Genomic DNA, 113,849 nt, shown 5'->3' with positions numbered 1-113,849 from the left:
CCCGACGCCGCCCCCATCCCCATTCCATCGCCCATGACTCCGACCAAGATAGCCCCCGCTGGCAATAAGCCCGAGTCCGCTGGCAATATGCCCGAGCCCGCTGCCGCCATGCCAGAGTCCACAGCCATCTCGTCAGCGACCATCCCCATCTCGCCCGAGCCCCATCGCATCCCGCCCGAGCCCCATCTCATCCCGTCGGAGCCCACAGTAAAGTTGGGTTCGTGGCACGAAATAGTGATTGCCAAGCCCGCAATAATGACTGCAAACCCCGCAATCACTATTTCCCACCCCGCAATCAGAATAAACACCATCTCCACCCATACAGCAAGGGTCTCAGCCTTTGCTGCATGGGTGGAGAAGGTGATGAAGGTAATGGCTGTGGCACCGCTATCGGCTTATGTATATCCTTTGTCTTAACAAATTCGAGCTATCTTTACAATATCGTTGCATAGAAATCGTTAGTTAAAGAAAGGAGTATTGAATAACTGTGACAGATGTGGCAGCTATGCTTTGTAGACGCCGTAATATAGAATGATGAACAAATAACGATACATATATGACCAAAGAAGAGTTGATGGATTGGGGCAAGGCGACCATTAAAGTTTATAATGGCATTGCTGACGAGTTGGGCAGAAATAATGTCCCTGCTTTCTATTCACAATCGGACCTAAACAATATTGTTGGCACCGACTCCGTTGATGTCTTGATAGCCGGCATCAATCCTGGCTCTGGTGGTAATTATGAAGACATGATAGCCAATCCCAACTGGGGCATTGACCCTCATCGGGGAATGACAGCCGAGCAATTGGTATCGGGTAATTTCTGTAAGAACCCTAAACATGGAAATTGCACAAGCTGGAGTCTGCATCACACATGGAATTATTTCAGAAATCTTAAAATCTATTTCAGTGGTTTAGGTCATCCCAATGTTCTGGATGATGAAAGCAGATTTGTTATGGCTAATGCTACATTCTTCAATACAGCAACAGCTGCAGAATTAAACCGATCTTTATTGACCCAGACCTTTCCTCAGACATTGGAACTGATAAGACTATGCAATCCCAAGATGATTGTATTTCTAAGTGGAAAAGATGCCTTTAGCCGATTGGCTTCTATAAATGTTGCCGGCTTTTCGTTTAGATACGACAAGGCCAATAATCCCGTTTTGGGTCGCATCCTTATGGGTGAGTTTAATGACATCCCCTGTTATGGCGTCCCTCATCCTGCCGCTTACTTGACCAAGGAAGAAAAGGCACTAATAGCCAGGTTCTTTGCGTATGTATATAAAAAAGACATAGACCATATCAATATCGGCGAATTAAGAGACTTTTGTGCTAAAGAAAATCAGGCATATCACAATAAGCATGAGGTTAAACGTGAAAGAAAGGACAAATTGGATTACTGCCAGATAGAGCAAGCTGTCCTTGGCAAACTATCGTCTTATATCTATGCGCATGGAACGAGAATCAGAAAGAACGAAAATGCGCAATACGGTATAACTATAGCCAAAAGCCATTTGTACATACGCCAGGCTTATGAAGACAAATATAAGACGCCTCAATATAATCCCAATGATGACAAGGTTGCAGGTATGTTGGGAGAGAGAGGTTACGCAAAAGACCATGTCTGGCTTGGAAAGAAGCACCTTTCTGAATTTGGCAAATCAGAAGAGGAGATAATACATAATGTAATCGTCGAGATAGTAACTCTTTTCGATTTACTTGACCACTCTGCATCATTTTAATACCCTATTAAAACGATGCAAAACGCATTAAAACGAACTGACATTGAATGAGTTTTTTTTGAATAATATGCAAAGATAGTACGTTGACAAGGATTATGCCGGCGGCGACAATAGCGAGGCTGCCGGCGGCAGCGAACGGTGGCGCAGCCTACGCCTTGCCAGTCGCAGCCTTACTAAAATGTATCGTTCCATCATCATGCCGCATAATTACCACTTCCGCGCAAGCACAGGAAACAATCACAATTAGAACCCTATCATCCAGCATTAAAGATTTCTAATCGACGGCAGGCAACGAGATGCCAGACAGCCAACTCTTCACCATCTCCATGCCTCCTGGACGGGTGGGGGACGACCGGTAGACAGCCATGTGGCAGCCCTTATATATAATAATAGGTGTAAGGGTGAATGAGGTAAAGATGGCGGGGGTGATGTAGGATATGTCTTAGTGCCGCAGTGGCAATGAGGAAAAGAGAAAGGGCTGGAGTCCTCTTGCGAGAATTCCAGCCCTAATCATGGTTATGTCCGCGACGGTTAGGCGGACAATGTCAATCTGCTATTTTTCTTTATTTCCACATAATCTTGCGACTTGTGCCGTCGGAATAGCGCACGATGTAAATCTGGTGGCTTTCGGGAGTGGTCACCTGTTGGCCGCAGAGGTTATAGATGGCCCTTATCTCATGCTTGGTGTTGCCGGGGGCTACAGTATTGTCTATGCCGTTGGCTACAGATGTGTAGTTGACCACTGGGCCATCGCCATAGAGCAATAGCCTGAGACGTTGGCTATCCATCGGTCCGAATACTGTGCCAGATCCCATGTGGCGCAGAGTCCTCCCTGGTTGCGGGTCACGCAGTAGAGGGCTATCTGGTCCTCATAGCTGCTGACACCCTGATAGGGGAATGGGCCAATGGCCACGAAGAAAGGTTTGCCTTTTGCGATGGCTACAGGTTCGGCAAACTCGAAGGTGGTCTGTACGTATTCGGAGGCATTGCTCTTGAGCTCGCTTGCTTTGAGCGATGTCTTGGCGAGCACCTTGCCAGGTCCGCCATCGGCAGCCATATCGTATATCGCCAGCTCGATGGCGGCGTCGGGTTCACGAGTCTTGGTTGAGGCGAAGTAGGCGTCGACGGTCTTCACGGTAGCATCGGCCAATGGTGCAGGATATTTCTCGGCAAAGCGGTCGAGGCCGAACATATTGCTGCCAGCATAGAAGCCAAAGCTGTCGTAGCTGATGGGTTTGAGATTGTCTATCTCCTGCTCGGTGATGTTCCATATCATCATTTTGCCGCCAACCTGCAGGCACTCCGCCTTGTATGCCTGATTGGAGCCGATGGCATTGGCAGTGGTGAGAGTCACATCATAGCGACCTTCCTTGGTAAAGGTAACGGTGGGGTTCTGCTCGGTGCTGGTCAAGGTCTCGCTGTCGCTGGTGAACTTCCATTCCCAAGAGGTGGGCGCCCCCTCGCTCTTGTCGGTGAACTGTACGGGTACTCCGGCGGGAACAAATGCCATGTCGGCTGCAGTGGTGTAGGTGTCGGAGGTGATGGCAAAGGCTGAGGTGGGTGCCTTACCGATGATTTCGACAAACTGCTTGATTTCCTTCACATCCTTCTCGCTCTTGCGACTGATGGTAAGGGTGACGTCGTAGATGCCCTCTTTGGGGTAAGTCACTGTGACGCTGTTGCCGGCATACTCGTTGTTCTCGCTGCCAGGGAGCGTCCATATCGTCTTGGTGGGCTCGCCCTGGCAACGGCTGATGAAGGTGATAGGCTCGTCGACGGAGGCTGTGATGCGTGTGGCAGCCTCGGGGTTGTCGCGTACCAGACGGAAGGCGTCGATGGCCAGGTTCTCACCGTCAAAGTTGTAGTTGAGCACTATCTGCACTTTGTGTCAAGCATAGGCGGCGAGGTCTATGTCTATCTTCTTCCACTGCATGATGTCGTCGGAGACAAAGTTGTTTTCCAACGTCCAGCGATAGATGTTAAACAGGGTGGTTGTCTGTCCTGTGGTAAAATCGGTAACGTCAATCGTCCATGGCGCCCAGTTCAAATTTTTGGTCTTGAAGTAAGCGTAGAATTCCAGACGTTGCCCCTCTTTGATGTCGAAAACGGGCGAGGTGAGCGGTGCGGCGCCGTCTCCGGCTGCGTAGGTAATGGCGATTGATTTCTTGTCGCCGTCTCTGACCTCGCCGAACTTCATATCGTCTATGTGCCACTCGCTGGGTACCGTCCAATTGGCGAGGTCCTTGCTGGACTCGAAATACTGGGCGTAGTCTGCCATCACCGACTTGTCGGTAGTGAAGTCGGCCTTGAGCGGCATGCTGATGGTGAAGTCGGCTTCTATCACGGGGCTCTTGGTGCCTCTGCCGCGCGTCATCACATAGAGCTTGCAGGAGCGGTCGATACGGATGGTTCCAGTCTGCCCAGTTATCATGTAACTGGTGTTGGTGTCGCTGTTCTTGATCTCTTCGGCGCTCTTGGCCACGGTGGAGTACCATATCTCCGTGGCGGCAGCGTCATCAGTGGTGACCTGTACCTCTACGGCGTGGTCAAAGGTGCCGCCCATAGGAGTCATCTTGGGAGTCTTGAGCGGAGAGCGGGGAATGATGCCTACCTCGAGGGTGGCTGTGCCGGGGCGGTATTCGTCGTTGCCGGCAAACGAGGCGGTCACAGTCACCGTGGTGGTGGTCTCGACGAGTGCCGTGCTTATCTTACCACTCTCATCCACCTGGCAGATGGACTTGTCTGATGAGGTGTAGACTATGGGCATGAGTCCGTGGGGGTTACGCAATGGGGCTTCGAGAGCCGTGCCGGCGAGGATGCCGACAGAAGAACTGTAGAACGAGAGCTCGGGGTCTTTGCGTGTGTCTTCATCGGCAAATGCAGAAAGACCGGTGAAGATAAAGGCCATGAGGAGTAAGAGGGTCTGTTTTATAATTGTTGTTGAGTTAAAATGAAAAAGGATGCGCCACAACTTGAGTGACGCATCCTTTGATGTATTGTTGGTTGGTTTATCTCTTGACAAACTTCATGCTTACACCGTTCTTTCTTACGATGTAGATGCCAGGAGCCAGATTGCTTTCAGACACCTTGACACCGTTCAGGGTGTAGATGCCGTCGGCAACCTTGGATGTATGTCCTGCTTCGATATTGCCGATGCCATCAACGGTGCCTTCTACGATATTGGTGAAATACTCCCAGTAGGACGCGCCCCTGTAGTTGTCGACTGAGCCAGCAGGAACATGCACTGTACATGTGGGATAGATGCCGTCTTCGAAAGTACCATAGCTGGCTGTTGGTGCCTTTTCTCTCTTGGCGAAGATGTGGGCCAGCTTCTTGCAGCCTTTGAATACGTCGCCGTCGATGTAGGTCACTGTTGTGGGGAGGGTCACCTTGGTAAGTTCGAAGCAGTCTCTGAAGGCGTTGGTTCTGATACGGGTCACACCTTCGGGGATGACGATGTCCTTCAGGGCATGGCAGCCAGAGAATACATTGGATCCGAGTTCTGGCTTGGAGAAGCTCTCATACTTCAGAGCGGCAGGCAGCACGACGTGCTCAAGAGACACGCAAGCCTCGAAAGCATAGTTACCGATGCGGGTGATGTTGTCGGGGATAGTCAGAGTGCCCTTGAGGTTGTAGCAAGAACCGAAGGCTCCACCCTCGATGGCTGTAGCTGTAGCGGGGAATACGAAAGACTCCAGCTTGCAGTGGTCAAACATATACTCGCTGATGATATTGGCGGTAGTAGTGAACTCGAGATTGGTGGTAGAGTTTTTGTAGTAGCTGTCTCCACCTGCCACAATGTTGGCACCAGAGAGGTCGAGGCTGACGAGCTTGCCCGATGTCTCAACATTCATCTTGTCACGTCCAGCCATCTCGCGGAGGCAGAGGATGTCGGAGCTGTTGATGTCGCCGGTAACCTTGATTTCGGTCAGGTTGAACTTGTCTGTGCCTACGAGAGTAGACAGGGTGCCGGCGGTCTTGACGTCGATGGTCTTGACACCAGTCTCGGGAGTGGTGGTGCCACCCTCTTCCTTGATTTCCTTGAAGAGACTCCAGTCGGTATCGGCCTTATACATATCTGCACAGCCTGCGGGCACATAGAGAGTGATGTTTCGCTGGTCGATGCCGTTGAAAGGCTTATACCCCTTGTGGGGCAGAGTGGTAGCAGCGATATGTATCTCGGTAACTGATGAACAGCCGCTGAACATGCCGTAGCTCAGTTCGGTAACAGTAGCGGGGATGGTTATCTTGGTCAGTGCAGTACAGTTGGCGAGTACTGAGCCGGCAATCTTTGTTACTTTGGGGAAGTCGAAAGTGACGAGTGACGAGCAGCCTTCGAATGCGTTGTCGCCCACCTCGGTAACCTCTTCGGGGATGGTGATGGCGGTCAGCTTGTTGGATTGCTTGAACGACTCGCTCTTGATGGCGCGCAGCGACTTGGGCAGCTTGATTTCCTTCAGTGTGGTCATCTCAAAGCAGTGGCTCTGCACGGTGTTCTCTGCAGCGGCAGCGTTGTTCCACTGGTCTTTCTCATAGAATTTACCACCTCCGGCTACGAAGTTGGCGTCGGTCAGGTCGAGTATTTCGAGCTTGCCGCTGGTGGGGTCGCTCTTGATGTCGCGGCCAGCCATCTCGCGGATGTAGAGCAGGTCGTCACCGTTGATGTCGCCCTTGATGGTAAGCGAAGTGATGGTGAGTTTCTCAGCTGCATCGATGGTCGTAGAGAGTGTGCCAGCTGCGGTGAGTTCTACAGAGCGTACTACCTCGGTAGTACCGGGCTCTCCAGGATTGACGGTGGGATCATACTCTGACTCCTTCTTTACTTCCTTGAACAATTTGCAGTTATAGTCGTCCTGATACTTCTTCAGACTCTCGTCGGGTACATACAGGGTGATGTCACTCTGGGTGATGCCGCTGAAGGCAGAATAATTTATCGAGGGAACGTTGGCAGCAGCGATGTGAATCTCGGTGAGAGCAGAGCAGTTCTTGAAGATGTAGCCCTTGAGGTCGGTCACTGTCTCGGGGATGACAACCTTGGTCAGAGCGGTACAGCCAGAAAGAACGTAGGCAGAAACTATCTTGACCTTGGGGAACTCGAATGATTTGAGTGAGGTGCATCCGCTGAAAGCGCTGGCGCCAACCTCTGTCACATCCTTGGAGAAGGTAACACTGGTAAGAGCGGCGCACTTCTCGAAGGCACTGTCCTTAATCTTGGTAACAGAGTTGGGCAGTTTTACCTCTTTTAATATGGTACCGGCAAAGCAGTAGGAGCCTACAGTGGCATCGGCGGGTGAGCCCTTCTCGGTGAAGCTCTTGTCGTAGTAGTCTCCGCCGCCAGCCACAAAGTTGGCTTCGGTCAGGTCGAGCACTTCGAGTTTGCCTTCGGTGGCTACGCCCTTCTTGTCACTGCCAGCCATCTCGCGGAGAAACAGTATGTCGGCTCCGTTGAGGTCGCCCTTGACGACAAGTGAGGTTGTGGTAAACTTCTGGTCAGAGGTGACCAGTGTGTTGAGGGTTCCAGCAGTAGTCACATTGACGGTTACTGGAGTCTGTTCGCCTGCTTTGGCCTGGGCAAACGCATCGGTAGGTGCAACAGCGAGAATGCTGGCTGCCACCATACCCAAAAGGTGTGAATTGTGTTGCATAAGCATGTATTATGTAAGTTAATTATCTCTCTCCGTGGTTAACATACCTCTTAGTCAGGGTGCATAGCATAGATACAGGATGGCTCAGAAGGCGTGTTGTAACATTAATTTGCCACAAAGGTAATGGATATATTTATAATATGTATCGTTTTTTCCTTATTTTTTTTGAGTGGCGCAATATTTTTCATGATTTTTCCAACGTTTACGCATTATTTGTGTATCTTTGCGCCGAAAAATGCCCGTTTTTGGGCACTTGCCTGCAACAAAGATGCAAGATTATTCATTAAAACTCATCTATATGAAAAAACATCTACTTACGTTGGTATTAATCACATTGGTATCATTGACAGCCAATGCGCAGACCGTCTACGAGTCGCTCAAGGGGCAGCCCGTGCATGTCGTTTCGGGCAACGGGACGATTGACCATTCTCTATCTGCAGCTCAGATTTCCGTGGCGGCACCTATGTGCAAGGCTGAGGGCGAGGGCGGTACAAAGGTTCCGTTGGAGTATCTCTTCGTCAATGGCGCCGATGTTCCCTTTGGCGCCGACGGCTTCCCCGAAGCTCCTGGCTCTAATGCGGTCTTTGGTCGTATCACCGCCGATAAACTCAAACCCTATGCCGATTATAGCATTGTGGGTATCGCATTTATAGTGGCTTCAGACTTGGGCTCCGTTCCCAGTATCATAGCGATGGAGCGCCGTACTGATGGATAACATACTGTAGCTGGTGGAAACATCGAGAGTTATGATGTGACCAATGCTACCAATGGCATCGTGCTCAATGAGGTGGGATGTACACAGACTTATGTCATTCCCAAGGAGCCCAAGGACATTCTCTTCGGATATGGTTATACCCAGTCGGCCACTGGTACTAATGCCGACAAACCTATCTTCCTGGGCAAGACCACTGATACGGCCAACGGATATCTGGTACTGGGTACCCTCAATGCAGCCTATGGTCGTGGCATCTATACGGTGAGTAGCGCCAAGTTCCCTTATGCCGCTTGCGTGCAACTCATCCTCTCTAATGGCAGCACGACAGAAATCGTGGGTGTTGACGGCAAGCGCGACGTCAAAGTTGTAGAACGCTATACTCCCGACGGGCGGCGAGTCTCTGCCCCTGTGAACGGCATCAATATAGAAAAACTAAGCGACGGCACTACGCGTAAGGTGTTTGTGCAGAAGTAAAGCTATACGGATAAAGGCCCCGAAGAACGCGACACTGATGGTCGTATCTTCGGGGTTTATTGTGTCCATACTTGTTCTCCATGTCTTTCTGTTGATGTCATCGGAAGGTCGGTAGACAGCCACATGGCCACCCCTATATATAATAATAGGTGTGAAGGTGATGGGTGGGCGTACATGGCGCATCGCTTTCTCCATATTTCTTTGTATAATCGCAATAAATCTCTTATTTCTACCCATGTTTACTGATGATTTGTGTACCTTTGCGCCGTCAAAAGTGTGTTTGGGGGGTATGTTTATGAGACAACCATGCACAAGTATACATAAAAAGTTAGTCTATATGAAAAGAAATTTACTCACGTTAGTATTCATTACATTGGTATCGTTGACAGCCGGAGCGCAGACCGTTTGCAAGTCGCACAAAGAGCTGCCCAAAAGGATTGATTCGGAGATAGTGGACATCGACCCCGCGCTATTTAAGACTCAGCGTATCCAGTCGGCACCAGTATGCAAGGCCATGGATGATGGTAGCTATCTGTCCAAGCAGAAACATCTCTTTGTCAAGGGTGCCGACTCTCGGTATATAGATGTAGGCATCGGAAATAACTTGTCAGCCGAGGTCATGGGACGCCTCACTCCCGAGATGCTCAAGCCCTATGCCGGTTACAAGATAGTGGGTATATCATTCGCGGTGGGTTCGACCTTGGGTAATTCCCCCCTACGTCGTAGCCTATGAATCATACGGATATGGGTACGAATTGATAGGAGAATCAATTGTCAAGGACTATATGACAGAACCTCTGTCCTACGTGTTCAACGAGGTGGAATGTACATGGAATTATGTCATTCCTAAGGAGCCCGGACATATAATCTTCGGATATACGTTTAAGCCGATAAATTTTAGTCCTATTGAAAATAATCCTACTAATGATAACGATGTCACAGTGGGTCTTACCGTTGATACGGCCAACGGCTTTCTGGTTTGGGGTGAGTTGATAAAAGACGAAGGCTATAAGCTATATCGGTTAAGCTCTAACGAGCTTCCATATGCCGCTTGCGTGCAACTCATTCTCTCCAATGGCAGCACGACAGAAATCGTGGGCGTCGACGGCAAGCGCGATGTCAAAGTCGTAGAGCGCTATACTCCCGACGGGCGGCGTGTCTCTGCTCCCGTGAGCGGAATCAATATAGAAAAACTAAGTGACGGCACTACGCGCAAGGTGTTTGTGCAGAAGTAAAGCCATACGGATAAAGGCCCCGAAGAACGCGACTCTGATAGTCGTATCTTCGGGGTTTATTGTGTCTATCCTTGTGCTTCCCGTCTTTAGGTTGGTGTCATCGGATGATGGTCTCCTGTCAGCCCCTATATATAATAATAGGTGTAATGGTGGCCCAGATGGGGGTGAAAGCGGTCGTGACGGCGGTGGAGATGGCGACGGGCTCGGAAGGGGTGTACTACAGGGCGTTAGAGATGACTGTGGCGATGGCGTTAACTAAAGTTGGCAGGAATGGCGGTGGCTGTTAACAGAATTTTGCAGGTTATGGCGTGCGCAGATTTGGTATCGACGAAGTGCGTGACTACCTTTGCATTGTCAAAAGTACCGGAACGGATGACAACAAGCGAACACACAAACACAATGTCAAACTAACAAAAATCAATCATTATGTTGAAGTACAAATTGTATCAAGACAATCGCAGCAATGCGCAGCACAAGGGCAACTGGTATGCCCACATGAATCTCGACGGCACTATGGGCCTTGACGAATTGGCCGCTCACATGTCTGACCATGGCACCCCTTACTCCAAAGGTGTAATCTGCGGTGTGCTGAACGATATGGTGGGATGTATCAAGGAACTTGTGCTCGAGGGCAATGCCGTGAAGCTCGACAACCTTGCCATCTTCTCTGTAGGAATTGAGAGCAAGCCTGCCAACACCAAGGAGGAATTTAATGCCCGCACCCATATCACCGGTTACAAGTTGCGGGCGCGAGCCACTGGTGGCAGTATCAATGCCCGATTGAGCCAACTTGCATCCATCAATCAGATGGGCGAGTACAGCCATGACGAGGCAGAGACGGCAGAGAACAGCCAGGACGCCAATAACGGCGAATGATGACACAGGAGGCGACGCTGCCGGTCAGGCATCATGGATGACATAGGAAGAGAGGCAGACTAACCTCACTGAGACCCAAGAGTCCCCGAGGAAGGCGAAGGATGAGAATCCTACCCTGACTCGGGGATTTTTGTTGTCCTCCCTTACCGTCGCCGCGACAAGCCGGCTGATGGCGATGAGAGTCTGGGAAGGAATGGCGACCGGAGATGGGCGCAGCAGGATGATGGCTGCCGTTGGCGCGACTTTTTGCAGCCGGACAGCAAATTATAACACAATTTTTTTGAGACTTCGGATAAATATCACTACTTTTGCGGTCATGATGAAGATGTATCGTATCATAGGTATGGTGTGCCTGATGGTGGCGGCGATAACTGCTGACGCTCAGACCGCTAAGCGGGCGGGCATAAATCCAGAAGACCGACAGGTGGACATGGACAACCCCACCTTTGTGCCTATGGTCAAGGTGGGCAAGGTGCTGCTGGGCCGCGACTCGGTGCAGTATGTCGAGCTCAATAACATCTATGTATATCCCAAGCCCGTCTTCAAGAACGAGCGGCAGATGATGGCGTACAACAGACTGGTCTATAACGTGAAAAAGGTGCTGCCTATAGCCAAGGAATGTCGTGGCATCATCCTCGAGACCTATGACTATCTGCAGACATTGCCCAACAAGGAAGCGCGCGACCGCCACCTGAAACTCGTGGAGAAGGGCATCAAGGCCGAGTATACTCCCCGCATGAAGCGGCTTACCTACCAGCAGGGCAAACTGCTCATCAAACTGATTTACCGTGAGTGCAACTCGTCGTCCTACAATCTTATCCAGTCGTTCTTTGGTCCCACCCGCGCTGGCGTCTATCAGGCCTTTGCCTGGGTCTTCGGAGCCAGTCTGCGCAAGGGCTACGAGCCTGAGGGAGTAGACCGTTTCACCGAGCGCATCGTGCGCCAGGTAGAGAGCGGGCAAATCTGACGCCGCCACGCATTGCTTCAGAAAATCTTATGCTATCAATAATGCCATGGGCACCATCTTGACGGATGGTGCCCATGGCGTTTTATCGCTTGATGTGGCCCTGCAGCGTGGTATAGAACTGGTCGACTATTTCGAGCATATCTGCGGGCAGGTATTCATAGGCTTTGGTAATCATCTCTTCGGGTATCTCGTAGTAGGCTTCGGCTATGCTGCCGCAGATGGCACCCTTGGTGTCGGTGTCGCCCTGGGCGAGGATGGCTGTGCGTATGGCGTCTTCGAAGTTGTTGCTGTCGAGAAAACAGCTGATGGCCGCCGGCACCGTCTCCTGGCAGGTGGCGTCGAAGTGGCCCTCGTTGCCGAGTCTGTAGACCTCCTTGAGGTCGGGGATGTCGTAGCCGAAAGTCTGCTTGACGGTGCCTATCACCTCATCTTTGGTGATGCGCACCGTGCGCAGCCAGTAGATGAGCGTAGCCACACACTGTGCTCCGCGTATGCCTTCCCTGTGGCAGTGGCTGGGCAGCGCCGTCTTCATCGCCTCGTCCTGCATCTGGTGGAAGTCGTCGTAGAGCCATCCTATCGGGCTCACCCGCATCGCCGAACCGTTGCCATACGAGGCCTGGGGCAGATGGTCGGCGCTCTGCAGCCACTTCAGGAACCTCCCTCCATAGCCTCCCATGGGGTCGGGATAGCGGCTGCACCAGTCTACCAGTGCGTCCTTGTACTCCCGATGGTTCATCGCCGCATCGGCTATGGCGATGGTGCAGATGGTGTCATCGGTGTAGCTGCAGTCGGGGCTGAAGAGCTTGAAGCCCGGTGTAGCCACATTTTCAAACTCGAATCGCGACCCTACGATGTCGCCAATGATAGCTCCTAACATAATGGATAGATTTAGGTGGATGATAGTTTACTCTTCGGTGTAGATGACCTGAATCATCGTCTGTCCCACGGCTTTGAGGGTGTTGCGGCTGATGTGCTCCATGTTGTCGTTCAGCGTGTGCCACGTGGGTCCGAAACTGCTCTGGGCGCAGTCGGGGTAGAAGGGGATGATGTCTATCGTGGGTATACGTGCCGTCTGGTTGAGTGGGATGTGGTCGTCGGTGACCATACCTCCCTCCTGACGGGGGAAGAAGTTGCCATAGCCGGCCTTGCGGGCTGCCCGCCATACCTTCTTGACTATCTCCGGCGCAAACTGCATTGACATTCCCTCCTTGTAGAAGCGTGCTCCCTCGCCGCCTACCATGTCGAGCAGGATGGCGTAGCGCACCTCAAAGCCGTCGGGGAGATGGCTGGCGAAGTGCTGGGCACCCAGCGCCCATGTACTCTCGCTGTCGCCGCTGTTGATCCACTGCGGGGTGCCCCAGTCTTCGGCGTCGAAGCACACGAAGTCTACTCCGATGTTGAGGGTGGTGTCGCGGTGGATGAGGCGAGCCACCTCGAGCATCACAGCCACACCGCTGGCGGCGTCGTTGGCAGCGAGGATGGGCTTGCGCCAATTGGTGGAGTCGGGGTCATTGTCTGCCCACGGACGGCTGTCCCAGTGGGCGCAGAGCATGATGCGTGTGGAGCGCTCGGGATGCGACCGGGCTATGATATTGCGGCATTTGAGCGTGGTGCCGTCATATCCCGTCACGTCGGCTTGCTGTATCTCCAACTGGCAGCCATACTCTTCAAACTTCTTCTCTATCCACTGCGCGCAGCGGTCATGGCCCTCGGTGTTCATGGCTCTTGGGCCAAAGTCACACTGGGCCTGGGTGAAGGCGTAGGCACTGTCGGCGCTGAACGCGGGACCCACGGGGTCTATCTTGTCCATACTTTCTTCCATGTCTATGCTGTCGGCATGTCCCCATCCGGTGTTCATGCCGACGGCAGCGATGGCAACCACCACGGCGGCGGTCGCTCCTCCTATTATCATCTTCATTTTTCTGGTCATCATTGTCCTTTGTTGTATTGTTGTACTTGGTTCATCACGCGCAGCCAGTTGCCGCCCCATATCTTGGCGATGTCTTCGCGGCTGAAGCGCTTGGCGAGCAGCTGCTCGGTGAAGAGTATAACCTCTGAGGCATCGGCTATGCCTCTCACTCCGCCGTCTCCGTCGAAGTCGGTGCCTATGCCCACGTGGTCTATGCCCATCACGTCGATGGCGTGTTGCAGATGGGCTACGGCGTCGGTGATGGTGGCTTCGGCGTCGTTGCGCAGAAATCCGTGGTACAGCGTAATCTGTGCCACGCCACCCTTGCGGGCGAGGGCACGCAGCTGGTCATCGGTCAGGTTGCGCGGCACGTCGCAGAGGGCCTTGCAGTTGCTGTGGCTGCACACGATGGGCGTGGCGCTGAGGTCGAGGGCGTCGTAGAAGCTGGTCTCGGCAGCGTGGGAGAGGTCGACCATAAGTCCCAGGCGGTTCATCTCGGCTATCACCTCTGCTCCCCAGGGGCTCACGCCGCCATGGGTGGCTGTGCCGCGGGCAGAGTCGCAGATGTCGTTGTCGCCGTTGTGGCAGAGGGTGACATAGACGATGCCACGGTGGGCAAAGTGGCGCAGATGGCAGAGGTCGTGCTCGATGGCGAGACCGTTTTCGATGCCCGTCATGATAGATTTCACCCCGTCTTGCTTGTTCTGCCACAGTTCTTGTGGGTTTCTGGCGCGGCGTACGGCGTCGGGATGGGCGCCGAGGATTTCGTCGATGCGGTCGAATATCATGTCGGCATACTCATGGGGCGAACCGGCAGGCAGCGGGGCTATCTCGGCAAAACTCTGTCCAGGCTTGGGTTGGGGCAGATAAGCCACCATGGTGGTGGCGTCGAGCCGTCCGTCGGTCATCTTGTGCAGGTCTACGAGGATGCGAGGGTCGCGGGTGCCGAAGTCCACCCCTTGCGGGAAGAACATGGGCGTGTCGCAGTGGGAGTCGAGGGTGAGGGTGTGTCGGTGTACGCTCTTGGCTTCGGCGAAGAGGCTTGCCCGGCAGGTGAGCCATTGGAAAAGCGGCAGTCCGTCGGCTCCGAGCCATTCGGGATGCCACTGCACGCCGATGATGCCTTTCTGCTCGCTGCTCTCTATGGCCTCTACCACTCCGTCGGCCGCTGTCGCCGTGACGGTCATGTGGGGTCCGCCGGCTGTCACCGCCTGGTGGTGGAACGAGTTGACGTATATCCGCTCTTCAGCGTAGATGGCGCTGAGCATCGAGCCCTTCCCGATGGTCACCGAGTGGGTGGGCTCCTGTCGGTCGGCGTCTTGCGAGTGCTTGAGCTGCATCTCGGCATGCTGCGCTACACTTCCACCGAGGGCGATGGCGAGTGTCTGCATGCCGCGGCAGATGCCGAGCATGGGTAGCTGGCGGTTGAACGCCAGGCGGGTGATGAGCAGTTCGGGCAGGTCGCGCTCGGCGTTGATGTTGCCCAGCTGCGGCTGCGGCTCTTTGCCCGTCCAGAGCGGGTTGTAGTCTCCGCCACCCGTGAGCAACAGTCCGTCGATGCGGTCCAGCGTTCCCGCGAGGATATGGCGGTCGGCGATGGGCGGGATGATGACGGGAATGCCGCCGGCAGCCTCTACCTGGCGGTAGTAGCGGTCGCGCAGCGTGGCGTCGCCCTGACTATAATTTGCAGTAATGCCTATCACCGGACGGCTTTCACCCTCGGGATAGGCAGTATATATCTTCTGGAGATGGGCCTCCAAATCGAAATGTTCCATTATTATCAGATAGGCATAAACAAATACTTACTGTGGCTGTGGCACCACTGTCGGGACTGTCGGGTCAGACCTCGTCGGGCTGGATGGTTATCTCGCGCTTGATGCTCTGCTCGAGCGAGATGAGGGTCTCTGTCGACACCACGCCGGGGATGGTCTGCAGCTTGTTGTTGAGCAGGTCCATGAGCTGCTCGTTGTCGCGGGCGTAGAGTTTCAGCAACATGGTGTATGAGCCAGTGGTGAAGTGACACTCCACAATCTCGGGTATGCACAGCAGGCGCGACACTACCTCCTTGTACATGCTTCCGCGCTCGAGGTTGATGCCCACGTAGGTGCAGGTGGTATAGCCCAGACTCTTGGGGTTGACATAGAAACCGCTGCCGGTAATCACTCCGTTGTCTATCAGATGCTGTACGCGCTGGTGAACGGCTGCACGCGACACGCCGCACTCGGCTGCCACATCCTTGAAGGGCATACGGGCGTTGGTGGATAAGATACCCAGTATCTTTTTATCCAGTTTATCTACTTTCTCCATATCTTGTAAAAGTGTTGGTTACGATTAACTCAACAAAATTACGCTTTTCTATTGATACTGGCAAACAAAATGCACGATATTTTACCCAATATCGTGCATTTTGTCAGTAATTGCCCTCTCCGAGGGGCTAATCATCGAATGGTAGGGGCAGTTCCTGCCCGGTGAGGTTGTAACTGCGACGGTGATAGGGGGTGATGCCGTGCTGGCGTATGGCCTCGCGGTGCTCGCGGGTGGGGTAGCCCTTGTTGCGTCGCCAGCCATACTGCGGGCACTCGTCGTCGAGGGCGTCCATATAGTCGTCGCGGAAGGTCTTGGCCAGGATGCTGGCGGCGGCGATGGCCTGGTATTTGCCGTCGCCCTTGACGATGGTGGTGTAGGGCAGATCGCCGTAGGGCTTGAAGCGGTTGCCGTCGACGATGACGGCTTCGGGTCTCACGCCGAGCTGGTCCAGGGCGCGGTGCATAGCCAGGATGCTGGCGTTGAGGATGTTGATTTGGTCTATTTCCTCTGGGGTGACCACGCCCACAGCCCAGGCCACGGCGTCGTCCATAATCTGCTGGCGCAGTGCATACCTACGGCTGTGGCTCATCTGCTTCGAGTCGTTGAGGTCGGGATTGTCATAGTCGGCAGGCAGTATCACCGCAGCGGCATAGACACTGCCGGCAAGGCAGCCACGGCCAGCCTCGTCGCAGCCGGCCTCGATGCAGTCTTTATAATAATGTGGGAGGAGTGGATGGCGTTTGGTCATAGGATAATCTGTTCTTGCTACAGGCTGCAAAATTACAAAAAAAAAGTGATTATCGTTTTGATACTCATTATTTTTTAGTAGCTTTGTGGTGATTAAAGATTAAGGAGGACTTGATTATGTACAATCGCAGATTTACCCCACATTTCATTACCCGACTCGAGGATAATGAGATTTTTGTTTTTGGCAGCAATCTTTCTGGTTTTCATGGTGGAGGCGCAGCCCGCACTGCCCTCGACGCCTTCGGAGCCGTATGGGGCCAGGGCGTAGGCCTGCAGGGACAGAGCTATGCCATACCCACCATGCAGGGAGGTGCCGAGACCATCAAGCCTTATGTAGACCAGTTTATTGCCTTTGCCGCCGAGCACAGCGAGCTTACCTTCCTGGTCACCCGCATAGCCTGTGGCATAGCCGGGCTCCCTGTCAGCGAGATAGCGCCCCTCTTTGCCGCAGCCATAGACATGGAGAACGTGATACTGCCCAAGGACTTTGTAGATGTCATCCACGCCACCTGCACCCCCGACCACGGATGGCAGGCCGAGACCGACTTCCTCCAGTCTTACCGCCATCTCAAGGGGTGTATGAAGAACGGCGACCGTGAGGCATACTACCAGATTAAGGGTCTGCGCACCAAGGTATATCGCAACACCATCGACCTGGTGACCCAGGGCCACTACACCACCGAGGACGGCAAGCGCGTGGAGCTTGGCGACGGAGCGGAGATGATGAACGCCACGGTCTACTATGACCACGAGATAGAGACCGATGCGCCCACTGCCGACGAGACCTGCATCGAGGTGGTCAACGACGACTGCCTCGCCGTAGCCATGCGCCTCAAGGCCGACGGCTATACCCCCGCCGTGCTCAATATGGCCAACCGCCACCATCCCGGCGGTGGGGTAGACAATGGTGCCGCTGCCCAGGAAGAGACGCTCTTCCGCCGTACCGACCTCTATCGTTCGCTCTACCGTTTCTCGCCGCTTGCCAAGGTCTATGGTCTGCCGCCTTCGTCCCATCACTATCCCCTCGACAGTCACTTTGGCGGCATCTATACTCCCGGTGCCACCATCTTCCGTGAGAGCGAAGACCAGGGCTACCGCCTCATGGCAGAGCCTGTGAGCATGGACTTCATCTCTGTGGCAGGCAAGAACCGCCCCGACCTCACCCCCGACGGACTGATAGCGCCCCACCATGTGTCTGCCATCTGCGACAAGATACGTACCATCCTGCGCATAGGACTTGCGCATCATCACGATGCCCTTGTGCTGGGCGCTTTGGGCTGTGGAGCCTTCTGCAATCCGCCTGCCCATGTGGCGCGACTCTTCCACGAGGTGCTCTCAGAACCAGAGTTCTACCAGAAGTTCCGCTACATCACCTTTGCCATCATCGACGACCACAACGCCCACCGTCCCCACAATCCCGAGGGCAACTACCGTCCCTTCTTCGCTGAGTTCAAGGACGGAGCAAGTGCCTTGCCTCTTTGACAGTCCAGCTGCGGCTGCCGGCGAGCCCTCGCGGCATAAGCCTCGGCTGTCGGCACCGATACGCATAGCCAACGGCAACACCAGAGCCTCCAGAGCTACTGGTGTTGCCGTTGATGCTTTATCCCTGTTGACCCAGCAAAAAAATACGGCATCTGCCATGGAGACAGATGCCGTAAACCTTGAAGATTATAAGTGTCTTGTATTACAAGATGCTCTTGTAGAGGGCCACAATGTCGTCGCGTGTCACCTCGCGGGGGTTGCCCGGAGTACATACGTCGGCGATAGCCTGGTCGGCGAGTGCGTCGATGTCGGCCTCGGTGATACCCAGGTCAGACAGATGGGCGGGGATGCCCACGCGGCGGCTCAGGTTCTCAATCTCGGTGCATGCAGCGTCGGCAGCCTCTTCCTTGGTCATACCCGGAGTGTACACCTCGAGCGCCTTGGCGATGTCTACATACTTGTCGAGAGCGGCAGGAGCGTTGAAACGCATCACTGTAGGCAACAGGATGGCACAAGCCACACCGTGGGGCACATCGTGCAGAGCCGACATGGGGTGAGCCATACCGTGGTCTACACCCAGACCTACGTTAGAGAATGCCATACCAGCCACATACTGGGCTACGGCCATACCGTTGCGGCCCTCGGGGTTGGTGGGGTCTTCTACAGCTACGGGCAGGTAGCGGTGGATCATATTGATGGCTTTGATTTCAAACATATCGCTCAGTTCCCAGGCCCCCTTGGTGATCAGACCTTCAATGGCGTGGGTCATGGCGTCCATACCGGTAGCGGCGGTGAGGCTCTTGGGGAGCGAGTACATCAGCTCGGCATCAACGATAGCCACACAGGGAATGTCGTTGGGGTCTACGCAGACCATCTTCTTCTGCTTGGTTTCGTCGATGATTACGTAGTTGATGGTAGTCTCGGCAGCAGTACCGGCTGTGGTGGGCAGGGCGATGATTGGCACGGTCTTCTTCTTGGTGTCGGCCACGCCTTCGAGCGATACCACGTCGGCAAATTCGGGGTTGTTGCTTACGATACCGATACCCTTAGCGGTGTCCATGGCACTACCGCCACCGATAGCCACGATGAAATCGGCTTGGGCAGCCTTGAGGGCGTCTACACCCATCTTCACGTTGGTCACAGTGGGGTTGGGCTTTACGTCGTCATACACAGCGTAAGGAATGTTGGCCTCGTCGAGCACGTCGAGCACCATCTTGGCAACGCCAAACTTCATCAGACCCTTGTCTGTTACTACCAATGCTTTGGTGAAACCCAGTCGGGCAACTACTCCAGGCAGCTCCTTGCGAGCACCGGGACCGAAGTAAGACACTTCGTTAAGGATAAATCTACTTACCATAAGTGTTTTTGTTGATAAATTGGTTAATGTTATATATATAATAATGTGTACTGGTACAGGTATCGGTAGAGACACGAGGCGGAGGGCAAAGCAACAAACTTGTTTTTTGATTTATGCTTCCTGCCCGTAGCCTATCTTTTGCAAAGATAGTGCAAACCCGAGTGCCATAAGCTCGCTTAATGGCCGAGGTGCCGCCTATCTTATGCAAAGATAGTGCAAGTCGAAGACAATGCCAAGAAAAACACGAAGTTTTTTTCAATTGGCATTGTTGAGGCGCCGCCTATCTTATGGAAAGATAGTGCAAGTCGAAGACAATGCCAAGAAAAACACGAAGTGATAAATAAGAGGTCAAAAGAAACATAGATTATGGCTATACGCACGTTAAATAACTCAAAAACACATGATATACACCCTGTTTCTGTTAAATGTTACAAACAGGAAGTGGAGGGTATTGATTTTTTAGATACATTTACAGCACCTAATATAAGGAAGGATACTACTATGGTAAGTCTAACACTCAGAAACACAGTCTATGCACTACGCTGTATGGCGCTCACCCTAATGGTGACCATGCTGGCTACGATGCAGACAATGGCGCAGGACACCAAGTCGCCCACGTGCCAGGTGACCGGAACCATACGCGACAAGGCTACCCACGAGCCCGAGCTGGCAGCCACCATCATCGTGGCAAAGCAGTCGCAGCCTAAAGTGGCGTTCAAGAAGGGCGTGACCGACACGGGCGGAGTCTTCTTGCTGACGCTCCCTGCCACCGACGCCCGATACATCCTCACCGCCTCGGTACTGGGCAAGAAGGCAGCACAGGTGAAACTGACCGTGACGCCTGCCGACACGCTTATCGACCTGGGCGATATTCTGCTCGCAGACGACGCCCGGCTGCTCGACGAGGTACAGGTGCTCGCCCAGAAACCCCTCGTGACCATGGATGTGGACAAGCTGACATACGATGTGGCTTCCGACCCTGATGCCAAATACATGATGACCTCGGAGATACTCAACAAGGTGCCTCTGCTCGATGTCGACGGCATGGGCAATATCAAGATGAATGGCACCACCAACTTCCTCATCCTGCAAAACGGGCGCCGCACCGCCGTGACACGCCACCCCAAGGAAATCCTGCGCTCGCTGCCCGCCGAACTCATCAAGAGCATAGAGGTCATCACCTCGCCGGGAGCCAAATACGACGCCGAGGGAATAGGCGGCATCATCAATATCGTGATGCAGCGCCGCTACGAAGGCCACCTTACCAACCTCAACGGGGCAGTCAACAACATGGGCTTCGTCACCGGACTCTCGACCACTACCAAGATAGGCCGTTTCTCGATAGACGGATATATGAACTATAACCGCATACTCACACCCACCGGAAGCAACGCCAGCCATACCTACAACTACGCCTCGGACTCTCGCGCTTACCAGCAGACCGCCAGCAGGCACAAGAGCAGAGGCAGCACGGAGTTTGCCAACATCAATGCCAGTTACGAGATAGATACTCTCCAACTGCTCACCCTCTCGCTGTCGGGGATGGGAAGCCAGCAGCGGCTGCCCGTATGGGGCAGCACCGAGATGTGGAACCGCGACCGCTCGCAGCTCGCCTACTCATATCTGCGCAGCAGCTTGGCGAAGGAGTCGTTTCTCAATGGAACGGCGGGCATAGACTACCAGCGTACGGGGCGATACAACAAGCAGCGACTTACCACGCTGTCATACCAGATCAGCACCAATCCACAGTGGATCAAGGACAACACCCAGTACGATGAGATAGTCTACAATACGCCTTCTAACATAATAGAGGAACTGCAGCTCTATGCCAACCGCACCGACGCCGACAACAAGAGCGTAGAGCACACCCTCCAGGCCGACTATACCACGCCCATAGACAAACACAACACCATAGAGACCGGACTCAAATACATTGTGCGCAACAACGAGAGCACCAATGACATCTACGATGCCCGCATTGTTGTCGGCGACTTTGCCTACAACGACCAGCGCAGCAACCACTACAAGAACCGCAACGACATTCTGGCTGCCTATCTCAGTTATACCTACCACAGCGCGGCTGTCTCCCTCATGCCCGGTCTGCGCTACGAATACACCTACCAGGACATACGCTACCTCTCGGGAGCTATGGGTGCCGATGCCGACTATAGCGGACACTATGCCTATCTGGTGCCCTCGATGAAGGTCAACTTCAAGGTAGGGCCCCACCAGTCGCTGCGCCTCGAATACGGCATGCGCCTGTCGCGCCCCAGCATCTATTATCTGAACCCCTACTTCAATGACCTCAACCCGCAGCGCATCACCCAGGGCAACGGACAGCTCGATGCCGAGCGCAGCTACAACTTCGGAATCACCTATGGCAACTTCACCCGCCGGCTGAACCTCAACATGTCGCTCGGATACCGTCGTCTCGACAACGGCATGGAACAGGTGAGCCGCATCATAGGCGACGGGGGCGAATACTTTGACGAAGGCAAGCACTATGCAGCCCCGGGCGCGCTCTACAGCACCTATATGAATATAGGCCGCACCCAGCGCACGGCTCTCGATGTGTATCTGCGATGGAATATGAACAGCCGCATCAGCTGGACCATCAATTCCAACGTGTCTTACCTGGACCTCTCTGATCCCGCGCGCCAACTGCGCAACCACGGATGGCAGACCTCGCTCAGCGGCAGCACCTCGGTGAGACTGCCTGGTGACCTGAGACTCATGGGCAGAGTGGCATACAGCAGCCGCAGTGTGATGTTGCAGGGCAACAACAATTCGCTGTTGACCTATAATATCGGACTTACCCGCTCGTTCCTCAAAGACAAGAGGCTCACCTTGTCGCTCATGGCAACCGAGTTTGCCCGCAGTTGGATGACACGTAGCACCACCACCTACGGCACCAACTTCTACACGCAAAGGGATAACCAGGTGAAGCGCCGGTATTTCGGTCTGACAGTTATGTACCGCTTTGGCACGCTCCGCCAGTCGGCTACCAAGCGCGCAAGCCACGGTATACACAACGATGACCTCAAGGCGGGAGGCCGCTGAAGGGATATTGGAATCTTTGTGTTAATTATTATCTGGGTCACAAACCGCATAAAAGCAAATCCTAATCGGGTTGGATACCTTTCTTGGTATCCAACCCGATTAGGATTTGCTCAATATAGATTCTGCTGATAGTAAATAATGATTATCAGGTCGTAATTAGAACGTATGTATATGTTCTGGAGATTGCTGCTATTTATGACATTCCTTTTCTGATGGCAAAATCACGTTTCCTGTTTTACCATCCAGTTGAAGGAGTGTGCATCGTCAAGTTGAAGTATAGACTAATAGTTATGATTACTCTCCCAGTAAAATTCTTTTTGTGTGTTTTGTCTTTCATAGACGATAATTTTATGCCGATAATGTCGTTTATAAAAGATAAAATAGGTATCTTTGCAATAGTTTTTGGTATTTGCATGAAAAGAATATGACAAAAGATTTAATAAAATCGCTTATCTCTGAATATCAAGTATACGTATCACAAGTAGAACTCATTCCTCGTAACGTGGAACTTGTGGACGGACTTAATTATGTGTTTGTTGGATTGAGACATGCAGGAAAGTCTTACTTGATGTTTCAACGTATAGCACAATTGATAGAGCAAGGGCATAAGAAAGAGGAAATATTATATTTCAATTTTGAGGATGACCGAATAGATTCTTTAGATGTCAAAGACCTTGACTTGATAAAGACGTGCTATGAAGAGATGTATGATTCTCGTCCAATATTCTTTCTGGATGAGATACAATTGATTGATAGATGGGAAAAGTTTGCTCGTAGGTTAGCAGACCAGAAATATCAAGTATATATTACTGGTAGCAATGCGAAAATGCTGAGTAGTGAGATTGCAACTACTCTTGGAGGCAGATATATGATACATGAAGTGTATCCTTATTCCTTGCAAGAATATTTGAATGCCAATGGTATTGACATACATGAAAAGAACGCATTATTTACATCCGGCAAAAAGATTGTGAAGTTGGCTAACACTTATTTTCAACATGGTGGTTTGCCAGAAACGGTAGGTATGAAGGAACCTCGTTCATGGATGAGCAATCTGTTTAGTAAAATATTCTTTGGCGACTTAGTTGCAAGATACAGGATACGCAACGATTACGCATTGCGGGTGATGATACGCAAGATGGCTGAGAGTGTAAAGCAACCTCTTTCATATAATAGAATTGCAAGCATTGTCAGTAGTACAGGTAAAAAATTAAGTACAGACGCAGCGATAGACTATGTAGATTATATGACTGAAACTTGGCTCATACTGCCTTACGAGAATCTATACGGAAAGTTGCAGGATAAGGAGTCGAACCGCAAATATTATTTTACGGATAACGGCTTACTGCATCTTTTCCTTGTTGATGCCAATACTTCCTTGCTTGAAAATATTGTAGCGATAACTCTCAGACGCAAATATGGTGATGGAAGTTATTTTTGGAATAGTAAGAATGCTGAAGTGGATTTTGTCGTTCCAGAAGAGAAATTGGCTGTGCAGGTGTCCTATTCTATGGCAGATGCAGACACGTTCAAACGAGAAACAGATGCCATGATAAAGCTGGATTCTGTTCTATCAATCAGCAAAATGATAGTTGTTACCATGGAGGAAGAGAGTTTCGTTGAAAAAGATGGATACCATATAGAACTCGTTCCTTTATGGAAATGGCTGCTTAGGTTCTAATACATTAGGAGGCTTTTTCTAAGCCAAAAACTGTCTATATGAAAAATAAAACGGATAATCCAAAGGAGGGTTATCCGTTTTCGCGTTTTTCTTTCGATGAAAGAAAAACTATTACTTTGGATACTGCGTATCTGATGTGTAGTCACTACTAATGTTATTATTCCATCTTTTTTGAGTTTGTTTTGGAATAGAAAAACAGAAAATATTTTGTGCTCCCACTTGGACATCTCCAACACCCGTTTTATTCATATTTGTTGTTAAATAAGTGGTGAAGAATTCAAAAAGGCCACAACGCGAAGTAGGCATTTCCCTGTCATCAGATTGCAAGCCTTGTTCACAATATAGTCTTCCTTGTCCATCGTAGATGCAAGGCGACTCCCTATAGTTTTCCCCTATTATTTGTGGCTTAGACTAATATTTCCTATCGCTTCTCTTTCACGGGGCGCTTGCGCCAGTCGTCCTTGACATAGCTGTCGGGATAGACGGTGACGTTCTGGCGGTCGCCCTTGAGGGTGCGTATCCAGGTGTCAAAGCGGCGCTGGCCCTCGTGGAGCACGATGACGCGTGCGCCCACGGGCAGATGGTTGTACTCGGTGTTGCCGCCCGAGAAGCGGCCGTAGCCCAACAGAATGTCGTGGTAGAGGGTAGTGTAGTCGTTGTCGTGGTCGTGACCGCAGAAGATGCCCATCACGTCGCCTCCCTCGCGCATGGCGCAGAACATGCCGCTATTGAGCAGCGGGGGGCACGATTTCTCCATACGGGTGCCTATCAGCACGTTGGCCTCGGTGGTGGCGGCTTGGGCAAACTCGGGCAGAGGGATGTGGAAGAAGGAGAGGGCTGGGAGCGGGCGCCCGCCGTTGGCTGCGGTGTAGGCACGGCTGCGCTCGCGATACCACTGCACCTGGTCGAGCGTGAGCCAGGCGTAGGTGCCGAGGCGCTTGGTGGCGGGGTAGCTGTGGGAGTCGAGGCAGTAGAGTAGGGCAGCGGGGGCGGCGCTCTTGCTGCCGGCAATCTCGAGCACATAGTCGGGCGACTCTACGCTGCCACGGTCGGGCTGTAGGCAGTGGCGTCCGCGGCGGATGATGTCGTAGAGCTGGGCGAGGGTCATGCCCTGCTCGTGGTCGTGGTTGCCGAAGAGGATGACGTAGGGCACGCCGTGGCGCTCGATGCGGTCTACGATGTGCGTCATGGCGGTGTCGGCAGGACGCGCGTAGATGTTGTCGCCGGTGAAGACCACCAGGTCGGGACGCTCGGTGCCGACCACGGCGTCGATGCACTCCAAGGCGGTGGCAGAGCGTGGGTTGCGGCTCTGGTAGTGGAGGTCGGTAAACTGGACTATCTTGAACTCGCCACGGGTGTCAAACTTCAGGGTCTGGGCGGTGGCATCGGTGCCGGCGGTAAGGGTAAGGAGCGCGGCGGCAATAAACTGCATGATACGTTTTAGCATGGTCGGGTATGATTTTGTGGGTTATAGTTGTCGTTGGAGTTGGCTGAGCAGACGGCGGCAGCCCTGCTCGATGAGGTCGAGTGCCAGTTCGAAGTCGCGGTCGCCGCCATAGTAGGGGTCGGGCACGGAGTCGTAGCCGCAGTCGGCGTCGAGGTAGTCGCTCATGCGCAGGATGCGGTCGGCCTGGGCCTGGGTGCGTGCCTTGGCGCTGATGGCGCGGTAGTTGCCCTCGTCCATCACGATGATATAGTCGAAGCGGTCGAAGTCGGCTGCCGAGAACTGGCGGGCATGATGGTCTACACGGTAGCCGCGGCGGGCTCCGTGGCGGCGCATACGGCTGTCGGGCAGCTGGCCCACATGCCAGTCGCCGACGCCACACGAGTCGACCTCAATCTGGTCGTTCAGACCGGCTTCGGCTACCATCGCTTCCATTACGGCATGGGCGGCGGGCGAACGGCAGATGTTGCCGAGACATACGAAGAGAAGCCTCTTGGGCTTGGGGGCGTCAACAGATGCTGGTGTCATAGTCTATATATATAATAATGTATATAGATATAACGCCAGCAGTGTGGTTTTATTGCCATAGGGTGGTCATAAATCGCATGGCAGCCGCTGTTGCAGCCCTTGTTGCTAAGTTGGCGCATCGTCGCTGCGCTCTTGCGCCGTGTTAGATGTTGTTTGATAAGGTCGAGTTGTAATACGCATAGTATCAATGAGTTCAGCGGAGCTGTTGTGGCGTCGTTGGCGGGAGGTCTCTTTGCTGATCATGAGGAAAGCAACTAAATAGAATATGAAAAAAATGATATTCGTACGCATTTTTATTATATTTCCAGCCTTTGTGGGCGCCAAGAGAAAAAACGAGATAGGCGCGCGTGAAAAAGTCTTGGCAGTGGGCGCGACAGTCTGTAATTTTGCAATCGCTGAGGTCGAAAGCCCAGCAAGAAAAGTATCAGACATAAAGAGAAAAATCAAGCAAAACAGGGTAGGAACCCACTTTAAGGAAATGTATTCTAAATTTGATAATCTGGACATTACAGTCGACTCGTCGATTAAGAAGATTACACGTAAGGCGTGCATGTACCTTTCTGAGGCCATCGAGAATGGCATCATGCTGTCGGAGAATCCAACTGCCAACATCGTAATCTACGACGACCGCATTGATTTTGGTATGTGCCTCAATCCCACCATGGATATGATGAACGCCGCTTACTTCCCCAACTTCTATGAGGAGGACGGCAATATCGTATACCGCTTCGCTGGCAATGCCTGTTGCGAGGTCGAAGACCAAACCATCAACTATGTAGGTCACACAGACCCCATCACTGCAGATGATAACAAGGTTTTTAATATGATTTATTCGAAATACGCATAAGCAGATAGATATTCTTTACACATTCTCAACAAAAATCATACACATTAATACAATAACTTAGTAATTTTTTTGAAGCAAGAGCACGAACCCGAGGAATCTGGATGAAGACCCCCTCACGGTTCGTGTTTTTATTATCCTCACATTGGGCGTCATAATCCTCGGTTTGTGCTTTGCTTTTCTCGTGTCGTTCTTTGCCACATTCGGTTCATGCTTTGCCATCCTCGAATTGTGCTTCGCCATCAAGTTAACCCTCTCCCCAAGTTTTTTCCATATCCCCACAACCTCCGCAGGCACGTGTGCCAGCGCTGGGCAGACGGCGGCATATCCCGTCATGGCAAACGCCAGTCCCGCTAATATTAATAATGTAGTGGTGATTGTGGTGGCTGGCTCGTACCTTTTGATACGTGGGTTCGTATCATAAGTCACGCGGCCACGTATCATAAGTCACGAGCCCACGTATCAAATGACACGAAGCAGTAGGGTTGGTCACGACATGGCGGAACATGCTGATTTACATAGTTATAGTTGATTCCCTCTTCGTTGACAATACTTTCCTGCGGTGGATGCACAATGATAAAAATCTACAAAAAGATTAGTGGCTGTTGTCGTCATGCCGTGCATGGCGTTGGGGGTTATGGCTAAAACGGTGTAGGACAATAATGACAGATTGAGTATAACGCCTTCGGCTAAGCGCAACTCTTACAGAGTAGCTAAGTAGGGTGGGTTTCTTACCCAGGGTAGAGGTGCTTCGCCCCTCAACCCTGGGCTATGTAATCGCAACTCCTACAGAGTTGCTGCTGCTTGCGGACTATAATTCATCGTTGATGATGCGCCCCCAAGGGTTATACATAATTAGTTTGTTGTCGATGATGTGCGCCCCTACAACCATGTATGGCTATCCCATCGTGGACGGTGCGCACCCCTGGCAATTCCTCCAGAGTTGCTGCTGCTTGCGGGCCATAATTCATCGTTGATGATGCGCCCTCAAGGGTTATGCATAATTAAGTCCGCTGTCGATGGTGTGCGCCCCTACAACCATGTATGCCTATACCATCGTTGATGATGCGCCCCCAAGGGTTATACATAATTGGTTTGTTGTCGATGATGTGCGCCCCTACAACCATGTATGGTTATCCCATCGTGGACGGTGCGCACCCCTGGCAACTCTGAAGGAGTTGCGTTTTCCCAGCCCAGGGTTGCGGGCGAAGCTCGCTACCCTGGGTAAACGACCTACGAATGTAGCAACTCTGACGGAGTTGCGCTTAGCCGTAGGCGTTACTTGTAATGTATATGTCAATATTCCTTGAATATACTATCGCAAGAATACACAAAAAGATTTGTGGCTTTTCCGGGCTATGCCCTATGCGTCCGTGTGTGTCGGTAAATATCTCGAGAGCATGCTCTCGGATATTCCCCGCCACCCCCATCCGCGCCTGCCTAATGGCAGGCTGAAAAGCCGCAAATACAAAAAGTCCGCCGTTGGCGGTAAAAAAAAGTCCGGCTACGCCGGTACAAAAAAGGATTACCTTATTTTCTAACGGCAGTCGTCATATAGATGGAATACACAAGCTGCTGTTTTTTTACCGCCAACGGCGGCCTTTTTTTACGGCCGCCAGCCGCTTTTTGAACCATGGTGGCTGTTGTCGTCATGCCGTGCATGGCGTTGGGGGTGACGGCGACGAGAAGGACGAAAACTCGTTTTCCGACTGGCGTCACCGCCAGTCCCCAAAAGGCGAAGCCGACAACAGTCGCCATGGCTTTTTGTGTTTATATCAACCTCTAATTGAGGCAGTTATTAATTGATTAACCCCGCAATTGAAACCTTGTTTCCTGCCGTGGTAACGCCTTCGGCTAATCGCAACTCTTACAGAGTAGCAAGTAGGGTGGTTTTCTTACCCAGGGTAGAGGTGCTTCGCCCCTCAACCCTGGGCTATGAAATCGCAACTCCTACAGAGTTGCCAGGTGTGCGTACCGTTCACCACAGAAGCCCCATCCTAACCTTCCCCAAGGGGAAGGAAAAAAGCCAAACCCAAGCCCCGTCCACGGGAATGTTCATCACACTATTACCAGTGGATAGAATTACGCGAATGAGGTTGTCACCGTATTCCCTCTGGTTTCCATAATCTTTGAATATGCACTCGCAAAAATCTACAAAAAGATTTGTGGCTTTTCAGGGCTATGCCCTATGCGTCCGTGTGTGTCGGGCAATATCTCGAGAGCAGGCTCTCGGATATTCCCCGCCACCCCCATCCGCGCCTGCCTGGTGGCAGGCTGAAAAGCCGCAAATACAAAAAGCCCGCCGTTGGTGGTAAAAAAAGTCCGGCTACGCCGGTACAAAAAAGGATTACCTTATTTTCTAACGGCAGACGTCATATAGGTGAAATACACAAACTGCTGTTTTTTTACCGCCACCGGCGGCCTTTTTTTACGGCCACCGACCGCTTTTTGAACCGTGGTGGCTGTTGTCGTCATGCCGTGCATGGCGTTGGGGGTGACGGCGACGACACGGAGGAAAACTTGTTTTCCGACTGGCGTCACCGCCAACCCCCAAAAGGCGAAGCCGACAACAGTTGCCATGGCTTTTTGTGTTTATATCAACCTCTAATTGAGGCAGTTATTAATTGATTAACCCCGCAATTGAAACCTTGTTTCCTGCCGTGGTAACGCCTTCGGCTAATCGCAACTCTTACAGAGTAGCTAAGTAGGGTGGGTTTCTTACCCAGGGTAGAGGTGCTTCGCCCCTCAACCCTGGGCTATGTAATCGCAACTCCTTCAGAGTTGCTGCTGCTTGTGGGCCATAATTCATCGTTGATGATGCGCCTCCCATGGCTATGCATGTTTAGTCCGTTGGCGATGATGTGCGCCTTTACCGCCATGTATGTTTATCCCATCGTGGATGAAGTGCTCCCCAAAAGTTATGCATAATGAGTCCGCTGTCGATGAAGTGCGCCCCTACAACCATGTATGGCTATCCCATCGTGGACGGTACGCACCCCTGGCAACTCTGTAGGAGTTGCGTTTTCCCAGCCCAGGGTTGCGGGCGAAGCTCGCTACCCTGGGTAAGCGACACACTAATCAGGCAACTCTGTCGGAGTTGCGCTTAGCCGTAGGCGTTAATCCTTTGTCGAGGTATATACGACCTACAACTGTCCATGCACTGCTGTCCAGGCTACGGATAACCTAATGCACCGCCCTCTCCAAACAAAAAATGGCGACTCCGGAAGGAGCCACCATTGATGATAAAAATCTTTTACAATATTATTACTTCACAGCGTTAGCAAGCTCTGCGCCAGCCTTGAATTTTACCACCTTCTTGGCAGCAATAGCGAGCTTCTCGCCTGTTCTGGGGTTGACACCTTCGCGAGCGGGACGCTCGGTAACAGAGTATGTGCCAAAGCCAACGAGCTGTACGTTATCACCTGCTACGAGAGCTTCCTTAACAGCCTCTACAGTAGCGTCGAGAGCCTTCTTTGCATCTGCTTTGCTCAGACCGGCAACTTCTGCGATCTTTGCAACCAATTCAGTCTTGTTCATAATGTGGATATTAAATGGTTAAAAATTATAAGAAATAATCGTTTTTACGTGACAAATATAGAGTAAAGTTTTCAATCAACAAACAAAAAAAGCAGAAAAGTGAACTTTTTCCATAAAAAAACACGTTTAAGGCCCGTTTTTGAAGCCATAACAGATATTTTTCGTAATTTTGTGACGCTAAAGAGCACTATATTCACAATTATATATAATAGAAAACGAAACAGTATGATACGCAATATTCCGCTGATTACAAAGAACTTGTTAATCATCAACCTCATAGCCTTCCTGGCTATGCTCGGGCTTAGGGGTTGGGGCATTGATCTCAACGATGTGCTGGGCCTTCACTTCTTCCTTGCAGGCAATTTCCACGTGTACCAGCTCTTTACCTATATGTTTATGCACGGAGGTTGGGAGCACATCCTCTTTAATATGTTCGCCCTATGGATGTTCGGCTCAGCTGTCGAATACCGATGGGGAGCCAAACGTTTCTTGTTTTTTTACATTTTCTGTGGCGTCGGAGCTGGTCTGCTGCAGGAAATGGCGCAGCTCGGGCGCTTCTATATGATGGCTTATGACCAGATACCCCAGTTCTCGCTGAGCGACACGATGGCTCTGGCTTACAACATCCGCGACTATCTGAACAAGCTGACCACGGTGGGTGCCTCGGGAGCCATCTATGCGGTAATGCTCGCCTTCGGCATGACGTTCCCCAACGAGCGCATATTCATCTTCCCCATTCCTTTCCCCATCAAGAGCAAGTGGTTTGTGGTAATCTGCGTCGCCATTGAGCTGATTTCATCCATCGCTTCGTCTAACGACGGCGTGGCGCATCTCGCCCACCTCGGCGGTATGCTCTTCGGCTATATCCTCATACGCTACTGGCGTCGCCGCCCCTATGTCAACCCGCGCGGATTTACCGGTCATGAGATGTTTGACAACATGCGCCGCAAGTGGAGCCGCGACAGGAGCCACTACCAGCGTCGGCCCAAGAACCAGGCGAGCCGAGAGACCGACTGGGAATACAACGCGCGGCAGAAAGCCAACCAGGCAGAGATAGACCGCATCCTTGACAAAATCAGGAAGAGCGGCTATGAGAGTCTCACCGCCGAAGAGAAGCACCGCCTCTTCGACTTAGGCAAATAACTATGGCGAAGACGATAACCAAGATAATGCTGCAGATGATTGCCGGCGCCAATGTGGCAACCATCGTAGCGATGTTGGCCACGGGATATTCGGGGTATATCAACCCCGCGGTGTCGCCGTGGCTTGCCAATGCAGCGCTGGTCTTCCCCGTCTTCCTCTTTCTCAATTTTGCTTTCCTCATATTCTGGCTGTTCTTCAAGCCCCTCTACGCCATCATCCCCTTTGTGGGCATGGTGATAGGCTTCACGCCCATACGCACCTACTGCCCCTTCAACATCCCCAGCGCGGCACCCGAGGGCGCCATCAAGGTGATGTCGTACAACGTGTGGGGCTACGGCACCGACAAGAATGTGGACGGCACCAATATCGTGGTGCAGTATATCGCCGACAGCGATGCCGACATCGTGTGCCTGCAAGAGGCCAACGCCTCGGCTGAAGTGCAGGCGCAGATAGACTCGCTGCTCTATACCAAGTATGCCTACCACGACACCCTGCAGCGCAAGGACAAGGGCGGGCTGGCCATACTCAGCCGCTTCCCGATACGCCACAAGGAGGTCATCGACTATCCCTCGGTGGGCAATCTCTCGGGTGCCTTCCTACTTGACATCGACGGCGACGACGTGGTGGTTATCTGCAACCACCTGGAAACGACGGGGCTCACGCTGGAAGAGCGCGAGAACTTCAAGGACATGCTCAAGGGCAATCTGGAAAACCACACCGTCAAGACCGAGTCCAAGCGGCTCATAGACCAGTTGGGCGAGTCGGCACGTACGCGCGCTCCGCAGGCACAGGCTGTGGCGCGCTATATCCGCAAGCACGCTTATCAGAGCATCATCTGCATGGGCGACTTCAACGACAGTCCGCTCTCCTATGCCCACCACACGATAGACAAGGAGCTCACCGACTGCTATGTAGCGTCGGGCAACGGCCCCGGCATCAGCTACCACCTCTCGGGATTTTACGTGAGGATAGACAACATCTTCTGCTCTGACGACTGGGAGCCATACTGTTGCACCGTAGACCGCAGCATCAAGGCCAGCGACCATTATCCCATCATGGGATGGCTGAAGAAAAAGGGCGGAAATAACCCCGAAAACCACTGAAAAACCAATAGCGTCAACGGGAACAAGCCTTTATCCCACCTTTTTATATAAAAAGTCGTTTATTCTCTTTAATAATGTAAAAAAAATAACTATCTTTGCAAGGTGATAGGCTGCGCTTAGGTGCAGCAAGGATGAGTGGGGCTATCGGCTAACGCCGTGGAGACCAGAAGAACAAGATTACAATTTAAAAATCAAATAAAAATGCAAAACAAAGGAATCGTAATTTTTACGGCCGTCATGCTGACACTTGCCAGCATTTTCTACCTGTCATTCTCAGGAGCTACACGCTACTATGACGCACAGGCAGCAAAGCTCGACGACCCAATTGCCCAGCAAGATTACAAGGACTCTGTCAAGTACCTCGGCATCTACTCTTACCAGAAGTGCCTCGAGACTCAGATTGGCCTTGGTCTTGACTTGAAGGGAGGTATGAACGTAATCCTCGAGATTTCAGTACCTGACGTGGTAGACAACCTGGCTGACCACAAGACAGACGCAGCCTACACCAAGTCAATGAAGGAAGCTCGGACAGAGGAAGAGACCAGTCAGTCAGACTTCATCACTCTCTTCATCAAGGCTTATCACAAGAACGCCCCCGGTCATCATCTGGCCGAAATCTTCGCTACACAGCAGCTCCAGGGCAAAGTAAGTCCGCAGAGCAGCGACTCAGAGGTAGAGAAGGTACTGCGCAGCGAGGTGCAGTTGGCTATCGACAACTCATTCAACGTAGTGCGCAACCGTATCGACAAGTTCGGCGTAGTACAGCCCAACATCCAGAAGCTGGAAGGTCAGGCTGGCCGCATCATGGTGGAAATGCCTGGTGTGAAGGAGCCCGAGCGTATGCGCAAGCTGTTGCAGGGTAGCGCCAACCTGGAGTTCTGGGAGACTTACAACTCTGACGAGATTGTGCCCTACCTCATCCAGATAGACCAGCACCTGGCCAACAATGGCGCTGATACCACCGCTGTGAAGGAAAAGAAGGCCGCTGCCGACAAGGCTGCTGCCAAGGCTGCTGCCGACAAACCCAAGTTCCAGCTCAAGGACAACGACGCCAAGAAGCCTGCCAAGCTCAACGACGAGGCACAGGTTGAGGCTCTCAAGAAGCAGCACCCCCTCACCGCCATGCTTCAGACTACCGGCAACGGCCAGCTGAGCCTTGTTGGTTTCGCCAGCGTGCGCGATACCGCAGCCATCGACAAGATTATCTACTCTGCTGCAGCCAAGCAGATACTTCCCTCAGACGTGAAACTGCTGTGGAGTGCTACTCCTACAGACATGTACGGCGAGCAGGTGAAGAACGTATTTGAGCTCCACGCCATCAAGGTGACATCTACCAGTGGTCGCGCTCCTCTCGAGGGAGACGTGGTAACCGACGCCAGCGACGAGTTCAACCACATGACCGGTGCTCCTGAGGTGAGCATGAAGATGAACCCCGAAGGCGCACGCCGTTGGGCAGCGCTCACCAAGGCCAACGTAGGCAAGGCCATTGCCATCGTGCTTGACAACGCCGTCTATTCGGCTCCCCGCGTAAACTCTGAAATCGACGGTGGCCAGTCATCAATCTCAGGTAACTTCACCGTAGAGATGACCAAGGACTTGGCCAATACACTGAAGTCTGGTCGTATGCCCGCTCCCGCCCGCATCGTGCAGGAAGAGGTGGTAGGTCCTACACTGGGTGCCCAGTCTATCCAGCAGGGTATCATCTCATTCGTAATCGCCTTCGTGTTGCTGATTGTCTACATGGTGATGATGTACAACTTCATCCCCGGTATGATTGCCAACTGCGCGCTGGTCATCAACGTATTCTTCACCCTCGGTATCCTTACCTCGTTCCAGGCTGCGCTCACCATGAGTGGTATCGCCGGTATGGTATTGTCACTGGGTACTGCCGTCGACGCCAACGTGCTCATCTATGAGCGTATCAAGGAAGAGCTGCGCGCCGGCAAGATGATGAAGGAAGCCATCAAGGCAGGTTACAGCAACGCCTTCAGCGCTATCTTCGACTCTAACTTGACTTCATTGATTACTGGTGTCATCCTGCTGGCCTTCGGTACAGGTCCTATCCAGGGCTTCGCCACCACATGGATTATCGGTATCTTCTGCTCGTTCTTCACCGCTGTCTTCCTGACACGTCTGGTTTACGAGCGTCAGCTCAACCACGACAAGTGGACAAGCCTCAAGTTCTGGACTCCTATCTCCAAGAACCTCGTGCAGGGCACCAACTTCAAGTTCATGTCTATGTACAAGCTCACCTTCATCATCGCAGGTGCAGCAGTGGTAATCTTTGGTGCCAGCCTTGGTGTACGCGGTCTCGACAAGAGCATCGACTTCACTGGTGGTCGCAACTACGTGGTACAGTTTGAGAAGTCTATCGAGCCCGAGCAGGTTCGCGAAATCCTCGACCAGGCCTTCCCTGGCTGCACCAACAGCGCCCTCTCTCTGGGTACCGACAACAAGACTATCCGTATCTCTACCAACTATAAGATAGAGTCTAACAGCCCCACCGTGGACGACGAGGCTGAGACCATGCTCTACAAGACTCTGAAGGCTAACGGTCTGGTAAGCCAGACTTCTGTCAAGGACTTCAAGAACCCCGACATCCGTCAGGGTGGTTCTATCATCAGTTCTTCTAAGGTAGGTCCTTCGGTAGCCAAGGATGTTACCAATGGCGCTTTCATCAGCGTGGGTATTGCCCTTGTCGCTATCTTCCTCTACATCCTGCTCCGCTTCCGCAACCTCGCCTTCTCTGTAGGTTCTACCGTTGCGCTGGCGTTCGACGCCCTCACCGTTATCGGCCTGTTCTCTGTGCTCAAGGGGATGCTGCCCTTCTCGCTCGAGGTCGACCAGACCTTCATCGGTGCTGTGCTTACGGTTATCGGTTACTCTATCAACGATAAGGTGGTAGTATTCGACCGTATCCGTGAGAACCTGAAGCTGCACCCCAAGCAGGACTATCAGATACTGTTCAACAACTCTATCAACCAGACTCTGGCCCGTACCATCAACACCTCTGTTTCTACACTGATTGTGTTGCTGTGTATCCTGTTCCTCGGCGGTAAGAGCATCCAGCCCTTCGCCTTCGCCATGACTCTGGGTGTTGTATTCGGAACTCTGTCGTCTATCTTCATCGCATCACCTATCGCTTACCTCACACTGGGACGCAAGATTCGTGACCGCCGCATTGAGGCAGACCCTGAATAAAGCATAATCACCAATCTCTATACGAGCCGCAACACTTGCCAACAGGTGTTGCGGCTTTTTCTTTGTCCGCCGCCAAGCCCCGCCAGCCTCCCGCAGGTCGCAGACGGGGCTCAGCCACCTTCCGCCGCCCCCTCGCGCACGCACGCGTATATATATAAAGGTGGAGTAGGGGACTTTTGCCGATGCCTTTAGCCCCCTCCCATGTCCTTGGCGACGCCCTGCGCTGCCTCCGTGTGCAGTCACATCGGTGGCGCGACAGCCCCTGTGGGTCCAAAAGTATGGAGAAAGATTATTTTTGCGGCAAAAACGCATTTTTTAGACCATTCATAGCCATTACATCGTTTTTTTTGACTAATTTTGAATAGGTTTAGCCGTTTCCTATGGATATCATTACCTCCACGGCGACAGCGACGGTCAAGCCATAAAGCCCAAATACGACAACAACCATACGACAATATGAAATACTACCACTATCTGATTGCGTTGATAGGCATGATGTGCCTCGTCACGGGATGCAAGAAGACGCCCCAGCAAATCTTCAGCGAGCAGAAGTCGGGCGTAGTGCTCATCTGCAATAAGTTCTACTACGAGATTACGCTCAACGACGCCCATTTCTATTTCTCCGGACTCGACGAGGATGGCGATTTCAGCAACCTCACCGCCGACCTCAGCGAGATAAGGCAGAACGCCGGCGTGCTCAACGGCACCGGGTTCTTCATCGACAACAAGGGCAGCATCCTGACCAACCGCCACGTGGTGGCGCCCGAGGTCGACAAGGCCACCGTGCGCAAGAACATGAACGCCATCATCATGGGCTATGCCCAGTATATCGAGGTGCTGCAAGACTCGATGAACCAGCGTTACCAGGCGCTCCAGGCCTACGCCCAGGACCAGGTCTACACCGACTACGACGGCAACAGCTATACCAGCATGAGCCAGGAAGAGTATTTCACCATCAACTCCGAGCTCGAGAGCCTCAAGGAGCAGTACCGGCAGGCCCAGCAGATCAAGCAGCAGCTCCAGGAGAATATCCTGAACTACAACTTCGACGTCAAGCTCCACTCCCAGTTCGGCATTGCCTATGACGGCAGCAGCGTAGCTTCGTGGGACGACTTCATGAAGACGCCTTGCACCCTGAAGCGCGTCTCCCAAGACGCCAACTCCGACCTCGCTCTGCTCCAGCTCGACCGCGGCGTCACCCCCGATGGCAAGTACATCTTCACCATCGACGAGACCAACATCAAGGTGGGCGACAAGCTCGAAATCAACCAACCCCTCTACATGATAGGCTACAACCGTGGCGTGACCCTTGCCCAGACCACCAGCGGCATCAGTGCCCAGTTTACCAGCGGCACCGTCACCCAGCAGCCCGATGGCAACCGCGTGATGTACAGCATCCCCGCCATGCATGGCTCCAGCGGCTCGCCCGTTGTCGATGACCACGGCCGCGTGGTAGCCGTCAATTTCGCCGGCACCAATGGCAGCGACAACTTCAACTTCGGCATCCCCGTGCTGCGCGTGGCCACTTTCCTGAAATAACAATAACCCAATACAAGTTTTTTAATACAACTATGGCAACAGTTGACGACAAGAAGATTATTTTCTCTATGGTGGGAGTATCCAAGATTATCCCACAAAACCGAAAGCAAATCCTCAAGGACATTTACCTTTCATTCTTCTATGGTGCCAAGATAGGTATCATCGGTCTGAATGGCGCCGGTAAATCTACCCTGATGAAGATTATCGCCGGACTGGAACAGCCCACACAGGGCGAGGTGGTATGGAGCCCCGGCTACAGCGTGGGCTATCTGCCACAGGACCCACCACTCGACGAGACCAAGACCGTCAAGCAAAACGTGATGGAAGGCGTGCAGCAGGTCTATGACGCGCTCGCCGAATACGAAGAAATCAACCGCAAGTTTGGCGAAGAGGAGTACTACAGCGACGCCGACAAGATGGACAAGCTCATGCAGCGTCAGGCCGAGGTCCAGGACATCATCGACGCCACCGACGCGTGGAATATGGACTCCAAGCTCGACCGCGCCATGGCAGCCCTGCGCTGTCCGGCCGGCGACCTGCCCGTCACCAACCTCTCTGGTGGTGAGCGCCGCCGCGTGGCTCTCTGCCGCCTGCTCCTTCAGAAACCCGATGTGTTGCTCCTCGACGAGCCCACCAACCACCTCGACGCCGAGAGCATCGACTGGCTCGAGCAGCATCTGCAGCAGTATGAAGGCACAGTCATCGCCGTGACCCACGACCGCTACTTCCTCGACGACGTGAGCGAGTGGATACTCGAGCTCGACCGTGGCGAGGGCATCCCATGGCACGGCAACTACTCTTCATGGCTCGACCAGAAGACCAAGCGTATGATGCAGGAAGAGAAGCAGGCCTCCAAGCGACGCAAGGCTCTCGAGCGCGAGCTCGAATGGGCACACATGGCTCCCAAGGCGCGTCAGGCCAAGGGTAAGGCCCGTCTCAACGCCTACGAGCAGATGCTGGGCGAAGAGCAGAAGGAGCGCGAGGAGAAACTCGAAATCTTCATCCCCAACGGACCCCGCCTCGGCAACAAGGTCATCGAGGCACAGCATGTCAGCAAGGCCTTTGGCGACAAGGTGCTCTTCTCCGACCTCAACTTCATGCTGCCTCCTAACGGCATCGTGGGCGTCATCGGCCCCAACGGCGCCGGCAAGACCACCCTCTTCCGTCTCATCATGGGACTGGAGCAGGTCGACGGCGGTACCTTTGAGGTGGGCGAGACCGTCAAGCTCGCCTACGTAGACCAGCAGCACAAGGACATCGACCCCAACAAGAGCGTATACGACACCATAGCCCAGGGCAACGAGACCATCCGCATGGGAGGCCGTGATGTCAACGCCCGCGCCTATATCTCGCGCTTCAACTTCTCCGGAACCGACCAGAGCAAGCTCTGCGGAACCCTCTCCGGCGGTGAGCGCAACCGTCTGCAGCTCGCTATGGCGCTCAAGCAGGAGGGCAACGTGCTGCTCCTCGACGAGCCTACCAATGACATCGATGTCAACACCCTGCGTGCCCTCGAGGAAGGTCTCGAGAGTTTCGCCGGTTGCGCCGTAGTCATCAGCCACGACCGCTGGTTCCTCGACCGTATCTGTACCCACATCCTCGCTTTCGAGGGCAATGGCGAAGTGTTCTACTTCGAGGGCAGCTACTCCGATTACGAGATCAACAAGGCACGCCGTCTCGGCAACGAGGAAATCAAGAAGGGCCGCTATCGCAAACTGATGGAGGACTAATCCTCCCTCCTTGCGCCGTCGCGAGCCCTACGGCGAGAGCCGCGCCATCCCCGTCGCCCCTCGCCGTATAGTCCACCATAGATTACGCCCTGAATGGGAAGAGAGCAGTCTCTGTCACTGCCTTTCCCCATTCAGGGCATAGCTTTTGTTTGTTTGCTAGTGCTGTTTGTGGTCTATCCCGAAGAGCAGACTGGCTGCGCCTCCTTATAGTCCGCTGTTTGTAAATCGCCAGCCATCGGCTGGCGATTTTTCATTCCCCGCAGTTGCTCTTTTCGGCCTACTGACCAGCTGCTGTTTATGGCTGCGGGCCACAAGAGCCGCCCAGCGGCATCGGGCATTGCGACCGATGCCGCAGGCGGCCTATTTCTTCTTGTAGACCACGATGCCGTAGACGCGGCTTTTCACGTTGTCTTGCGGGTTTACGCGGCGCAGCGTGATGGTGTGGTCGCCGTCCTCGAGGTCAAAGTTGCAGTAGATTTCGTTGGCACGACTGTGCTTCGAGGCAGGCATCTTGACGGTCTTCACTACCTTGCCGTCGAGCGTCACTTCGACCAGACCCACATAGTCCTGGTCGTCGGCAGTGAGTTCGCCACGCACCACCACGCCGTTGCCGTTGAAGCGTATGGCGCCCACACGGTCGATGGGCTTGTTGCCCAGTCCGCGCTTGCCCACGGCCTGCATGCCCTCAAACGATTGCTCCAGACGCACGGGTTTCACCCCTTGGGTCTTTATCTTCACCGTCTTGGCGGTTGTTTTGCCCCCGTTGAGGGCTATCACCTTTAGCGCATGGCGGGTCGAGAGTTCGGTGGCGCGGCGCAGCGAGATGTCGGTATACTCGAACGGACGGTCTTCGACGAGGTCTATGCAGCGTTTCCAGTTGTCGGGGATATTGCTGTAGCCCAGCATGGTACCCAGGATGCCGCCGGCGGTCGATGGGTTGCAGTCAGAGTCCTGTCCGCAGCGGGTAGATATGTCGATAGTGCGCCCGAAGTCGCCCTTGCCGTAGAGCAGACCCATGATGACGTATGCGCTGTTTACGGTGGCGTCTATGCTGGCCTTGCCCCTGAAGTTGTCGGGGCAAGCCTTGTGGCGGCCATACGTGTTTTCTATCTCGCGCCATGTGTCGCGCCAGTCGGCGTTGGTCCTGCAGAGTTTTATCACGTCGCTCATGAACTTGTGGTAGTACGATTGTTCGGGGATGGCCTTGAGCGCCTCGGTCACGATGTAGTCTACATCGTTGGAGATGAATGCCAGCGAGAACATCGTTGCCACATACACGCCGCCATACCATCCGTCGCCGTAGCTCATGATGTGCCCTATGCTGTCGGTGTAGTAGGCGGCAGCCTGGGGCATGCCCGGCGCCATCAGTCCGGCATAGTCGGCCTCGATCTGGAAGTCTATGTCATCGGCATGGGGATTGTTCTTCCAGTAGCCCGTAGCCGGAGGCTCCATACCCTGCAGGATGTTGTAGCGTGCGCCCTGGTTGGCAGCCCAGAGGGGATAGCCCGCATGGGCGAAGGCATGGGCAAACGCCGAGGTGGGCGCGTTGAGCCCCAGCCGTTCATAGACCTCCACAAAGGTCAGGTCCATGTAGATGTCGTCATACAGTCCGGGGAAGGTGTCGAAGTAGTGGCGCACCAGGGTGTCGTTCCAGGCTATGGCCACCGAGTCGGGAATCATGCGGCCGGGATATTTGAACTCAGTGGGTCCGCCATAGGCTACGCCGATGGTCTTGCCAGCCCATCCGCCCCTGATTTTGTCTGTCAGGGCCGAGCGGCTCAGCGTTACGGTCTTGGCTCCTGCCCCCACGGCCACAGCCGTCATTAGGGCGATGAGCGCTATTCTCATTTTGTTTGTCATAATTGGTGTTATTAAGGATGTCGTCTGAAATGAAAAGACGGAATGTAACGCCCCTCTCATCAGGATAGAGCATCACACCCCGTCTTTGGGAAATATTAAGATAAAAACTACTTAGCCTTCTTCTTGAAAGTGAGATAGCTGTATACATTGCTCTCCACGTTGTCTTCGGGGTTGAGACGCTTCATGGTGAGCACGTGGTCGCCGTCCTCAAGGTCAAAGTTCCAGTAGAGGTCGTTAGAGCGTGCGTGGTTGTTGCCAGGCAGCTTGACGATAGGCATCTTCTTGCCGTCGATGGTTATCTCCACCTCGCCCACGTAGTTGGGGTCCTTGGTGCGCAGATGACCGCGGATGACGATGCCACAGCCGTTGAACTTGATGGCGCCTACCTTGTCGATGCCCTTGTTGCCGAGTCCTATCTTGCGTACAAACTCCATGCCCTCAAACGACTGCTCCAAGCGTACGGTCTTGATGGGCTGTGCCTTGATTTTCACAGACTTGGCTGTCACCTTGCCGCCGTTCTTGGCTATCACCTGGAGCGCGTGCTTCATGCCCAGCTCATACACCTTGTTCAGTGAGATGTCGGTGTAGATGAAGGGGATGTCCTCTACAGACTTGAGAGAGTTTTTCCAGTAGTCGGGAATGTTGCTGTAGCCCAGCATGGTGCCCAGGATGCCGCCTGCGGTCGAGGGGTTGCAGTCTGAGTCCTGTCCGCAGCGTGTCGACACTTCCATAGTCTTGGTATAGTCACCGCCGCCATAGAGCAGACCCATGATGACATAGGCGCAGTTGATCTTGGCGTCGATGTTGAAGGCGGCCTTGACACCGTCGGGGCAGAGATCGGTGGTTCCCCACTTCTTCTGCATCTCGTGCCAGAGGGTCTTCCAGTCCTTGCCAGCCTTGAAACCGGCGATGACGTCGGCCTGGCACTGGTAGAAGGTAGACTGCTCGGGGATAGACTTGAGGGCTTCGGTCACGATGTAGTTGACATCGTTGGAGAGAAACGCCAGCGAGTACATGGTAGCTACATAGACACCGCCGTACCAGCCGTCACCATAGCACATCATGTGGCCGATGGCGTCGCTGTAGTGTGCGGCTGCCTGGGGCATACCGGGAGCCATCAGACCGGCATAGTCGGCCTCAATCTGGAAGTCGATGTCGTCGGCATGAGGATTGTTCTTCCAGTGGCCCGAGGCGGGAGACTCCATACCCTGCAGGATATTGTAGCGGGCACTCTGGTTGGCGTGCCACAAGGGGTATTTGGCATTGGCGAAGGCGTGGGCAAACTCGCTGATGGGAGCGTCCAGCCCTTTCTTCTCAAATACCTCTACGAAGGTGAGGTCCATGTAGATGTCGTCATACAGACCGGGGAACGTGTCGTAGTAGTGTTTCACCCGGGTGTCGTCCCATACTATCTTGGTCTCGTCGGGGATTATCTTTCCGTTGTACTTGAACTCAGTCGGACCACCAAAGGCGCAGCCTATGGTCTGTCCTGCCCAGCCACCCTTGATTTTGTCCTGCAGGGTGGCACGGGTCATGGTTACGGTCTTTGCCGATGCTGCGACAGCGAGAAGCGACGCAAATGCGAGGGTGCAGACTTTCATTGTTTTCATGCGTTATATATTAATGTGTTTAGTTTATGACTTGGCTACGGCGATCATGCCCAGACCCACGATGAAGAGCACGAACATGAGAGAGAGCAGGATGTTGACGATGCTCTTGCTGCCCTTGAACTCCTTCCAGATAAACACGCCCCAGAGAGCGGCAATCATAGGAGCGCCCTGGCCGAGAGCGTAAGAGATAGAGGCACCTATCTTGCCACTGGCGATATAGCTGAGCACAGTACCCAGGCCCCAAACGCAACCGCCGAGCACACCTACCATGTGGGTCGACAGCTTGCCCTTGAAGTAGGTGTCATAACCTACAGGCTCGCCCTCGAAAGGCTTCTTCATCACGATGGTGTTGAAGAGGAAGTTGCTCACAAAGATACCCACTGCGAAGAGGAAGAAGGCGGTATAGGGAGTAGCCAGACCCTCGGCGGGGTTCTCAAAGTTGGTCACGTCCATAGCGCGGGCCACGAGTGCATAGAAGGTAGACATCAGCACACCGGCGATGATGGCGAGCACCACACCCTTCTTGGCTGTCGAAGCCGCATTGCCAGTCTCCTTGGATGCTTCGCCGTTGCCCTTCTTGGCAGCAGCTACGCCGTTGAGTATCAGGGCTACCATAACGAGAGCCACACCCGAGAAGATGAGCACGGGGTCGCCCTGGTCACCACCTACGAAGAGGTAGTTGTTGACTACACCCAGCACCAGAGCCAGACCGCAACCCACGGGGAAGGCGATAGACAGGCCGGCAAGCGAGGTAGAAGCCGAGAGAAGGATATTGGACAGGTTGAAGATGATACCACCGGCAACGGCAGAGAGCACGCTGGCCGAAGACACCTGCTTCAGGTCGTCGACAAAGCTGCGGCCACCCTCACCAAAGCTACCCAGAGTGAAGCCGATAAGGAGAGAGAAGAGCAGAATACCGATGACGTAGTCCCAGTAGAAGAGTTCGTAACGCCAGGTCTTGCCGGCAAGTTTCTGGGTGTTACCCCACGAGCCCCAACAGAGCATCGTAACGACGCAGAGCACCAGGGCTACTGCATAACTGCTTACTATAAACATATTTGTATAAGATTTAGATTGTTAATAATTGCGCGATTGACTGATTAGAGTTCCACTTCGTCGAGATGAGGCATAGACATCTGGGCGCCACGACGGGTCACAGAGATGGATGCGGCCTTGTTGCCGAAGAGGATGGCATCGGGCAGCGACTTACCCTGCGACAGAGCCACACAGAGCGCACCACAGAAGGTGTCGCCGGCAGCGGTGGTGTCGACAGCCTTCACCTTGAAGGCAGGCACACGGATGAGCTCGCCGTCGAGACGGGCACACACGCCCTTGCTGCCCACGGTGATGATGACGTCCTTGACGCCCAGCTTCTGTATCTCGTCCATAGCGGCGGGGGTGTCATCTTCGCCCTTGACCTCGATGCCCCCGATGTAAGAGGCTTCGGTCTCGTTGGGGATGAGCAGGTCCACATTCTTCAGCAGAGCCTCGGGCAGCGGTTTCTTGGGAGCCGGAGCCGGATTGAGCACCACATAGGCTCCCGCCTTCTTGCCCAGCGCGGCAGCCTCGACGAGCGCCTCGACAGGGGTCTCCAGCTGCATCAGCACGATGCTGGCATCGGCAAACAGCGCCTCGGCCTCGCGCACATCAGCAGCGGTCAGACAGGCATTGGCTCCCGAGTCGAGCACAATGTTGTTTTCACCTGAGTCGATGGTGGTGATGATGGCCACTCCCGAGGGTGCCTCGGCAGTCACCTTGAGTGCCGATACGTCGATGCCCTCGCCTCGCAGCATGTCAATGGTGGAGTTGCCAAACTGGTCGTCGCCCACCTTACCTATAAATGCGGTGCCTCCACCCAAGCGGGCTGCGGCTACAGCCTGGTTGGCACCTTTACCGCCATGATTGGTCATAAATCCATGGCCAAACATAGTCTCGCCAGGTAGTGGGAAGTGGTCGGCTGAAATCACTAAGTCCGTGTTGGCACTGCCCACGACGAGAATTTTTTTGTTTTCTTTCATTATCATGGTAAACCTGGTTATAATTTGCAAATTGACAGTGCTAAAGTAAAAAAAAATTAACCAAGCGCAAAATAATTATGGCTATTTTTTCGCAAGAGGCAAAAAAAGCGTATCTTTGGGCAGTCAAAACCACAACGTCTATAAGGCTCATGAAAAAAGAAACATTGGAAGACCTGTCCCGGATAACCGGATACTCGAAAACCACTATTTCTCGGGTACTCAACGGAAAAGGCAAGGAATTCCGCATCAATGACGAGACGTGCCAGCAGATAATTCAGGCTGCCAAGGAGCTCAATTATCGGCCAAATCTCGTTGCGCAATTTTTGCGCAAGTCCGAGGGCCGAACGCTCGGAATTGCCGTGCCATATCTCAGCAATCTCTTCTTTGCCCAACTGGTGTCGACCATCACCATCGAGGCCAAGAAGAACAACTATAGCGTCATGCTCTTTGACACCCAGGAAGACGCCAACATCGAGAAGAAGTGCATCTCGGCGATGGTAGAGTACGAGGTCAACGGCATCATCATCGCCCCATGCTCCGAGACGCCCGACCTGCTCGAAATCATCAGCAAGAACATACCCGTAATCCTCATCGACCGATATTTCAGAGACTCCTTCCTGCCCTATGTCTCGACCAACAACTACAAGGGTGCCTACGACGCCATGATGACGCTCCTCAACGCCGGCCACCGTGACATCCTCTGCATACGCGGTCCAGAGACAGCCGTGACTACCCAGGAGAGAGTCAAGGGATGTCGCAAGGCGGTGATAGACTTCGGACAGCCCGTGCGCCTGCAGATGCTGGGCAACGAGTTTTCCATCCAGAACGGATATACCGAGACCAAGGTGGCGCTCATAGGTCCCCGCGTGCCCACAGCCATCTTTGCCATGAGCACCAATATCCTGTTGGGCACCATCAAGGCGCTCCGCGAGCAGAACATGGACATCCCCAACGACATCTCGGTAATCTCCTTCGACGACAGCGTCTTCCTCGACTACATGAACCCGCCCATCACGCGCGTGGCACAGCCCACTGAGCACATGGCGCTGGCTGCCGTCAAGATGATGATCAACTGCATCAACGAGGGGAAGCAGTTGCAGTCGCGCATATTCATGGCGCCCACCGTCATCGCCAAGGAGTCGGTCAAAATCATCAACCCCCTTGTCGTCCCCACCGACAACAGAGAGAAATAACCCCAAGACTGGCCGGAAATGGTTCCGGTCAGAACCCTTAAAACTATAATGAATATGGACAAGTATGTATGTGATGTCTGCGGATACATCTACGACCCCGCCGTAGGCGATCCCGACAATGGCATCGAACCAGGTACAGCATTTGAAGACCTGCCCGAAGACTGGCTCTGCCCTCTCTGCGGTGTAGGCAAAGACGAATTCAGCAAGGTGGATTGACTCCGCCTCTCTATCGGATCAAGACCGACGGCCGGCGACCCTATATACAGGGCTGCCGACCGTCGGTCTTTCTGTTGCGGTATGCGTATTGTTCAATATGGATTACTCCAGCACTCTGCTGATGACCTCCGGCAATTTTCTGACCATCTCCAGCACTCTGCTGATGACCTCCAGCAATTTTCTGACCATCTCCAGCACTCTGCTGATTATCATCGTCGGCTCGTGCCTATTGATACGAGCCCTCGTGCCTATTGTTACGTGGCTTCGTGCCTATTGATACGTGGTCTCGTGACTTCCGTTACGAGCCGCCGACGATGCCTCCGGTGTCGCCAAATGTGGTGACGGCGAGCGCTGTGGCCCACACTGGCCTTGGCTTCGTGCCCGCGTCAGAAACGGATGCCCATTCCTATCGACACGGGATAGCACTTGGGGGCGTTGGCGGTCTTGAGCAGCGGGGTGAGCGCCGTGCGGGTGTAGACGACTATGGCTCCGTAGCCGGCGCGCAGGTCGAGGCTCAGTCCCACGGGATTGAGATTGATGTCTGAAGCCGATGTGCGCTTGTCGCCATTGACCACATAGCGCGACCGCTCGTGCCAGCGCAGTTCGAGCGATGGTCCCACGGCCACGAAGGCATTAAGACCGAGCCGCTTCTGCCATTCCAGCATCACGGGCAACCGCACAAAGTCGTACATGAGATAACTCTTCTCCACGTTTTCGTCATCGGGGCGGGTGGCAAACAAGGTCTTGCCGTCGCTGGTGGCAAGCACGGTGTTGCCCTTGAGGTGGTTGAAGACTTGTCCCACTGACAGCGACGAGGTCAAAGCCAGGTTCTGGTGCATGCGGAAGCCCACGCTGGTGAGCGTGATGCCCCATTCCCACGACTTGGCGTCGCGTGTAGGCAGATTGTCGCCACTGCTCAGCGACATGGCGCTGCTGCCCAGGAGATTGTAGCCGAAGTAGAACCATGGGTAGTTGTTGACGATGCGGCCCTTCTTCTTGCCCAGCGACGAGGGGATAAACGGCGAGGTCACGTAGACCTGCTCGATGTCCTGGCCGTCGACAAAGCGGGTCTCCGACACCTTCTTCATCTCCTTCTGGTCTTTGCCGTAGACGGTGACGGTGGTGTTGGCGTCGGTGCCGCTTACTACGATTTGTCTGTTGCCCACCACGATGGTGGTGTCTTTCTGTTGTGCTGCGGCATAGTGGGGCATAGCCATGAGCGCCACTGCCGCGATGATGTGCTTGATATTCATTGTCGTGTGTATTTATGTCTTATTTTCTTCTGGAGTAGCACAGCGTCATGATATCGTCGGGCGAGAGGCGCCCCTCGATGTAGATGACCGTGCCGCGCTGCCCTGCGCCGTTGCTGAAGAGTATGTAGCGGTTCAGACCTTCGGCTGTGGGCTGCATCATGTAGTATCCGCCGGTGACGAGTCCGTCTTCGACCACCTCGCGTATCTTCCTGGCGCGCTTGCGGTCGGCCTGCAGATAGGGCGCCACGTCGTCGGCAAGGTGCTTGTACACCAGACTCTTGTATATGTTGAGCTTGTAGCCCTTCAGGGTGGCGTTGCGCATGGATACCATCTTGCATCCCTTGGCGTGGCCGTACCTCGTAAAGACCTCGTTGACGCTCAGCCCCGTCTGGGCGATGGCTGCGAGGTGCATCATCAGCGCAAGCGCCACCGCCATGAGGGTGCGCCGGGCTGTAGTCGTTATGTGATATTGTGCCATAGTCGTATTGTTTGTTCTCTATTGTCTTTCCATCATGCCGAGAGCCGCAAAGGCATCGTCGTCGTCCTCGAGCTGTATGGTCTGCAGGGCGCTGAGCGCCTCGGCTCTCACCTCGCTGCGGTCGGTGCATACCTTGCCGTCGATGACGGCATAGTTAGAGGCGCTGGGGCGTGGCCATACCATCACTGCCACCGCCACTACGGCTGCCGCCGCTGCTGCCCCTATCCACAGGCGGCGCACCATCGGCGCCGGGCGCCGGGCGGTGTGTCGGGGCGCGGTGGGGGCAGTCGAGAGAGTGTGGGCAGCCTCCATCCGTTGGCCATCGACGTAGCCGAAGAGCGCCTTGTATATCGCCCATTCGGCGGGGATGTCGCCGGCTGTGGCGAAGTAGGCTCGCAGACGGGCTTCCTCGTCGTTGGTGGTGGCGCCTGCCATGTAGCGGTCTATCAGCCGGGTTATGTCTTGATGATTGTTCATATATTGTTACCTCCTTGTCGTGTGATATGGATAAACTGGGTGCGGATGGCGATACGTGCCCGAGAGAGGTTCTTGCGCAGATTGGCTGCCGAGCATCCCGTGATGCGCATAATCTCGTCGGCGGTGTAGCCTTCAATCTCCTTCATACGGAAGAGTCGCTGCTGCAGAGGCGGCAGGTGGTCGATGATGTCGCTCACCAGACCTATCTGGTCGCGCGCCTCGACCCGCAGGTCTTCGTGCCCCATGTCGTCAGCGGTAGAGAGCCGTCGGCTGTGGCTGGCGTGGCGCTGCTGGTCGTAGAACCTGTTGCGCAGCATGGTCACGGCCATCGCCCTGAGGTTGTCGCCGGCATCGAGACGCTCGCGCATGTCCCAGAGCCGCAGCAGGGTCTCCTGGGCCAGGTCGTCGGCGTCGTCGCTGCTGGCCGTCAGACTGACGGCGTATCGCAACAGGTCGTCGCGCAGCGGTATGATCGTATGATAGAAGTCTTCTGTAGTCATATCCTTTCACACTAATAACGTATGAAAAGCCAAAATAGGACATAACAAGCGTGAAAAAAACTGAAAAAAGCGGGAAAATCGTCGCCGCCATGCAATCTTTCGTCACCTTATACATTATATATATAATAAAACGAACAAAGATGAACAAGACAATCAATGTAATAGCCGCCGCCGTCATGGTGATGACCGGCCTCGGCTCGTGTGTCACCAGCAAGCAACCCGCTGCCAAAGACGCAGACATGAACGCAAGTAAGATCGTGGAAATAGAAAAGCTCGACAGCGAGTATCTCGTACTCTCCGACGCCCAGCAGTCGGCTCTGCGGAGCATCAACGGCATGGCGTTCGACCTGATGCGTACCCAGGCGGGCATGGACTCCAAGGTGGTTTCGCCCATCAGCGTGTCGTATCTCATGGCGATGCTCGCCAACGGCGCCAACGGCGCTACCCGTGCCGAAATCATGAAGACCCTCGGTGTAGACGACAGTCAGATGGATGCACTCAACGAGGTCTGCAAGTCTCTCATTGACAAGGCGTCGCGTCTGGACAGCCAGACCCGCATCAATGTGGCCAACTGCATCGCCGTAGACCAGCAGGCGAGTCTCAACCCCGACTATGTGGCCAAGATGAAGAACTTCTACGATGCCGAGGTGACCAGCCGCGACTTTGGCAAGGCTTCGACGGTAGACTATCTCAACGGCTGGTGTCAGCGACAGACCCACGGCATGATACCGCGCATCATCGACCAGCTCAGCGCCGATGATGTGGCTGTGCTGATGAATGCCATCTACTTCAACGGTACCTGGGCCGACAAGTTTGATAAAGCCGACACCCGCGTAGAGCCTTTCCACGGTTATACCCGCGACATCAAGCGGGCGCCGATGATGCACCGAGAGGGCAGGATGTACTATGCACGCATGCAGGGATATGGTGCAGTGGTGCTGCCCTATGGCAACGGCAACTTCACGATGACCGTAATGCTGCCCTATGAGGGCAAGTCGGTGACCGAGGTGATGAACTCTCTCGACGCCAGCGTCATGGACAGCATCTGGCGCGCTGCCGAAGAGTGCAGGGTAGACCTGAAACTGCCACGCTTCACTATAGCCACCGAGACCCGGCTCAACGAGCCTATGGCACAGCTCGGCGCTGCCACCATGTTTACCCCCGGCCAGGCAGACTTCAGCCAGATGACCGCCCAGCCCATCTACATCTCGGGCATGCTGCAGAAAGCCAAAATCGAGGTGAGCGAAGAGGGTACCAAGGCTGCCGCCGTGACCTCGGCGATGGTGCGCACCACCGCGCTGGAGGATCAGGAGCCCTGGTTCGTCAACTTCCACGCCGACCGCCCCTTCATCTACATGATTACCCATCGCCCCACGGGAGCCATCTTCTTCGTGGGCCAGTACACAGGCGACGACCTGTAACCTTCGTCATACCCAATGTAGTCTCTGGGCTTGTCTCCGCTAAGGAGGCAAGCCTTTTTTCGTTCCCGTCGACCCGTGCAAAAACCGAGAGGTTGGCCCAAAAAACCATAAAAAATGCTCTGCGCCGTTTTTTTGTCCACTCCGATACGGCCTATCTTGATAATTATCAGTATCTTTGTGGCAGAAACAATCACAATGCTACAAATCATGAAAAAACTGTTTATCTTCCTGCTGTTGCTGACAGCCATCCCCATGATGGCGCAGAACACCACCGAGTACGAGGTAAAGCTGAAGAACAAGATGCACATGAACGTACAGGTATGTACGGACGGCATCTTCCGCGTACGCTTCTCGCCTCGTGACAAGTATGCCGAAAATCTCATGCTGCGCTACAATGTGCAGAAGAAAGACTGGCAGCGCGTCGACTGCAATACCACCGACAAGGGTGGAGTGATGACTATCACCACCGGACTCTACTCCCTGACCATCGACAAGAAGGACGGCTCTATCAGCGTAGCCGACAAGTCGGGCAAGAAGATAGTGGACCGCGTCAACTACCTCAAGGGCACCGACCCGCTGCTCGCCTCGCTGGGCAAAGACATCAATGTGAAGTTTGCCGACATGAAGGTGGCAAAGAACAATGGTATTATCGGCGACGTCAAGACCTCGGCTGCCGCCAAGGATACTGCCGAGACCGGCGAATACAAGAAGTGCAGCATCATCAACTTCACCCTGCGTGAGGGAGAGCGCTTCTACGGCGGTGGCAGCACCAGCCGCGAGCACATCCAGCACCGAGGAGAGTTGCTGCGTATGTGGACAACATACCAGCACACCGAGATACCACAGCCCATGCTCATCAGCAGCAACGGCTGGGGTGTCTTCAACAACACCACACTGAAGCACTTCTTCGACATCGGCCGTCACCAGAAGGACATCATGTCGGTCTACAACACCACCGACGAAGCCGACTTCTACCTGATGCTTGGCAAGGATATGCCCGCCATCATCGACGCCTACACCCTCATCACCGGCCGTCCTTACCTGCAGCCCAAGTGGGCCTACGGTCTCTGCTTCGGTCCCAACATGCTCGAAAACCAGTTTGACATCCTGCGCGACGCCGTCGAGTTCCGTCGTATGGAGGTGCCTTGCGACCTGCTCTGGCTCGAACCCCAGTGGATGGAGAAGCGATACGACTTCTCTACGAAGAAGAAGTGGAACTACAAGCTCTTCTCGGCAGAGGCTTACTGGGACTCATGCAAATACCCGAAGAAGGAAAACCATCGCCTGCTCGTCGGACGCCTCAAGAACATGGGCTTCAAGCTCGGCCTCTGGCTCTGTGAGGAATACGACCTGAGTATCGCCGAAGAGGACGCGCTGGCAAAGGCTGCCGGCAAGCCCGAAAGCGGCAAGGAGCACTGGATGGACCACCTGCGCAACTTTGTAGACAATGGTGTGCGCGGCTTCAAGATGGACCCCGCCCGTACTATCGATGAGCATCCCACACGCGACTACTACAACGGTTACACTGACAAGGTGATGCACAACCTCAACCAGATACTGCTGCCCAAGCAGATGGAGGTGATGATGCGCGACCATACCGGCCGACGCAACTGGCATCACTACACCGCCGGATGGGCTGGTACCCAGCACTGGGGAGCATCGACCAGCGGCGACAATGGTGGCGGCAAGACTGCGCTCTTCGACCAGCTCAACCTGGGTATGAGCGGCTTCCTCAACACATCGTGCGACGTGATGTCAGTGCCCAAGGAGCAGGAGATGCAGAGTCTGCACTTCGGTCTCTTCCTCCCCTGGGTACAGATTAACAGTTGGTACTCGCTCCTGCAGCCCTTCTACTTCTCTACCCATGACAAGGCTATCTACAAGTATTATGTGCAGCTGCGCTACCGTCTGCTGCCTTACATCTACACTGCCGCCATCGAGGGTGCGCAGACTGGTATGCCTATTGTAAGGTCGATGCCGCTCGAGTTCCCTGCCGACCGCAATGTCGACGATGCCTGCTATCAGTATATGTTTGGCAAGAACTTCCTCGTAGGAATATTCAGCAATGAGGTTTATCTGCCCAAGGGCGAATGGACCGACTTCTGGAATGGTGAACGCGTACAGGGTGGACGCACCGTGAAGCGCGATATCCCTGAAGGTCGTGCCGGTCTGCTCTTCGTGCGTGAGGGCTCTATCATCCCCATGCAGCGCGACATGAACTTCGTAGGCGAATATCCCATCGATACCCTCACCGTCAAGGTATTCCCCAAGGGCAAGTCTTCTTATACCCTCATGGAAGACGATGGCGAGAGCTATGACTACGAGAAGGGTGCCGTGGCTCGTACCACTTTCGACTGCGCCCAGAACGGTCAGCGCGTCGACTTCACCGTGCAGCCCGTCAAGGGTCAGTACAAGGGTATGTACACCAGCCGTACCTATAAGCTCGAGGTCTATACCCACCGCCGTCCTACCGCTGTCAAGGTCAACGGTGTGGCTACCAAGGACTTCACCTATAGCCCCGAGGGCATCGTCAGCGTTACCCTCCCTCAGAAGGACGTGCATGCCAAGGCTACTGTAAGCATCCTGTAAGTCTGTCGGCATAACCCATATCTCCGCAGGGATACCTGCCTTTGGCGCAGAGTCAGAGACGATGCCCTCCGGAACACCGATTATCCATATACACTACGCCCTGAAGGGACCGACGCAGCCGTTTGGCTCTGCTCTCATCCCTTCAGGGCGTAGTGTGTATCATGGCGTGAGTCGCCTAATCCTCCAGATACCCCTTGGTGAAAAGGTCGTAGGAGATAGCTTCAAGTTCGGCTACGCTCCGCTGGCTCAGCGCGCGCTCTATCTTGTCTATGAGTTCTCGGCGCCGCATCTCGTCGTCGCCGTCCAGCCGTCGTGTATATCTATTGGTCATGGAGTTTCAGGAGTGAATGGTTATGGTAAACGCGATAGTCATTGTTGCCTGTCTATCGGTCATTAATTTTCAGGAGTGAATGGTTATGGTAAATGCGATAGTCATTGTTGCCATACATGCGGTTGATGTCGAGCCGTGCCGTGGCTGGCACCTGTGGTGCCTTGGTGCCTTCGCCTACCACCGCAGTACCCGTCTCTACTCGCAGTTCATCCCAGAGGTCGCGGTCTATGAATGACTTGAGCGTAGAGGCACCCCCTTCCACGATGAGGCTCTGCCGCTGCTCGGTGTAGAGACGCTCCAGAATAGCGTCGATAGTCGTGCTGTGACTCAAGACAATCCGCTCGGGCGCCGGACCAACCCAGTGGCGCACATTGAGCTGTGGCTTGTCGCGCTCGGCAGTCACCCTGCCCACGAGGATGGCATCGCTCTCTGCCCGCAGACGGTGCGAGACCATCTGGGTCATGGCGTTGGATATCATCGTGGGCTGGTAGTGGTCGTCGAGGAAGCCATCGGCAGTCTGCGCCCACTTCAGGATGATGTAGGGACGATGATGGGTGTGCATAGTGATAAAGCGACGGTTGAGCCAACGACATTCGCGCTCGAGCACACCCACTCTGACCTCGATACCGGCGTCGCGGAGACGCTGGATGCCACGTCCGCTCACACGGGCGAAAGGGTCGATGCAGCCCACCACAACGCGCTTGACGCCCTTGGCCACGATGAGGTCGGCGCAGGGAGGAGTACGCCCGTAGTGGGAGCATGGCTCCAGGCTGACATAGAGTGTGGCGCGGCCGAGGAGCCCTTCGTCTTCGGGCTTGACCGATGCAAAGCAGTTGACTTCGGCATGGCCCTCGCCGCAACGCACGTGGTAACCTTCGCCGATGATGCGGTCGTCGGCCACGAGCACCGCGCCCACCATGGGGTTAGGCTTGGCGTTCTGTTGTCCACACGCTGCCAGTTGCAGACAGCGTTTCATGTATCTTTCGTCTATATCCAGTGTTGTCATCATTGTCTTATTTATGCCAGTATTTCACTTCCACCTTCTTGCCATGCTTGTCCTTGACGGTGAGTCTCAAGTCGCCGCCGTTGTGGTCAAAGTAAGTGGCGCGTAGGGGGTGCAGACCAGCCTTCATGGCGTGTTGGCCAGTCACTTCCATAATGTCGTGCATGCCGTCGCTGTCTACCACCATCTTGTCGTCGATGATGAGTTGGCTGCCGTCATCCGAGTAGAGCGCGAAGGAGTAGATGCCGTCGTGGGGCACCTCGATATAACCCGTGATGACCAGTCCGATATTCTCGCGGGCCTCGCGAGGAATGACCACGCCATCGGTGACATATTCGCCCTTAATCTGAGCCTTCTCGATGCCGGCACAGTTGTCGCCGCCATAGTCATACCACACGTTGCGCAGCCCAGGCAGCAGTTCGCCGTCCACGCCTACCGCCTCTGCCATAGTCGTCTTGACCAGCGAGGTGCTCACGGCGTCGCCCTTGCGTCCGTCTGCGCCAAAGGGCCTGAAGATGAAGTGCGTGGTCTGGCTCACCGCAATCGGACCGGTATACTTGGCCGACGATACCTGTGGCATGGTGCCGTCGGTGGTATAGTGTATGCTCACCGAGGGGTCTATGCACGCCACGCTCACTGTGTCGCTGTCGGTGAAGACGGCGGTGCGGATGAGTCCGGTCACATCGGGCAACCTGTACTGTATGCCCATCGCCTCCAGACGGGGCAGATGCTTGAGCATACGACGGCTGAAGTCTTCGTAGTCCATACGTTCAGGACGGCTCCAGGCGCGCTCTGCCACCGCCATAAACCGTGGAAAGAGCTGGTACCACATGCGTTCGGCGCTCGCTATGCGCTCTCCCCACAGACAGGAGTGGATGCCACGCACGTGCTGACTCTCTTCGGCGTTGAGGGTGGCGTAGGGGTCAAAGCGGTAGATACCTTCCATCTTGCTGGGGTCATCGCGGCCACTGAGATAGAAGTAGGAGACGGGCACGTCGATAAGGTCGTTGCCGTGGCTGGTAGCCCGCTTGGGCCCCTTGGGCAGCCACGAGCGCCACCACATCACGGTGGTGTAGGGCGAGAGACCTCCGTCGATGACGTCGTCCCAGGCAATCATCTTGCGACCATGTGCGCGGAAGAAGTCTTCCATATAGTGGTTGAACCAGGTCTGCAGTTGAGGCTCCGAACTGAGTCCGTTGTCCTTCATGCGACGCTGGCAGTCGGCGCAGGCACGCCAGTTCTTCATATCCACCTCGTCGCCACCGATGTGTACGTATTCATAGGGGAAGAGACCAAAGACCTCGGTCCATACGTTCTTGCAGAACTCCAGCATGGTGTCCTTGCCGGGACACATGGGCGTCGAGAAGAGTCGTCCCCACCGCGTATCTTCCGAGCAGGAGAGGCCGCCCACACACTGGATGGCAGCCAGACTGTGGCCGGGCATGTCCAACTCGGGTATCACGTCGATGCCACGCTCGGCGGCATAAGCCACGACGCGTCTCACGTCGTCCTGGGTGTAGTAGCCGCCATACTCGCGCGAGCCGTCATCAGCGGTGCGCATCTTCTCTTCGGGCAGCAGCAGATTGGGCATATCCTCCTGCTCCGCGCGCTTGAGGCAGAGCGAGTCCTGACCATTGAGCCGGCGCCAGCCACCCTTGAGCGTGAGCGCGGGATAACGCTTGATTTCGATACGCCAGCCCTGGTCGTCGGTGAGATGCCAGTGGAAGCGGTTCATCTTGTAGTATGCCATCATGTCGACCACCCGCTCTATCTCGCCCACCGTGTAGAAGTGGCGCGAGCAGTCTATCATGAAGCCTCTCCAGCCAAACTGCGGCGCGTCGCTTACCTTCACGCCAGCCACCGTCGCTCCTGTGTCCGGTGCAGCAGGCATCAGTTGGCGCAGAGTGGCTATGCCGTTGACCACTCCGGCATAGTCGCCGCCCTCGATGGTGGCTCCCTTGGCGCCGACGCTCAGCCAGTAGGCTCCGCTGCCGAGACTGCGGTCGAGCCCCAGCCTTATGTCGCCCTTCTTGCTGCCAGTCCTTACCTTGCGACCCGTCTGCTGCGTCAGGGCATCAGCCAGATATGTCGCGGCGTGGCCGAGAGCCTTGTCGGTGGTGCCTACGGTGAGCGTGGCGGGCAGAGTCCACGTGGTGCCCACGGTCTCCATCTCTACGGGTTGCGGGATGATGGCCGTCTGCTGTGCCCGGGCGCTGCCGGCGAGCCACAATGCGGCTGCCGCGACCCACATTCGGCCCGCGATAGCGGCTATTCTGGCGCCTGCTGATTTTTTATAACCCTCTTTCCGTTTCATATCCATATTTTTTTATAACTTTGTGCGTATGACATACAATGAGTTGTGCCGAAGGCTTTCGCCTCTGTATGGCGAAGGCGAGGCTCGCGCCATCGTGCGCATGGTGGTCGAAGACGAGTTCGGCCTTTCGCCCACCGATATATATTTGGGCAAAGTTAACCAATTATCCGCAGACGAGCGAGCAAATCTGGAGGAAATTGTGGCAAGGATAGCCAACTACGAGCCCGTCCAGTATGTGCTGGGCCATGCCGATTTCAGCGGACGCCGCTTTGCCGTGGCGCCGGGAGTGCTTATTCCCCGCCCCGAGACAGCTCTGCTCATCCCCATGATAGGCAGCGCCGCCGCCCGCCCCTTCACCCTGCTCGACATCGGTACCGGCTCGGGCTGCATCGCCATCACCGCCGCGCTCGACTATCCCGCTGCCACGGTCACGGCGTGGGACATCTCCGACGACGCGCTTCGCATAGCCCGCGCCAATGCCACCCGCCTGGGTGCCCAGGTGTGCTTTGAGCGACAGGATGCCCTGACGCCGCCCGCCGACACCGCCCTTTGGGATGTCATCGTGAGCAATCCGCCCTATATCTGCATGAGCGAGCGAGCCGAGATGAGCCCCCATGTGCTCGACCACGAACCTGCCACGGCGCTCTTTGTGCCCGACAGCGACCCACTGCTCTTCTATCGCGCCATAGCCCGCTATGCCACCCGCGCGCTCAAGCCCGGCGGCACCCTGCTTTTCGAGATCAACGCCCTCTATGCCTCCGAGACCAGCGCCATGCTCCACGCACTGGGCTTTGCCGCCTCCGTAGAGCGCGACCAGTACGACCGTCCACGTTTTATCATCGCCCGACTATGAAACCATTGTCCGAAGAACAGGCGCTCAACCGCCTCGCCGCCCTGTGTTCCCAAGCCGAATACTGCCAGGGCGACATGATGAAGAAGATGGAGCAGTGGGGACTCGCCGACGATGCCTGCAGCCGCATCATCGACTATCTCGTCGACAACCGCTATGTAGACGACAGCCGCTACTGCCGCTGTTTTGTCGAAGACAAGATAAGGTACAACGGCTGGGGACGACGCAAGATAGAACAGGCACTGTATGCCAAGCAGGTATCTGCCAGCATCTATCGCCCCATCCTCGACGAGGTGCCCGCTGAGACCTATGTCGACATCCTGCGGCCTATGCTCACCCAGAAGTGGCGCACCATTACCGGTCGCAATGACTACGAACGCAGTCAGAAACTCATCCGTTTTGCTCTTGGCCGTGGCTTCGACTATGACATCATCCGTCGTTGCATCGACGGCATCACCTCTCTGCCCGATGATTGACCTCTCCGCCCGACTCCACGACCTGCTCTGCACGCGCCACTGCGCCATGTGTGGCGAGCGACTCTCTTCCGGCGAGCACGCGCTCTGCTCGGTCTGCAACGCCTGCCTGCCCCGCACGGGCTACGACGCCTCTCCCTCCGACAATGATATGGCCCACATGTTCTGGGGCCGCATCCCCATCGAGCGCTGTGGCGCCCTGTTCTTCTACAAGGGCGGCAGCGGAGCCAGCCAGTTGGTCTACGACCTCAAGTACAACGACTCGCCCGACACCGCCGAAGCCCTTGGCGCCATGCTTGCCACCGAGTATGGTGCAGCGTCCTTCTTCGACGGCATCGATGTCATCGTGCCCGTTCCCCTGAGCCGCGACCGCATCCGCGAGCGTGGCTACAACCAGAGCGTCGAGATTGCCCGCGGCATAAGCCATGTCACGGGCATCGCCGTCGATGCCGGTGCCGTGGGGCGCATGCACTTTGAGTCGAGCCAGACCCACAAGCAGCGCTGGGACCGCAACGACAACGTAGCCCATGTCTTCCGCACTATTCACCCCGAGCGCCTCAGCCACCGCCACATACTCCTCGTCGACGACGTGGCCACCACCGGCGCCACCCTTTGCGCCTGTGCCCAGGAGATAGAGAAGGCGGGCGATGTTACCTTCTCCATCCTCACCTTGGGCTTTGTCAAGGCCTGACCAGCCACCGTCTCCGCTTCTGCGCCATCGGTCTGCAGAAGCGCCCCCATACTCTTACCTTATTATATAGTCATCTCTCTGCCGCCAAAATCATTATTTTTGGGTATTGTGCAGTCCTCTGAACCTCGCTAACTTTGTAGCGGTGATACAATCATCGACTACAGACTCATTATTATCAATTCAAAAACCAAGAAGATTATGAAGAAAACAGTGATTATCTACGGCTCAAGCACCGGCACCTGCGAGGAACTCGCCGGCAGAATAGGCGCCCGACTGGGGGTAGACGATGTCATCGGCGTCGGCGACCTCGACGACAGCGTCATAGCCTCCAACGACAACCTCATCCTGGGTACATCTACGTGGGGTGCCGGCGAGATGCAGGACGACTGGTACGACGGCGTGCGCACCCTCCGCGGTGCCGACCTCTCGGGCAAGACCGTGGCCCTCTTCGGCTGCGGCGACTCCGAGTCTTATCCCGACACCTTTGTGGGTGGTATGGGCGAACTCTACCAGGCTGTCGTCGGTGCCGGAGCCCACGTGGTGGGAGCGGTGCCTGTCGACGGCTACACCTTTGATGCCTCCGACGCCGTGGTCGACGGCCACTTTGTGGGCCTTGCCCTCGACGAGGTCAACGAGTCCGACAAGACCGACGCGCGCATCGACGCCTGGGCAGCCGCCATCACCCCCAGTCTCTGACCAGACCATCCCCGCTTCGCCATCCTCCACATTAAAAGTCACAATCATGCAGCAAACCACGCTATTACCCGTAGATATGAAGGTACTGATGAACCATATCTACGAATACAAGAAGGGAGTGCGCCGTATGGTGCTCTTCACGTTCAACAAGAAGTATGAGGAATTTGCCCGGCGCCGTCTGGAGAGCCAGCACATCCACTACATCATCCAGCCCGTGGGCAACGACCGCCTCAATCTTTACTTCGGGCGCGAGGAGTGTCTCAACGCCATACGCATGATGGTGACGCGCTCGCTCAATCTGCTCACCCCAGAAGAGGACTTCATGCTCGGCGCCATGCTGGGTTATGATATCTGCACCCAGTGTGAGCGCTACTGCGAGCGCAAGGGCCGCTGCGCGCAGGGCGATACCCATTGCGCTAAAGGCGATACCCTCTGCGCCCGTGGCGATGCCCTCCAGTCGTGTGGCTGATGCCTTGGCTGGCTCGTAACGTAAGTCACGAGGGCTCGTATCAATAGGCACGAGCCGCTGGAGGTCATCAGCAGATTGGTGGAGGTCATCAGCAGGTTGCTGGAGGTCATCATAATTCTGCTGGAGGTCATCAGCAGATTGGTGGAGATGGTTGCGGGATATACCACAAGAGAGAGCGTAAAGCCCGTCATGGGCATTACGCTCTCTCTCGTTGTTGTATTATGCTCTCTTGCCGCTGCCTTGCGTCCTATAGTCGCTGCCTTGCGCTCTTTTGTCGTCGCGGGCGCAGCGGCGGGCGGCTACTTGATTATTATCTTCTTGTCGCGGGTGATGTAGACACCGGGCTTGAGTCCGCTGAGCGACTCGCCGGGCTGTCTCACCATCACGCCGTTGAGGTCGTAGACGGCGTTGCGGCTGTCGGTGATGCTCACGGGTGGGGTGATGCCGGTGGCGCTGCCTATACCCAGTGATATGGGCGACGCCGAGCCGTTGTCGGCATGGAAATAGCCACGGAAGCGGGTGGTATAGACACTCGCGGCGGCGTCGACATAGTAGAACTTGTCGCTGCTGATGTAGTAGTTGCCGTCATCGGTGGCTATGGGATAGACGCTATAGGCGCCTATGAAGCTGTAGCCGTCCTTGCTGTCGGCAGGCACGCCCCGCTCGGGTGTCTGAGTAGTGGTGACGCCCAGGTCGTAGAGCATGGTGGGGTTCTCGTCATGGGCATACGCCGGGCTGTTGATCTTGGTGGGCTTGATGAGGTAGGGCGTGTTGGCCTCCATCGTGTTGACGGGGGCAAACATGAGTGTGGTGCCACTCACGCCAGTCATCTGTGCCACCAGGGTGCCCTGTCCGAACACTGCCTCTGGGTTGTCTACCGCGCAGGGCAGACAGATGGTGTTCCATGTGCCCTTATGGAATGAGCGGTAGAGGCTCACCTTAGCTGCCTCGACATCTTCGGGGGTGTAGTCGGCACCCTCGTTGAGCAGCACGTTGACGGGCGTCATGTCGCGATAGACCACCTCGACCTCGGTGGGCCCCTCGACGGTGAGGGTGTAGGGCGTCATCTCCTTAAGGGTACCGTTGATGCGATAGCCCACCAACCGGAAGTTGTCCTTTGCCCTGGCGTCGAGCACCAGCTTGGTGTTGTAGTCGTAGTAGCCGGTCGAGGCGTCGATGTCGCCCTCTGCGCTGTTGCAGTTTACATCGACCTTGTACGACTCGGCCTGGAATACCGCTGCGAAGTCCTTGGTGCTGCGCGCCTCGGTGGTGAACACCTCGTCGGTCGATACTATCTGGTCGTCGGCATTACTCTTCCAGTGTACAAACTTATATCCCGTGTTGGGCGTGGCGGTGAAGGTCATCGTGCGTCCATAGGGCGCCGTGCTGGCTATGGCTGCGGTGCCCGCCTTGAGCGGTGCCTTACGCGTGGTGACCTTGCGGCCCTCCTCGCCCTCGATGACGCAGTCTACGTTGCCACACTCGGGCAGCGGCAGCACCTTGACATTGAAGTGCACCAGACCGTCCTTGAAGAGCATCCATCTCACCTGCTTGCCCTCGGCCCCCATGAAGCCTTCGGCATCGCGTATGTTCTCGCTCTTGACCTGCAGCGCGTAGAAGCCGTTGTCGGTGAGGGCTGCGGTGTTGATCTTGAACTCGCGCTTGTTGTCGGCGGTGGCTGGGGTGATGGGCAGCGCTGTGGTCTGGGGCTTGCCCTCGAGTCGCAGCACGATGTCGTCGCGGGTGAAGGTCTGGGTGTCTATGTCCTTGTTGAACTTGACCGTAAGCTCGGTGATGGGTTTTTCGGCTATCTGGTCGTCTTCGGGCACGGTCTCGATGCTTACCACATCGAGTCGCAGCTCGGGCATCGGCTCAAACTCCACTATGTACTTCACTGCACCGGGTCCGCTGCTCAGGTCGGCTATGTGCAGACGGTAGTCGAGCAGCGGGTCTATGCCGTCCTGCAGCGTGTAGTCGGTGGTCCAGAAGTTGTCGGAATCGAGGGTCTCGCCCGTGGTCTCGTTCTTGATGCTCAGTATCTTGGCATACTTGCCCGCCGGGTTGGCCACCGAGGTGTAGAACCACTGCCTCTGCGCCACATCGACGGTGATGCGGTACTTGCTGTCGCCGAGCGCCTCTATCCTGGTGGCATCGCGCAGCGCCACGAGGTCTTCGTCGGTGCCGTTGGCGAAGTAGATATGGTCTGGGTCGTCGAACGCGTCGGGATAGTCGTTGGTTATCCATGCGCGGTAGGTCTTCTCGCCTATTCTGGCATTGATGCTGTGTATCAGCTCGTGTATGGATACGCGGTCAAGGAGCGAGAGGTCGGGGTTGCCATAGTCTGTGACGTGGGTCACGCTCACATCGTACTGGGTGAAGTGGCCGAGCAGCGACGAGGTGAGTTCCCATGTGGCATACGACGCCTCGCCCGCCTTGATGGTGCCAAACTGTGTGGCGACATCGCTGGAGAGCGCCATGGTCTTCTCGCCTCCGTTGAGGCTCGAGCTGAGTATGGCAAAGTCTATCATGAGTCCCTTCTGGTTGTCCACGATTTGTGGCTGCTGGGTAATCATGCGCACGTTGTTGGCGTCGCCGTTGCCCTTGTTGTGTATGAGCACGGAGAACTCGGCTGGCACCACGGGCTCTATGACATCCTCGGTAAGCGGGTTGTCGCCATAGATGTCGCGCTGCATGAAATACGTGAGGTCGAGGTCGGGCGATGGCTTCACCTGCAGGCTCACGGGGAAGAGCGAGCGGGTCTGGTCGGTGGCGCCGTCGTTGAATGCGAGCGTTCCGCCAAAGCTGTAGGTAGTCACATTCTCGGGTGCGGCATACTTGGTGGGTATGAAGAGGAATGTGGCTACACCCTTCTTGCCTGCGGGGAGGGTCCACTCGCCGTCCTTTTCGCCTCCGAAGCCTTCTATCTTCTCTACCTGTATCTCCATCTCGTGTCGGGTGGCTATGGCTCCGGTCTCCATGTTGGTGGCGTTGACATTGACCATGATGTGGCTCATGTCAGAGTTGGAGCCGTTGTCGATGGTCAGCGTGCCCCGGAATGCCTGTCGGGTGAGCACCAGCTTCTGCTTGATTTCGAGTTTCACCTCGGCGCAGGTGTTCTGCGAGGCAGTCTCCTGGTAGAGCAGCCAGTCCTTGCGGGCGCTGTTCATCAGGTCGTCGAGGGTGGCAAAGCCCATGTCGACCATCTGTGCCACGATGTCGTCTCTCTCTCGTACTATGCGGGCGAGCTTGTCTTCGTCGGGATGGTTGTCGCTGTCGTAGTCCATGCCTTCGAGCTTGCGCCACTTGTTGCGGATGCGCTCCACATAACTGCGCAGCGAGAAGTCGGCCACGTTGGCGCGCTTGTTGGGCATGAGCGAGGTGAGGTAGGCGCCCAGTCCCTGCGACTTGTCGTCGACGGTGGTGGTGGCGGGGATAGTGTTGAGGTCAAAGTCCCAGAGGTCGCCGTCGGCCTGCATCTTCTTCAGGGCGAAGTCGATGTCGGCGAGTGCGCTCACGAGTTCGTCGTAGAAGCCCTCGGTGGCGAGCGCCTCGCGGGCACCAGTGAGCTCGGCATTGTAGTTGAAGAACGACTCATAGTAACGCCAGTACATCACCTGCTTTCTGCCCGACGACTCGAGCAGGGCGGGCAGCACGGTGGGCTTGGAGTCGTCGTCGGCAGAAGCCTTTGCCATCGGCGCCTTGTCGGGGTCGAAGGGCTTGATCAGACACGACAGCTTGCCGGCAGGGCCGAGCGCCATGCTTACACCCCACTGCACGAGCTCATTGCCACAACCCTTGGCACCCTGGACGCCGTCCCATGAACCTTGGGCTACCATGATGCCGCTGGTGGCACAGGGCAGCCATGCCACGGGGTCTACGCATACGCAGTTGCAGACCTCGCACATGAGCGTGATGACGGCTTTTGCCACAGCCTCGCCACCGGGATTGATGGTGACGGTGGCATTGTGGCCGGGGCCGCCCGGTCCGCCTGGGCGTCCCATCTGCGTGGGTGGAGTCCATTCTACGCCTTCGTTGGTGGTGTTCTTACAGTCGCTGTCGTTGCCGTAAGCCCACTGGATGGGCTTCTCCAGATACGAGTACTTGCTTCCGGCGCCGCAGGGCCACTTGTAGTCGGTGCCCATCTTGCCCTTGCAGTTCTTCTCCGACGACGAGGCGCGTCGTGGCATCAGTCGCTTCACGTGGGGCGCAAACTGCGGGTTGTCGAAGTCTTCGGTGTGCATCACCAGGACGGGTATCACGTAGCTCTGTTCGGGCGCCAGGGTCAGTCCGGTGTGCTCGACCATCGGCATGAAGGTAAACCCGTGGGCGGTGGGGGGATAGTAGTTTACATCCTGGGCGGCTATGAGTCCGCGGTTGCGCAGCACCACGTTCATGAGCGTGGTGGTGCCGGGCTGGATGTCCTTCAGGATGAGCATGTCGGGCGCGGTGATGTCTACCACGGGCACCGGCACGTAGGTCTCAAAGGTCACCTTGGTCACCACCTCGTACTCGTCTTCCACCTCGGTCTCCTCGACATCCCAGTTGACGGTGATGGCCTGATAGCTGATGGTGGCGAGATGGGTGGTCACATCGCCGGGGCTTACCAGCACGTTCTGGCTGTAGGAGTCGTGCTTCTCGGCGGTCACATTGAGATGATAATATCCCTCGTTGAGATGCTCGAAGAGCACGTAGCCGTCGTCGCCAGTCACATCGCTCATCACCAGCGCGCCAGTGTTGTAGTCGGTGAGTCTGACGGTGGCTCCGCTCACATAGGGCCGCTCTCCGTTCTTGTTGCCGTAGATGGTGTTTTCGTCCTGTACACGCACCTTGAGGCTGCCCTTGTCTTCGCTTACCACCTTGACATTGAAGAAGACCTGCTTGCCGTCTCCCTTCTCGCAGTTGATGGCTATGCTGCCCTTCTGGATGATGTTGACATCGAAGTCGGCGGCATTGAACCTCAGCATCACCGTGGCGCTGTCGCCGGTGGCCATCGACGGCATGGTGGCGGGTGTGGCGAGGCTGATGAACTTAGACAGAGCCTTGGGCAGGTCTACGGTAATCTTGCCCGTAGGCGCCAGTCCGGTATTGGTGATGACGAGCGGGTAGAGTCGGGTCTTGTTCTTGGTCACCGTGGTGTTGATGCTGTTGGTCTCGACCACCAGCGTGGGCGTGTGCTCATTGGTGTAGTTGTAGGTGGTCACATCGAGGCGTGCGCCCTCATCGGTGGTGATGGCGAAGACCAGCTTGTCCCAGTCCTTGGTCTTGGACAGCGCCGTGGAGAGCAGGGTATAGGTAATCTCGGCGGTGCCGTTGCCCGGCAATACAGCCACCGTGCTGAAGCTGACGGTGTAGGCTCCGGCATCGGCACAGGCCACGCGGACATTGTGCAGGTCGAGGTCGGACATGTTCTTCAGCTGGATTTTGCCCACAAAGGGCTCGCCCACGAAGAGCTTGTTGGTGATATAGTCGGTGGTGGTACGGCTGAAGCCATAGACCTTGAAGTTGCCCTTCTCGGTGGCGAGGTTCTCGCCGGGGGTGCATACGCCGAAGCCGAACTCTCCGCCCATGCCCGCGGGTATGGTATAGTCGATGGAGAAGTTGCCGGCGGCGTCGCTCACGGCTGCCAGTCGGGTGCGCGAACGTGCGTAGACGATGTAGGGCTCTACCTCTATGCCGGCAGCGGCTGTGCCGTCGGTGCGCTTGACACTACCGGTGAGCACCACCTTGTCGCCGAAGAGATACTTGTCCTTGGCTGCGGCGATGGTGAAGGTATAGGCAGCCACCACCTTGACGTCTATCGTGCTGCTGTTGTTCATCGTCTGGAGCTCGGTCACTTTGCCGTCGGGGTTGATGTGGGCTGTCACGCGGTAGGTTCCGGGCACAGCGGGTGCCTTGACCTCTGCCCACGTGTCATAGGTCTGTCCCGGGGTGATGGGCTTGTCGGTCTGCAGGGTCGTGGTGGCGTCGGCCAGAGTCACGGTGATGGGTGTGGACTGAGGCATGGCTATGGCGCCCACGTTCTTGATGTGGAGCATCACCTTGACCTGTGAGCCAGCCTCGACACCGGCTGCCACTTCGGGCTTCTGCATCTCGGCGTCGGGCAGCGTCTGGTCGGAGATGAGCAGCCACACGGTGCCGGGGCTATAGCCCTCGCTGCTCGCCATGACCGAGATGGTGCGGTTGCCCTCGGTGGTCGAGTTGCTCAGCGCCACAAACGGGGTGGTGACGCTCTCCTTGCCGGCGGGTATGGTGACGGTCTGGGCAAAGTCGAGGTCGTTGCCCTTGGCAGAGAGCGCCACGGTGAGCGGCTGGGAGGTGTCGTCGTTGCGGCTTATGGTGAGCTGTGCGCCGGTGGCGTCGCCCTCGAGAATGGTGGTCTTGTCTGAGGTGATGTTCAGCGTGGGACCGTCATTGTCGGTGATGGTGATGGTCTCTGTCACGGTGGTCTGCTTGTTGCCTATGGCCGAGCAGCCACAGTCGGTGATGTAGACGGCAGCGGTAAACTTGACCGTGCGTGTGCCGTCGACCTTCTGGTTGTCCTTGACGCCGATGGGGAAGGTCACCTCTTCCACGCCCTCGTTCATGGTGATGGTCTGGGTGTAGTAGAGTTCGTTGTTGCTGTCGTCGCTCAGTTTCAGCGTAATCTTGCTGTTCACCGCGCTGTTGCGGGTTATGGTGGCGTAGACGGCATTGTATCCCGCCGCCTCGCTTACCGTGGTGGGCTGCAGCGTCATGCTGATGGCTGGCACGTCGTCGTCGTGGAGGATGAAGAGCGTGCTGGCCGTGAGATGGTGGTCGGCAGAGGCGATAATCTTGATGGTCTCGTCGTTGGCAGGCAGATTGTCCTGGACGATGGGAATGTCTATCACCGCCTCGGTGGCACCGGCGGGGAAGGTGAAGGTCTGTGGCAGTCGGAAGCGGCGTGGCTTCTCTATGCTCAGACTCACGGTCAGTTCCTCGCCCTCGATACGATAGGGCACGCTCACTCTGAGCTTGATGGACTCGCCCTCGTTGTACTCGCTCTTGTCGAGCTGCAGGCTGAGGGGAAGCAACTCGTTGTCCTCGATGTCGAAGCTGACAGCCACGTCGGCGGGATAGCCGTGGGCCTTGGTCACCGTCACGCTGGCAGCCTTGTAGGAATTGACGTAGTCATTGTCGGGTACCGTCACGTCGAAGGTGGCCGTAGACTGTCCGGCTCTTATCGTCACCTGGGTAGTCACGCTCACGTGGTCGGGCAGCGAGGTGGCCACGCTGTAGGTCTCGTCGGTAGCGCGGTTACCACTGCGCTTCAGCTGGAGACGCATGCTCTGGCCTTCCTTCAACCGGGTGGCTGGGGCGGTCAGGAAGAGCAGCTTCCCGACCGTTGCCTTGCCTCCGATGGCGGTGTTGTTGAGCCTGTCGGTGGCATACTCTCCCGTGTTGCTGTTGGGCTCGACCACCACCTTGGCAGCCACTTCACCGTCGACACCCACCGTCTGTGAGAGCACAAACTCGGCGCTGCGCGCGGTGTGTCCGCCCTGCAGCATGGTGTTGTTGAAGTACACATTGCCAATGTATACAGCCTCCTCGGTCTCGGTGTTGACGAGGTAAACCTTCTCGGTCCATCCGCTGCGCGTGTCGGCATTGCCCACGTTGCTCACCTTCCAGCTGACGATGATCCTCTCGCCCGGCGTGAGCGTGGTCTGCCTGATGGCCACATCGCTCACTTCGAGGTCGGGGCTCGGCGCGCGCTGGATGGTATAACTACCATTGGTAGAGCCAGTCTGGATATTGTCGCCGTTGCGGTTGGTTATCACCACATCGCTCAGCGTGATGGCGTGGACGCTCTCGGGGTTGAGCCCCGTGGGCACCGTCATGGGGAAGTTGAGCAGCACGCCGCCGCTTCCGGCGATGGGCTTGTTGCTCATATTCACGATTACCACCCTGTAGCGGTTGCTGCCCATGCCCCTCACCGATACGGTGTGGCCGTTGGTGTTGCGGTTGGTCAGCGTGGGCTGCTTGCCCGAGGTCTTGGCGAAGGGCAGCTGCAGGTCGAACTGCAGTGCCACCACGTCCTCGTTGTTGTCCATGCTTATGGGTATCATCACATCCTTGCCCTGTCCGCCCGTGAGGTGGGCCACAGAGATGGTGTTCTGTGCCTTGGCGCCTAAGGTCATGGCCATCAGCAACAGCAGGATATATATTGCTTTTTCTTTCATCTTCATGGTCTTCAGTTTCACTTACAAATCATTTTCTTTCCGTTCACGATATAAATGCCGTGGCCTTGGGTCTGCTCGAGCTTGCGGCCCTGGATGTCGTAGAGTTTGCGGTCGTGGCTGTCGGCATCGATGGTGTCTATGCCGGTGGCGGTACCGTCGGTTATCTCGACTCCTATGGGTTGAGCCTCAGTGTCGGCAGCCGCTACGCGGGCGACACGTGCCGGGCGGGTGGTCCTGAGCAGACAGCGGTGTCCGCTCATGCTGTCGCCCGTGGGGCTGATGATGACTATGCGCACTCCGTCGCGGGTGTTGCGGGTCACCATCTGGTAGCGCATCGAGCCGAGTGCCAGTTTGACATCGGTGGCAGCGACACCCTTGAGCGTGATGTCGATGGCGCCCACATTGTCGGCGGCATCTATCCACAGCTCGCCGTCGGCCATAGCCAGCCTGTTGGCGGTAGCCGCTCCGCGAGCCTTGATGCGTGACATGCGCACAGCCATAGCCTCGCTGCTCTCTTCGGTGCCTATAAACAGGTTGATGGTAGCCACCACGTCCTGCACATTGATAGAGTTGCTGGCGTAGGTGTCGGCAGCCATGAAGTTGAATGAGCCACTCTGCGTACCCATAATATAGTTGAGCGTATGCTGGGCATCGAGTACATCGATGCCGCCGTCGGCATTGGCGTCGCCCTTGGCCCAAGCCAGCGTCGCCCTCATGCGGGTTCCGGCCGCCGGACAGTACTGCGGGCGTACGACAAACTCGGTGCCGCTCGGCTGGCGGTAGTCTCCGCCCAAGTCGTAGCGGTAAGCGCCGTCGCGGTAGACCATCTCGCCCACATAGTTCTCGCCCTTCACGGTGTAGAAGCGCAGCGTGGGACGGCCGTTGAAGTGCTGCCCGGCGTGGCTGTATGCCAACAGCGAGTTGAGAGTCACCCCCGCGCCCTGGTCACCTACGGTCCACGCCTGTAGAGGTATGGTCTGCAGGCTCTTGCCTTCGTTCTGATAACTCAGGTCGACCGATGTGATGGTGGCGGGAAGCAGGTCGGTGATTTCCGTAATCTGGTTGTAGCTCAGGTCGAGCCTCTCCAGCTTGGGCAACTGCCGGCAGAAGGTAGCTACGTTGCCCCTCAGACTGTTGCGACTCAGGTTGAGAGAGGTGAGATGGTTCATCTGGAAACCCTCTACGGGCAGTTCGCCCTGGAGGTTGTTGTTGCTGAGACTGATGGAGGTGACGTGGCCCTCGGTGTCGAAGGTCACGCCGGGCCAGCCCGTCGCTGTTATCGCACTGGAGTTTATCTTCCATGTCTTTATCCATACCTCGCCGTTGGTGGCTTGCCATAGTTTCTTCAACGCCAGATAGTCGGCGTCGGCGATATAACGGTCTACGATGGTCACGGGGTCGGCATCCATACAGTTGTTGCTGCGGTTGTTCTCTCTCTCACCCGAGTGGACATTGGCGTAGACATTGTAGTAGGCGGTGCCCACCGATGCCTCGGGGCTTCTCACCGTGAATGTGACTTCGTATTCGCCTCCTGGCTCCACCGTGCCGTAGTGGGTCTGATAAGCCACATCCTTGATGCCCGAGAAGTCGGCATTGGGGCTGTAGTGCACTGCGTCGTTCCACGAACTGGTGGTGGCGCCGCGACCCACATTGCGTATCACGGCCTTGATGGTGAAGTCGGTATTGGCTTTGACCTCCTCGGGCACCGTGATTGATACCACTTCGAGGTCGGCGAGATACCTGATGTTGAGCGTGCGTCTCTCGCTGTCTACGGTCTCACCACATTCGCCGTGGGCGGTGACGTACCACTCATACGTGGCACCCTCTGCCACATCGAGCGAGATGGCGGTGCCGGTGGTACGTTTGACTACCTCGTCGTCGGTGATGTCGGTGCGAATCAGGTGGATGGTATAGCCCTCGACGCCTGCACCCATGTCGGTCCAGGTAAAGTAGACAGGCGCAAAGTTTCTCAGCGCGTTGTTGTCGGGCACGCCGAGAGAGAGCTTGCGACCCGTGATGACGGGCTTCACGTACACCTTATATATATATGTATATATGGGCGTGCCGTCGAGGGTCACCTCTACGTGGTAGGTCACGAGGTCTTTGGCGGTGCCCTTGTTGGTGAGCGTCATGGCGGGCAGATTGCCGGTGCCTATGGCCTGATAGCCCTCGACCTGGCAACCCTCTGCCACGCTGGCAGTCCACTTTACCTTTACCTTGTCGCTGGTGCTGATAGAGGTGAATGTCTCGGGCTGGGTCTGAGTGCCCGAACAGATGGTCTGACTGCTGTATCGGTCTATCTCCGAGGCCAGGATGACGGCACCGTTGATAGCCATGTCGGCATTGACACCCTCCAGATGAGGCAGCAGCGCCATGAGCTGTTGCAGACGGGCCTGGTTGGAACCCGCGCTGAAGTTGATGGTAATCTTGCGTTGGGCTTCGTTGCAGAAGGTCATCTTGACCTTGGCGGCAGCCAGCTTGTCGGCAAGCGTCTTGACGAGAGCCAGCGTGGCGGCATCGGTCGCGTCGAGCGTGTGGTCCTTGGCGCCAGCCACGCGGATGCTGATGGCGCCGTCGGGAGTACACTGTGACAGCAGGCTGAACGCCTCGTGGAGCGAGGTGAAGTTGCGCGCACCCACCGCCGTGGCGTCCAGTGTGTAGTCGCCATTGGCTGTCCACGTGTTGGCGGGGTTTATCACGATGGTCTGCTCTGCCTCGGCGGTCTTGATGACGCCTCGGGCGGTGAGCTTGACCGTGTAGCTGCCAGCCTCGGCATAGATGTGCATGGGGTTGCGCTCGGTGCTGGTGGTGCCGTCGCCGAAGTCCCACGCGAAGCTGCGTGCATTGTCGGTACTCAGGTTGGTAAACTGGGCGCGGTTCATGTAGCGGTCTACGGAGAACTGTGCCTGCAGGTCGCCCTCCTCGAGGGTGACGACGCTTATCTTGCCAGGACGAGAACTGAAGGTGACGGCATTGTCGTTGGCATTGATGGCGCTGATGTCGGCAAAGCTCACGTCGTAGACGCCGTCTTCGATGGCACTGAGGGTGGTCACGGGGATGCGCACCACGGCTCCGTTGCTCTCGCTTATCTGTGTGCCTCCGCTGATGTTGACCGTGAGCCGCTGGCCGTCCTGACTGGCTGTCACGCTATACGCCGAGGTGCGCAGCGTGGTCTCTATCCGTGAGGCGTCGGCCTGGATGTTGTCGGGCAATACCAGCGTGAAGGTGAGCTGCTTGATGCCGAAGGTGTTCTCCATATAGACAGGCATCAGGGTGGTCTCGCCACGGTAGATGGAGGTCGATGTGGCGTAGAGCGCGAAGTGGTGGTTCTTGTCGGTCGATGGGTCTGCGGGCGACGGAGGCTGATAGACATAGTGTGCCACCAGCCTGATGTCTTCGGTGCCCATCCAGGCGCCATAGCCGTTGGTCGTGCCGACCACCTCGCCGTCCTGGGTCCAGTTTTTCAGTACGTAGTTGTTGTTGTTATACGCCGAGATGCTGAACCAGCTGCCTTCCGACACCTGGAAACTCTTGCTCTGCGAGAACGAAGCAGCCGATGCCGGCTCGGCAGAGAAGTGTACCCAGTGGCGGGGCTTGGTCTCCGAAGGCTCGCCGGGGCTGCCGGGGGTGAAGCGGTAACGGGCGGTGAGAGTCTCGTCGTTGGCGGTCACGGTGTACTGCATCTTGCGCTCGCGGCTCACCTCGTCGCCGGCGCTGTTGGTCCAGTTGACGAAGGTGAAGTTGGAGTAGGTGCCAGCTTCGAGATGCACGATAGTGCCCTCCTTATACTCGCTGGTGCTCTCCTTGTTTACCGTCGAGGGGTCGTAGGCTATGGTGAGGCGGCTGGTAGCCACGCGCTCATAGTGGGCGGTGAGGGTCTCGTGGGCATTGGTCGTGGTGTAGGTAAACCTTGACCAGTCGCTCACGGGTTGGTCTTTGCTGTCGGTCCAGCCTCTGAACTGCCAGCACTCGGCGGTGGCGGTGGCAGAGACCGTCACCCGGGAGTTGACCGTATAGTGTCCGCTGCCCGAGGTGGTAGCCGCCTCGGCAGGCACAGCCTTGACGCTGAGCTTGTAGCGCGACGAGGGCTCGGCGGGGCTGTCGGGGTTCCATCCCTGACCACGCGCCCACAGACACATCATGAGCGCTACGATGGTCAGTATATATCTTGTAGTCCTCATCTTACTTCACGATTTTCTTGTGGTTCTGGATATAGATGCCCTTGGGGGCGGTAGTGCTCACGCGGATGCCGTCGAGCGTATAGATGGCACCGTCGGTCTGGGCGCCGGGCTTGATGGCGTCGATGCCGGTGGTGGTAGTGTCGAAACCTATGGTGAAGCGGTTGTCTTCCACGCCTTCATCGGCGGCGAAGGTGTAGGGCAGTTCGACCTCTACGCCGTAGTCGTAGAGGCGGGCGCGCACGTCGTTGCGGGGCATGGTGATGGTGTAGGTGCCGCTATGGGCAATCTGCACACCCACCTTGACGCTGCCGCTCTGGTGGGCTCCCTCGTTGATGGCATAGATGTCGCCGGCAGCGTGGGTGTAGATTTGCGGCGTGGTGCCGTCGGCCATCATCTTGGTGGCGTCGTTGTCGGCACAGAAGTCATCTGAGGCTGCATGATTGACCACCACGCGGGTGAGGTCGGTGGTGCTGCCGTCGGTGATGGCCAGTTCTACGAAGTGGCGGCTTGCCACTACGGGCGTCATGCGTGGTGCGGCGGCAGAGCGGTCTATCGTCTTGGTAGCTTGGCGGCCGTCGGTGCGGAAGGTGAGTTCGCTGATGAGCGTGGGCTTCTGCACGAAGAATGCCTGGAAGGGGCGCAGCGCCACCTGGTCGTCGGCCACACTCTTGGCGGTGAAGGTGCGGTTGTCGGTGTCCCACAGGGTGATGGGGGCGGTATAGTCCATGTAGTAGATGTCAAAGAATGAGGGGTAGGGATTGCCCACGAGGTTCCAGTTGGCGTCGTTGCTCACCGACGAAGCATGCTCCTGCAGCGTCAGCGTCACGTCGTGGCTCTTGAAGATGTGGTTGCGGGTGTCGTCGCTGGCGGTAAACTGGCACCAGCTGTCGTCGCTGGCGCAGAAGATGTAGCCCTGGCCCTCGCGGAGGATGGCGTCGTCGGCCACGTCCTTCCAGTTGTTGCCGGCACCGTTCTGGGCGCGGCTCTCCGCATCGTAGTAGCGCACGGCCACAGCACCCTTAGAGATGATTATGTCGCTACGCTTCACGTCGAAGGGCATGGTGATGTAGTACCAGTAGTTGTTGGCCAGATAGTGGTTGACCTTGACCGAGGCTGCCGTCATCTGGTTGCAGCGGCTTATCGTCACGGGGCAGTTGTCGCTTATGTTTGCCCAGTGGTAATAGTTGCCCAGCGACTGGGGATTGTTGCCATTGACGATGAGTATGCCCTTGATGGGATAAGAGCCGCCCTGGTAGTTCATCGTGATGTCGGGGTTGCCAGGGATGCGCGAGTTGGTGCTCAGCTCGAGCTTGCCGTAGAGGTCTATATAGCCAGCCGGGTTGGGGTTGCTGTCTACCGAGGTAAACTGGCTCCAGTAGCTGTGCTGCTTGTAGCTGATCATGGCGTAGTCGGGCACATAGAGCGTCACGCCCGAGAGGCTGTAGAATGGTGAGCTGTTGGTCGATGGGGGAGCCGGAGCGGCAAGGTAGACGCGCTTGAGCTTGCCAGAGCTGCTATAGAAACAGCTGTTGCCCAGTTCGCGTATAGAGCTGCCCATCACCACTTCTTCCAGGCTCGAGCAACTGCTGAATGCATCGCTTGGGATGTAGGTTATCTTGTCGCCCATCTTCACCGTGGTAAGCGAAGAGCAGCCGTTGAAACAATACGACGACATAGAACTGATTTTGGGCAGCTCTACGCTCTTCAGGGCTTGGCAGTTTCTGAAAGCATAGCTTCCCAGGTCGGTGATATCGGCAAAGTTGAATGATTGCAGCGTCTTTGCGCCTTCAAAGGCATTGCTCTTGACCTCACCGGGCTGCAGGTCGCTGGCGGTCTCCAAGGCTTCACAGTATTTGAAACAATCGCCATAGATGGTTCTGACATTGACACCACCAGTGACGGTCTTGAGCGCTTCGCAGTTGTAGAAGCTGCCGATGTTGAGAGAGGTGAGGCCTGTGCCCAACTTGGCGGTGATGAGTTTTTTGTTGTCTCTGAATACATGTGTATCCATAGAGGTCACATTGTCGGGTATCTCTACCTCGGTGATGTTGTTGAATGCGAAGGCTTCTTTGCCTATTGTCTCCAGCGTGGTAGGCAGTGTGAGCTTGCCGGTAATGGGGCGGCGGTAGAAAGCCTCCTTGCCGATGGTCTTGAGGCAGGTAGGCAGGTCGACAAACCGCAGCGACGAACTGCTGAAGGCATTGTCGGGGATGTCGGTTATCTGCGCATTGGTGAGGTCAATGCATTTGAGCCCCGTCATGTTTTTGATGGAGCTCCAGTCGTCGGCATTGAGCTTGCCCGAGAGCCTCAGAAACTGCATCTCGGGGAGCGTGTTGACCAGATTGAGTGCCTCTACGCCCAGGGTGCCTGGTGCGGCGAGGTCTATGGTCATCATCTGGCTCTCGGCAGTGTAGAGTGCGATGTCGCTCACGGTCATTACCTGAGTGTAGCTGCTGTGGTTGCTGAGATGCTTGTGGGTAAAGGTGATGGTATGTTCTCCCTCGTCCAGAATGAAATAATGGGTGTAGTACGACTTGGTCGTATAACTGGAATAATTACTGTACAGGGTGTTGTCGTCGAAGGTCACAATCTTGCGGTCATACTCTCCATAGGGGTAGAAGTCGGCAGTGAAGCCGTAGGAGAATATGGTGCGTCCGGTAGCGCGAAACTTGATGGTGAAGGTCTGCGATGTGGTATTAGACGACTTGCCCACGGTGCTTGTCGCCACTCCGTCGGCTATGGCCCAGGGGTTGTTGGCATCGTTGGTCACTTCGGTCAGCTCGATGCCATCACTCTTGGTGATGATGGTGCGCAGCTCTTCGTCTATGGCTGCCATGGCACTGTTGAGCCCAGTCAGGATGAGGGCTACGGTGAGTAGGAGAGTTTTTTTCATATTGGTAAGGGTTAAGTTAATAATCAGTGTTGTCGGTATCCCAGAGATAGGTGCCTGAGTGCATGGGTGGGTTGCCACTGTCGCTTGCACTGCCACCGTTGCCGATGGAGCTTCCACCGGGACCGCTGACGGTGCCAGAAGTCACATTCATCAGCCGGGTGGAAACGCGTATGAGTTCCGCCACGGGCTTCACATAGTAGGTTTTCATCTTTTTCATTGTTATATCGGTTTAAGTGATTATCTCGCAAGTTATAATAATTCTCTCCAGACTGCAGGCCAAGGTAGGGGCGGGGCAGGATAGATGGATAGTCTGCTGCAAATATACCTATTAAAGATGTGACCGGCCATAAAAAATCGCAACATAAATTGGTATGAATCGGACATTCGCTGGTATAAATCGGACATTTTGGGAAAAATCACGATGAAATGGGCGTTTTTTGATAGTACAGGGTTGGCGAAACCGAGGAAGCATAAGCGCGCCGCGGCTGCCCACAGGGAGCGCACGGGATGGCGGAGAGCGGCGGCGAAGACTATCGATGCGGGTAGCCCACGGGGCATACAGCGCCGCCGGAAGCACCGTGGGCGGCTCGTAACAGAAGGCACGAGCCTGCGTATCGGAAGGCACGAGCCCGCGTATCAAATGTCACGTGGTCACGTATCATAAGTCACGAGCCCCGCCAGATGGTCGCGGCGCCGCCGAAGGTGGCGAGTGGCAGAACAAAAACGGCAGCAGTGACACGTGTCGACTGCTGCCGTAGGGGTAGGGGAAAAGAGAGTGGCGGTGGGGGCACCGTGGGCGAGGTCAGCTGAGGCTCTCGCGATACCAGTCGTAGAGTCGGCGCACGCCGTCTTCTATCTCCACCTTGTGGGTCCAGCCCAGCGAGTGGAGTTTGGTCACGTCGATGAGCTTGCGCATGGTGCCGTCGGGACGGGAGGCGTCGAAGTCTATGGTGCCTTCAAATCCCACTGCCTCGGCCACAAGATGGGCAAGCTGGCGGATGGTGAGCTCCTTGCCCGTGCCCACATTGATGTGGCAGTTGCGTATCTCGCCCAGTTCGGGGATGGCTCCGCCGCGACCCTCGGAGTTGTTGCGGTCTACGCGGCCGTCGGTCTTGGCGCCATAGAACACGGAGCTGTAGCGGTCTATGCCTATGATGTCGCTGAAGTCGACATGGAGCAGCACGTGGACGCTGGCGTCGGCCATGTCTTCGCTCCAGAGAAACTCGCGCAAGGGTGAGCCTGTGCCCCAGAGCACCACGCGGTTGTCGTAGATGCCGTAGTAGGCGAGCGCACGGAGAATGCGGTCGGGCTGGCTGTGGCCGTCTACGTTGCCCTCGCCGATGATGTCGCGCAGGGCGTCGGTGGGGTTGATGGGGCGCTTGTCCATATCGCGTGCTATGCTGTGCCAGTCGCCCTCGTGGATGAGCTTGGCGAGGTAGACCTTACGCATCATGGCTGGCATGACATGCGAATTTTCGAGGTGGAAGTTGTCGTTGGGTCCATAGAGGTTGGTGGGCATCACAGCGATGAAGTTGGTGCCATACTGGAGATTGTAGGACTCGCACATCTTGAGTCCGGCTATCTTGGCGATGGCATACTCCTCGTTGGTGTACTCCAGGGGCGAGGTGAGCAGGCAGTCCTCGCGCATGGGCTGGGGTGCCTGCTTGGGGTAGATGCAGGTAGAGCCGAGGAAGAGCAGCTTCTTCACGCCGTGGGTGTAGGCGTTTTCTATCACGTTGCACTGCATCTTCATGTTCTGCATGATGAAGTCGGCGCGGTAGAGCGAGTTGGCCATGATGCCGCCCACAAAGGCTGCGGCGAGTACCACGGCGTCGGGGCGCTCCTGGTCGAAGAAGTCCTTGACAGCCTGCTGGTCGGTGAGGTCGAGCTCGCTGTGGGTGCGGCCCACCAGATTGTGGTAGCCGCGCGACTGGAGATTGTTCCAGATGGCCGAGCCCACGAGTCCGCGGTGCCCGGCGATGTATATCTTGGCGTTCTTAGAGAGTGTCATCGGTGTGTTATTTTACAATTCCCTTTTCCAGATATTCGGCGAGGTTCATGCGCACCTTGGCGGCGGCACCTTCAGAGGCAACCTTGGCCATATCGTGCTCTACCATGATGCGTACCAGTTCCTCGAAAGGCGTGGTGTTGGGGTTCCAGCCCAGTCGGGCGCGTGCCTTGGTGGGGTCGCCCCAGAGGTTGACCACGTCGGTGGGACGGTAGAAGTCGGGCGACACCTCGACGAGGGTCTTGCCCACGAGAGTCTCGGGTCCGCTCACGCAGATGCCCTTCTCGTTCTCGTCCTTGCCCTCCCACTTGAGCTCGATGCCGACATAGTGGAACGCCAGCTCGGCAAACTCGCGCACGCTGTGCTGGACGCCGGTGGCGATGACATAGTCTTCGGGCTTGGAGGCCTGGAGGATGAGCCACATGCACTCCACGTAGTCCTTGGCGTAGCCCCAGTCGCGCAGCGAGTCGAGGTTGCCCAGATAGAGCTTGTCCTGCAGTCCCTGGGCAATGCGTGCTGCGGCGAGGGTAATCTTGCGCGTCACGAAAGTCTCGCCTCGGCGCTCGCTCTCGTGGTTGAAGAGGATGCCGTTGCAGCAGAACATGTTGTAGGCGTCACGATATTCCTTGATAATCCAGTATCCGTAGAGTTTGGCGACGGCATAGGGGCTGAAGGGGTGGAAGGGCGTGTTCTCATTCTGAGGCACTTCCTCTACCTTGCCGTAGAGCTCGGATGTCGAGGCCTGGTATATCTTGCACGACTGGGCGAGTCCCACCTTGCGCACGGCTTCGATGATGCGCAGCACGCCCACGGCGTCTACATCGGCGGTGAACTCGGGTGAGTCGAAGCTCACCTGTACATGGCTCTGTGCTGCCAGGTTGTATATCTCAGTAGGGCGCACGTCTGCCACTACGCCCACGATAGACATGGAGTCGCCTAGGTCGGCATAATGGAGGTGGAAATGGGGCCGTCCTTCAAGGTGGGCTATGCGTTCACGATGGTCTACCGACGAGCGGCGGATGATGCCGTGCACGTCATAACCTTTGTCCAGCAGGAGTTCTGCCAGATACGAACCGTCTTGTCCTGTAACGCCCGTGATGAGGGCAATGTTCTGTTTGCTCATAATTACAATGTATTATTAGTTTGTTATTCCGTAGTCTCGGATGATTGCCTCCGCCGCGTCAGTGGCTTCGGCTGCGGGGTTGGGGTGCTTGGCTGTTGGGTTGGGGTGCTTGGTTGCGGTGTTGGGGTGGTTTGCTGCGGGTTGGGGTGATTGGCTGTTGGGTTGGGGTGGTTGGCTGCAGAGTGGGCAGGCCTCAGGTAGGGCTGGATGGTAGCTTTCTGCAGATAGGGTTTGCTTGGCTGCAGATTGGGCAGGCCTCCGGTAAGGCTGGATGGCAGCTTTCTGCAGATAGGGGTTGCTTGGCTGCAGAGTGGGCAGGCCTCCAGTAGGGCTGGAGGGCTTCTGCTCTCCGCCATCAGTGCTGGCCTTATCCACGAAAACCAGCCCACAGTGTGCAAAGGTAACGCTTTTAGTTGGAATAAGTATCAAAAATAAGAGGAAAATATCATTTTCCAAAGTTTTTGCGATCTGGGGAGGCAGGGAATGAGTCAATTATGGACGACAAATTGATAGAAACGACAGCAGCCCAGCCCTCTGGCTCTGCACTGCTGACTTTGCTGCTGTAGGGAATGTAGGGAAGAATTGTGTACATGACCGCCTTCTCCGTAGGGGCAACAGGCGCAGATCCTCTACGCCCTCCGCCTGCTGTAGTCACCATCAGCGATGCAATCACAACAGCCAATCAACCTCGTATCGATGGCCTTTACCGCAAAAAAGCCGAACGAAATGCCACAAAAAAGCCGATTGAAATGCCACAAAAAAGCCGAACGGCAAGGAGGAATATGAAGAAAAAACTATGCCTTGCCCTCTAAAATATCCAGTAACTTGAATATGCGGCTGGAGGGATTGTGGAAATCTTTGAGCCCTTTGGCTCTGCGGATGGCATCGGCAATATGCTCTCTGAGAAACCCCTTTTGTGTATCTGTATAGGTGGCTTTGCTATAATTTTGCCAAACGGGTGCGCTTCTTTTTAGCTCCTTGATAACCGCAGTGGAACTCAATGCAGATGTCTGGTCTTTCACGTGTAGGAGTAGCCATACCTCAAAGCACGGGTTGCTTAGCAGCAGTTCGGCTTTGCATGCCATAAGTTTGTCATTGATGGCGGGGACATCCATATCATACATGAGAAATGTATCGACCTTGTCGAATGGGGATATTTTGAGTTCTCTGGCGTGCTTGTCAATAAGAGGCTGGGTTATTCTGTTACCTTCGATATGTGAGACAATGCGCACCGGCGACTTGTACCATTTCCTTATAAGATTCAGATATTCCACCTCTGTTTCGCCTTCGCAGATAACCAAGGCAATCTTGCGCATCCGTTTATAGGGCGCCTTCTCTCGCTTGCTGGCCATAGTTAATCCTCCAACAGATGTTTGATGCTATCAACCGATGAGTCAACGTATGGCACAGCATCGAAGCGCCCTTGGATGTAGCCCTTCTCGGCATCCATGTTTTCACGGAAGTCTTTGAAATCATAGAGGGAATAGACCTCGGTGGCTCCGTCTTCAGACTTGTTGACGAAAACTATCTGGTCTCTTCTCAATCTCTTGACATCTATCAGATTGGTGTTGTGGGAAGAGAAGAGCAGCTGGCTTCCTTCTGAAGCATGAATTAGGTCGAGGATGAAATCGGCCAATCGGGTGTGGAGACCGAGGTCAAACTCATCCATCATGATGCTTTTCTTGTTTTTGACCACATCCAGGAGTCGTATCAGTATTTGGAAGAGCTTACGGGTACCGTTGGATTCTTCAAGGTCAAGGTCGAACATCACATCTTTATTATTGCGATGGTAGGTCTTGAACTTGAGAACATCGACCAACTGGAAGGAAATGTCTCCCTGGCCAGGAATGGCGACAGGTGCAGGAATCTGCTCTTTGCGGGCTTTAATGTCGGTAATGTCTATGTCACAGATTTCAAGAGCTTTGAGTATTACTCTTTTGTAGGTGTTGAAATTGTCAAGAGCCATCATCTCATTGATGTTGGTGAGGCCGAGCAGAAACTGATTCATAAAGTAGCGGTACAGCTTCTGGGCTATCTCTCTGTTCATGGAACTGGCTCTGCTCAAGAAGAGGTTCTTGTCACTGGTATTTAATGCCACATCCATAGGTTTGTTGATTACTCCGGTGCCGAAACTATACTTGCCGTCAGCATTGCGGACAAATATCTTTGCACGTCTGCCTACAGGATAGTGGTAGAGGCTCTCTCTGAGCACTTTGCTTCTGGTAAGTTCGAACGAGTACTCGTACTCCACATTGTCGCACACAAAATCAATCAAGAACTTGCTTGGCTTGTCCTGCCAGCCATCAAACTTGAATGGCTCGAAGCTGAAGATAGCGCCTTCGTTGAACTGGTGTGAATCCAGAATCAATCTGCAGCAGAAATTTATGGCTTTCAGAATGTTTGTCTTGCCCGACGCATTGGGGCCGAACAGACCAACAGATTTCAAGACAGGCACACCTTTCCACTCCATCAGGTTATGCCCCAATTCGCGAGCAAGTGTAGTGTTGATATTGGCAGCCCGGAAATCTATCCTTACTTGCTCTCTTATCGAGAAGAAGTTCTCAAACTCAATTTTAAGTACCATTACGCGCTTATATTTGTAGATTTTCTGCAAATATAGGTATTTATTTTGATTTAATGGCTATTCTCATTGTTAAAAATGCGGTAAGTACCTAAATTTTCACACCCATTGGCAACTCTCATTGGGTTGCCATGGGGCTGTCGGTTCTCATTCCAAATCTGTGGGGACTTGGGAGCGAAAGAGAGGGGGATGATGGGGATATGGGGTTGGTGGTGGCGGGATTAGCCCAAGAGGCGGCGGCTGAGGTAGCGGACGGGGTACCAGACGGCGAGCCAGCCTACGGCAATGACAGTGATGAAGATGAGGGCTACATCGTCGTAATGGACGCTGATGGGGTAGGCGTCGACGATGAATGAGGCATCGCTGTCGCCGAGGCGCACGAGCCCGAACTGCTGCTGGATGAAGCAGAGCAGGAGGCCGATGACGATACCCATCACTGCACCGGCGACGGAAATCATGCGACCCTCGAAGAGGAAGATGCGGGCTATCTGGCTGTCGGTGGCGCCGAGATTGCGGAGGGTGACCACATCGTTTTTCTTGTCGATGATGAGCATGGAGAGCGAGCCCACGATGTTGAAGCACGCCACGATGAGGATGAAGGTGAGGAAGACGTAGGCGAAGAGCTTCTCTATCTTCATGATTTTGAAGGTGTCGTCCTGCTGCTCAAAGCGGTCCTTGACGGTGTAGCTGTCGCCGGCGATGTTGGCTATCTCGCGCTTGGCGTCGGCAATGTCGGTTTCGGGCTTGAGGCGCAGTTCGAGCGAGGAAATCATGCCCTGCTGCCCGAAGAGATTGCGGGCCCAGGCGATGGGCACGATGATGTAGCGGGAGTCGTACTTGGACTGCTTGACCATGAAGAGCACACCGGGAGAGTCGAGCGAGTCGACGACAAAACCCTGCGTGGGGTCGGCCAGGTCGAGCTGACCCTCTCTGACGGGGGCATAGATGCGCAGCGCGTCGGTCCAACGGGTGCCGAGCGTGAGCTGCTGGGCGAGCTGTACGCCCACGATGCCGTAGTTGAGGTTGGCGGCGTGGAGACAGAATTCGCCGTCGCCGTAGAGAATGTCGGTGATGCGGGTGAGGTCGCGGAAATTGTCGTCGACACCCTTGATGGTTACCATCGCCTGCTTGTCCTGGTATACAGCCAGTGCATTGTCCTCGACACACTCGGTGGCAACATCCACATACGGCAATTGGCGTATGCGGGTGAGCAGCGGGTCGTCGGCAGGAGCCGTCTTGCCCTTGACCGGCGCAATCTCTATCTGCGGGTCAAAGCTGGTAAACAGCGTGGCCACCAGGTCGTGGAAGCCGTTGAAGGCGCTGAGCACGATGACCAGCGCCACCGTAGCCACGGCGACTCCGATGACAGAGATGAGGCTGATGACATTGATGGCGTGGGTACTCTTCTTGGAAAAGAGATAGCGCCTGGCGATGAATAACGGAAAGTTCACTATCCTTTTTTCAGAAGTTCGTCAATATGTTCGAGATAGTCGAGTGAATCGTCGATGAAGAATCTCAGCTCGGGGATGATGCGCAGCTGGTTGTGCACGCGGGTACCCAGTTCGTAGCGTATGCTCTTCTCGCTGGCGTTGATATTCTTCATTATCTCTTCGCTGCGCTCTGAGGGGAAGATGCTCAGATAAGCGGTGCAGATGCTGAGGTCGGGGCTGATGCGTACGCGGGTCACGCTCACCAGCACGCCATTGGTCTTGCGCGTCTGCGATTGGAAAATGGATGATAACTCTTTCTGCAGGAGTCGTGAAATACGGTTTTGTCTTGTTTCTTGCATTTACTCTAAATCTATATGTTCTATGTTTACGTGTTCGTGGAGGAACATCCGAGCGCCTTCGGCAAACTTGTCGGCGTTCTCGGTGGTGAGGTAGCGGCAGGTGGCGTTGCGTGTACACTTCTGCTCAATCTCGGGGTGGCGCACGAAATAGTCCTTGAGGCTGCTGGCCACATACTCGCCCTGGGGGATGATGCGCACGCCGGGTGGAGTGTATTTGAGTATCTTGGGCAGCAGGATGGGGTAGTGGGTACAGCCCAGGATGATGCTGTCGATGTCGGGGTCGAGCGACATCAGCTCGTCGATGCGCTTCTTGACGAAATAGTCGGCACCGGGACTGTCGGCCTCGTTGTATTCTACGAGCGGAACCCAGAAGGGACAGGCCACGCCAGAGATGTGGATGTCGGGCCAGAGCTTGCGAATCTCCATGTCGTAGCTGTGGCTCTTCACGGTACCCTCGGTGGCGAGCAGACCCACATGGCCGTTGCGTGTAAGATGGCCGATGGCCTCTACCGTTGGGTGTATCACGCCGAGCACGCGTCGCGAGGGGTCCCACTGGGGCAGGTCGTTCTGCTGTATGGTGCGCAGAGCCTTGGCCGAGGCGGTGTTGCAGCCCAGGATAACCAGCTGGCAACCCATGCGGAAGAGCTTGAGCACCGCTTGGCGGGTGAAGTCGTAGACCACATCAAACGAGCGCGGACCGTAAGGCGCGCGAGCATTGTCGCCCAGGAACACATAGTCATACTGGGGCAGCAGCTGGCGTATGCCATGCAGGATGGTGAGTCCTCCGTAGCCCGAATCGAAGATGCCGATAGGGCCTGGAGTCATGGGCAGCCGTTCGCTCATTTCAGACACTCTTTGACCAAGGTCGTGATGTCTTCGCCAAAGGCGCTGTTGGCGTAAGGCAGATTGTCGTTGTCGGTGTTGAGGATAAACATGAATCCGCGTGCTTCGCCTATACCACGCAGGGTTTCGGCCAGCTTGGCCTTGAGGGGAGCGTAAGATTCTGTCTCAGCCTGTGCCAGCAGTCGTTTGGCCTCTTCCTTGAACGCTATATTCTTGGCTATCAGTTCCTGCAACTCCACCTGGCGCTTGCGGAGGATAGTCGGAGCAAAGTCTTTCTGACCTTCAAGAAACTGTTCATACTTCTTGTTGAACTCGTCTTCCACGCGCTTCATCTCGTTGTCATACTTCTGCTTCAGGTCGGCCAGTTTGGTCTGTGCCACAGCATACTCGGGCATGAACTTCAGCACCTCCTGATAACTGAGATAACCATACTTGATGGTAGTCTGTGCCTGTGAGATCATAGGCAGCACCAACATAACTAAGGAAAAAAGCAGCTTTCTCATATCGGTAAGTTTTGTGTATTGAGAAAAAAGGACAGGCACTCTGGCCTGCCCTGTCATTTGTGATGAATGAGTGTCTGGATTACTTGCCTACCTTGGCCTTTACTTCCTCGGTAACGTCCTTCACGTTGTCGCCGAAGAACACTACGCCAGATGTGCCAATCTCGAAGATAGAGGTATATCCGCCAGCCTTGCCTACAGCTGTGATGGCGTTCTGTACCTTGGTGAGGATTGGCTCGAGCAGTGCGTTGTTCTTTTCAGAGAGTTCCTTCTGAGCGTCTTGGTATGCCTGCTGGATTTTGGCGTTCAGACCCTGCAGCTCTTCCTCTGTCTCCTTCTGCTTGGTAGGGTTCATGGCGCTTTTAGACTTCTCGTACTCCTGAGCCTTGCGTGTCAGCTCGTCCTGCATTGACTTCAGGTCGTTTTCCTTCTGCTTGCTCAGAGCAGCCATTTCTCCCTGTGCCTTGGCATAGTCGGGCAATGACTGTACTACTACCTGGGTGTTAACTTTGCCAAACTTCTGGGCGAATACAGCCATTGGTGCGCAAAGCATCAGCATCAAAATAAGTTTTTTCATTTCGTTTGTATTTAATTGTTATTAGTTATTGTTAGCGTAACCGAGTTTCTGGAGGATTTCGTTGGAGATGTCTATCTTGGGCGAACCGAAGATGATGGCGCTGTCACTGGCGCGGTCGAGCACCAAACTGTAGCCACGCTGCTCGCTTATCTCCTTGACCACGTTGTATATCTCTTCCTGAATGGGCGACATGAGGCTCTCGCGCTTCTTGAACAGTTCGCCCTCGGGGCCGAAGTACTTCTTTTTCAGGTCGGCGGCTTCCTTCTCCTTCAGCATGATTTCCTCCTGCTTGGCGGCCTTCTGCTCTTTGGAGAGGAATACTACCTCGTTCTGGTAGTTCTTGTACATGGTGGCGGCTTGGGTGTTGAGAGCCTCCACTTCGGCCTGCCACTTCTTGCTCACCTGGTTGAGCTGCTCGTTGGCACGCTCATAGGCGGGAATGTTCTTCAGCACATACTCCATGTCCATCAGGGCAAACTTCTGTGCGTGCGCCGTGATTGCCATCAGCGCGAAGACGCATATTGCCAATATCTTCTTCATACTTTTCCTTTGCTTGGTTTATGTATGTGACGCCGACGCTGTGATGTAAGTTACAGCGCCCGCGTCGCTTTTAATGATTATTATCAGAATTCCTGACCCAGGATGAAGTGGAAGTTGCTGCCACCCTTCTTTCCGTTGATGTTGTCGTTGTCGAAACCGTAAGCCCAGTCGATACCCATCAGACCAACCATCGGGAGGAAGATGCGGACACCGATACCTGCCGAGCGCTTCATGTCGAAGGGGTTGAACTTCTTGGTGTCGGTCCATGCGTTACCGGCTTCGGCGAAGCCCAGACCGTAGATGGTGGTGTTGCCCAGCATGAATGGGTAGCGCAGCTCCATGGTGAAGCGGTCATAGGCGTAGCCGTTGTATGCCAGCGAACCGTTCTCATAACCACGCAGACCCACAGTCTCTTCGGCGTAGCCTGATGAGTAGCCACTCATACCGTCACCACCCATGTAGTAGGTCTCGAAGGGCGACTTCTTGTACTTGTTGTAGCTGCCCAGCAGACCCATTTCCACGCGGGTCATCAGCACCAGACACTTCTGGCCGTTGGTCAGGGCGCTGTAGGTCTTGGCCTTGAACTTCCACTTGTGGTATTCCACCCAGCGATATTTCTCCTGCTGTTCCTGAGAGTAGGTAGCCGACTGGTAGTTGTTGGCGAGGTTCTTGTAGTCCTTGCCGTCCCACTTAGACCATGGCGGAGTGAGCGTTACCGAAGCCATGAACTCCGAACCGCGGCGGGGGAAGAGCTGGTTGTCGGTAGAGGTACGGCTCAGCGAGATGCTTAGGTTCAGGTTGTTGGCATTACCATTGGTCATGAGGAAGTAGCGCCAGTTCTTGAGCATATAGCGAGTGTAAGCCAGCGAGAGCGACAGCTGGAAGTAGTCGTCGGGCCAACGCAGACGCTTGCCCCAACCCAGCGAGAGACCAAACATCTTGACAAAGGTGTCGGGGTCATAGTAGTTCTCGTAGTTGTTGTAGTAGCTGCTGCCATAACCATACAGATAGTTGTAGTAGTTGTTCATCGCAGCACTATTATAATAGGTACTCGACACGTCGGTCTGCTTAGAGAAGAAGGCGCCGACAGAGAGCTGGATGGGGCGCTTGCCGCCAAACCAGTTGGTCGAATAGCTGGCGTTGTAGCTCTGGTAGTAGGTACCGTTGGTCTGGGCTCCCAACTGTAGCACTTCACCGTCGCCCACAGGCAGGATGCCGCGGTGCTCACGGTTCTTGTTGAAGAGGTTGCGCATCGAGAAGTTGTTCAGCTTCAGACCGATGCGGCCGATGACGCCAGTCTGTCCCCATCCCAGCGAGAACTCTATCTGGTCATTGCTCTTCTGCTCCAGATTCCAGTTGATGTCCACGGTTCCGTCCTCCACATTGGGCTGCACGTCGGGCAGCACCTTCTCGGGCTCGAAGTGACCCATGGATGCCAACTCACGCTGCGAACGCTGCAGGGCGTCCTTGGAGAAGAGGTCGCCGGGCTTGGTGCGCAGCTCGCGACGTACCACGTTTTCATACAGACGGTCGTTACCGTTGATGCGCACGTGGTTGATATGGGCCTGCGGACCCTCCTGAATACGCATTTCGAGGTCGATGCTGTCGCCTACCACGTTGACTTCGGCAGGCACCAGATTGTAGAACAGGTAACCCGTGTTCCAGTAGTTGTTGCCCACGGCGTCCTCGTCTTCGGTGAGTCGCTTGTTCAGCAGCTTCTGATTGTACACGTCGCCCTTGTTCATACCCAGCACGCGGCTCAGATAGTCGGTGGTATATACGGTGTTGCCCACCCACGAGATGTTGCGCAGATAGTACTTCTTGCCTTCATTCACCTTGATGCGTATGCTCACGTGCTTGTCGTCATGGTTCCACACGCTGTCAGAGATAATCTCGGCGTCGCGGAAACCGTACTCGTTGTATTTCTCAATCAGACGCTTCTTGTCGGCCTCCCAGCGCTCGGGGGTAAACTTCTTGGCTTTGAGGAAACTGCTCAGCGTACCCGCCTCATGGGTCTTGGCAAAGGCGCCCTTCTTGAAGAGGCCGCCCTTGATGACCTTGGTCTTCAGCTGATGGTTGCCCTCGATGTATATCTTGCGTACCTTCAGTTTCTCTTTCTTGTCGACCACCACATCGAGGATTACCTGGTTCTTGCCAGCTACGTCCTCGCGCTGGTTTATGTCTATCTCGGCGTTCTTGTAGCCTTTCTCGTCAAAATACTTCTTGGCCAGAATCTTGGCACGGTCTATAGAGTTGGGCGTCACCTGCATACCTTTGAGCAGACCCAGCTTGGTCTCCATATCCTCACGCTCCGACTTCTTCAGACCGATGTAGTTGATGGTCGACACGCGCGGACGCACCTGCAGATAGATGTGCAGATAGATTTTGTCAGCTATCAGCGAGTCGGCATAGATTTTCACCTTCGAGAAGAGGCCGTGCTTCCAGTAGCGCTTCACGGCGTCGGTAATCTGTGAGCCGGGGATGTCTATCTCCTGGCCCACGGTGAGTCCGGAGATGCCGGTGAGCACGTAGTCCTCATAGTTGTCCACGCCCGACACGTTGATACCGCCGATGGTCACCGTGCGGGGCGTACCGGCATAAGTTATCTCGGGATATACGATCTTGTCCTGTGCCTGCATGGCGGCGGTCCACAAGAGGGCGGTCACCACCAGCAATACCTTATTTATATTCATTTTCATCCTACTTTTCATTTTCTACTTGTTCTTCGGTCTTGCCGTATCTGCGCTGACGCTGCTGATAGCTCTGTATGGCGCGGTGCAGGTCGTCTTCGCTGAAGTCGGGCCAATAGACATCGCTGAAATAGAGTTCAGAATAGGCTATCTGCCACAACAGATAGTTGGAGATGCGCAGCTCCCCGCCCGTGCGTATCAGCAGGTCGGGGTCGGGCATGAACGCCGTGGCGAGATGCTGGCCCACCGTCTCTTCGCTGATGGCGTCTATGATGGCAGCGTCGTCGGCCGAGCCTTTCTGCTGCAGCGCCTCGGCGGCTATCTGCTTCACGGCGTGGGTAATCTCCCAGCGTGCCGAGTAGCTCAGCGCCACCACCATAGTCATGGCGGTGTTGCCGGCGGTGTTGTCCATCACCTCCTGCAGCTTGTCCTGCACCATCTGTGGCAGACGGGCTATGTCGCCTATCACTCTGAAACGCACGTTGTTTTTCATGAAGATTTCATCTTCGAGCGATGTCAGTACCAATCCCATCAGGGCCGATATCTCATCGGCCGGACGGTTCCAGTTCTCGGTGGAGAAAGTATAGAGTGTAAGGAATTTCACACCGAGTCGGGTACATTCAGAGGTGATGCGGCGCACGGTATCTACACCTGCCTGATGGCCATAGCTGCGGGGCTTGCCACGCTCGGCAGCCCAACGTCCATTGCCATCCATGATGATAGCCACATGCTGTGGCACACGGGTTTTATCTATTTCTATTGCCATTTAGTCGTCGTTGTTACAGGTTCGACATTTGCTCTTGAAGCTATAGGTGAGGGTGAGCATCAGCCCGCTGTAGCAGTCAGTGTTCTTGAATGCTCCGCTGCTCTTGATGCCATAGGGGTCGGCCATGCCGTCGAGCTCGTCGCTCAGCGAGAAGTGCATGCTCCATTCCAGCCCCACGTTGAGGCGTTCCTTCAGTTTGTATTTGATGCCCAGGCCTATCGGTACATTGGCGGTAAACACCTTCTTCTCTCCGCCCGATACGTATGTGGCGCCTATTCCGCCGAAGACGAAGGGGGTGAGACGCTTGGCGCCGCGATAGTCGCGACCGGTGCCGTAGGGCCAGAAGTTGTATTCGTAGGTCACCGATACGTCGGTGAGCGAGCGGTCAAAGCTGTAGGCTCTCGTCGTCTCGTCGGGGTAGTAGGTCTCCACCCGCGTGGCGTCGCCATTGAGCTTGCCCATCATGCCCGTCACTCTGAACCCCATGTAGGGGTTGAGCAGTCTGCGCCACACGATGGCGCCGGCGGGCTGCATGCCCGATGTTATCTTGCCGTTGAAGTCGCCTTGGTATGACACCATCCCCACGCCGCCACCTATTTCCATCAGGTATTCGTCGTCTTGCTGTGCGCTTGCCGTGAGCGTGGCGCAGAGCATCAGGAGTGTCACCAGGCCCTTCTTCATTGTCCTTTGTCGTTATTCGCCGAAGTATGTCTTGTCCTTCGCCCAGCCCAGCCGGTTCAGTCGGCCTCGCCACAGGTTGCCCTTGCCGTCTATGAGCCACAGATAGTTCTGGCTGTCGGCGGTGAAGGCGAATCTGTTGCTCTCTATGTTGAAGTTGGAGGGCAGTGCATAGAGCTTTCTGATGCGCCAGGTCATGCCGCCGTCGCTGCTGGTGTAGCATCCGCCGTAGGCTGTCGTGCCCTGACTGTTGCCGAGACCGCTGCCGCCCAACGCCATCATGAAGTCGTCATAGTAGGTCATCTGCAGGTTGGCCAGATTGGGCAGACGGAAGCGGTTGTCGCCCGCCACGTCCATGTAGGTCCATGCCTGCTGCTCGCTGCCTTCGTCGGTCTCTTCCACCTTCGACCACACCTTGCTCGTCTTGTCTCCCGTGCCCACCATCACCACGCGGTCTGTGCCGGGGTTGGTCAGTATGGGTCGGGCCGTCATGCTCACGTTGCCTGTGGGCAGTGAGTCGGCGGGGGTGTCCATCTTCTCGGCTGTCCAGGTGGCGCCGTCGGCCGATGCCATGATCCTGTTGTCGGTGCTCAGGGCGTAGAGGCGCTTGTTGCTGCCGCCCAGGAGTCGGCTTATTGCCGGCGTTCCCACTCGGGTCCACGTATATGCGTCGGTCGAGCAGTACACGCCGTCCTCGGCATGGGCATAGAGCTTGCCGCCCATCACGGTCATATCCTTATAGCTGTCGGCGCCCAGCTCCACATTGGGAGTAATCTCGGTCCAGCTCACCACGTGCTGCTCCTCGGCAGCATAGATGCGCAGCTGGCTGTCGTCGCGGCCCACCACATAGACTTTGCCGCCCATAGCCAGGGCGCGCATGCCGGTGAGCAGCCCCATGTCGGTGCAGCCGGTAGCTATCTTCCATTCGAATATGTTGGGTTTCTGCTTGTGTATGTTCACCTTGACGGTATAGTCGCAGCTGGCGCGTCCCGACATGCTCACCATGCGCAGGGTGCGGGGCTTCGAGAAGTCCATCGAGTCGATGGTCTCAAAGGCCTGCAGCGTGTCGCTGTCTATGTTTTTCACCAGCGTCACCGAAGAGCCCTTCGATGTCACGCTGCATATTATCTTCTTGCAGTCTATGCCCACGGGCAGAGAGTCGGGGTTGTATATCTCGTGCTTGGTCTGGTCTATGTAGAATATATATTTGCTGCAGTCCAGCGTAGTCTGATACGTACTGTCTGCGCCTTTCTTCGACACTGTGTCGCGGATAATCTTCTGGGTGCCGAGTGAGAACGCAGTGATGCCCACTTGGTCAGAAAATACTATCTCTTCGTTGTCGTCACCCAAACATGAAGACACGAAGAATATAGTCGATACCAATAAGATAAAAGGTATGAACTTTCTTTTCATTACACTCTATTTTAACAATTTTGGGTGCAAATTTAATCAGAATAATTCAAAAACCACCTATCTTTAGACGATTATTAATCAAAAACCGTCTACATCTGCTGTTTTTTAAGGTTTGTTTAGGTATTATCGTGGTCTTTGCTGTGCTTTTTTCTCCTTATTATATATATAGGCAGTCTGCCCTGCGTGCCGCCCTCGTCGTCTTCGGTAGTCGTGGCAGTGTCGCCGGCCAGCCCCCGATGCATCATATCGCTTTGTATTTCACCGCAAATGCCATTGCCTCAGCCACCGTGTGCGCCCCCAGTTTCCTGAAGATGTTCTTGCGGTGCGTCGCCACCGTATACTCCGACATCCCCAAGCGCTCAGCCACCGACTTGGCTGCCTGTCCTTGGCTTAGCAACAGGAGGACGGTCTTCTCTTTGGGGCTAAGGGTAGGTACCTGCTTTTTCTCCCATTTGTCGTTCTTCGGGTTGTATGAAACAAGCTCTTTTCTTAAGATGTTGTGAATGCAGAACATGTCATGCTTTCCGTGTGGCTCAGATGTGGTTATGCCTAACATCAACCATGGACTTCCGTCTGGGGCAAATTCCAGTGGTGTACATTTGGTGCTTGGGAGATGCTTGCTGTCTATAGACATGTAGTCGTAGTTGCAATAGATGGCTATGTTTTCTTTTTCTTCTTGGCTCAGATTCTTAATGTATTGATAACAATATACAAAAGCATCTATTATTGCTTTCTTGCTATTGGGTTTGATAAACGCATCTATAAAGATGGACCCCATATTTTCAAACGCTTCTTTATTATATTCTAACCAACCGAAAGGATTAGGAGAAATATAAAGATATTTCCTCTTGAAGTTGTCGTAGATGAAAATTCCTTTATATGTGAGATTTGACAAGGTCTTGAGAACTTCGATGTGTCGTTCAGCGCGTTCATAGTCTGCATCGGTGATTCCTGCAGCCTGTATTTGGGACAACAACTCTGTATCTATCATGATTGTTTATATTAGAATTTAATGTTAATTACTCGTCCATCGCATGTGTCGAATGTGCGATGATACTCATTATAATAACGCTCTTTCTGGTAAATTATTGTTCCTGCCATCCTTTTCATAGGATGTAAATAGTTTTAGGGTAGGCTGTTGTGCCAATAGTTGGCGGCATGGTCATCCGGAATTTACCGGACAGCCATGCCGCATCATCTTCATAATTATTCCATTGCTTTGACCGTGTCGATTTTACCGTCTTTCATACCGACCTTCAACTTGACATCGCGAATGAACTTTTGTCTTTTGTCATTCATGTCGTTGTACTTGTAGGTAACGATGTAAGCACCATTGTCGTACTTGACATTCAGGGTCTGCAGAGCCAGCGAGTCGATGCCGATATTGTCGGTCGCAAAATCATAGGCTATGCCTGATGTGCGGTCCTTCTTGGTATCCTTGCACATTTCGGCAGAGCAATAGATGTTCATTACAGAGTCACATTTGGCAAAACTGGTTTTGTTGTCACTGATGCTGAAAGCTACAGCATACTGCTGATAGAATTCGCGCACCATCTCTACTTCGTTTGCGTCACCAGTTCCTGCCGAAACTTTCACGGCGGCCAGCACCACGCATAGCAATGCGGCCAAAAAGATACTTAATCTTTTCATAGCTGTTGTTGTTTTTTCAATTATACCACTTTTTGATACTCTGATAGCTATTACTGCTATCTAAGTCAAATCGTCTCCATGGTTATTCTATTGCTTTGACAGTGTTGATTTTTCCATCTTTCATACCGACTTTCAGCTTGGCATTACGAATGAATTTTTGTCTTTTGTCGTTCATGTCGTTATACTTATAGGTGACGGTGTAAGCACCATTGTCATACTTGACATTCAGGGTCTGCAGAGCCAGCGAGTCAATGCCGATATCGTCGGTCGCAAAATCATAGGCTATGCCTGATATGCGGTCCTTCTTGGTATCCTTGCACATTTCGGCAGAGCAATAGATGTTCATTACAGAGTCGCATTTGGCAAAACTGGTCTTGTTGTCACTGATGCTGAAAGCTACAGCATACTGCCGATAGAATTCGCGCACCTTCTCAATCTCGTTTGCATCACCAGTTCCTGCCGAAACTTTCATGGCGGCCAGCACCACGCATAGTAATGCGGCCAAAATGATACTTAATCTTTTCATAGCTGTTGTTGTTTAGAGTCTTTTCATTGTTTTTGATTATCTATCCTTGTAATTGTTAGCTACTTTACGTATTTGCGCAGATGATGTTATTGACGCTTGCAAATTTATAACGAATTTTGACACGCTCCAAATTTTCCATATACCCTTTTTAGGGGATAAAAGTGCTGTTTTTTGGGTGTTTTTCGTCGTTTTTGTGTTTTTTCCGCCCTTTTTTATGTTTTGAGGTGGCTGAAGCGCTTTCGTGGACTATAAAAAACCGCCCGTGAAATCTATAGAATCAGTTTTTCGTTTGTAACAATTTCTTACCGTCAGTACAATATTTGCATGTGTCGTACATTGCTGTCAGGAGTGTATTACACGGCACAGCTGCTCGACGTCGCACTCGAAAGTTTCGCGGTTAATGGCACGGCTTTTTATTGTAGAGCGATAGTTGTAGATGGTGCGAGGAGTATAGAATAGCAATGCCGCAATCTCCGAACTCTCCTTGACGCCCAACCTTATCAAAGCGTAAATGCGCAGTTCGGTGGTGAGCCGTCCCTTGTGTGGAGGCACAATCTGCTCGTCGGTCCGCAGCAGAGCGTTGAATTCGTCGACAAACGAGGGGTATAGGTCGAGGAAAGCCGTGTCGAAACTGTTCATGAACGTAGCCGCATCCTCTTCCGAAAGGCGCGACGACGAAGCCGTATTGAGCAAGTCGTTGACCTGGCCTACCTTAATTTTGCGCTTCACAAGAGTCTCAAACTTGCTCAGACGGTCGATGTATTTGGCGCAAAGGTCGATGTAGAGTTTAGCCAGACGTTCGCGTCGGCTGTTTGTGTCGAGCAATCGTGAGTTGAGAGTATTAAGTTTGTCGTTGAGCGACGACAGTAGGTTGTTGCTCTCGGATAGCTCGTGTCGGTGGCGTGCCAGCAGTCGGTTTTGTCGGCTGTAGAAGTATAGCAGCACTACAACGAACGCGAATAGGATAGACACTCCGAACAATGCGAAGCGCATGATGTTGTTCTGCGATGACAGCTTTTCGCGATAGGTCGACACGATGACGGGCAGTTTCTGCGATATTTCAATGATACGCAGTCGGTTGTTGTAGTTCTTGGCGTCGTCCATAGCAAAATTGATGTAGCGCTCGGCGAGCAGAATGTTGTCGTCGCCCTTCTTGAACAGATACATTGCAAGGTCTTGCATGGCGAGGTTTTCGCGCGTACAGTTGAGCAGGTCGCTAATGCATGCACGCAGCATGTACTCCTCATACTTGTTGTTATTGTTGTTGGCGCTGTAGTTGTTGGCAATGGCATACGATGCCATGGCATACCATCGCGACTCTACGGGGGCTGTACTCAGAGTCTTGAAGTAGTGCTCCAGGGCGCGCTTGTCGTTGCGTTCCACATATATAAAATACTCACCCCAGAAGAAATTGTAGTAAGAGTCGGTAGGGCGGAGCATCGTTACAGCCTGCTTAAGGTAATTGTTGGCACGCTCGTGATAGCGTGGCGAATAGTAATAGTCGTGACAGTAGTCAGCCCAATAGGTGTAGATGAAGTAGTAGGCTATGGTATAGTCGAACCGTAGTTCGTTGTCGAGGTGAGTCGAATCAATCTCGTCAAGCAGCGCAACGGCTTCGCCATAGAGTCCGCCTATGCCCAGCAGCGACGCTTTCTTAATGCGGCATTTGTCGTGATGGAATTTGTCACCGATGCGGTCGGCAAGCGTTATAGCCTTGTCGGCATACACCATGGCAGAGTCAAATTGAAAAACGAAGTACTCATCGTACAGCTTGTCGTAAGCCGAAAGCAGCGTTTCGGGCTTTTGGCTTTTGTGTGCCATCGACTTGTAGAAGTCGATGCGTGCCTGCTTCTTGCCGTATATCTGCGTTATGTTGTCTATAATGCTGTCAATACGCTGTATAAGCTCGCCGTTGGTGTCTGCCATTGAGGAGGTGGCGGTGGCAATAAAGAGTATGATAATGGCTATGTAACGTTGCATAGAGTGAATTGTTAGTGGTTTCTATAGGCTTCTGCAAATTTACAAATTTTGCAGAAATAACATATTAGATGATTGCCTTTTTTTCTTTCCTATTCATATTTTTTCATTGATTCCCCCTTGCTTTGATAATATTATTGCTTTTCGGACGATGTACTTGGCAGTGTGAATGCGCTTTTGTAAATATCTGATTATCATATTGTTAATATTTTATTTAGTCATAGACGTGTACATATTGGGTACTTTAATGAACAACTTATGAAAATAAATTCTACATTTGCAACCGTCATAACGACACAACAACTAAAAACCAATAGTATGAACAAAACCAATCGAAAATGGATCAGCCAGATTGTTGCTTGTTCGTTTCTTGCAATGTTGCCCATAGGCGCATACGCACAGAACAATAAGACAATACATGGTGTAGTGAAGGATGCCAATGGTGAGACTATCATTGGAGCCTCCGTTGGACAAAAAGGCACTAAAAACGCCACAGTAACCAACCTTGACGGAGAATTCTCGATTTCAGTTCCCGACAATGCAGTACTCGAAATTTCGTACATCGGCTACAACAACCAGCGTGTTGCCGTAGGTGGCAAGTCGTCGCTTGAAATCGTATTGACCGAAGATGTCCACAAACTCAACGAAATTGTCGTTGTAGGTTATGGCGTTATGAAGAAGAAAGACCTCACCGGAGCTGTCGGTTCGCTTGCTGCCAAGGACATAGAGAACTCGCCGGTAGCCAACATCGGACAGGCCATTCAGGGTAAGATAGCAGGATTGCAGGTTGTAGATGCCGGCAAGCCGGGCGACAACGTTACTATTAAGGTGCGCGGTATGGGTTCTATCAACAACTGCGACCCTCTTGTAGTAATAGACGGAGTGCCAACCGACCTCGGCATCAATGCCATCAACATGGCAGACGTAGAGCGTCTGGACGTGCTGAAGGACGCTTCGGCAACGGCAATATACGGTAGCCGCGGTGCCAACGGTGTCATAATGATAACCACCAAGAAGGGAAAGGAAGGCAAGGGACGCCTCTCGCTCTCTGCCAATCTTGCCGTGCAGAATGCCACACGTACTCCCGACCTGCTCAATGCAAGCCAGTATGCAGCGCTGAGCAACGACATGATGAACAATTCGGGCAACACCGCCAATCCCGAATGGGCAGATCCGTCGGCTCTTGGCAAAGGAACCGATTGGGTAGACGAGTTGTTCCGTACCGGATATATGCAGAACTACACGTTGAGTTATTCGGGTGGCAGCGACAAGGCACACTATTATGTGTCGGGAGGTATGCTCGATCAGTCGGGTATTGTAAGAAGCGTCAAGTACCGCCGATTCACCTTCCAGCAGAACTCTGATGCCCAGGTGCAGCCTTGGTTGAAGATGACATCCAACATAACCGTTTCGGCCGACCGCAAGCAGCAGGGCAGTTATGACATGGGCAATACATACAGAGCACTGCCCGTCTTTGCCGTTAAGGACGCCAGCGGCGAGTGGACCGGACCTGAGGGCAATTCGCTTTGGTATGGAAGCGTACGCAACCCGATCGGCCCAACCACAACCGACCGCAGCAGCACTAAGGGCTATAACCTCCTTGGCAATATCTCGGCAGAGGTGACTTTGGCTAAGTGGCTCAAGCTGAAGAGCACGTTCGGCATTGACGCCAAGTTCTGGTATAACGACAGCTATACCCCCAAGCACAACTGGAAACCCTCGCCCGTTGAGGAGAGCAGCCGCTACAAGAGCGACAACAAGTCGTTCACATATCTTTGGGACAACTATTTCATCTTCGACCATACGTTCGCCAAGAAGCATCACGTAGGACTGATGGCTGGTACATCGGCACAGTGGAACAACTTCGACTATCTCAACGCACAGAAGAACGTGTTCGCTTATGATGGCGTACACGAGATGGACAACGGCGAGAAGATGCATGCCATCGGCGGCAACGAGACCGAATGGGCGCTTATGTCGTATATGGCACGACTTAATTATGAGTATGCCGACCGCTATCTTCTTACCGCTACAGTACGCCGTGACGGCTCGTCGCGCTTCGGCCGCAACAACCGTTGGGGAACATTCCCGTCTGTATCGCTGGCATGGCGCGCTTCTGAAGAAGAGTGGTTCCCGAAGAACAATATTCTCAACGACCTCAAGATACGTGCTGGATACGGCGTTACGGGCAGTCAGGCCAGTGTGGGCAACTACAGCTATCTGGCTTCGTACAACACCAGCGTATATCCGTTCGGCAAGACAGGAACAGAACAGTCGGCACTCATTTCGGCAACGCTTGCCAATCCTAACATTCATTGGGAGCAGGTGGCGCAGACCAACATTGGCTTCGATGCAGCACTCTTCAATCAGCGTGCCCGCCTCACATTCGACTATTATATAAAGAATACGACCGACATGCTCGTAAAGGCTTCCATCCCAATCACTTCGGGATTTGAGGACACAAGCACCACTTATACCAATGCCGGAAAGGTTCGCAACACGGGTTTTGAGGTTTCGCTCAATACCGTCAACATTCAGGGTCCGCTGCAGTGGGAGACAGGTATCGTCTATACATACAACCGCAACAAGATAAAGAGTCTCAACAGCGACGTGCCTTACTATATCAATCAGGTGAACAACTCGTATGTAACGACGCTCGCCAACAATCTGCCCATCAACGTGTTCTACGGTTATGTCACCGACGGAATATTCCAGAACGAGCTGGAAGTAAAAGAACACGCCATTCAGACAGGTGCCGAGCCTGGCGACATACGCTTCAAGGACCTCAACAACGACGGTGTTATCAACGACAACGACCGCACCGTGATAGGCAATCCTAACCCCACACACATCTTCTCGATGAGCAATACGCTTGCATGGAAGGGTCTGGAACTGTCGGTATACTTGCAGGGCGTGGCTGGCAACAAGATATTCAATGCCAACAAGATAGACCTTACGGGCATGTCGGCAGCCTACAACCAGCTCACCGACGTGCTGTCACGCTGGCATGGCGAGGGCACAAGCACCACGATGCCACGTGCCGTTTATGGCGATCCCAACCAAAACAACCGCATCAGCGACCGCTTCGTTGAGAACGGTGCATACTTGCGTCTGAAGAGCATTTCGCTCTCTTACAATGTGCCGCAGCAGTGGCTTCGTGCCCTGACACTCAATTCTGCACGCATCACATTCTCTTGCGAGAACGTGGCAACGATAACCGGATACTCAGGTTTCGACCCCGAAGTGGGTGTCAACGGAATCGACCTCTCAAGCTATCCCATCTCGCGCACGTTCAACATCGGATTAAACCTAAACTTCTAACAACTGAATCATTATGAAAAAGATATTTATTCTGGCTCTCAACATAGCGCTTGTAGGCTCGATGTGTTCATGCAGCGACTTCCTCGACCGTGAGCCTAAGAACACAGTCGACCCCGAAACGACGGTCGACGAGGACGTGGCGGTGTCGATGGCAAATGCCTGCTATCGTACACTCCAGTCGTCGAATATGTACAATCAACGTCTGTGGACACTCGACATCGTTGCTGGTAACAGCATAGTAGGCGCTGGTGGAGGTACCGACGGCATTGAGACCGTTCAGGCTTCCAACTTCACCACGCAGAGCGATAATGGTATGGCGCTGTACATGTGGCGCTCGCCTTGGGTCGGTATCGGACAGTGCAACATCCTCATCAATGCTCTCGAAGACAAGAATCCGGAAAAGGGCACCATTTTGGGACGTTCGCTCGGTGAGGCTTACTTCCTCCGTGCACATTATTATTATATACTTGTACGCTTGTATGGTGGGGTACCTCTGCGTCTGAAGCCGTTCAATCCAGGCGAGAGCACGGACATAGCACGTGCTTCAGTTGACGAGGTTTACAAACAGATAATTGACGATACCAATCGCGCAGCCGATCTGCTTCCTGCCAAAAGCCAGCTTGATAACGACAATCTTGGACGTGCTACGAAGGATGCAGCCTATACAATGCTCGCCGATATATACCTCACACTCGCTCCCGACAACAATGAATACTATCAGAAGGTTGTGAGCCTGTGCGACGATGTGACAGCTCTTGGCTACGATCTAAGCCAATGCACGTACGAATCAAACTTTGACGCTACCATCAACAATGGTCCTGAGTCAATCTTCGAAGTGCAGTTCTCTGGCAATACCGAATACGATTTTTGGGGAAACAATCCGCAGTCGAGCTGGCTGTCGACATTCATGGGACCACGAAACTCCAACTTTGTGGCAGGATCTTACGGATGGAACCTGCCTACAGAAGAGTTCATGTCGCAGTATGAGGAAGGCGACAAGCGCAAGGACCTTACCGTATTGTATGATGGATGTCCCGATTTTGACGGCATGACATACAAGAGCAGCTACTCAACTACCGGATATAACGTGCGCAAGTTTCTCGTTTCAAAGAGCGTATCACCAGAATATAACACCAATCCTGCCAACTTTGTGGTGTATCGCTATGCCGATGTGCTGCTTATGAAGGCTGAGGCTCTTAACGAGCAGGGCAAGACTGCTGAGGCAGCCGAGCCTCTTAACATCGTCCGTCATCGTGCCGGACTGCCTGGAGTGAGTGGATTGTCGCAGGAAGCTATGCGCGAAAAGATCATACACGAACGTCGTATTGAACTGGCGTTTGAGGGCCATCGCTGGTTTGACATGATACGCTTGCAGCATGGCGACTATGCCGTGAAGTTCCTCAAGTCCATCGGAAAGTCGCGCGTCACAAAGGAACGCCTGCTCTTCCCCATCCCGCAGACGGAGAGAGACGCCAACAAGCTGATGACACAGAACCCTGGATATTAAAGGTCAAGAAACATTATAAACAATAAAAAAAGAATCAATATGAAACGATATATAAATTGCATTCATAGTCTGTTGGCTCTTCTTTTCATCGGCTTCGCACTCTCCGCTTGCTCAGACCAGGACTACACCGAACTGGACAAAGGACGCGACCAGCTGACAATCACGGCTGACCAAGCCCTGTCCGCTCTGGAAGAGACCAACCATGCAAGTGACGCCGTCACCCTGAACTGGACCACTGGCAACAATTACGGTACCGGCAACCGCATCAGCTATCGTCTGGAACTGGCTAAGGCTGGCACCGACTTCGCCCAGCCTTACGTGGCTGTGGACGAACAGACGCAGACTTACACGTGGAGTGCCAACGTGGAGAATCTTAACAACATCATTCTCGACAAGATGGGAGGCACCGTTGGCACACCCATTGACATCGAAGCACGCGTCACTGCCATAGTCAGCGGCGTGGAAGAGACACAGACTGCCACCACGCAGTTCACCGCTACACCATACGAACCCGTCACATCCACATTGTATATTATAGGTAGCGCAGCTCCAAACGGATGGAGCGCCGACAATGCATCGGAGATGACACGAACCACCAACGGCCTCTTCACTTGGGAAGGCAAGCTCAATAGCGGCGAGATAAAGTTCATAACCACTCTCGGACAGTTTCTGCCTTCATACGGACGCGGCGACAACGGTGGTCCAGTGCTCCGCACAAGCGACGACCAACCCGACGAGAAATGGACCATTGACGAAGCACACGACTATAAGGTGACCGTGGATTTGCTTGCTGCTACAGTCAGCATAGAAAAGACTGAAGGCATAAGCCCTGCCTTCGACCAGCTGTTCTTCGTAGGCAATCCAACCGGATGGAGCTTTGAACCGATGAAACAGGATGCTCTTGATCCCTTCCTCTTCCGCATGGGACGCTACTTTGAGCAGGGAGTTGGCGGCGAGTTTAAGTTCGGAACATCCATGAACTCATGGGAGAACATGTATAAAGCCACACAGGCAAACGCTCCTTACACAGACAAGAGCATGGAATTCGTATCTGGTTTCGACCCCGACAACAAGTGGAATCTGCAGGACAGCGAGACCGGCAAGGCTTATAAGATATGCGTTGACATTCGTTCGGGCAAGGAACGTATGATGATGAGCGAGTTCACTCCATACGAAATGATATACCTTGTAGGTGATGCTACACCCAACGGATGGGATCTTGGCCATGCCACACCGATGACTTCTACAGCGAGTCCTTATGTATTCACATGGACAGGTCAGCTCAACGCAGGCGAACTCAAGTTCTCTTGCGACAAGCAGAGCGACTGGTACGGAGCGTGGTTTATGCCTTCTGCTCCCGATGCCGAACCAAAGGGTACTGCCGAGCAGGCTCTCTTCATCAACAAGAGTGACGAAACACTTAAATCGCAGTATCTGACTGTGAACGTTAGCGACCTCGACTACAAGTGGAAGATAACATCGTCGGGCACATACACCATAACGCTCGACCAGCTCAACGAGACCGTAACAATCTCAAAAAAATAACAATCTAACAAAAGCATAAAATGAAAATGAATGTATTGCTAATGGCGTTGCCGTTATTGATAGGCTCATGCAGCGATGACAACAATAGCTACAACGACCCCGCTACCGTTCCTACGGACATTATACAGACCGTGGTGAAGACCACAGCCGATCTCTCGCTCACTGTCACTACAGACAAGGCGGCATACAAACCGGGCGAGACAGTACGCTTCAACGTGACTGACGGTACTCTGCCTGCATCGGCTCGCATACGCTACCGTCATGGTTCTGAGGTGATAGCCGACGAAAACTTAGGTTCAACTTCGTGGACATGGACAGCTCCGCAAGCTGATTATACAGGCTATATGGCCGACATATACACAGTTGACGGCAACAATCAGCAGACCATCTACGCCACTATTGGCGTAGATGTGTCGAGCGATTGGGCGCGATTCCCACGCTATGGCTTCATAGCTTCATACGGTAGCGACCGCACTTCAGATGTTATTGCTTCCGAATTGTCTTTTCTCAACCGCTGCCACATTAATGGATTGCAGTTCTACGATTGGCAATACAAGCAGCATTGGCCGCTCGGCGGCACACCAGGCAATCTGCTCGAGAGCTACAAGGACATTGCCAACCGCGACAACTACACTTCGGTGGTGAAGGACTACATTGCCCAGGCACATTCGTTGGGCATGAAGGCTATGTTCTACAATCTCTGTTTCGGTGCATTTGACGATGCAAAGGCTGATGGAGTGGACGACCATTGGTATATATATACCGACCAGAATCACTCCAAATGCGACCGCCATCAGTTGCCGTCCGACTGGAAGAGCGACATATATCTTGTCGATCCGTCGAACAAAGACTGGCAGAATTACCTTGCCGACCGCAACGACGATGTGTATGAAGCACTCGATTTTGACGGATTCCATATCGACCAGCTTGGCTCACGTGGCACCGATTACGACTATTATGGATCACAGGTGAATCTGCCTAACGGCTATGCATCGTTCATACGAGCTATGAAAGAGCGTCAGCCCGACAAACGTCTGGTGATGAATGCCGTCAGTAATTATGGCTCAGACAAGATTGTGTCAACGGGATGCGTTGACTTTATGTACTCCGAATTGTGGGATGGTGAAGACAAGTTCAGTGACCTCCATGACATATTGAAGGCCAATCGCCTGTATTCCGGAAATACGTTAGGTCAGGTGTATGCCGCATATATGGACTACGGACACAATAAGCCGGAGTTCAATACACCCGGAGTGCTGCTCACCGATGCCGTAATGTTCGCCCTCGGAGCATCACATCTCGAACTCGGAGCAGGACATATGCTGAGTTCAGAATACTTCCCTTATGCCGATGTGAAGATGAGCGCCGGACTGAAGAAGCAGATAGTGGCGTACTACGATTTCCTTACAGCCTATCAGAACCTGCTTCGCAACGGTGGAACAGAGACACAATGCGATATTGCAGCAGCCAAGTCTGTGGTAACGATCAATGCATGGCCGCCCGTACTTGGCAACGTAACGGCATACAGCAAGAGCGTAGACGGCAAGCAAGTGGTGAGTCTGCTCAACTTCCGTCAGGCTAACAGCTTGAGCTGGCGCGACAAGGACGGAACGATGCCCGAGCCCGAAGCCATCGACAACCTAACATTGCGTATGCGTGCAAAGAACGTAAAGAAGCTGTGGGTGGCATCGCCCGACCAACTCGGAGGCGCTCCGCAGGAACTGCAATATCGTCAGGATGGCGACTTCGTTGTATTTACCGTTCCGCAGCTTAAGTATTGGACAATGATTGTTGTAGAATAAATAAGCCAGTACACATGAAGAAACTATTGTTTTCAGCACTTGCACTTGCCCTCACATTGGGGGCAGGTGCGCAGACTGTGACATCGCCAGACGGCAACGTTTCGGTGAAGTTCTATCTGCAGGACGGACGTCCCACGTATGAGATGACATACAAGAAGAAGGAAGTGATACGTCCGTCGCATCTCGGACTGGAACTTGCCAAAGACAAGCATGCATCCAACGAGATGAACGAACAGAACCTCATGGACGGGTTCACGGTGAAGAACACGCAGACTGCCACGTTCGATGAGACATGGCGACCGGTATGGGGCGAGACCGCAACTATACGCAACCATTACAACGAACTTGCAGTAACGCTCAATCAGGCTTCAATGCAACGTGACATCTGCATTCGTTTCCGTGTCTATGACGACGGTATGGGACTGCGCTATGAGTTTCCGCAACAGCCCAAGCTCAACTATATCGTAGTGAAGGAAGAGCACACCCAGTTTGCAATGGCGGGCGACCATACAGCCTATTGGATTCCGGGCGACTACGACACGCAGGAGTATGAAACCGTAATATCGAAGATGAGCGAGATACGTTCGAAAATGAAGGCAGCCATAACGTCCAATGCTTCGCAGACATCGTTCTCGCCTACGGGTGTACAGACATCACTGCAGCTCAAGACCGACGACGGTCTCTACATCAATCTGCATGAAGCCGCCTGTGTCAACTTCCCCACAATGCACCTCAATCTCGACGACAAGAACATGGTGTTCGAGTCGTGGCTCACGCCAGACGCTACGGGTATGAAGGGATATGTACAGACTCCGTTCAACACACCGTGGCGTACGGTGATTGTAAGCGACGATGCCCGCGACATGCTTGCGTCCAACCTCATACTCAATCTCAACGAGCCGTGCAAGATAGAGGATACGTCGTGGATTCATCCTACTAAGTATTGCGGAGTGTGGTGGGAGATGATAGCCGGAGGCAAGCAGTGGAGCTACACCTTCGATCTGCCTTCGGTGCATCTTGAAAGCCTTGACTATTCAAAGTGCCTGCCGCACGGACAGCATCCTGCCAATACCGAGAATGTGAAGCGTTATATTGATTTCGCTGCCAAGAACGGACTTCAGGAGGTGCTGGTAGAGGGTTGGAACATCGGATGGGAAGATTGGTTCGGTCATTACAAGGACTATGTATTCGACTTCCAGACACCTTATCCCGACTTCGACATAAAGTATCTCAACGACTATGCCCACTCCAAGGGCGTGAAACTGATGATGCACCACGAGACGAGCGGATCCACACAGAACTATGAGCGTCATCTGGAGGCAGCCTATACGCTTATGAACAAGTATGGATATGATGCCGTGAAGAGCGGCTATGTGGGCGACATCATTCCACGAGGCGACTACCATTATTCGCAGTCGACCAACAACCACTATCTCTACTGCATCAAGGAGGCGGCCAAGCATCACATAATGGTCAACGCGCATGAGGCTACACGTCCTACTGGATTGTGCCGTACATGGCCTAATCTCGTAGGCAACGAGTCGGCACGAGGCACAGAGTATGAGGCATTCGGAGGCAGTGAGCCTTACCATACGGTCATTCTGCCGTTCACCAGATTGCAGGGTGGTCCGATGGACTATACTCCCGGCATATTCGTAACGAAGCTGAGCGAGTGGTGCAACAATAAATCCAATGTCAACACAACGCTCTGCGGACAGTTGGCACTCTATCTAACTATGTACTCTCCGTTGCAGATGGCAGCCGATCTGCCTGAGAATTACGAGAAGTATGACGATGCTTTCCAGTTCATTCGCGACGTAGCTTGCGACTGGGACGACTCTCGCTATCTGGAAGCCGAGCCTGCCAAGTATATCACAGTAGCTCGCAAGGCTAAAGGAACAGACAATTGGTTTGTGGGCGGAAAGTGCGATGCCGAAGGCCATCAGTCGGTAGTGCGCCTCGATTTCCTTGACAAAGGACGCAAGTACGACTGCGCCATCTATCTGGATGCACCCGATGCCGATTACGAGAAGAATCCTTCAGCCTACGTCATCACCCATCGTACGGTAAAGAAGGGCGATGTGCTGAAGCTGAAGCAGGCGCGCGGCGGAGGATTTGCCGTAAGTCTGATGGCGAAATAAAAACGTTTTGATTTTTGTAATGGTATTTTTTAGGAGGGTGTGGCATTATTGTCATACCCTCCTGTTACTGTTTTATAAAGACAATCACTCAATAATTATTCAAACAACAAATCTATACTGATAATGAACCGAAACAATTCTTCCTGCAAGCAGCTTGTTCTTGCCTCTGCACTCTCAGCCCTTACGCTCACCGCAGCGGCTCAGAACGACAGCAATATCTAACTTTACGAAATTTTGGTGGTACAAAGTTACGTATTACATTTTTTGGGTGTTTTTCGTCGTTTTTGTGTTTTTCCCGCACTTTTTTGATGGGTTTGGCTTGATTTTTCGGCATCCACTCGCCTATCTACGTTTCGATAATCTACGTGGCGATGTGGTTTATTCCTGTTTCGTGGTTTGCCTTAATCATTTCGTGGCTTGCCGTAATCGTTTCGTGGTTCGATTTTTCCGTTTCGTGGTTTGCCGTTAGGATGTCTTGGGTCTCGGTGGTTTTCGGGTTGGTCGGTGGGGTAGAGTGATGGCGCACGGCGGTCGTGTCGGGCTGCTGCGTATGGGCGTCTGTGGTGTATGGGTGAGGTCGATGGGGTGAGCGGATGAGCGGATGGTTTCTCTGGGTGGGCCTTGGATGGCGCGGACTCTCCCGCGTGGCGTCATCCTTTGTCGCCAAGGGGCGCTACGGCCGGCGTGCTTGGGTTAAGGGCAAAAAAAAATGGACTCCGCTGAGTCCAAAACCTTGTTAACCTTAAATCTAATACTATGAAAAACACGATGCAAAGGTATCCAGATTGCGCGAATCAGCCAAATGTTTCGGCCAGAATTGTCTCCGAAGGTATCTTTTCTTGACATATATCAAACATCTGCTTGACCCTCAACGGTTAAGTGAACCTCCGCGAGCCCAGATGGCGCCTCTGCCGACGGCGAAAACCACGAGAAAGTAAAAATAATTGATGATTGATTTGGTATTGTCTTCTTTATTCATTACCTTTGCAAAAGTATTAGAAAAGAAGAGGATAATAAAAGTTGGAATTTCGACAACCTGCAAAGCTGTTGGAATTCCTTATTTTATTGTTGTCTGTCCAATGTAGAACAAATTAATTCAAAAATTATGGCTTACATGTCGCAAGAGGGCTACGACAAACTCGTAGCCGAGCTCCGCAGGCTCGAATCGATTGAGCGCCCCAAGGCATCAGCCGCAATCGCTGAAGCCCGTGACAAGGGTGACTTAAGTGAAAACTCAGAGTACGATGCTGCCAAGGAGGCACAGGCTCACCTGGAGAGCAAAATCAACAAAATGAAACTAACCATCGCCGAGGCCAAGATAGTAGATATGTCGCGTCTCAGCACAGACACTGTACAGATTATGTGCAAGGTCGAAATGACCAACGTGGCCAACCAGGCTAAGATGACCTATACCATCGTGAGCGAGAGTGAGGCCAATCTGCGCGAGGGCAAGATTTCCATCCACACCCCCATCGCCCAGGGACTCCTCGGCAAGAAGGTGGGCGAGGTCGCCGACATCAAGATTCCCAACGGCGTCATCCATCTGCGCATCGATCGCATCTCGATCGACTGATAGCGGGCTCGCAACCACGCTCTATACATCAACCCAAACCAACAATACGATTATGGCTACCATTTTCACTAAGATTGCAGCCGGTGAGATACCGAGCTACAAGTGTGCCGAGAGTGCCGACTTCTATGCATTCCTCGACATCAGTCCTCTCACCAAGGGTCACACGCTGGTGATACCCCGCAAGGAGGTCGATTACATCTTTGATATGGACGACGCCGAACTGGCCGCTTTCCAGGTGTTTGCCAAGAAGGTGGCACAGGCCATCCGCGCCGCGTTCCCCTGCCGCAAGGTGGCCCAGGTGGTGCTGGGTCTCGAGGTGCCTCATGCCCACATCCACCTCATGCCCATCAATTCAGAGGCTGATGTGGATTTCCGCAAGGAGCACCTCTCTCTCGAGCCCGAAGAGATGCAGCGCATAGCCGACAGCATCTACGCCGAGTTCCAGAAGCTCTGAGCGTCGCCCCCGACACCCTCATACATAGAGAGCCGCCGACAGGCGCGCTTCCCCGGTCATGGAGAAGCGGCCTGCCGGCGGCTCTTGTGTTGTAGTGGATGACCTTTAGTCCAGCGACTTGGCGCTCCACCAGGCTGTGCGGGCTTTGACATAGCCCACCACGCCGTCTTTGTTTACCTTGTACCATCCCTTCTCGAGGCCCAGACAGGCTGCCGACTCGGGAATGTAGCCCTTGGTGCTGGTGAGCTGCCCTACCACGGCCGACTTGGCGTCTGCAGACTTGTAGATGTTCACCTTGCCGTCGGCCTTGCGACAGCATACCCATCCCTTGCCTTTCTCGGGCGACCAGATTTCGATGCGGTGGGTCTTCTTGTCGACCCATCCGTCGTCCTGGCACATCACGTGGTACTTGTCGGCGGTCTCGCCGATGTACTCACAGGCCATACCGTCGGGGCCTATCACCATCTTGACGGGTTTCACCGCTTGCGCCTGTGCGCTCCAGCATGCCATGGCTGCCATGGCTACGAGCCAAAACTTTCTTGCTTCCATACCTATGTTATTAAGGGTTTACACGTATTCGTCGCCACGCTTCATCTGCACGTCGTTGACATACTTGCGTATCAGGTCAGACGAGTCTTCCTTCTTGCAGATGAGCAGCACGTTGCCTTCCTCTGCCACGATAAACCCGTCGAGCCCGTTGATGACCGCCAGCTTGCCCTTGGGCAGCTTGATGATATTGTTGTGGGCGTCTTCGGTCATCGCCTCCGAGTCTATCACCACGTTGTCGCCGTCGGCGCGCCTCATAGCTTCATACACATTGTGCCATGTGCCTATGTCTGCCCATCCAAACCGGCACTCCATCACATACACGCTCCCCGACTTCTCCAGGACGCCGCGCTCTATTGACATGTTGGGGTAGGAGGGGAAGTTGTCCTGTATGAAGCGGTTCTCCTCGTCCAGCGTCCATTGCGGGTTGCTCTCGTCGAGGTTGCGCAGCACGCTGGGGAGGAAGGTGCTGAACGTGTGGTAGAGGAAGCGCGTGTTGGCGAGAAACATACCCGTGTTCCAGTAGAACTCGCCGCTCTCCATAAACATGCGGGCAAATTCGCGGTCGGGCTTCTCTGTGAACGACTGCACGCAGTAGACCTCGTTGCGGGCCACTTCGCCTTTCTGGATATAGCCGTAGCCGGGCTCAGGGCGCGTGGGCTTGACGCCCATCGTGAGCAGACAGTCGTTGGAGCTTACGAAGTCGAAGCCCTCGCCCACGTTGGCGAAGAACTGCTGCTCGTCCAGCACCATCTGGTCGGAGGGGATGGCCAGCAGACAGGCATCCTCGTTGGTATGGTTGATGCGGTGGCACGCCCACGCCACGCTGGGTGCCGTGTTGCGGTGTATGGGTTCGGCCAGGATATGGTCGTCGTCCACCTCGGGCAACTGCTCGTGCACCAGGTCGAGGTAGGCCATATTGGTGTTGATGTATATGTGGTCCAGAGGCAGCATCCGCCGCATGCGGTCAAAGGTCTGCTGCAGCAGCGTGCGCCCGCAGCCGAAGAAGTCTATGAATTGTTTGGGCCGTGCTTCACGACTGCAGGGCCAGAGGCGTCGTCCCTTGCCTCCTGCTATGATTACACAGTAATTGTTGTTTATGTTAGTCATATATATATGTCTGTAAGATGAGGTTTCTAATCGGCGGCTAAGATAACCATTATCCCCGAATGGCGCAAGCATTTTTGCGTTTTTCTGAAAAAAAGTTTGTTAATTCGGAAAAATGTCTTACCTTTGCATCCGAATTATTGGATAGAGTTGCCCAGATGGCGGAATCGGTAGACGCGCTGGTCTCAAACACCAGTGGAGCAATCCGTGCCGGTTCGACCCCGGCTCTGGGTACAAGGAAGCAGCCAAGTGTTATTACTATAACGCTTGGCTGCTTTTTTGAGCCCCATTCACCAACCCGCCGCAAGGGCAAAGCGCACCAATAGAAGCCCCATCCCAACCTTTCCCAAGGGGAAGGAGTCTTGTCTAAACGCCTCAAACACAGCAGGAAGCAGCTCCCGCCCCTTGGGGAGGGCTGGGGAGGGGCTTTTGGTTTGCCTCCGCAAGCAGCAGCAACTCTGTAGGAGTTGCGATTTCACAGCCCAGGGTTGCGGGCGAAGCTCGCTACCCTGGGTAACTGCCCCCACTAACCTGGCAACTCTGTAGGAGTTGCGCTTAGCCGAAGGCGTTACTTGTAGTGTATATGCCCATATACCTTGAATATGCTATCGCAAGAAGCTACAAAAAGATTTGTGGCTTTTCAGGGCTTCGCCCTATGCGTCCGTGTGTGTCGGGAGATATCTCGAGAGCGAGCTCTCGGATATTCCCCGCCACCCCCATCCGCGCCTGCTTGGTGGCAGGCTGAAAAGCCGCAAATACAAAAAGTCCGCCGTTGGCGGTAAAAAAAGTCCGGCTAACGCCGGTACAAAAAAAGATTACCTTATTTTCTATCGGCAGGTGTCAAACAGATGGAATGATACAATCAGCTGTTTTTTTACCGCCAAAGGCGGCTTTTTTTACGGCCGCTGGCCGCTTTTTGAACCATGCCGGCTGTTGTCGTCATGCAAGGCATGGCGTTGGGGGAAGGCGGCGACGACAAGGAGGAAAACTCGTTTTCCGACTGCCGTCACCGACAGCCACAAAAAGGCGAAGCCGACAACATCCGCCATGGCTTTTTGTGTTTATATCAACTTATTACATAAGTAGGTAATAATGGATTAACCCCGCAATTGGCCTCCCGCAAGCAGCGGCAACTCTGTAGGAGTTGCGATTTCGCAGCCCAGGGTGGCGGGCGAAGCACGCTACCCTGGGTAACTGCCCCACTAACCTGACAACTCTGTAGGAGTTGCGTTTAGCCGAAGGCGTTACGCGCATGAGGATAATGAGTAGGAATGGGTAGATGGTTATTATCAGATTGAGTATAACGCCTTCGGCTAAGCGCAACACTTTACCTTTCCGCGTCGCAAAGCGCCGCGCCGGTGACCTTCGGTTCAGCGTTGCTCCACCTTATTATATATATACCCAGGGTAGAGGCGCTGCGCACCTCAACCCTGGGCTATGGAAACGCAACTCCTACAGAGTTGCCAAGGGTGCGTTCTGTCCGCGATAGAAGCCCCATCCCAGCCTTCCCCAAGGGGAAGGAGCCGCACCCAACAGCCTCAAACACAGCAGGAAGTAGCTCCCGCCCCTTGGGGAGGGTTGGGGAGGGGCTTTCAATTATCCTCCACTCCTCTCCTGATATCCTTCGGCGTCACGCCATACGTCTTGCGGAAGGCGTGGTAGAAGCTCGAGGTGTGTTCAAAGCCGCAGCGGCTGGCTATCTCGTCAATGCCCATCCTCGTGTCGTTCTCCAGCAGATGTCGGGCACGCTTCATCTTGATTTTCATCACAAACGAGGCGGGCGAACAGCCCGTTATCGCCACTATCTTGCGATGGAACTGGCGTGAGCTCATGCACAGCTTGTCTGCCAGTGCATTGATGTCGAGCGCCTGCTTGTCGAGCAGCAGATAGATATGGTCTACGGCCTTGGCTACAAACCTCCGCTCGGCATCGGTGAGCCTGCCCTCTTCGTCGTTGTTGCTGCTTGTCATGCCATCGCCAAACTTGCTGCGCAGCGAGCGATGCCTGTCGAGCAGCTTCTCGACCACCGTGCGCAGTTCGTCCACATTGAACGGCTTGGAGATATAGGCGTCGGCACCCGCTTTGATGCCCTCGATGCGCTCCTGCTCCGTAATCTTCGCCGTGACGATGACGATGGGGATATGGTTGACCACCTCGTTGGCCCTCACGCGTCGGCAGAGCTCCAGACCATCCATGTCGGGCATCATCACGTCGGTCACTATTAGGTCGGGCACTAGGTCTATCGCCTTCTGTAGTCCGTCGCCTCCGTTGGTGGCATAAGCCACGCTGTAGCGGTCGGCGAGCAACTTGCCTATATAGGCTGCGATGTCGCGGTTGTCCTCGACCACCAGCACCGTGTACTGGCTGTCGTCGCAGTCGCAGTCGGTGAGCGCCTGTTCCTCTGCCGGCAGCACCGGCATGTTGTCCATCGTCTTCTCCGTCAGTTTGTTCTCGCATACGTTGTTGATGGGTATCTCTATACTGAATGTTGTGCCTTCTCCCACCTTGCTCCTTACGCTTATCTTGCCATGCACCGAGTCTACCACGTTCTTCACCAGTGCCAGACCCACACCCGTGCCTATGTTCTTGGCATCGTTCTCACCCTGGTAGAACGGTTTGAACGCATTGGCTGCCGTCTCTTCGTCCATGCCTTCGCCCGAGTCGCTCACCTCCACGTGCAGCGTGTCCTCGATGCGCCACATCGACACGTTGATTTTACCGAACTCCGGCGTGAACTTCAGCGAGTTGGATATCAGATTGTTCAGCAGCTTGCTCACATAGTCGGGCACAAAGTCCATCGTCACCTCCTCCTTGACATACAGTTGCAAGTCGATGTTCTTGCTGCGGGCGTAGTCGCGATAGGTGTCTACGAGCATCGTCACATAGGTGGTGATGCTGCCGTTGCGCCAGTCCAGCTTGCCCTCCTTCGACTTGAGCTTCGAGATGTCGAGCAGCTGGTTGATGAGTGTCAGCAGACCCTTTCCCTGCCGCTCTATGGTCAGCGCGTGGCTCTTCACCTCGTCCTGCGGGTTCTTCTGCAGTTCCTGACTCAGTCCGAGTATCACGGTGAGCGGCGTCCTGAACTCGTGGGTGATGCTCGTGAAGAAGTTTTCTCGCATCTGCGCCACCCTCTTCAGGTTCATGTGGTTGTGGTGGTTCACGCGCTGTGCGTAGAAGAATATCACCAGCGCACAGCTGAGCAGCAGCACTATGATGACGAAGATGACGCTGCTCACCATCCGTGCCGACCGCTCGCTCTGCAGCGTCATATTCGCCGCGTCCATCATCCTTGCCTGCTGGGTGCGTTCGATGGCGAGTCCCGCGTTCTGTATGCGGTTCACCTTCTCCATGTCTACCACGCTGTCCTGCATCGCGCCCGCCTTCTCGTGGGCTGCGAGCGCCGCACTGTAGTCGCCCGTGCGTTTGTAGTGCTTATAATATAAGGTGTAGACCTCTGCCAGATATTCATACGACTTGATTTTCTCCGCCATCCGCTTTGCCTTGCCCAGGAAGTTAAACGCCCTGGCGTTGTCACCCTTGGTCAGGTTGATGCTTGCCAGCGCGATGAGCGAGTTCAGAGCATGCCAGTCGTCGTGCGAAGCCTTCATCAGCTCGTAGGCTTTCTCATATTCCTCCTCTGCCTTGTCATACCGTCGCTCCCGTTCATACATCGAACCGTAGTAGGTATGGCAGAGCGAGATGCCGAGCATGTTGTTCACCTTCTGGTTCAGCTCCATCGACTTGCGGAAGTACGCCCACGCCGAGTCGTTCATGTTCTGATGGCGGAAGATGGAGCCTATGTTGGCGTAGTTGATGGCTTGCCCCAGTTCGCTCTTCAGCTCCTTCTCGCCGGCGAGCGCCATGCGCAGCGCACTGTCGGCGCGCTCGTAGTTGCCCACGGTGAGGTAGATGTTGCCCAGTCCGTTGAGCGCCACCACGCGACTCTTCTTCGCCACGTGCGAGGTGTCGCCGCTCGCCTTGCTGATGGTCCACGCGCGGTAATGGTAGTCTTGCGCCACGTCGAGCACGCCCAGTCTGCGGTAGTCGGTGCCCAGGTTGTTGAGCGCCTGCACCATCTCCAGCGTGTCGTCCAGGTCTTCGGCGAGCGTCAGCTCTTCGCCATGGTAGCGCAGTGCCTCGTCAAAGAGGCTCTCGTTGCGCATCTTCCGGCCTATCTCTCTGCACACGATGATGCGCCCCAACACATTGCCTTCCTTCTCCATACGCTTCTGCAGCATACGGAGAGTGTCGATATTGTGTGAAGAAGAGATGAGGCTGTCCAGACTTTTGCGCACGGCCATAGGAGTCGTCGCCTGTCGCTGTCCGCAGGCTATCATCAGCAGACCGATTACCATCATGTACCACAGTGTGGTGGCGTTGCTCTGTCGTGGGGTATTCATAAGCAGCACTTTTTTGGAGGAGTATTAGGTTATGCTTGCAAAGATAATGATTGTTATCGAAATACAAATCTTTTTCCATCTTTTTTCTTCTTCCCCCCGCGATTTTTATCATTTCATCGCTGGTGATGGTGCGCATCATGGTAGCAGGGCCAGTCGCGTCGCCCGAACAGATAGTAAAGACACTCCGAGCCATCGCCCCCATCCGCATTTCCGTCATTGCGACGAATACGGATGGTTCTGATAAAACAGAATTAACCTCCTTCGTCGTGTTCCATATTAATTAGGGCATTTGTGATTAATAACGCATCGTAGATGGTACGCTCCCAACGACCATGAGTAGTTGGCCCAATGTGGGAGGTACGCTCCCTGCTGCAATGGATGGTTGGCCCATAGCAGGCGGTACGCACCCTGGCAACTCTGTAGGAGTTGCGCTTCCCCAGCCTAGGGTTGCGGGCGCAGTCCGCTACCCTGGGTATTGATACAAAAAGGGATAGCAACGCTGTAGGAGTTGCGTTTAGCCGAAGGCGTTATCCATAGCAGGATAATGGGTTGAGATGTGTAGGGGGAGTACTCCTAAACTCAATTTGTAATATTCTTCCCAACCCTTGCAGCCCATCCTGCGCCACGGGCAATGCCCTCGGCTGGCTCGTAACGGCCGTTACGCGGTCACGTATCGTCCGTCACGTGCCCACGTATCAGTTGTCACGTGCCCACGTTTCATCCGTTACGAACCACCAATGATGGTCGCGGGCGATGCACACCGGCCGATAGAAAGCCCCTCCCCAACCCTCCCCAAGGGGCGGGAGTTCA

Annotated in this window: 90 protein-coding genes, 1 tRNA gene and 2 pseudogenes; 38 read left to right on the top strand and 55 right to left on the bottom strand. The window is 54.5% G+C overall.

Annotated features, from left to right (window positions below; translation table 11 throughout):
• Positions 1-417: pseudogene (locus CIK92_RS13610) on the top strand (hypothetical protein); the annotation flags it as partial.
• A 139-nt stretch (positions 418-556) separates the two neighbouring features.
• Positions 557-1,744 (top strand): hypothetical protein, encoded by a 1,188-nt coding sequence (locus CIK92_RS00965; protein WP_022310585.1) that lies wholly within the window; start codon positions 557-559, stop codon positions 1,742-1,744.
• 563 nt (positions 1,745-2,307) lie between these two features.
• Here the strand turns inward: CIK92_RS00965 and CIK92_RS00960 are convergent.
• From CIK92_RS00960 to CIK92_RS00945, 4 genes are all read right to left on the bottom strand, one after another.
• Positions 2,308-2,487 carry a hypothetical protein gene (locus CIK92_RS00960; protein ID WP_094387846.1) on the bottom strand — a complete coding sequence of 60 codons (180 nt, stop codon included), beginning with the start codon at positions 2,485-2,487 and terminating at the stop codon, positions 2,308-2,310.
• Entirely contained in the window at positions 2,466-3,626 is a 1,161-nt protein-coding gene (locus CIK92_RS00955; RefSeq protein ID WP_094387845.1) for a PKD domain-containing protein, read from the bottom strand. The genes CIK92_RS00960 and CIK92_RS00955 overlap by 22 nt, the downstream gene beginning before the upstream one ends.
• A gap of 6 nt (positions 3,627-3,632) precedes the next feature.
• Positions 3,633-4,652, bottom strand: a complete 1,020-nt coding sequence (locus tag CIK92_RS00950; protein ID WP_094387844.1) for a hypothetical protein — start codon at positions 4,650-4,652, stop codon at positions 3,633-3,635.
• 100 nt (positions 4,653-4,752) lie between these two features.
• Positions 4,753-7,389, bottom strand: a complete 2,637-nt coding sequence (locus CIK92_RS00945) for a leucine-rich repeat domain-containing protein (RefSeq protein ID WP_158214698.1) — start codon at positions 7,387-7,389, stop codon at positions 4,753-4,755.
• A 298-nt stretch (positions 7,390-7,687) separates the two neighbouring features.
• Here CIK92_RS00945 and CIK92_RS00940 point away from each other — a divergent pair, with 298 nt between their 5' ends.
• The 6 genes from CIK92_RS00940 (at position 7,688) to CIK92_RS00910 (ending at position 11,656) form a co-directional block, all read left to right on the top strand.
• A complete protein-coding gene (locus tag CIK92_RS00940; RefSeq protein ID WP_144008076.1) occupies positions 7,688-8,104 on the top strand; it encodes a hypothetical protein in 417 nt (138 codons plus the stop codon).
• Positions 8,105-8,140: 36 nt separating this feature from the next.
• Positions 8,141-8,578, top strand: a complete 438-nt coding sequence (locus CIK92_RS00935) for a hypothetical protein (protein WP_094385209.1) — start codon at positions 8,141-8,143, stop codon at positions 8,576-8,578.
• 337 nt (positions 8,579-8,915) lie between these two features.
• Positions 8,916-9,311: a hypothetical protein gene (locus CIK92_RS00930; protein WP_144008077.1), complete on the top strand. Its 396-nt coding sequence runs from the start codon at positions 8,916-8,918 to the stop codon at positions 9,309-9,311.
• A gap of 52 nt (positions 9,312-9,363) precedes the next feature.
• A complete protein-coding gene (locus CIK92_RS00925; protein ID WP_094385214.1) occupies positions 9,364-9,813 on the top strand; it encodes a hypothetical protein in 450 nt (149 codons plus the stop codon).
• Positions 9,814-10,239: 426 nt separating this feature from the next.
• Complete coding sequence (locus CIK92_RS00915; RefSeq protein ID WP_022310575.1) at positions 10,240-10,689, top strand: DNA-binding protein; 450 nt, start codon at positions 10,240-10,242, stop codon at positions 10,687-10,689.
• A 343-nt stretch (positions 10,690-11,032) separates the two neighbouring features.
• A complete protein-coding gene (locus CIK92_RS00910; RefSeq protein WP_371591335.1) occupies positions 11,033-11,656 on the top strand; it encodes a DUF4294 domain-containing protein in 624 nt (207 codons plus the stop codon).
• An 82-nt stretch (positions 11,657-11,738) separates the two neighbouring features.
• Here CIK92_RS00910 and CIK92_RS00905 read toward each other — a convergent pair whose 3' ends face one another.
• The 5 genes from CIK92_RS00905 to CIK92_RS00885 all read right to left on the bottom strand — a co-directional run bounded on the left by CIK92_RS00905 (position 11,739) and on the right by CIK92_RS00885 (position 16,620).
• The gene (locus CIK92_RS00905) at positions 11,739-12,533 is read right to left on the bottom strand and encodes an ADP-ribosylglycohydrolase family protein (protein ID WP_094387842.1); all 795 of its coding nucleotides are present in this window, start codon (positions 12,531-12,533) and stop codon (positions 11,739-11,741) included.
• A 27-nt stretch (positions 12,534-12,560) separates the two neighbouring features.
• Positions 12,561-13,586, bottom strand: a complete 1,026-nt coding sequence (locus tag CIK92_RS00900) for a M28 family peptidase (protein ID WP_094387850.1) — start codon at positions 13,584-13,586, stop codon at positions 12,561-12,563.
• Positions 13,586-15,340 carry a membrane dipeptidase gene (locus tag CIK92_RS00895; RefSeq protein ID WP_094387841.1) on the bottom strand — a complete coding sequence of 585 codons (1,755 nt, stop codon included), beginning with the start codon at positions 15,338-15,340 and terminating at the stop codon, positions 13,586-13,588. Before CIK92_RS00895 ends, CIK92_RS00900 begins: the two co-directional genes overlap by 1 nt.
• A 64-nt stretch (positions 15,341-15,404) precedes the next feature.
• The gene (locus CIK92_RS00890) at positions 15,405-15,872 is read right to left on the bottom strand and encodes an Lrp/AsnC family transcriptional regulator (protein WP_094385224.1); all 468 of its coding nucleotides are present in this window, start codon (positions 15,870-15,872) and stop codon (positions 15,405-15,407) included.
• Between the two features lie 127 nt (positions 15,873-15,999).
• Positions 16,000-16,620: a ribonuclease HII gene (locus CIK92_RS00885; RefSeq protein WP_022310569.1), complete on the bottom strand. Its 621-nt coding sequence runs from the start codon at positions 16,618-16,620 to the stop codon at positions 16,000-16,002.
• 116 nt (positions 16,621-16,736) lie between these two features.
• Here CIK92_RS00885 and CIK92_RS13995 point away from each other — a divergent pair.
• Both CIK92_RS13995 and CIK92_RS00880 read left to right on the top strand, forming a co-directional pair.
• Positions 16,737-17,120 (top strand): annotated as a pseudogene (locus CIK92_RS13995) (hypothetical protein); the annotation flags it as partial.
• A 78-nt stretch (positions 17,121-17,198) separates the two neighbouring features.
• Positions 17,199-18,101 (top strand): TIGR02452 family protein, encoded by a 903-nt coding sequence (locus CIK92_RS00880; protein WP_254045970.1) that lies wholly within the window; start codon positions 17,199-17,201, stop codon positions 18,099-18,101.
• Positions 18,102-18,303: 202 nt separating this feature from the next.
• On the opposite strand, the gene fucO is transcribed toward CIK92_RS00880, so the two are convergent.
• Positions 18,304-19,458: a lactaldehyde reductase gene (gene fucO, locus CIK92_RS00875; protein WP_094387839.1), complete on the bottom strand. Its 1,155-nt coding sequence runs from the start codon at positions 19,456-19,458 to the stop codon at positions 18,304-18,306.
• 501 nt (positions 19,459-19,959) lie between these two features.
• On the opposite strand from fucO, the gene CIK92_RS00870 reads away from it, so the two are divergent.
• Positions 19,960-22,518, top strand: coding sequence for an outer membrane beta-barrel family protein (locus CIK92_RS00870; protein WP_158214697.1), 2,559 nt, complete (start codon positions 19,960-19,962; stop codon positions 22,516-22,518).
• Positions 22,519-22,942: 424 nt separating this feature from the next.
• Positions 22,943-24,199: an ATP-binding protein gene (locus CIK92_RS00860; RefSeq protein ID WP_022310564.1), complete on the top strand. Its 1,257-nt coding sequence runs from the start codon at positions 22,943-22,945 to the stop codon at positions 24,197-24,199.
• Between the two features lie 111 nt (positions 24,200-24,310).
• Here the strand turns inward: CIK92_RS00860 and CIK92_RS13605 are convergent, their stop codons facing one another.
• From CIK92_RS13605 to CIK92_RS00850, 3 genes are all read right to left on the bottom strand, one after another.
• Positions 24,311-24,448, bottom strand: a complete 138-nt coding sequence (locus CIK92_RS13605; protein WP_158214696.1) for a hypothetical protein — start codon at positions 24,446-24,448, stop codon at positions 24,311-24,313.
• Between the two features lie 172 nt (positions 24,449-24,620).
• Positions 24,621-25,646, bottom strand: coding sequence for a metallophosphoesterase family protein (locus tag CIK92_RS00855; protein WP_254045969.1), 1,026 nt, complete (start codon positions 25,644-25,646; stop codon positions 24,621-24,623).
• A gap of 21 nt (positions 25,647-25,667) precedes the next feature.
• Positions 25,668-26,171 (bottom strand): low molecular weight protein-tyrosine-phosphatase, encoded by a 504-nt coding sequence (locus CIK92_RS00850; RefSeq protein ID WP_022310561.1) that lies wholly within the window; start codon positions 26,169-26,171, stop codon positions 25,668-25,670.
• 478 nt (positions 26,172-26,649) lie between these two features.
• Between CIK92_RS00850 and CIK92_RS13235 the strand changes: the two genes are divergently transcribed.
• Positions 26,650-27,018: a hypothetical protein gene (locus CIK92_RS13235; protein WP_144289286.1), complete on the top strand. Its 369-nt coding sequence runs from the start codon at positions 26,650-26,652 to the stop codon at positions 27,016-27,018.
• A 57-nt stretch (positions 27,019-27,075) separates the two neighbouring features.
• On the opposite strand, the gene CIK92_RS00840 is transcribed toward CIK92_RS13235, so the two are convergent.
• The 4 genes from CIK92_RS00840 to CIK92_RS00825 all read right to left on the bottom strand — a co-directional run bounded on the left by CIK92_RS00840 (position 27,076) and on the right by CIK92_RS00825 (position 30,552).
• A complete protein-coding gene (locus CIK92_RS00840) occupies positions 27,076-27,459 on the bottom strand; it encodes a hypothetical protein (RefSeq protein WP_094387834.1) in 384 nt (127 codons plus the stop codon).
• A 1,086-nt stretch (positions 27,460-28,545) separates the two neighbouring features.
• Positions 28,546-28,773: a hypothetical protein gene (locus tag CIK92_RS00835; RefSeq protein WP_094387833.1), complete on the bottom strand. Its 228-nt coding sequence runs from the start codon at positions 28,771-28,773 to the stop codon at positions 28,546-28,548.
• A 594-nt stretch (positions 28,774-29,367) separates the two neighbouring features.
• On the bottom strand, positions 29,368-29,595 hold the full coding sequence (locus tag CIK92_RS00830) for a hypothetical protein (RefSeq protein WP_094387832.1): 228 nt from the start codon (positions 29,593-29,595) through the stop codon (positions 29,368-29,370).
• Between the two features lie 684 nt (positions 29,596-30,279).
• Positions 30,280-30,552 (bottom strand): HU family DNA-binding protein, encoded by a 273-nt coding sequence (locus CIK92_RS00825; protein ID WP_022310559.1) that lies wholly within the window; start codon positions 30,550-30,552, stop codon positions 30,280-30,282.
• A gap of 228 nt (positions 30,553-30,780) precedes the next feature.
• On the opposite strand from CIK92_RS00825, the gene CIK92_RS00820 reads away from it, so the two are divergent.
• The 5 genes from CIK92_RS00820 to ettA all read left to right on the top strand — a co-directional run bounded on the left by CIK92_RS00820 (position 30,781) and on the right by ettA (position 39,268).
• Positions 30,781-31,695 (top strand): rhomboid family intramembrane serine protease, encoded by a 915-nt coding sequence (locus CIK92_RS00820; RefSeq protein ID WP_094387849.1) that lies wholly within the window; start codon positions 30,781-30,783, stop codon positions 31,693-31,695.
• A 2-nt stretch (positions 31,696-31,697) separates the two neighbouring features.
• The gene (locus tag CIK92_RS00815; protein ID WP_094387831.1) at positions 31,698-32,798 is read left to right on the top strand and encodes an endonuclease/exonuclease/phosphatase family protein; all 1,101 of its coding nucleotides are present in this window, start codon (positions 31,698-31,700) and stop codon (positions 32,796-32,798) included.
• Between the two features lie 201 nt (positions 32,799-32,999).
• Positions 33,000-35,999: a protein translocase subunit SecDF gene (secDF, locus tag CIK92_RS00810; protein ID WP_094387830.1), complete on the top strand. Its 3,000-nt coding sequence runs from the start codon at positions 33,000-33,002 to the stop codon at positions 35,997-35,999.
• Between the two features lie 456 nt (positions 36,000-36,455).
• The gene (locus CIK92_RS00805) at positions 36,456-37,538 is read left to right on the top strand and encodes a serine protease (RefSeq protein ID WP_094387829.1); all 1,083 of its coding nucleotides are present in this window, start codon (positions 36,456-36,458) and stop codon (positions 37,536-37,538) included.
• Positions 37,539-37,570: 32 nt separating this feature from the next.
• Positions 37,571-39,268: an energy-dependent translational throttle protein EttA gene (gene ettA, locus CIK92_RS00800; RefSeq protein WP_022310555.1), complete on the top strand. Its 1,698-nt coding sequence runs from the start codon at positions 37,571-37,573 to the stop codon at positions 39,266-39,268.
• A gap of 360 nt (positions 39,269-39,628) precedes the next feature.
• On the opposite strand, the gene CIK92_RS00795 is transcribed toward ettA, so the two are convergent.
• The 4 genes from CIK92_RS00795 to rbsK form a co-directional block, all read right to left on the bottom strand.
• Complete coding sequence (locus CIK92_RS00795) at positions 39,629-41,128, bottom strand: ADP-ribosylglycohydrolase family protein (RefSeq protein WP_094387828.1); 1,500 nt, start codon at positions 41,126-41,128, stop codon at positions 39,629-39,631.
• 107 nt (positions 41,129-41,235) lie between these two features.
• The gene (locus tag CIK92_RS00790) at positions 41,236-42,738 is read right to left on the bottom strand and encodes an ADP-ribosylglycohydrolase family protein (RefSeq protein ID WP_094387827.1); all 1,503 of its coding nucleotides are present in this window, start codon (positions 42,736-42,738) and stop codon (positions 41,236-41,238) included.
• Between the two features lie 24 nt (positions 42,739-42,762).
• Positions 42,763-43,794: a GRP family sugar transporter gene (locus CIK92_RS00785; RefSeq protein ID WP_022310552.1), complete on the bottom strand. Its 1,032-nt coding sequence runs from the start codon at positions 43,792-43,794 to the stop codon at positions 42,763-42,765.
• Positions 43,795-43,838: 44 nt separating this feature from the next.
• Positions 43,839-44,756 (bottom strand): ribokinase, encoded by a 918-nt coding sequence (gene rbsK, locus CIK92_RS00780; RefSeq protein WP_094387826.1) that lies wholly within the window; start codon positions 44,754-44,756, stop codon positions 43,839-43,841.
• A 149-nt stretch (positions 44,757-44,905) separates the two neighbouring features.
• Here rbsK and CIK92_RS00775 point away from each other — a divergent pair, with 149 nt between their 5' ends.
• The 3 genes from CIK92_RS00775 to CIK92_RS00765 all read left to right on the top strand — a co-directional run bounded on the left by CIK92_RS00775 (position 44,906) and on the right by CIK92_RS00765 (position 46,442).
• Positions 44,906-45,949 carry a LacI family DNA-binding transcriptional regulator gene (locus CIK92_RS00775; protein ID WP_158214695.1) on the top strand — a complete coding sequence of 348 codons (1,044 nt, stop codon included), beginning with the start codon at positions 44,906-44,908 and terminating at the stop codon, positions 45,947-45,949.
• A 54-nt stretch (positions 45,950-46,003) separates the two neighbouring features.
• Complete coding sequence (gene rd / locus CIK92_RS00770) at positions 46,004-46,165, top strand: rubredoxin (RefSeq protein WP_022310549.1); 162 nt, start codon at positions 46,004-46,006, stop codon at positions 46,163-46,165.
• Positions 46,166-46,262: 97 nt separating this feature from the next.
• Positions 46,263-46,442 (top strand): hypothetical protein, encoded by a 180-nt coding sequence (locus CIK92_RS00765; RefSeq protein ID WP_094385258.1) that lies wholly within the window; start codon positions 46,263-46,265, stop codon positions 46,440-46,442.
• A 109-nt stretch (positions 46,443-46,551) separates the two neighbouring features.
• On the opposite strand, the gene CIK92_RS00760 is transcribed toward CIK92_RS00765, so the two are convergent.
• Genes CIK92_RS00760 through CIK92_RS00745 form a run of 4 tightly spaced genes read right to left on the bottom strand, consistent with a single transcriptional unit; the run spans position 46,552 to position 48,873 of the window.
• Complete coding sequence (locus CIK92_RS00760; RefSeq protein WP_094387824.1) at positions 46,552-47,418, bottom strand: hypothetical protein; 867 nt, start codon at positions 47,416-47,418, stop codon at positions 46,552-46,554.
• Between the two features lie 19 nt (positions 47,419-47,437).
• Positions 47,438-47,896, bottom strand: a complete 459-nt coding sequence (locus tag CIK92_RS00755; protein ID WP_022310546.1) for a hypothetical protein — start codon at positions 47,894-47,896, stop codon at positions 47,438-47,440.
• An 18-nt stretch (positions 47,897-47,914) separates the two neighbouring features.
• Positions 47,915-48,373 (bottom strand): hypothetical protein, encoded by a 459-nt coding sequence (locus CIK92_RS00750; RefSeq protein ID WP_094387823.1) that lies wholly within the window; start codon positions 48,371-48,373, stop codon positions 47,915-47,917.
• Positions 48,370-48,873 carry an RNA polymerase sigma factor gene (locus CIK92_RS00745; RefSeq protein ID WP_094387822.1) on the bottom strand — a complete coding sequence of 168 codons (504 nt, stop codon included), beginning with the start codon at positions 48,871-48,873 and terminating at the stop codon, positions 48,370-48,372. Before CIK92_RS00745 ends, CIK92_RS00750 begins: the two co-directional genes overlap by 4 nt.
• 140 nt (positions 48,874-49,013) lie before the next feature.
• On the opposite strand from CIK92_RS00745, the gene CIK92_RS00740 reads away from it, so the two are divergent.
• Together CIK92_RS00740 and CIK92_RS00735 are read left to right on the top strand one after the other, a co-directional pair.
• Positions 49,014-50,294 carry a serpin family protein gene (locus tag CIK92_RS00740; RefSeq protein WP_094387821.1) on the top strand — a complete coding sequence of 427 codons (1,281 nt, stop codon included), beginning with the start codon at positions 49,014-49,016 and terminating at the stop codon, positions 50,292-50,294.
• A gap of 207 nt (positions 50,295-50,501) precedes the next feature.
• Positions 50,502-52,883 carry a TIM-barrel domain-containing protein gene (locus tag CIK92_RS00735; protein WP_094387820.1) on the top strand — a complete coding sequence of 794 codons (2,382 nt, stop codon included), beginning with the start codon at positions 50,502-50,504 and terminating at the stop codon, positions 52,881-52,883.
• Positions 52,884-53,058: 175 nt separating this feature from the next.
• On the opposite strand, the gene CIK92_RS13880 is transcribed toward CIK92_RS00735, so the two are convergent.
• Genes CIK92_RS13880 through CIK92_RS00725 form a run of 3 tightly spaced genes read right to left on the bottom strand, consistent with a single transcriptional unit; the run spans position 53,059 to position 56,531 of the window.
• Complete coding sequence (locus CIK92_RS13880) at positions 53,059-53,214, bottom strand: hypothetical protein (RefSeq protein WP_022310541.1); 156 nt, start codon at positions 53,212-53,214, stop codon at positions 53,059-53,061.
• A 52-nt stretch (positions 53,215-53,266) separates the two neighbouring features.
• Positions 53,267-54,220: a bifunctional diaminohydroxyphosphoribosylaminopyrimidine deaminase/5-amino-6-(5-phosphoribosylamino)uracil reductase RibD gene (gene ribD / locus CIK92_RS00730; RefSeq protein WP_094387848.1), complete on the bottom strand. Its 954-nt coding sequence runs from the start codon at positions 54,218-54,220 to the stop codon at positions 53,267-53,269.
• Positions 54,221-54,227: 7 nt separating this feature from the next.
• Positions 54,228-56,531 carry a family 20 glycosylhydrolase gene (locus tag CIK92_RS00725; RefSeq protein ID WP_158214694.1) on the bottom strand — a complete coding sequence of 768 codons (2,304 nt, stop codon included), beginning with the start codon at positions 56,529-56,531 and terminating at the stop codon, positions 54,228-54,230.
• Positions 56,532-56,559: 28 nt separating this feature from the next.
• Here CIK92_RS00725 and prmC point away from each other — a divergent pair, with 28 nt between their 5' ends.
• The 5 genes from prmC (at position 56,560) to CIK92_RS00700 (ending at position 59,710) form a co-directional block, all read left to right on the top strand.
• Entirely contained in the window at positions 56,560-57,384 is an 825-nt protein-coding gene (prmC, locus tag CIK92_RS00720; RefSeq protein WP_094387818.1) for a peptide chain release factor N(5)-glutamine methyltransferase, read from the top strand.
• Positions 57,381-57,857: a regulatory protein RecX gene (locus CIK92_RS00715; RefSeq protein WP_094385274.1), complete on the top strand. Its 477-nt coding sequence runs from the start codon at positions 57,381-57,383 to the stop codon at positions 57,855-57,857. The genes prmC and CIK92_RS00715 overlap by 4 nt, the downstream gene beginning before the upstream one ends.
• The gene (locus CIK92_RS00710; protein ID WP_254045968.1) at positions 57,805-58,545 is read left to right on the top strand and encodes a ComF family protein; all 741 of its coding nucleotides are present in this window, start codon (positions 57,805-57,807) and stop codon (positions 58,543-58,545) included. Before CIK92_RS00715 ends, CIK92_RS00710 begins: the two co-directional genes overlap by 53 nt.
• 198 nt (positions 58,546-58,743) lie before the next feature.
• Positions 58,744-59,241, top strand: coding sequence for a flavodoxin FldA (gene fldA, locus CIK92_RS00705; protein WP_094385278.1), 498 nt, complete (start codon positions 58,744-58,746; stop codon positions 59,239-59,241).
• 46 nt (positions 59,242-59,287) lie between these two features.
• The gene (locus CIK92_RS00700; protein WP_094385280.1) at positions 59,288-59,710 is read left to right on the top strand and encodes a DUF2023 family protein; all 423 of its coding nucleotides are present in this window, start codon (positions 59,288-59,290) and stop codon (positions 59,708-59,710) included.
• 299 nt (positions 59,711-60,009) lie between these two features.
• On the opposite strand, the gene CIK92_RS00695 is transcribed toward CIK92_RS00700, so the two are convergent.
• The 6 genes from CIK92_RS00695 to gmd all read right to left on the bottom strand — a co-directional run bounded on the left by CIK92_RS00695 (position 60,010) and on the right by gmd (position 78,113).
• A complete protein-coding gene (locus CIK92_RS00695; protein WP_158214693.1) occupies positions 60,010-67,908 on the bottom strand; it encodes a CARDB domain-containing protein in 7,899 nt (2,632 codons plus the stop codon).
• A gap of 17 nt (positions 67,909-67,925) precedes the next feature.
• On the bottom strand, positions 67,926-72,089 hold the full coding sequence (locus CIK92_RS00690; RefSeq protein ID WP_094387815.1) for a PKD domain-containing protein: 4,164 nt from the start codon (positions 72,087-72,089) through the stop codon (positions 67,926-67,928).
• A 1-nt stretch (position 72,090) separates the two neighbouring features.
• Positions 72,091-74,982, bottom strand: coding sequence for a leucine-rich repeat domain-containing protein (locus CIK92_RS00685; protein WP_094387814.1), 2,892 nt, complete (start codon positions 74,980-74,982; stop codon positions 72,091-72,093).
• A 16-nt stretch (positions 74,983-74,998) separates the two neighbouring features.
• A complete protein-coding gene (locus CIK92_RS00680; RefSeq protein ID WP_094387813.1) occupies positions 74,999-75,199 on the bottom strand; it encodes a hypothetical protein in 201 nt (66 codons plus the stop codon).
• Between the two features lie 585 nt (positions 75,200-75,784).
• Positions 75,785-76,993 carry a GDP-L-fucose synthase gene (locus CIK92_RS00675; protein WP_094387812.1) on the bottom strand — a complete coding sequence of 403 codons (1,209 nt, stop codon included), beginning with the start codon at positions 76,991-76,993 and terminating at the stop codon, positions 75,785-75,787.
• 7 nt (positions 76,994-77,000) lie between these two features.
• Positions 77,001-78,113, bottom strand: a complete 1,113-nt coding sequence (gene gmd / locus CIK92_RS00670; protein ID WP_094387811.1) for a GDP-mannose 4,6-dehydratase — start codon at positions 78,111-78,113, stop codon at positions 77,001-77,003.
• A 584-nt stretch (positions 78,114-78,697) separates the two neighbouring features.
• Between gmd and CIK92_RS00660 the strand changes: the two genes are divergently transcribed.
• Positions 78,698-78,925, top strand: a complete 228-nt coding sequence (locus CIK92_RS00660) for a hypothetical protein (protein WP_144289283.1) — start codon at positions 78,698-78,700, stop codon at positions 78,923-78,925.
• On the opposite strand, the gene CIK92_RS00655 is transcribed toward CIK92_RS00660, so the two are convergent.
• The 17 genes from CIK92_RS00655 to CIK92_RS00580 all read right to left on the bottom strand — a co-directional run bounded on the left by CIK92_RS00655 (position 78,908) and on the right by CIK92_RS00580 (position 94,646).
• A complete protein-coding gene (locus tag CIK92_RS00655) occupies positions 78,908-79,465 on the bottom strand; it encodes an RloB family protein (RefSeq protein ID WP_094387808.1) in 558 nt (185 codons plus the stop codon). The two genes, CIK92_RS00660 and CIK92_RS00655, sit on opposite strands and share 18 nt — an antisense overlap.
• 2 nt (positions 79,466-79,467) lie before the next feature.
• A complete protein-coding gene (locus CIK92_RS00650; protein ID WP_094387807.1) occupies positions 79,468-80,697 on the bottom strand; it encodes an ATP/GTP-binding protein in 1,230 nt (409 codons plus the stop codon).
• A 218-nt stretch (positions 80,698-80,915) separates the two neighbouring features.
• Positions 80,916-82,145 (bottom strand): FtsX-like permease family protein, encoded by a 1,230-nt coding sequence (locus CIK92_RS00645; protein WP_094387806.1) that lies wholly within the window; start codon positions 82,143-82,145, stop codon positions 80,916-80,918.
• Complete coding sequence (gene rbfA / locus CIK92_RS00640; protein ID WP_094387805.1) at positions 82,145-82,483, bottom strand: 30S ribosome-binding factor RbfA; 339 nt, start codon at positions 82,481-82,483, stop codon at positions 82,145-82,147. The genes CIK92_RS00645 and rbfA overlap by 1 nt, the downstream gene beginning before the upstream one ends.
• Positions 82,484-83,326, bottom strand: coding sequence for a glutamate racemase (gene murI / locus CIK92_RS00635; RefSeq protein WP_022309615.1), 843 nt, complete (start codon positions 83,324-83,326; stop codon positions 82,484-82,486).
• Positions 83,323-83,829, bottom strand: a complete 507-nt coding sequence (locus CIK92_RS00630) for an OmpH family outer membrane protein (protein WP_022309616.1) — start codon at positions 83,827-83,829, stop codon at positions 83,323-83,325. The genes murI and CIK92_RS00630 overlap by 4 nt, the downstream gene beginning before the upstream one ends.
• A gap of 79 nt (positions 83,830-83,908) precedes the next feature.
• Complete coding sequence (locus CIK92_RS00625; RefSeq protein WP_022309617.1) at positions 83,909-84,403, bottom strand: OmpH family outer membrane protein; 495 nt, start codon at positions 84,401-84,403, stop codon at positions 83,909-83,911.
• A 21-nt stretch (positions 84,404-84,424) separates the two neighbouring features.
• Positions 84,425-84,943, bottom strand: a complete 519-nt coding sequence (locus tag CIK92_RS00620; RefSeq protein ID WP_094385306.1) for an OmpH family outer membrane protein — start codon at positions 84,941-84,943, stop codon at positions 84,425-84,427.
• A gap of 83 nt (positions 84,944-85,026) precedes the next feature.
• Entirely contained in the window at positions 85,027-87,636 is a 2,610-nt protein-coding gene (locus tag CIK92_RS00615) for an outer membrane protein assembly factor (protein ID WP_094385376.1), read from the bottom strand.
• Positions 87,637-87,643: 7 nt separating this feature from the next.
• The gene (locus CIK92_RS00610; protein ID WP_094385309.1) at positions 87,644-88,399 is read right to left on the bottom strand and encodes an isoprenyl transferase; all 756 of its coding nucleotides are present in this window, start codon (positions 88,397-88,399) and stop codon (positions 87,644-87,646) included.
• Positions 88,400-89,080 carry a DUF6089 family protein gene (locus tag CIK92_RS00605; protein ID WP_094387804.1) on the bottom strand — a complete coding sequence of 227 codons (681 nt, stop codon included), beginning with the start codon at positions 89,078-89,080 and terminating at the stop codon, positions 88,400-88,402.
• Between the two features lie 12 nt (positions 89,081-89,092).
• Positions 89,093-90,490, bottom strand: coding sequence for a DUF6242 domain-containing protein (locus CIK92_RS00600; RefSeq protein ID WP_144289282.1), 1,398 nt, complete (start codon positions 90,488-90,490; stop codon positions 89,093-89,095).
• A 116-nt stretch (positions 90,491-90,606) separates the two neighbouring features.
• Positions 90,607-90,735 carry a hypothetical protein gene (locus tag CIK92_RS14165; protein WP_256387322.1) on the bottom strand — a complete coding sequence of 43 codons (129 nt, stop codon included), beginning with the start codon at positions 90,733-90,735 and terminating at the stop codon, positions 90,607-90,609.
• Positions 90,732-91,481, bottom strand: a complete 750-nt coding sequence (locus tag CIK92_RS00595) for a helix-turn-helix transcriptional regulator (protein ID WP_094387802.1) — start codon at positions 91,479-91,481, stop codon at positions 90,732-90,734. The genes CIK92_RS14165 and CIK92_RS00595 overlap by 4 nt, the downstream gene beginning before the upstream one ends.
• 215 nt (positions 91,482-91,696) lie before the next feature.
• Positions 91,697-92,140 (bottom strand): hypothetical protein, encoded by a 444-nt coding sequence (locus CIK92_RS00590; RefSeq protein WP_144007667.1) that lies wholly within the window; start codon positions 92,138-92,140, stop codon positions 91,697-91,699.
• Positions 92,141-92,222: 82 nt separating this feature from the next.
• Positions 92,223-92,666 (bottom strand): hypothetical protein, encoded by a 444-nt coding sequence (locus CIK92_RS00585; protein ID WP_144289281.1) that lies wholly within the window; start codon positions 92,664-92,666, stop codon positions 92,223-92,225.
• A gap of 342 nt (positions 92,667-93,008) precedes the next feature.
• A complete protein-coding gene (locus CIK92_RS00580) occupies positions 93,009-94,646 on the bottom strand; it encodes a DUF6377 domain-containing protein (protein ID WP_094385319.1) in 1,638 nt (545 codons plus the stop codon).
• Between the two features lie 372 nt (positions 94,647-95,018).
• Here CIK92_RS00580 and CIK92_RS00575 point away from each other — a divergent pair, with 372 nt between their 5' ends.
• From CIK92_RS00575 to CIK92_RS00545, 7 genes are all read left to right on the top strand, one after another.
• Positions 95,019-97,964, top strand: a complete 2,946-nt coding sequence (locus tag CIK92_RS00575; protein ID WP_371593912.1) for a SusC/RagA family TonB-linked outer membrane protein — start codon at positions 95,019-95,021, stop codon at positions 97,962-97,964.
• 13 nt (positions 97,965-97,977) lie between these two features.
• On the top strand, positions 97,978-99,471 hold the full coding sequence (locus CIK92_RS00570) for a RagB/SusD family nutrient uptake outer membrane protein (protein WP_094385323.1): 1,494 nt from the start codon (positions 97,978-97,980) through the stop codon (positions 99,469-99,471).
• Positions 99,472-99,510: 39 nt separating this feature from the next.
• Entirely contained in the window at positions 99,511-101,016 is a 1,506-nt protein-coding gene (locus CIK92_RS00565; RefSeq protein ID WP_094387798.1) for a SusF/SusE family outer membrane protein, read from the top strand.
• Positions 101,017-101,036: 20 nt separating this feature from the next.
• Positions 101,037-102,818: a glycoside hydrolase family 66 protein gene (locus CIK92_RS00560; protein WP_094385327.1), complete on the top strand. Its 1,782-nt coding sequence runs from the start codon at positions 101,037-101,039 to the stop codon at positions 102,816-102,818.
• A 14-nt stretch (positions 102,819-102,832) separates the two neighbouring features.
• Complete coding sequence (locus CIK92_RS00555) at positions 102,833-104,959, top strand: glycoside hydrolase family 97 protein (RefSeq protein WP_094387797.1); 2,127 nt, start codon at positions 102,833-102,835, stop codon at positions 104,957-104,959.
• 1,105 nt (positions 104,960-106,064) lie between these two features.
• Complete coding sequence (greA, locus tag CIK92_RS00550; RefSeq protein ID WP_094385331.1) at positions 106,065-106,532, top strand: transcription elongation factor GreA; 468 nt, start codon at positions 106,065-106,067, stop codon at positions 106,530-106,532.
• 52 nt (positions 106,533-106,584) lie between these two features.
• Positions 106,585-106,986 (top strand): HIT family protein, encoded by a 402-nt coding sequence (locus tag CIK92_RS00545; protein WP_022309579.1) that lies wholly within the window; start codon positions 106,585-106,587, stop codon positions 106,984-106,986.
• A 105-nt stretch (positions 106,987-107,091) separates the two neighbouring features.
• On the opposite strand, the gene CIK92_RS00540 is transcribed toward CIK92_RS00545, so the two are convergent.
• Together CIK92_RS00540 and CIK92_RS00535 are read right to left on the bottom strand one after the other, a co-directional pair.
• On the bottom strand, positions 107,092-107,535 hold the full coding sequence (locus CIK92_RS00540; RefSeq protein ID WP_144289280.1) for a hypothetical protein: 444 nt from the start codon (positions 107,533-107,535) through the stop codon (positions 107,092-107,094).
• Positions 107,536-107,553: 18 nt separating this feature from the next.
• Positions 107,554-108,642, bottom strand: a complete 1,089-nt coding sequence (locus CIK92_RS00535; protein WP_094387795.1) for a mannose-1-phosphate guanylyltransferase — start codon at positions 108,640-108,642, stop codon at positions 107,554-107,556.
• A 149-nt stretch (positions 108,643-108,791) separates the two neighbouring features.
• Here CIK92_RS00535 and CIK92_RS00530 point away from each other — a divergent pair.
• Positions 108,792-108,873: transfer RNA gene (locus tag CIK92_RS00530), tRNA-Leu, on the top strand.
• Between the two features lie 662 nt (positions 108,874-109,535).
• Here the strand turns inward: CIK92_RS00530 and CIK92_RS13600 are convergent.
• Complete coding sequence (locus CIK92_RS13600; RefSeq protein ID WP_158214692.1) at positions 109,536-109,688, bottom strand: hypothetical protein; 153 nt, start codon at positions 109,686-109,688, stop codon at positions 109,536-109,538.
• A gap of 543 nt (positions 109,689-110,231) precedes the next feature.
• Positions 110,232-113,039, bottom strand: coding sequence for a response regulator (locus CIK92_RS00525; RefSeq protein ID WP_094387847.1), 2,808 nt, complete (start codon positions 113,037-113,039; stop codon positions 110,232-110,234).
• Positions 113,040-113,085: 46 nt separating this feature from the next.
• Between CIK92_RS00525 and CIK92_RS13225 the strand changes: the two genes are divergently transcribed.
• Positions 113,086-113,280: a hypothetical protein gene (locus CIK92_RS13225; RefSeq protein WP_144289279.1), complete on the top strand. Its 195-nt coding sequence runs from the start codon at positions 113,086-113,088 to the stop codon at positions 113,278-113,280.
• Positions 113,281-113,849: the final 569 nt, after the last annotated feature.

This window comes from Prevotella sp. P4-67 (assembly GCF_002251325.1).
GTDB lineage: Bacteria > Bacteroidota > Bacteroidia > Bacteroidales > Bacteroidaceae > Prevotella.
The sequence above is the reverse complement of the archived record's forward strand: the minus strand, read 5'-3'. Positions and strand labels throughout refer to the sequence as shown.

Bases quoted from the DNA above. Each gene is read 5' to 3' on its own strand.
- CIK92_RS00855 (WP_254045969.1), bottom strand. From the start codon at position 25,646: ATGCTAAAACGTATCATGCAGTTTATTGCCGCCGCGCTCCTTACCCTT.
- CIK92_RS00900 (WP_094387850.1), bottom strand. From the start codon at position 13,586: ATGACCAGAAAAATGAAGATGATAATAGGAGGAGCGACCGCCGCCGTG.
- CIK92_RS00925 (WP_094385214.1), top strand. From the start codon at position 9,364: ATGACAGAACCTCTGTCCTACGTGTTCAACGAGGTGGAATGTACATGG.
- CIK92_RS00540 (WP_144289280.1), bottom strand. From the start codon at position 107,535: ATGGAAGCAAGAAAGTTTTGGCTCGTAGCCATGGCAGCCATGGCATGC.
- CIK92_RS00890 (WP_094385224.1), bottom strand. From the start codon at position 15,872: ATGGAGAAAGTAGATAAACTGGATAAAAAGATACTGGGTATCTTATCC.
- CIK92_RS00585 (WP_144289281.1), bottom strand. From the start codon at position 92,666: ATGAAAAGATTAAGTATCATTTTGGCCGCATTACTATGCGTGGTGCTG.
- CIK92_RS00685 (WP_094387814.1), bottom strand. From the start codon at position 74,982: ATGAAAAAAACTCTCCTACTCACCGTAGCCCTCATCCTGACTGGGCTC.
- CIK92_RS00940 (WP_144008076.1), top strand. From the start codon at position 7,688: ATGAAAAAACATCTACTTACGTTGGTATTAATCACATTGGTATCATTG.
- CIK92_RS00650 (WP_094387807.1), bottom strand. From the start codon at position 80,697: ATGGTACTTAAAATTGAGTTTGAGAACTTCTTCTCGATAAGAGAGCAA.
- CIK92_RS13880 (WP_022310541.1), bottom strand. From the start codon at position 53,214: ATGACCAATAGATATACACGACGGCTGGACGGCGACGACGAGATGCGG.
- CIK92_RS00805 (WP_094387829.1), top strand. From the start codon at position 36,456: ATGAAATACTACCACTATCTGATTGCGTTGATAGGCATGATGTGCCTC.
- CIK92_RS14165 (WP_256387322.1), bottom strand. From the start codon at position 90,735: ATGATGCATCGGGGGCTGGCCGGCGACACTGCCACGACTACCGAAGAC.
- CIK92_RS00740 (WP_094387821.1), top strand. From the start codon at position 49,014: ATGAACAAGACAATCAATGTAATAGCCGCCGCCGTCATGGTGATGACC.
- CIK92_RS00595 (WP_094387802.1), bottom strand. From the start codon at position 91,481: ATGATAGATACAGAGTTGTTGTCCCAAATACAGGCTGCAGGAATCACC.
- CIK92_RS00580 (WP_094385319.1), bottom strand. From the start codon at position 94,646: ATGCAACGTTACATAGCCATTATCATACTCTTTATTGCCACCGCCACC.
- CIK92_RS00775 (WP_158214695.1), top strand. From the start codon at position 44,906: ATGAAAAAAGAAACATTGGAAGACCTGTCCCGGATAACCGGATACTCG.
- CIK92_RS00850 (WP_022310561.1), bottom strand. From the start codon at position 26,171: ATGACACCAGCATCTGTTGACGCCCCCAAGCCCAAGAGGCTTCTCTTC.
- CIK92_RS00620 (WP_094385306.1), bottom strand. From the start codon at position 84,943: ATGAAGAAGATATTGGCAATATGCGTCTTCGCGCTGATGGCAATCACG.
- CIK92_RS00525 (WP_094387847.1), bottom strand. From the start codon at position 113,039: ATGAATACCCCACGACAGAGCAACGCCACCACACTGTGGTACATGATG.
- CIK92_RS13225 (WP_144289279.1), top strand. From the start codon at position 113,086: ATGATTGTTATCGAAATACAAATCTTTTTCCATCTTTTTTCTTCTTCC.
- CIK92_RS00830 (WP_094387832.1), bottom strand. From the start codon at position 29,595: ATGGCAACTGTTGTCGGCTTCGCCTTTTGGGGGTTGGCGGTGACGCCA.
- CIK92_RS00605 (WP_094387804.1), bottom strand. From the start codon at position 89,080: ATGAAGAAGGGCCTGGTGACACTCCTGATGCTCTGCGCCACGCTCACG.
- CIK92_RS00715 (WP_094385274.1), top strand. From the start codon at position 57,381: ATGAAACCATTGTCCGAAGAACAGGCGCTCAACCGCCTCGCCGCCCTG.
- CIK92_RS00825 (WP_022310559.1), bottom strand. From the start codon at position 30,552: ATGAACAAGACTGAATTGGTTGCAAAGATCGCAGAAGTTGCCGGTCTG.
- prmC (WP_094387818.1), top strand. From the start codon at position 56,560: ATGACATACAATGAGTTGTGCCGAAGGCTTTCGCCTCTGTATGGCGAA.
- fldA (WP_094385278.1), top strand. From the start codon at position 58,744: ATGAAGAAAACAGTGATTATCTACGGCTCAAGCACCGGCACCTGCGAG.
- CIK92_RS00760 (WP_094387824.1), bottom strand. From the start codon at position 47,418: ATGAATATCAAGCACATCATCGCGGCAGTGGCGCTCATGGCTATGCCC.
- CIK92_RS00795 (WP_094387828.1), bottom strand. From the start codon at position 41,128: ATGACAAACAAAATGAGAATAGCGCTCATCGCCCTAATGACGGCTGTG.
- CIK92_RS00555 (WP_094387797.1), top strand. From the start codon at position 102,833: ATGAAGAAACTATTGTTTTCAGCACTTGCACTTGCCCTCACATTGGGG.
- CIK92_RS00575 (WP_371593912.1), top strand. From the start codon at position 95,019: ATGTTGCCCATAGGCGCATACGCACAGAACAATAAGACAATACATGGT.
- CIK92_RS00725 (WP_158214694.1), bottom strand. From the start codon at position 56,531: ATGAAACGGAAAGAGGGTTATAAAAAATCAGCAGGCGCCAGAATAGCC.
- murI (WP_022309615.1), bottom strand. From the start codon at position 83,326: ATGAGCGAACGGCTGCCCATGACTCCAGGCCCTATCGGCATCTTCGAT.
- CIK92_RS00615 (WP_094385376.1), bottom strand. From the start codon at position 87,636: ATGAATATAAATAAGGTATTGCTGGTGGTGACCGCCCTCTTGTGGACC.
- CIK92_RS00675 (WP_094387812.1), bottom strand. From the start codon at position 76,993: ATGACACTCTCTAAGAACGCCAAGATATACATCGCCGGGCACCGCGGA.
- CIK92_RS00835 (WP_094387833.1), bottom strand. From the start codon at position 28,773: ATGGCGACTGTTGTCGGCTTCGCCTTTTGGGGACTGGCGGTGACGCCA.
- CIK92_RS00545 (WP_022309579.1), top strand. From the start codon at position 106,585: ATGGCTACCATTTTCACTAAGATTGCAGCCGGTGAGATACCGAGCTAC.
- greA (WP_094385331.1), top strand. From the start codon at position 106,065: ATGGCTTACATGTCGCAAGAGGGCTACGACAAACTCGTAGCCGAGCTC.
- CIK92_RS00630 (WP_022309616.1), bottom strand. From the start codon at position 83,829: ATGAGAAAGCTGCTTTTTTCCTTAGTTATGTTGGTGCTGCCTATGATC.
- CIK92_RS00910 (WP_371591335.1), top strand. From the start codon at position 11,033: ATGGTGTGCCTGATGGTGGCGGCGATAACTGCTGACGCTCAGACCGCT.
- CIK92_RS00885 (WP_022310569.1), bottom strand. From the start codon at position 16,620: ATGACCAAACGCCATCCACTCCTCCCACATTATTATAAAGACTGCATC.
- CIK92_RS13600 (WP_158214692.1), bottom strand. From the start codon at position 109,688: ATGGCGGATGTTGTCGGCTTCGCCTTTTTGTGGCTGTCGGTGACGGCA.
- CIK92_RS00765 (WP_094385258.1), top strand. From the start codon at position 46,263: ATGGATTACTCCAGCACTCTGCTGATGACCTCCGGCAATTTTCTGACC.
- CIK92_RS00610 (WP_094385309.1), bottom strand. From the start codon at position 88,399: ATGGCAATAGAAATAGATAAAACCCGTGTGCCACAGCATGTGGCTATC.
- CIK92_RS00905 (WP_094387842.1), bottom strand. From the start codon at position 12,533: ATGTTAGGAGCTATCATTGGCGACATCGTAGGGTCGCGATTCGAGTTT.
- CIK92_RS00735 (WP_094387820.1), top strand. From the start codon at position 50,502: ATGAAAAAACTGTTTATCTTCCTGCTGTTGCTGACAGCCATCCCCATG.
- secDF (WP_094387830.1), top strand. From the start codon at position 33,000: ATGCAAAACAAAGGAATCGTAATTTTTACGGCCGTCATGCTGACACTT.
- CIK92_RS00870 (WP_158214697.1), top strand. From the start codon at position 19,960: ATGGTAAGTCTAACACTCAGAAACACAGTCTATGCACTACGCTGTATG.
- CIK92_RS00600 (WP_144289282.1), bottom strand. From the start codon at position 90,490: ATGAAAAGAAAGTTCATACCTTTTATCTTATTGGTATCGACTATATTC.
- CIK92_RS00950 (WP_094387844.1), bottom strand. From the start codon at position 4,652: ATGGCCTTTATCTTCACCGGTCTTTCTGCATTTGCCGATGAAGACACA.
- rd (WP_022310549.1), top strand. From the start codon at position 46,004: ATGGACAAGTATGTATGTGATGTCTGCGGATACATCTACGACCCCGCC.
- CIK92_RS00680 (WP_094387813.1), bottom strand. From the start codon at position 75,199: ATGAAAAAGATGAAAACCTACTATGTGAAGCCCGTGGCGGAACTCATA.
- CIK92_RS00895 (WP_094387841.1), bottom strand. From the start codon at position 15,340: ATGGAACATTTCGATTTGGAGGCCCATCTCCAGAAGATATATACTGCC.
- CIK92_RS00945 (WP_158214698.1), bottom strand. From the start codon at position 7,389: ATGCAACACAATTCACACCTTTTGGGTATGGTGGCAGCCAGCATTCTC.
- CIK92_RS00860 (WP_022310564.1), top strand. From the start codon at position 22,943: ATGACAAAAGATTTAATAAAATCGCTTATCTCTGAATATCAAGTATAC.
- CIK92_RS00700 (WP_094385280.1), top strand. From the start codon at position 59,288: ATGCAGCAAACCACGCTATTACCCGTAGATATGAAGGTACTGATGAAC.
- CIK92_RS00785 (WP_022310552.1), bottom strand. From the start codon at position 43,794: ATGTTTATAGTAAGCAGTTATGCAGTAGCCCTGGTGCTCTGCGTCGTT.
- CIK92_RS00745 (WP_094387822.1), bottom strand. From the start codon at position 48,873: ATGACTACAGAAGACTTCTATCATACGATCATACCGCTGCGCGACGAC.
- ribD (WP_094387848.1), bottom strand. From the start codon at position 54,220: ATGACAACACTGGATATAGACGAAAGATACATGAAACGCTGTCTGCAA.
- CIK92_RS00560 (WP_094385327.1), top strand. From the start codon at position 101,037: ATGAAAATGAATGTATTGCTAATGGCGTTGCCGTTATTGATAGGCTCA.
- CIK92_RS00695 (WP_158214693.1), bottom strand. From the start codon at position 67,908: ATGAAAGAAAAAGCAATATATATCCTGCTGTTGCTGATGGCCATGACC.
- CIK92_RS00655 (WP_094387808.1), bottom strand. From the start codon at position 79,465: ATGGCCAGCAAGCGAGAGAAGGCGCCCTATAAACGGATGCGCAAGATT.
- CIK92_RS00590 (WP_144007667.1), bottom strand. From the start codon at position 92,140: ATGAAAAGATTAAGTATCTTTTTGGCCGCATTGCTATGCGTGGTGCTG.
- CIK92_RS00965 (WP_022310585.1), top strand. From the start codon at position 557: ATGACCAAAGAAGAGTTGATGGATTGGGGCAAGGCGACCATTAAAGTT.
- CIK92_RS00750 (WP_094387823.1), bottom strand. From the start codon at position 48,373: ATGAACAATCATCAAGACATAACCCGGCTGATAGACCGCTACATGGCA.
- CIK92_RS00930 (WP_144008077.1), top strand. From the start codon at position 8,916: ATGAAAAGAAATTTACTCACGTTAGTATTCATTACATTGGTATCGTTG.
- gmd (WP_094387811.1), bottom strand. From the start codon at position 78,113: ATGAGCAAACAGAACATTGCCCTCATCACGGGCGTTACAGGACAAGAC.
- CIK92_RS00840 (WP_094387834.1), bottom strand. From the start codon at position 27,459: ATGATACGTGGCCGCGTGACTTATGATACGAACCCACGTATCAAAAGG.
- CIK92_RS13605 (WP_158214696.1), bottom strand. From the start codon at position 24,448: ATGAATAAAACGGGTGTTGGAGATGTCCAAGTGGGAGCACAAAATATT.
- rbsK (WP_094387826.1), bottom strand. From the start codon at position 44,756: ATGAAAGAAAACAAAAAAATTCTCGTCGTGGGCAGTGCCAACACGGAC.
- CIK92_RS00690 (WP_094387815.1), bottom strand. From the start codon at position 72,089: ATGAGGACTACAAGATATATACTGACCATCGTAGCGCTCATGATGTGT.
- CIK92_RS00815 (WP_094387831.1), top strand. From the start codon at position 31,698: ATGGCGAAGACGATAACCAAGATAATGCTGCAGATGATTGCCGGCGCC.
- CIK92_RS00790 (WP_094387827.1), bottom strand. From the start codon at position 42,738: ATGAAAACAATGAAAGTCTGCACCCTCGCATTTGCGTCGCTTCTCGCT.
- CIK92_RS00710 (WP_254045968.1), top strand. From the start codon at position 57,805: ATGACATCATCCGTCGTTGCATCGACGGCATCACCTCTCTGCCCGATG.
- CIK92_RS00535 (WP_094387795.1), bottom strand. From the start codon at position 108,642: ATGACTAACATAAACAACAATTACTGTGTAATCATAGCAGGAGGCAAG.
- CIK92_RS00625 (WP_022309617.1), bottom strand. From the start codon at position 84,403: ATGAAAAAACTTATTTTGATGCTGATGCTTTGCGCACCAATGGCTGTA.
- CIK92_RS00570 (WP_094385323.1), top strand. From the start codon at position 97,978: ATGAAAAAGATATTTATTCTGGCTCTCAACATAGCGCTTGTAGGCTCG.
- fucO (WP_094387839.1), bottom strand. From the start codon at position 19,458: ATGGTAAGTAGATTTATCCTTAACGAAGTGTCTTACTTCGGTCCCGGT.
- CIK92_RS00880 (WP_254045970.1), top strand. From the start codon at position 17,199: ATGAAGAACGGCGACCGTGAGGCATACTACCAGATTAAGGGTCTGCGC.
- CIK92_RS00565 (WP_094387798.1), top strand. From the start codon at position 99,511: ATGAAACGATATATAAATTGCATTCATAGTCTGTTGGCTCTTCTTTTC.
- CIK92_RS00755 (WP_022310546.1), bottom strand. From the start codon at position 47,896: ATGGCACAATATCACATAACGACTACAGCCCGGCGCACCCTCATGGCG.
- CIK92_RS13235 (WP_144289286.1), top strand. From the start codon at position 26,650: ATGTATTCTAAATTTGATAATCTGGACATTACAGTCGACTCGTCGATT.
- rbfA (WP_094387805.1), bottom strand. From the start codon at position 82,483: ATGCAAGAAACAAGACAAAACCGTATTTCACGACTCCTGCAGAAAGAG.
- ettA (WP_022310555.1), top strand. From the start codon at position 37,571: ATGGCAACAGTTGACGACAAGAAGATTATTTTCTCTATGGTGGGAGTA.
- CIK92_RS00915 (WP_022310575.1), top strand. From the start codon at position 10,240: ATGTTGAAGTACAAATTGTATCAAGACAATCGCAGCAATGCGCAGCAC.